This is a genomic window from Streptomyces sp. VNUA24 (assembly GCF_029167005.1).
GTDB lineage: Bacteria > Actinomycetota > Actinomycetes > Streptomycetales > Streptomycetaceae > Streptomyces > Streptomyces scabiei.
This window is the reverse complement of sequence record NZ_CP119143.1, coordinates 7,986,757-8,102,099: the sequence shown is the minus strand read 5'-3', so window position 1 is coordinate 8,102,099 and position 115,343 is coordinate 7,986,757. Positions and strand designations below refer to the sequence as shown.

Annotated in this window: 90 protein-coding genes and 2 pseudogenes (2 of these 92 only partly in view); 71 read left to right on the top strand and 21 right to left on the bottom strand. The window is 68.5% G+C overall.

The window, feature by feature from the left end; translation table 11 throughout:
• The 5 genes from PYR72_RS34700 to PYR72_RS34680 form a co-directional block, all read left to right on the top strand.
• Positions 1-268, top strand: partial view of a MazG-like family protein gene (locus tag PYR72_RS34700; RefSeq protein WP_275458965.1) — the 3' portion only. Its footprint begins 86 nt before the window's first position; 268 of the gene's 354 nt are visible here — the last part of the coding sequence; its start codon lies off the left edge, out of view; it ends in the stop codon at positions 266-268.
• Positions 261-794, top strand: coding sequence for a hypothetical protein (locus PYR72_RS34695; protein WP_275458964.1), 534 nt, complete (start codon positions 261-263; stop codon positions 792-794). Before PYR72_RS34700 ends, PYR72_RS34695 begins: the two co-directional genes overlap by 8 nt.
• 231 nt (positions 795-1,025) lie before the next feature.
• On the top strand, positions 1,026-3,242 hold the full coding sequence (locus PYR72_RS34690) for an MMPL family transporter (RefSeq protein WP_275458963.1): 2,217 nt from the start codon (positions 1,026-1,028) through the stop codon (positions 3,240-3,242).
• Positions 3,243-3,361: 119 nt separating this feature from the next.
• A complete protein-coding gene (locus PYR72_RS34685; RefSeq protein WP_275458962.1) occupies positions 3,362-4,666 on the top strand; it encodes a sensor histidine kinase in 1,305 nt (434 codons plus the stop codon).
• A gap of 108 nt (positions 4,667-4,774) precedes the next feature.
• Complete coding sequence (locus PYR72_RS34680) at positions 4,775-5,452, top strand: response regulator transcription factor (RefSeq protein WP_275458961.1); 678 nt, start codon at positions 4,775-4,777, stop codon at positions 5,450-5,452.
• 18 nt (positions 5,453-5,470) lie between these two features.
• On the opposite strand, the gene PYR72_RS34675 is transcribed toward PYR72_RS34680, so the two are convergent.
• Both PYR72_RS34675 and PYR72_RS34670 read right to left on the bottom strand, forming a co-directional pair.
• Entirely contained in the window at positions 5,471-6,919 is a 1,449-nt protein-coding gene (locus tag PYR72_RS34675; RefSeq protein ID WP_275458960.1) for a family 43 glycosylhydrolase, read from the bottom strand.
• 20 nt (positions 6,920-6,939) lie between these two features.
• Complete coding sequence (locus tag PYR72_RS34670) at positions 6,940-8,442, bottom strand: family 43 glycosylhydrolase (protein WP_275458959.1); 1,503 nt, start codon at positions 8,440-8,442, stop codon at positions 6,940-6,942.
• 233 nt (positions 8,443-8,675) lie between these two features.
• Between PYR72_RS34670 and PYR72_RS34665 the strand changes: the two genes are divergently transcribed.
• Positions 8,676-9,542 carry an LLM class F420-dependent oxidoreductase gene (locus tag PYR72_RS34665; RefSeq protein WP_275458958.1) on the top strand — a complete coding sequence of 289 codons (867 nt, stop codon included), beginning with the start codon at positions 8,676-8,678 and terminating at the stop codon, positions 9,540-9,542.
• A gap of 37 nt (positions 9,543-9,579) precedes the next feature.
• On the opposite strand, the gene PYR72_RS34660 is transcribed toward PYR72_RS34665, so the two are convergent.
• Positions 9,580-10,833, bottom strand: coding sequence for a hypothetical protein (locus tag PYR72_RS34660; RefSeq protein ID WP_275458957.1), 1,254 nt, complete (start codon positions 10,831-10,833; stop codon positions 9,580-9,582).
• Between the two features lie 159 nt (positions 10,834-10,992).
• Here PYR72_RS34660 and PYR72_RS34655 point away from each other — a divergent pair, with 159 nt between their 5' ends.
• A complete protein-coding gene (locus PYR72_RS34655; protein ID WP_275458956.1) occupies positions 10,993-11,649 on the top strand; it encodes a maleylpyruvate isomerase N-terminal domain-containing protein in 657 nt (218 codons plus the stop codon).
• 99 nt (positions 11,650-11,748) lie between these two features.
• On the opposite strand, the gene PYR72_RS34650 is transcribed toward PYR72_RS34655, so the two are convergent.
• Positions 11,749-13,518: a hypothetical protein gene (locus PYR72_RS34650; RefSeq protein WP_275458955.1), complete on the bottom strand. Its 1,770-nt coding sequence runs from the start codon at positions 13,516-13,518 to the stop codon at positions 11,749-11,751.
• Between the two features lie 426 nt (positions 13,519-13,944).
• Here PYR72_RS34650 and PYR72_RS34645 point away from each other — a divergent pair, with 426 nt between their 5' ends.
• The 5 genes from PYR72_RS34645 to PYR72_RS34625 all read left to right on the top strand — a co-directional run bounded on the left by PYR72_RS34645 (position 13,945) and on the right by PYR72_RS34625 (position 25,679).
• Positions 13,945-15,228: a serine/threonine protein kinase gene (locus tag PYR72_RS34645; RefSeq protein WP_275458954.1), complete on the top strand. Its 1,284-nt coding sequence runs from the start codon at positions 13,945-13,947 to the stop codon at positions 15,226-15,228.
• A 209-nt stretch (positions 15,229-15,437) separates the two neighbouring features.
• A complete protein-coding gene (locus PYR72_RS34640) occupies positions 15,438-18,368 on the top strand; it encodes a DEAD/DEAH box helicase (protein ID WP_275458953.1) in 2,931 nt (976 codons plus the stop codon).
• A 75-nt stretch (positions 18,369-18,443) separates the two neighbouring features.
• On the top strand, positions 18,444-23,693 hold the full coding sequence (locus PYR72_RS34635) for a class I SAM-dependent DNA methyltransferase (protein WP_275458952.1): 5,250 nt from the start codon (positions 18,444-18,446) through the stop codon (positions 23,691-23,693).
• 73 nt (positions 23,694-23,766) lie between these two features.
• Positions 23,767-25,005 (top strand): AAA family ATPase, encoded by a 1,239-nt coding sequence (locus tag PYR72_RS34630; protein WP_275458951.1) that lies wholly within the window; start codon positions 23,767-23,769, stop codon positions 25,003-25,005.
• Positions 25,002-25,679, top strand: coding sequence for a hypothetical protein (locus PYR72_RS34625; RefSeq protein ID WP_275458950.1), 678 nt, complete (start codon positions 25,002-25,004; stop codon positions 25,677-25,679). The genes PYR72_RS34630 and PYR72_RS34625 overlap by 4 nt, the downstream gene beginning before the upstream one ends.
• Positions 25,680-25,703: 24 nt before the next feature.
• Here PYR72_RS34625 and PYR72_RS34620 read toward each other — a convergent pair whose 3' ends face one another.
• The 3 genes from PYR72_RS34620 to PYR72_RS34610 form a co-directional block, all read right to left on the bottom strand.
• Positions 25,704-25,898, bottom strand: coding sequence for a DUF397 domain-containing protein (locus PYR72_RS34620; RefSeq protein ID WP_275458949.1), 195 nt, complete (start codon positions 25,896-25,898; stop codon positions 25,704-25,706).
• Positions 25,895-26,734: a helix-turn-helix transcriptional regulator gene (locus PYR72_RS34615; RefSeq protein WP_275460602.1), complete on the bottom strand. Its 840-nt coding sequence runs from the start codon at positions 26,732-26,734 to the stop codon at positions 25,895-25,897. Before PYR72_RS34615 ends, PYR72_RS34620 begins: the two co-directional genes overlap by 4 nt.
• Before the next feature lie 166 nt (positions 26,735-26,900).
• A complete protein-coding gene (locus PYR72_RS34610; protein WP_275458948.1) occupies positions 26,901-27,944 on the bottom strand; it encodes a hypothetical protein in 1,044 nt (347 codons plus the stop codon).
• A gap of 592 nt (positions 27,945-28,536) precedes the next feature.
• Between PYR72_RS34610 and PYR72_RS34605 the strand changes: the two genes are divergently transcribed.
• The 11 genes from PYR72_RS34605 to PYR72_RS34555 all read left to right on the top strand — a co-directional run bounded on the left by PYR72_RS34605 (position 28,537) and on the right by PYR72_RS34555 (position 41,941).
• Entirely contained in the window at positions 28,537-28,974 is a 438-nt protein-coding gene (locus tag PYR72_RS34605) for a DUF6507 family protein (RefSeq protein ID WP_275458947.1), read from the top strand.
• The gene (locus PYR72_RS34600; RefSeq protein WP_275458946.1) at positions 28,971-31,331 is read left to right on the top strand and encodes a hypothetical protein; all 2,361 of its coding nucleotides are present in this window, start codon (positions 28,971-28,973) and stop codon (positions 31,329-31,331) included. Before PYR72_RS34605 ends, PYR72_RS34600 begins: the two co-directional genes overlap by 4 nt.
• 9 nt (positions 31,332-31,340) lie before the next feature.
• Positions 31,341-31,985: a hypothetical protein gene (locus PYR72_RS34595; RefSeq protein WP_275458945.1), complete on the top strand. Its 645-nt coding sequence runs from the start codon at positions 31,341-31,343 to the stop codon at positions 31,983-31,985.
• 106 nt (positions 31,986-32,091) lie between these two features.
• Entirely contained in the window at positions 32,092-33,519 is a 1,428-nt protein-coding gene (locus PYR72_RS34590; RefSeq protein ID WP_275458944.1) for a DUF6177 family protein, read from the top strand.
• An 88-nt stretch (positions 33,520-33,607) separates the two neighbouring features.
• Entirely contained in the window at positions 33,608-35,158 is a 1,551-nt protein-coding gene (locus PYR72_RS34585; protein ID WP_275458943.1) for a serine/threonine-protein kinase, read from the top strand.
• Between the two features lie 143 nt (positions 35,159-35,301).
• The gene (locus PYR72_RS34580; RefSeq protein WP_275458942.1) at positions 35,302-36,153 is read left to right on the top strand and encodes a PASTA domain-containing protein; all 852 of its coding nucleotides are present in this window, start codon (positions 35,302-35,304) and stop codon (positions 36,151-36,153) included.
• A 160-nt stretch (positions 36,154-36,313) separates the two neighbouring features.
• Entirely contained in the window at positions 36,314-37,543 is a 1,230-nt protein-coding gene (locus PYR72_RS34575) for a DUF262 domain-containing protein (RefSeq protein WP_275458941.1), read from the top strand.
• Positions 37,536-38,681 carry a DUF3696 domain-containing protein gene (locus PYR72_RS34570; RefSeq protein WP_275458940.1) on the top strand — a complete coding sequence of 382 codons (1,146 nt, stop codon included), beginning with the start codon at positions 37,536-37,538 and terminating at the stop codon, positions 38,679-38,681. The genes PYR72_RS34575 and PYR72_RS34570 overlap by 8 nt, the downstream gene beginning before the upstream one ends.
• Positions 38,682-38,753: 72 nt before the next feature.
• The gene (locus tag PYR72_RS34565; protein WP_275458939.1) at positions 38,754-39,680 is read left to right on the top strand and encodes a hypothetical protein; all 927 of its coding nucleotides are present in this window, start codon (positions 38,754-38,756) and stop codon (positions 39,678-39,680) included.
• Between the two features lie 303 nt (positions 39,681-39,983).
• Positions 39,984-40,469: an ATP-binding protein gene (locus PYR72_RS34560; protein WP_275460601.1), complete on the top strand. Its 486-nt coding sequence runs from the start codon at positions 39,984-39,986 to the stop codon at positions 40,467-40,469.
• Between the two features lie 227 nt (positions 40,470-40,696).
• Positions 40,697-41,941, top strand: coding sequence for a hypothetical protein (locus PYR72_RS34555; RefSeq protein WP_275458938.1), 1,245 nt, complete (start codon positions 40,697-40,699; stop codon positions 41,939-41,941).
• Positions 41,942-41,993: 52 nt separating this feature from the next.
• On the opposite strand, the gene PYR72_RS34550 is transcribed toward PYR72_RS34555, so the two are convergent.
• Entirely contained in the window at positions 41,994-43,034 is a 1,041-nt protein-coding gene (locus tag PYR72_RS34550) for a beta family protein (protein WP_275458937.1), read from the bottom strand.
• Positions 43,035-43,319: 285 nt separating this feature from the next.
• On the opposite strand from PYR72_RS34550, the gene PYR72_RS34545 reads away from it, so the two are divergent.
• Positions 43,320-50,372 carry a DEAD/DEAH box helicase gene (locus tag PYR72_RS34545; RefSeq protein ID WP_275458936.1) on the top strand — a complete coding sequence of 2,351 codons (7,053 nt, stop codon included), beginning with the start codon at positions 43,320-43,322 and terminating at the stop codon, positions 50,370-50,372.
• Positions 50,369-52,633 (top strand): UvrD-helicase domain-containing protein, encoded by a 2,265-nt coding sequence (locus tag PYR72_RS34540; protein ID WP_275458935.1) that lies wholly within the window; start codon positions 50,369-50,371, stop codon positions 52,631-52,633. The genes PYR72_RS34545 and PYR72_RS34540 overlap by 4 nt, the downstream gene beginning before the upstream one ends.
• Positions 52,634-52,692: 59 nt before the next feature.
• Here the strand turns inward: PYR72_RS34540 and PYR72_RS34535 are convergent, their stop codons facing one another.
• Complete coding sequence (locus PYR72_RS34535) at positions 52,693-54,015, bottom strand: hypothetical protein (protein WP_275458934.1); 1,323 nt, start codon at positions 54,013-54,015, stop codon at positions 52,693-52,695.
• A gap of 325 nt (positions 54,016-54,340) precedes the next feature.
• On the opposite strand from PYR72_RS34535, the gene PYR72_RS34530 reads away from it, so the two are divergent.
• A complete protein-coding gene (locus tag PYR72_RS34530) occupies positions 54,341-54,487 on the top strand; it encodes a hypothetical protein (protein WP_275458933.1) in 147 nt (48 codons plus the stop codon).
• 292 nt (positions 54,488-54,779) lie between these two features.
• Here PYR72_RS34530 and PYR72_RS34525 read toward each other — a convergent pair whose 3' ends face one another.
• From PYR72_RS34525 to PYR72_RS34515, 3 genes are all read right to left on the bottom strand, one after another.
• Complete coding sequence (locus PYR72_RS34525; protein ID WP_275458932.1) at positions 54,780-56,042, bottom strand: site-specific integrase; 1,263 nt, start codon at positions 56,040-56,042, stop codon at positions 54,780-54,782.
• Between the two features lie 127 nt (positions 56,043-56,169).
• Complete coding sequence (locus PYR72_RS34520) at positions 56,170-56,448, bottom strand: helix-turn-helix domain-containing protein (RefSeq protein WP_275458931.1); 279 nt, start codon at positions 56,446-56,448, stop codon at positions 56,170-56,172.
• Positions 56,449-56,825: 377 nt separating this feature from the next.
• A protein-coding gene (locus tag PYR72_RS34515; protein WP_275460600.1) for an IS5 family transposase occupies positions 56,826-57,634 on the bottom strand; the annotation gives its coding sequence in 2 pieces (ribosomal slippage) (positions 56,826-57,295 and positions 57,295-57,634; 810 coding nt in all).
• A gap of 370 nt (positions 57,635-58,004) precedes the next feature.
• Here PYR72_RS34515 and PYR72_RS34510 point away from each other — a divergent pair.
• The 4 genes from PYR72_RS34510 (at position 58,005) to PYR72_RS34495 (ending at position 60,378) form a co-directional block, all read left to right on the top strand.
• Complete coding sequence (locus PYR72_RS34510; protein WP_275458930.1) at positions 58,005-58,586, top strand: hypothetical protein; 582 nt, start codon at positions 58,005-58,007, stop codon at positions 58,584-58,586.
• A complete protein-coding gene (locus PYR72_RS34505) occupies positions 58,583-58,789 on the top strand; it encodes a hypothetical protein (protein ID WP_275458929.1) in 207 nt (68 codons plus the stop codon). Before PYR72_RS34510 ends, PYR72_RS34505 begins: the two co-directional genes overlap by 4 nt.
• Entirely contained in the window at positions 58,786-59,208 is a 423-nt protein-coding gene (locus tag PYR72_RS34500) for a hypothetical protein (RefSeq protein ID WP_275458928.1), read from the top strand. The genes PYR72_RS34505 and PYR72_RS34500 overlap by 4 nt, the downstream gene beginning before the upstream one ends.
• Before the next feature lie 405 nt (positions 59,209-59,613).
• Entirely contained in the window at positions 59,614-60,378 is a 765-nt protein-coding gene (locus PYR72_RS34495; protein ID WP_275458927.1) for a hypothetical protein, read from the top strand.
• 97 nt (positions 60,379-60,475) lie between these two features.
• On the opposite strand, the gene PYR72_RS34490 is transcribed toward PYR72_RS34495, so the two are convergent.
• The 5 genes from PYR72_RS34490 to PYR72_RS34470 form a co-directional block, all read right to left on the bottom strand.
• Positions 60,476-63,376: a hypothetical protein gene (locus PYR72_RS34490; protein WP_275458926.1), complete on the bottom strand. Its 2,901-nt coding sequence runs from the start codon at positions 63,374-63,376 to the stop codon at positions 60,476-60,478.
• A gap of 331 nt (positions 63,377-63,707) precedes the next feature.
• A complete protein-coding gene (locus PYR72_RS34485; protein ID WP_275458925.1) occupies positions 63,708-66,371 on the bottom strand; it encodes an RNaseH domain-containing protein in 2,664 nt (887 codons plus the stop codon).
• Positions 66,372-66,394: 23 nt separating this feature from the next.
• Complete coding sequence (locus PYR72_RS34480) at positions 66,395-69,661, bottom strand: hypothetical protein (RefSeq protein WP_275458924.1); 3,267 nt, start codon at positions 69,659-69,661, stop codon at positions 66,395-66,397.
• Positions 69,652-70,989 carry a hypothetical protein gene (locus PYR72_RS34475; protein WP_275458923.1) on the bottom strand — a complete coding sequence of 446 codons (1,338 nt, stop codon included), beginning with the start codon at positions 70,987-70,989 and terminating at the stop codon, positions 69,652-69,654. Before PYR72_RS34475 ends, PYR72_RS34480 begins: the two co-directional genes overlap by 10 nt.
• Positions 70,990-71,009: 20 nt before the next feature.
• Complete coding sequence (locus tag PYR72_RS34470) at positions 71,010-71,570, bottom strand: hypothetical protein (RefSeq protein ID WP_275458922.1); 561 nt, start codon at positions 71,568-71,570, stop codon at positions 71,010-71,012.
• Between the two features lie 519 nt (positions 71,571-72,089).
• Between PYR72_RS34470 and PYR72_RS34465 the strand changes: the two genes are divergently transcribed.
• Positions 72,090-73,016: a DUF5655 domain-containing protein gene (locus tag PYR72_RS34465; RefSeq protein WP_275458921.1), complete on the top strand. Its 927-nt coding sequence runs from the start codon at positions 72,090-72,092 to the stop codon at positions 73,014-73,016.
• A gap of 96 nt (positions 73,017-73,112) precedes the next feature.
• Here PYR72_RS34465 and PYR72_RS34460 read toward each other — a convergent pair whose 3' ends face one another.
• Positions 73,113-73,859, bottom strand: a complete 747-nt coding sequence (locus PYR72_RS34460; RefSeq protein WP_275458920.1) for a site-specific DNA-methyltransferase — start codon at positions 73,857-73,859, stop codon at positions 73,113-73,115.
• Between the two features lie 578 nt (positions 73,860-74,437).
• Between PYR72_RS34460 and PYR72_RS34455 the strand changes: the two genes are divergently transcribed.
• The 13 genes from PYR72_RS34455 to PYR72_RS34395 all read left to right on the top strand — a co-directional run bounded on the left by PYR72_RS34455 (position 74,438) and on the right by PYR72_RS34395 (position 89,030).
• Positions 74,438-75,583: a C40 family peptidase gene (locus tag PYR72_RS34455; protein WP_275458919.1), complete on the top strand. Its 1,146-nt coding sequence runs from the start codon at positions 74,438-74,440 to the stop codon at positions 75,581-75,583.
• A 92-nt stretch (positions 75,584-75,675) separates the two neighbouring features.
• Complete coding sequence (locus tag PYR72_RS34450) at positions 75,676-75,984, top strand: DUF6112 family protein (protein ID WP_046913952.1); 309 nt, start codon at positions 75,676-75,678, stop codon at positions 75,982-75,984.
• A complete protein-coding gene (locus PYR72_RS34445) occupies positions 75,984-76,673 on the top strand; it encodes a hypothetical protein (protein ID WP_275458918.1) in 690 nt (229 codons plus the stop codon). The genes PYR72_RS34450 and PYR72_RS34445 overlap by 1 nt, the downstream gene beginning before the upstream one ends.
• Before the next feature lie 25 nt (positions 76,674-76,698).
• The gene (locus PYR72_RS34440; RefSeq protein WP_275458917.1) at positions 76,699-78,090 is read left to right on the top strand and encodes an ATP-binding protein; all 1,392 of its coding nucleotides are present in this window, start codon (positions 76,699-76,701) and stop codon (positions 78,088-78,090) included.
• Positions 78,091-78,233: 143 nt separating this feature from the next.
• Entirely contained in the window at positions 78,234-79,706 is a 1,473-nt protein-coding gene (locus tag PYR72_RS34435) for an SCO6880 family protein (protein ID WP_275458916.1), read from the top strand.
• Between the two features lie 34 nt (positions 79,707-79,740).
• Positions 79,741-80,193, top strand: coding sequence for a DUF6238 family protein (locus PYR72_RS34430; RefSeq protein WP_275458915.1), 453 nt, complete (start codon positions 79,741-79,743; stop codon positions 80,191-80,193).
• A gap of 27 nt (positions 80,194-80,220) precedes the next feature.
• Entirely contained in the window at positions 80,221-81,792 is a 1,572-nt protein-coding gene (locus tag PYR72_RS34425) for an ATP-binding protein (protein WP_275458914.1), read from the top strand.
• Positions 81,789-82,307 carry a hypothetical protein gene (locus PYR72_RS34420; RefSeq protein ID WP_275458913.1) on the top strand — a complete coding sequence of 173 codons (519 nt, stop codon included), beginning with the start codon at positions 81,789-81,791 and terminating at the stop codon, positions 82,305-82,307. Before PYR72_RS34425 ends, PYR72_RS34420 begins: the two co-directional genes overlap by 4 nt.
• Positions 82,308-82,335: 28 nt before the next feature.
• A complete protein-coding gene (locus tag PYR72_RS34415; protein ID WP_275458912.1) occupies positions 82,336-83,037 on the top strand; it encodes a hypothetical protein in 702 nt (233 codons plus the stop codon).
• A gap of 144 nt (positions 83,038-83,181) precedes the next feature.
• Positions 83,182-84,324, top strand: coding sequence for a hypothetical protein (locus PYR72_RS34410; protein ID WP_275458911.1), 1,143 nt, complete (start codon positions 83,182-83,184; stop codon positions 84,322-84,324).
• Positions 84,325-84,422: 98 nt separating this feature from the next.
• Complete coding sequence (locus PYR72_RS34405; RefSeq protein ID WP_275458910.1) at positions 84,423-85,196, top strand: hypothetical protein; 774 nt, start codon at positions 84,423-84,425, stop codon at positions 85,194-85,196.
• A gap of 215 nt (positions 85,197-85,411) precedes the next feature.
• The gene (locus PYR72_RS34400) at positions 85,412-86,608 is read left to right on the top strand and encodes a site-specific integrase (RefSeq protein WP_275458909.1); all 1,197 of its coding nucleotides are present in this window, start codon (positions 85,412-85,414) and stop codon (positions 86,606-86,608) included.
• Positions 86,601-89,030, top strand: coding sequence for a tyrosine-type recombinase/integrase (locus PYR72_RS34395; RefSeq protein WP_275458908.1), 2,430 nt, complete (start codon positions 86,601-86,603; stop codon positions 89,028-89,030). Before PYR72_RS34400 ends, PYR72_RS34395 begins: the two co-directional genes overlap by 8 nt.
• A gap of 179 nt (positions 89,031-89,209) precedes the next feature.
• On the opposite strand, the gene PYR72_RS34390 is transcribed toward PYR72_RS34395, so the two are convergent.
• On the bottom strand, positions 89,210-90,718 hold the full coding sequence (locus tag PYR72_RS34390; RefSeq protein WP_275458907.1) for a membrane-associated oxidoreductase: 1,509 nt from the start codon (positions 90,716-90,718) through the stop codon (positions 89,210-89,212).
• A 138-nt stretch (positions 90,719-90,856) separates the two neighbouring features.
• On the bottom strand, positions 90,857-91,447 hold the full coding sequence (locus tag PYR72_RS34385; RefSeq protein WP_275458906.1) for a hypothetical protein: 591 nt from the start codon (positions 91,445-91,447) through the stop codon (positions 90,857-90,859).
• A gap of 449 nt (positions 91,448-91,896) precedes the next feature.
• Here PYR72_RS34385 and PYR72_RS34380 point away from each other — a divergent pair, with 449 nt between their 5' ends.
• From PYR72_RS34380 to PYR72_RS34270, 23 genes and pseudogenes are all read left to right on the top strand, one after another.
• Entirely contained in the window at positions 91,897-92,316 is a 420-nt protein-coding gene (locus PYR72_RS34380; protein ID WP_275460599.1) for a hypothetical protein, read from the top strand.
• 540 nt (positions 92,317-92,856) lie between these two features.
• Positions 92,857-93,732, top strand: coding sequence for a hypothetical protein (locus PYR72_RS34375; RefSeq protein WP_275458905.1), 876 nt, complete (start codon positions 92,857-92,859; stop codon positions 93,730-93,732).
• Positions 93,729-94,955, top strand: a complete 1,227-nt coding sequence (locus PYR72_RS34370) for a hypothetical protein (protein WP_275458904.1) — start codon at positions 93,729-93,731, stop codon at positions 94,953-94,955. Before PYR72_RS34375 ends, PYR72_RS34370 begins: the two co-directional genes overlap by 4 nt.
• Positions 94,952-96,727, top strand: coding sequence for an Hsp70 family protein (locus tag PYR72_RS34365; protein WP_275458903.1), 1,776 nt, complete (start codon positions 94,952-94,954; stop codon positions 96,725-96,727). The genes PYR72_RS34370 and PYR72_RS34365 overlap by 4 nt, the downstream gene beginning before the upstream one ends.
• Before the next feature lies 1 nt (position 96,728).
• The gene (locus PYR72_RS34360) at positions 96,729-98,066 is read left to right on the top strand and encodes a hypothetical protein (RefSeq protein ID WP_275458902.1); all 1,338 of its coding nucleotides are present in this window, start codon (positions 96,729-96,731) and stop codon (positions 98,064-98,066) included.
• A gap of 394 nt (positions 98,067-98,460) precedes the next feature.
• Positions 98,461-98,601 (top strand): hypothetical protein, encoded by a 141-nt coding sequence (locus PYR72_RS34355; RefSeq protein WP_275458901.1) that lies wholly within the window; start codon positions 98,461-98,463, stop codon positions 98,599-98,601.
• 118 nt (positions 98,602-98,719) lie between these two features.
• Positions 98,720-99,997 carry a hypothetical protein gene (locus PYR72_RS34350; protein ID WP_275458900.1) on the top strand — a complete coding sequence of 426 codons (1,278 nt, stop codon included), beginning with the start codon at positions 98,720-98,722 and terminating at the stop codon, positions 99,995-99,997.
• A gap of 956 nt (positions 99,998-100,953) precedes the next feature.
• Positions 100,954-102,738: a type IV secretory system conjugative DNA transfer family protein gene (locus tag PYR72_RS34345; RefSeq protein WP_275458899.1), complete on the top strand. Its 1,785-nt coding sequence runs from the start codon at positions 100,954-100,956 to the stop codon at positions 102,736-102,738.
• Entirely contained in the window at positions 102,735-103,451 is a 717-nt protein-coding gene (locus PYR72_RS34340) for a hypothetical protein (protein WP_275458898.1), read from the top strand. Before PYR72_RS34345 ends, PYR72_RS34340 begins: the two co-directional genes overlap by 4 nt.
• Positions 103,452-104,008: 557 nt before the next feature.
• The gene (locus tag PYR72_RS34335) at positions 104,009-104,254 is read left to right on the top strand and encodes a hypothetical protein (RefSeq protein WP_275458897.1); all 246 of its coding nucleotides are present in this window, start codon (positions 104,009-104,011) and stop codon (positions 104,252-104,254) included.
• The gene (locus PYR72_RS34330; protein ID WP_275458896.1) at positions 104,251-105,420 is read left to right on the top strand and encodes a DnaB-like helicase N-terminal domain-containing protein; all 1,170 of its coding nucleotides are present in this window, start codon (positions 104,251-104,253) and stop codon (positions 105,418-105,420) included. Before PYR72_RS34335 ends, PYR72_RS34330 begins: the two co-directional genes overlap by 4 nt.
• 63 nt (positions 105,421-105,483) lie before the next feature.
• Complete coding sequence (locus PYR72_RS34325; RefSeq protein WP_275458895.1) at positions 105,484-106,068, top strand: hypothetical protein; 585 nt, start codon at positions 105,484-105,486, stop codon at positions 106,066-106,068.
• 1 nt (position 106,069) lies between these two features.
• A pseudogene (locus tag PYR72_RS34320) lies at positions 106,070-106,252 on the top strand (DNA methyltransferase); the annotation flags it as partial.
• Between the two features lie 40 nt (positions 106,253-106,292).
• A pseudogene (locus PYR72_RS34315) lies at positions 106,293-106,643 on the top strand (DNA cytosine methyltransferase); the annotation flags it as partial.
• A gap of 315 nt (positions 106,644-106,958) precedes the next feature.
• Complete coding sequence (locus PYR72_RS34310) at positions 106,959-107,267, top strand: hypothetical protein (RefSeq protein WP_275458894.1); 309 nt, start codon at positions 106,959-106,961, stop codon at positions 107,265-107,267.
• Between the two features lie 153 nt (positions 107,268-107,420).
• Entirely contained in the window at positions 107,421-108,017 is a 597-nt protein-coding gene (locus PYR72_RS34305) for a DUF4913 domain-containing protein (RefSeq protein WP_275458893.1), read from the top strand.
• Positions 108,014-108,781, top strand: coding sequence for a glycosyl hydrolase (locus tag PYR72_RS34300; RefSeq protein ID WP_275458892.1), 768 nt, complete (start codon positions 108,014-108,016; stop codon positions 108,779-108,781). The genes PYR72_RS34305 and PYR72_RS34300 overlap by 4 nt, the downstream gene beginning before the upstream one ends.
• Positions 108,778-109,266, top strand: a complete 489-nt coding sequence (locus tag PYR72_RS34295; protein ID WP_275458891.1) for a hypothetical protein — start codon at positions 108,778-108,780, stop codon at positions 109,264-109,266. The genes PYR72_RS34300 and PYR72_RS34295 overlap by 4 nt, the downstream gene beginning before the upstream one ends.
• A complete protein-coding gene (locus PYR72_RS34290; protein ID WP_275458890.1) occupies positions 109,263-109,931 on the top strand; it encodes a hypothetical protein in 669 nt (222 codons plus the stop codon). Before PYR72_RS34295 ends, PYR72_RS34290 begins: the two co-directional genes overlap by 4 nt.
• Positions 109,932-110,108: 177 nt before the next feature.
• On the top strand, positions 110,109-110,654 hold the full coding sequence (locus PYR72_RS34285) for a hypothetical protein (protein ID WP_275458889.1): 546 nt from the start codon (positions 110,109-110,111) through the stop codon (positions 110,652-110,654).
• A 48-nt stretch (positions 110,655-110,702) separates the two neighbouring features.
• Positions 110,703-111,539 (top strand): winged helix-turn-helix transcriptional regulator, encoded by an 837-nt coding sequence (locus PYR72_RS34280; protein ID WP_275458888.1) that lies wholly within the window; start codon positions 110,703-110,705, stop codon positions 111,537-111,539.
• Between the two features lie 120 nt (positions 111,540-111,659).
• Positions 111,660-112,604 carry a DUF317 domain-containing protein gene (locus PYR72_RS34275; RefSeq protein ID WP_275458887.1) on the top strand — a complete coding sequence of 315 codons (945 nt, stop codon included), beginning with the start codon at positions 111,660-111,662 and terminating at the stop codon, positions 112,602-112,604.
• A gap of 71 nt (positions 112,605-112,675) precedes the next feature.
• Positions 112,676-113,164 (top strand): hypothetical protein, encoded by a 489-nt coding sequence (locus PYR72_RS34270; protein ID WP_275458886.1) that lies wholly within the window; start codon positions 112,676-112,678, stop codon positions 113,162-113,164.
• A gap of 4 nt (positions 113,165-113,168) precedes the next feature.
• Here PYR72_RS34270 and PYR72_RS34265 read toward each other — a convergent pair whose 3' ends face one another.
• Entirely contained in the window at positions 113,169-113,435 is a 267-nt protein-coding gene (locus PYR72_RS34265; protein WP_275458885.1) for a hypothetical protein, read from the bottom strand.
• A gap of 220 nt (positions 113,436-113,655) precedes the next feature.
• On the opposite strand from PYR72_RS34265, the gene PYR72_RS34260 reads away from it, so the two are divergent.
• The 4 genes from PYR72_RS34260 to PYR72_RS34245 form a co-directional block, all read left to right on the top strand.
• Positions 113,656-114,012 carry a DUF317 domain-containing protein gene (locus PYR72_RS34260; protein WP_275458884.1) on the top strand — a complete coding sequence of 119 codons (357 nt, stop codon included), beginning with the start codon at positions 113,656-113,658 and terminating at the stop codon, positions 114,010-114,012.
• 353 nt (positions 114,013-114,365) lie between these two features.
• Positions 114,366-114,578, top strand: a complete 213-nt coding sequence (locus PYR72_RS34255; RefSeq protein WP_275458883.1) for a hypothetical protein — start codon at positions 114,366-114,368, stop codon at positions 114,576-114,578.
• 103 nt (positions 114,579-114,681) lie between these two features.
• Positions 114,682-114,999 (top strand): esterase, encoded by a 318-nt coding sequence (locus PYR72_RS34250; RefSeq protein WP_275458882.1) that lies wholly within the window; start codon positions 114,682-114,684, stop codon positions 114,997-114,999.
• Positions 115,000-115,199: 200 nt separating this feature from the next.
• Positions 115,200-115,343, top strand: the 5' portion of a protein-coding gene (locus PYR72_RS34245) for a hypothetical protein (protein ID WP_275458881.1). It continues 90 nt past the right edge of the window; 144 of the gene's 234 nt are visible here — the first part of the coding sequence; the start codon lies at positions 115,200-115,202; the stop codon falls past the right edge of the window.

The following is a 115,343-nucleotide window of genomic DNA, read 5'->3' as shown; positions in this document are numbered from 1 at the left end:
ACCGCACGGCGGCCGGGAGGGCCTGCTGCTGCGGATGCTGAAACTGCAGGAGGAGGTCGGCGAGGTCGCGCAGGCGGTCATCGGCGTGACCGGCCAGAACCCCCGCAAGGGCGTCACCCACACCTGGGACGACGTCGGTTCGGAGCTGTGCGACGTGGTCGTCACGGCCCTGGTCGCCCTGCGCACCCTCACCCCGGACGCCCGCGCCGTCTTCACCGCGCATCTGGACGGGGTCACCGCACGTTCGCTGGGGCCCGGCCATGGGTGACGGCGCGTTCTGGATCGCCGCGCTCACCGCCGGCACCGCCGTCCTCGCGAGCTGGGTGACGAGCCGGGGGACCGCGCGGGCGGCGCGGATACAGGCGGACACGACGGCGGACGCGCAGCGCGTGGAGCGGCTGCGGGCGGCGCGCCGGACGGCGTACGCGGAGTTCATGGAGCAGGCACAGCGGCTGAACGACGTGCACTGGAAGGTGTCCGACGTGGTGCGGGGCGCCGAGGACGGATTCGGGCCGGAGCATGTCGAGGAACTGCGGCGGCTGCGGGAGCGGCAGCGGGACGAGTACGCCGCGCTGCGGAACCTCACCTGGGTGGTCTCGCTGGAGGGGCCCGAGGACGTCGCCGCACTCGCCAACACCGTCAGGCGGGCGACGAGCCCCTTCCACAAGGCGATCGAGGCCATGATCGAGGGCGACACCGGTGCCATCGCGCGCTTCGACGGCTGCTACTCGCCGTTCTGGGACGCGCTGAGGGCCTTCATCAAGTCCTCCCGCGACACCCTGCACTCCATGTAGGCGCACCCCGCTCAGGAGGCATGTAGGCGCGCCCTGTTCACGCGGCCTCCGGCGCGCCCCGGTCATCCCCCGGGGTGACCCGGAGGCCGCGCCGTACTGCGTTCTGAGTACCGGGGATTGTCGGCAGCCGCACGACGACGTGAGGGGGCACCGGCCGGGAGTCTGGGCGGGTATCCGAGACCCCCTGTTCATCCCCTCATCCCCGACCTCTGACGTGGAGACCCGCGCCTCATGGCAACCTTCCTGCATCGGCTGGGCCGGCTGGCCTTCCGCAAACGCTGGTACGTCATCCTGATGTGGGTGGCCGTCCTGGGCGCCGTCGGTGTCGGCGCCCTCAAGGCCCCGGGAGCCTCCGACGAGGAGTTCTCCATGCCGGGCATCGAGTCCCAGAAGGCGTTCGACCTGCTGGAGCAGCGCTTCCCGGGCGTCACCGCGGACGGCGCCACCGCCCGGGTCGTCTTCGTCGCCCCGAACGGCGAGAAGATCACCGCCTCCGAGAACAAGAAGGCCGTCGAGGAGACGGTGGCCGATCTGGCGGACGGCTCGCAGGTGGCGAGCGCCGTCGACCCGTTCCGGGCGCGGGCGGTCAGCCAGGACGGCACGACGGCGTACGCGACCGTCACCTACAAGGTCACGGCGGCCGACCTCAGCGACGCGAGCCGGACCCATCTGGAGGACACGCTCCACGAGGCCCAGAGGTTCGGGCTGACCGTCGAGGCCGGTGGTACCGCGGTGGCGGACCAGGGCGGTCCGGGCGGGGCGGCCGAGATCATCGGTGTCGCCCTCGCCGCCGTCGTCCTGCTGGTGACCTTCGGCTCGCTGGCCGCCGCCGGGCTGCCGCTGCTGACCGCGCTCGTCGGCGTCGGCCTCAGCATGGCCACGATCATGGTCCTGTCGGAGGCCCTCGGCCTGTCCACCACGACCGGCACCCTCGCGATGATGCTGGGCCTCGCGGTCGGCATCGACTACGCCCTGTTCGTCGTCTCCCGCTACCGCGAGGAGCGTGCCGGGGGCCGTACGCCCGAGGAGGCGACCGCGCTGGCCACCGGCACGGCCGGCTCGGCGGTGGTGTTCGCCGGGCTCACCGTGGTCATCGCGCTGGCCGGACTGACCGTGGTCGGCATCCCCATGCTGACGAAGATGGGGCTGGCCGCCGCGGGCGCGGTCGTCGTCGCCGTCCTGATCGCGCTGACCCTGGTGCCGGCCGTCCTCGGCTGCTGGCCGAACGCCGTGCTCTCGCGCAAGGCCCGCAAGAGCGGCCGTATCGAGGAGGAGGCCGGGGACAACGGCGGCACCCGCTGGTCCCGGTTCGTGCTGCGCCGCCCGGTGCCCGTCCTGCTCCTCGGCGTCGTCGGGCTCGGCGCCCTCGCGATCCCGATGACCGATCTGCAGCTGGGCATGCCCGGTGACGAGGCCAAGTCGACGTCCACCACCGAGCGGCGGGCCTACGACGCGCTCGCCGAGGGCTTCGGGCCCGGCTTCAACGGGCCGCTGACGATCGTGGTGGACGCCCGGGGCGCCGACGACGCCAAGGGCGCCGCGGAGAAGGTCGCCGAGGAGATCGGGGACACCAAGGGGATCGTGTCGGTCTCGCCCCCGCAGTTCAACGAGGCCGGCGACACCGCCGTCTTCTCGGCGGTGCCGGCGACCGCGCCGACGGACGAGAGGACCAAGGACCTGGTGACCGTGATCCGCGACGAGCGGCCCGCGATCGAGTCCGGGACGGGAGCGACGTTCGAGGTGACCGGCACCACCGCGCTGAACATCGACATCTCCGGCAAGGTGCAGTCCGCGCTGGTCCCGTATCTGCTGGTCGTGGTGGGTCTGGCGGTCCTCCTGCTGATGGTCGTCTTCCGCTCCCTGCTCGTGCCGCTGAAGGCCGCCGCCGGCTTCCTGCTGTCGGTGCTCGCCTCGCTCGGTGTGGTGGTCCTGGTGTTCCAGCAGGGTCACGGCGCGGAGATCCTGGGGGTGGAGCAGACCGGCCCGATCATGAGCCTGATGCCGATCTTCCTGGTGGGCATCGTGTTCGGCCTCGCGATGGACTACGAGGTGTTCCTCGTCTCGCGGATGCGGGAGGCGTACGTCCATGGCGACCGGGCCGACGAGGCGATCACCAGCGGCTTCCGGCACAGCGCCCGGGTGGTGGTGGCCGCCGCGCTGATCATGATCGCGGTGTTCGCCGGGTTCATCGGCGAGAGCGACTCCATGATCAAGATGATCGGGTTCGGGCTGGCCTCGGCGGTCCTGTTCGACGCGTTCGTCGTCCGGATGGCGATCGTGCCGGCCGTGCTCACCCTGCTCGGCGACCGGGCCTGGTGGCTGCCGAAGTGGCTGGACCGGGCGCTGCCGCGGGTGGACGTGGAGGGTGAGGCGCTGACCCGTCACGCCGACGCGGCTCCGGCCCCGGCCGCCGCCGAGACGGCCGAGCTGGAAGTCACCCGCACCTGATTCCGGCTGCTCCCCCGCCCCCCACCCGGGCCGCCCGTGGCGAACGACACGGGCGGCCCCCGGGGCGTTCCCCCGCCGTGTCGACCACGATGGTCCCAGTCCACCGACCGGAGTCACCGATGAGCCTTCGTCCCCTCAGCCGGGAACGGCGTTACACGGACCGCCTGGAGGAGTTCTCCGACCGCCACCACGTCGTCGTCGACCTGGTCCTGGCCCTGGCGCTGATGGGCTGCGCCACCCTCGGCAGCGCGCTCACCCTGCCGGGCGCCAGGCCCCCGGACCAGGACAAGGTCGGTGTGGCGCTGATGGGCGTGTCGTGTCTGGCGCTGCTGAAGCACCGCGCCTATCCGCGCTTCACCCTCGTCGTGACCGCGGTCTGCACCTGCGTCGCCGTCGCGCTGGGCTATCTGCTCACCCCCCTGCTGCTGGCGCCGATCATGGCGTCGCTCTACTGGCTGGCCTCGCTCACCGACCGTCGGACCACCCGTGTCTACGGCTGCACCACCATCGCGGCGATGACGCTGGCCGCGGTGTTCTCCGACTCCATGGACCAGCTCTCTCTGGTGCTCAGGACCATCGGCCCCGCCTTCTGGCTGCTGCTGCCGCTCGCCGCGGGCCGGGGCGCACTGGCGCGGCGGGCCTATCTGAAGTCGGTGCAGGCCCGCGCCGAGCACGCCGAGCGCACCCGGGAGGAGGAGGCCCGTCTGCGGGTCACCGAGGAACGGATGCGCATCGCCCGCGACCTGCACGACGTGGTCGCCCACCACCTGGCCCTGGCCAACGCCCAGGCGGGCACCGCCGCGCACCTCACCCGTACGGATCCGGAGCAGGCCCACCGCATCCTCACCGACCTGACCGCCACCACCTCGGCGGCGCTGCGCGAGCTGAAGGGCACGGTCGGGGTGCTGCGGCGGCCCGACGACCCCGAGGCCCCGCTGGCGCCCACCCCCGGCCTCGGCCAGCTCCCGGAGCTGGCGGTCGCCTGCGAGTCCGCCGGTCTCACGGTCACCGTCGCCACGGAGGGTGTCCCCGGGCCGCTCGACCCCGGAGTGGACCTAACCGCCTACCGGATCGTGCAGGAGGCCCTCACCAACGTCAGCAAGCATGCCGCGGTGGACGCGGCGCACATCCGCCTCGTGTACGAGGAGGCCCATCTGACGATCACGGTCACCGACGACGGCACGCCAGGTCCCGGCGGTTCGCCCTCGCCCGGTCCCGGCGGCCCGCCCGGCCCCGGCCGGGGCTTCGGGCTGATCGGCATGCGCGAGCGCGCCCAGTCCGTCGGCGGCTGTCTGAGCGCCGGCCGCCGTCCCGGGGGCGGCTTCGAGGTCACCACCGACCTCCCGCTGCGCCCCCGCGTCCGTACCCGCCCCGTCACCCCCGCACCGGACGCGGCAGCCGCCACCCATGACCTGCGGAAGTAGAACGGCACCATGCCGATCGACGAGCGGAAGTAGACCAGCACCATGCCGATCGACCTGTGGAAGTAGAACAGCACCATGACGATCGACGAGCGGAAGTAGAACAGCACCATGACGATTCGCGTCCTGCTCGCCGACGACCAAGCCCTGCTGCGGGCCACGTTCCGGATCCTCGTCGACTCCTGCCCGGACATGGAGGTGGTGGCCGAGGCCGCCGACGGTCAGGAGGCGGTCGACCTCGTCCGCGTCCACCGCCCCGACGTGGTCCTCATGGACATCCGGATGCCCGGCACCGACGGGCTCACCGCCACGTCCGTGATCTGCGCCGACGAGGAGCTGGCCGACACCCGCGTACTGATCCTCACGACCTTCGAGATCGACGAGTACGTGGCCCAGGCGCTGCGCTCCGGCGCCAGCGGCTTCCTGGGCAAGGACGTCACCGCCGACCTGCTCCTCGACGGCATCCGCACGGTGGCCGCGGGCGACACGCTCCTGTCCCCCGCCGCCACCCGTACCCTCATCACCCGCTTCCTCGCCGCCCCGGCCCCCGGCAGCCGGCTCACCACCCCCGAGCGGCTGAGCACGCTCACCAGCCGTGAACGCGAGGTGATGTCCCTGGCCGCCGAGGGCAGCTCCAACGACGAGATCGCGGAGAAGCTGTACGTCAGCCCCCTGACGGTACGGACCCATGTCCACCGGGCGATGACGAAGCTGGGGGCCCGCGACCGGGCCCAACTGGTCGTCATGGCGTACCAGTCGGGCCTGGTGCGGGTCACCCCGCCGGAGTGAGGGTCCCCTCCGGCCGGTCTACTCCTTGTAGAACGTGGCGTCCTGCCGGTCGAGGGCCGTGCTGACCGGCTGGGTGTACATCAGGTTCTCGTAGTGCCGGATGTACCGGCCGGGGAAGTTGTACGACTCGTACGAGACCCCGGCCGCGGTGTCGGCGAGACCGGCCCGCTGGAAGAAGGAGGCGTCGGCGTCGAAGAGGGCCGTGCCGTCGTCCTTCTCCACCCACACCTCGTTGTTCTTGTGGCGCAGGTAGTAGCCGGGGAAGTTCGCCGACTCCAGCGAGACCGTGCCGCTGCCCGTCAGGCCGGTGACGATCCGGAACTGCGAGTCGGCGAGGTTGGTGACGTTGCCCTCCAGCTTGGCGCGGTACTCCCAGTGCCGGATGAACTTGTCCGGGAAGTTGAACGAGGAGAGCCGGACCGGGGTCGCGCCGTCGGCGACGGGGATGCCGAAGTTGGGTGTGCCGTCGGCGTTCCAGTACAGCTTCTGGTAACGGGTGCGGCGGTTGGGGTCGTTGAGCGGATCGCCGCTGATGTCCTTGTAGTTGCGGTCGTGGTAGACGAGGATGTCGGACTTTCCGTCCTCGGACGTGGTGAAGGTGTTGTGGCCGGGGCCGTACTGGCCGGTCCGGTCGTTGCTCCTGAGGACCGGCGCCGAACTCTTCGCCCAGGAGGCGGGGTTCATCAGGTCCGCGGTCGCGGAGGCGGTCAGCAGGCCGAGGCAGTAGTTGGCGTCGGTGGCGCTGGCCGAGTAGCTCATGAAGACCTTGCCGTTGCGCTGGATCACGGCCGGGCCCTCGTTGACGCGGTGACCGACGGTCTCCCAGGAGTACTCCGGCTTGGAGATCATCACCGGACTGCCGCTGATGGTCCAGGGGTTGGACATCTTCGCCAGGTACAGGTTGGTGCCGCTGCCGACCGCCGGGTCGTTCTGCGCCCAGCTGAGGTAGCGGGTGGAGCCGACGGTGAAGGTGGTGGCGTCCAGCGAGAACGTGTCCAGGGGCAGCGAGATACGGCCCTTCTCGGTCCAGGTACCGGTCAGCGGGTTGGCCGCGCCGGTCTCCAGGACGTACGGGCGGATCTTCCAGATGTCGTTGGAGGCACCGGCCGCGAAGTACACGTACCACTTGCCGTCGATGAAGTGGATCTCCGGGGCCCAGATGTGCGCGCCCATGTCACCGCTGGCGTGCTTGGTCCAGATGGTGGTCTCCGTGGCCGTGGAGAGGCCCTGGAGGGTGGTGGACCGCCGCATGACGATCCTGTCGTAGGCGGGGACGGTGGCCGTGAAGTAGTAGTAGCCGTCGGTGTGCTTGAAGATGTGCGGATCGGCCCGCTGCTCGGCCACCGGGTTGGTGAAGGTGACGGCGGGAGAGGCCGGCGCGGCCGCCTGGGCGGGGGTGGCCATGGTGGTGAGCACGGCGAGCGCCGCGGCACCGGCCACGGCGGCCTTGGTGAAGAGCTGTCTCATGGGTAGGGGTGTCTCCTGGTTCAGGCGGTCGTGGGGACGAGCCGCCACTGCTGGCAGGTGTTGTTCAGCCACGACCACTGGCGTACGTCGGTGCCGTTGGCGGTACCGCAGTCGGCGACGTCCATGACCTTGCCGGTGGAGGCGTTGACGATCCGGACGTGGTCACCGCCGAGGTAGACCAGACGGAACTTCTGGCAGGTGTTGTTCAGCCACGACCACTGCCGAACGTCGGTGCCGTCGGCGGCTGCGCACTCGGCGATGTCGGCGACCTTGCCGGTGGCGACGTTGACCAGACGGCTGGTGTCGTCGGCCCGGTCCTCGACCCGCCACTTCTGGTTGGCCCCGCCGTTGCAGGTCCACTGGGCGATATTGGTGCCGTCGGCCGCGTTCCCCCCGCTCACGTCCAGGCACTTGCCGCTGTTGCGGTTGACGATGGTGTACGCGGTCGGCGTCGTCGCCGTCTCGCCGGAGGGACCGGCGAGGGTGGCCCCGAGGGCGACCGGGGTGCCGAAGTTCGGGGTGCCGTCGGCGTTCCAGGTGAACTTCTGGGCGCGGGTCGTCCGGCCGTTGTCGCAGCCGTCGCCCGCGGCGTCGTTGGCGTGGTAGACGATCCAGTTCTCGGTGCCGTCCGGCGAGGTGAAGAACCCGTTGTGGCCGGGCGCGTAGACACCGTTGGCGTCACTGCGCTGGAAGACCGGCGTCTGCTTCTTCGTCCAGGAGGACGCCAGCAGCGGGTCGGAACCGGTGAGTTCGAGCTGGCCGAGCTTGTAGTCGGGGCCCCAGCAGGCGCTCGCGGAGTAGACGAGGAAGGTGCGGCCGCCCCGGTAGAGCGGCTCGGGACCCTCGTTCACCTCACCGCTCTGTGTCTCCCAGCTCAGCGTGGGGCTGGAGATGACGGTGAACGTGGAGGAGGCGAGGGTGTAGGGGTTGCTGAGCGGCGCGATGACGAGGCTCTGCTTGCTGCCGCCGGCCGAACCGCTGCCGAGCAGGTACAGCTTGCCGTCGTGCTTGAGCACACTGGCGTCGATGAGCCAGCCGCCCGGGTTGAGGTTGGACCCGGCGAGCTGGTTCTTGAAGGTGTACGGCCCCAGGGGGTCGGACCCCGCGCTCTCCAGTACGTACGTCCGCTGGTCGTCGCAGCAGGCGGAGCCCCGCGGCCCGGCGGAGTAGTACAGGTACCACTTGCCGTCGAGGAAGTGGATCTCCGGGGCCCACATGTTCCAGTTGCGGGTGCTCGTGCTGTCCGACCACACCTGCACGCTGGGCGCGGTGCTCAGCCCGGCCAGCGTGGGCGACTTCCGCATGGTCAGCTCACCGGTGAACGAGGTCGTCACCAGGTAGTAGTTGCCGTTGTAGTACTCCAGCCAAGGGTCGGCGCCCTTCTGCGACTTGACCGGATTGGTGAACGGCCTGCCGTCGGCCGCGGCGGCGGGCGGGGCCGGCTGGACGGCGAGGAGTGACGCGAAGAGGGCCAGCAGCGCGGCGCTCAGTGTCACCCAGTGACGGACTTGGATGCGGAACACGACAAGTCCCTTCGGGGGCGGCTCTGGAGGGGGGAGTTGTTCGATCCGTTCGCAATATCGAACATTGTGCGTAACTTCGGCCAGAAGGTAAGGGTGAGACGGGAGAGGCGTCAATGGATGCGACACGATGGGCCGGGATTTTGTGTCGCCGGGGGCCTGAGCCGTGCCCCTGGAGCCCGGCCCTGGAGCCCGGCCCTGGAATAGATCACGGAGGCCGACGGGTTGGCCCCTTCATGGTGAAACAGAACCTCGGCCGCTACGGCATCTGGAGCATCGGACTGCGCTCGGAGGACCCCGCCCGGCGCGGCGAACTCGGCGAGGCGGCAGCGGAGTTGGAGGAGCTGGGCTTCGGCGCGATCTGGCTCGGCGGCAGCACGACCGTCCACCACGCCGTCCCGCTCGTCGAGGCGACGTCACGCATCACCGTGGCCACCGGCATCCAGAGCATCTGGCAGCACGAGGCCGCCGAAACGGCCGTACGCTTCGCCGAGTTGGAAGCCGACCACCCCGGCCGCTTCCTCCTCGGCCTCGGCGTCAGCCACGCGAAGCTCGCCGAGCAGTACCGGCGCCCGTACGCGGCGATGGTCGCCTACCTCGACGCCCTGGACACGGCGGGGGTGCCCGCCGACCGCCGGGTCCTCGCCGCGCTCGGCCCGCGCATGCTCCGCCTCGCCCGCGACCGCGCGGCCGGCACCCACCCGTACCTGGTGACGCCGGAACACACGGCCGAGGCGCGTGAGACGCTGGGCGAAGGCCCGCTCCTGGCACCCGAGTTGAAGGTGATCCTGGAGCCCGACGCGGACCGCGCCCGGACGATCGCCCGCGCCCACCTGGCCTTCTACCTGACCCTCCCGAACTACACGAACACCTTCCTCCGCCTCGGCTTCACCGAGGCGGACCTGATGGACGGCGGCAGCGACCGGCTCGTCGACGCGGTGTACGCGTGGGGCGAGGACGACCGGATCCGGGCGCGGGTGGACGAGTTCCACGCGGCGGGGGCGGACCATGTGGCGCTGCAGGTGCTGGAGGAGGGGGCGGGGGATGCGCTGCCTCGGAAGGCTTGGGGGCGGTTGGCGGGGGTGGTCGGGGTGAGCGGTTGAGGGACCGAGGGACTGAGGGACTGAGCGTCTCGGGGGCTCAACGCAGGGTGCGGACGAACACGTCCCCGATGAGGTTGGTGTCCTCGGGGACGAGGCCGGGGTAGTAGGAGTCGAAGACGACGGTGGACTCGTCCGCGCTCAGCGCCGCCTTGCCCACGGTGAGGGGCCTGCCGTCCTGCCCCGGCGACAGCAGTTCCTCCTGCCCGGTGCACAGGTCGCGCAGGATCAGCCCGAGTGTGGCGCGGTTCGCGTCCGCCGTGTTGAGCAGCAGCTTCGAGCCGTCGCGGGACAGGTCCGAGACGAGGGTGAGATCGGCGGGGCTGTGGCCGTCGTACCGCTTGAGCGTGCCGGTGCGCAGGTCACGGACGAAGGCGTTCCAGCCGTTGTTGGTGTCGGGCTGCGGGACCAGGTTGGTGGCCATGGAGTTGAAGGCGACCTTGGACCCGTCGGCGCTCAGCACCGGAGCGACGGACGAGGTCGTGGCAGCCGCACCGTCATGGGTGACGTCGGCCTGCACGGTACGTCCACTCCTGCGGTCGTAGACGAGGATGTCGCCCTGGTCGTCGGAGGCGGGCCCGGAGTAGCCCTCCAGGTAGGCGACCTTGCGTCCGTCCGCGCTGATGGAGATCTGGTCGCACCGATGGAAGTTCTTGGACCCGCCCGATCCGTCCGACGTCCGGCTGACCCGCCGCACCGCGCCCGTCTTCCGGTCGAGCAGCATGACCCGGCAGGAGAAGGCCCCCGCCTCCGGATCGACGGCGGGCCGGGCGACGAAGGCGACGTACCGCCCGTCGGCACTGATCGGCGCGATGCCGTACGAGGCCCGGTAGCCGTCGCCCAGGGCGGGCGCAAGCCGCTCGACGCTGCCGTCGCTCAGGTCCATGACGTGCACGGAGGACATGGCGGTGGTGGCCGAGTACGACCCGAAGGTCAGATACCGCCCGGAGTCGGACAGTTGCGGGGTGGAGGTCGTCTCCCCCGGCACGACGACGCGCCGCAACGGCTCCCCGGGCCCGGTCCGGTAGTACACGCTGTTGCGCACGTCCGTGCCGGGCCCCAGGTTGGTGGCCGAGGACATGAAGGCGACGACGCGCCCGTCCGCGCTGACGACGGGGTCGGTGGAGTGGTTGTTGCCGCCGGTGGTGCCGTCGGGCGCGACGCTGATCCGCTCGGTGTGCGGGGCGAGCGCGGCGGGCGCCGCGCCCCCGCCATCGGCGTGCGCGGGCAGGACGGGAGTCACGACGCCCGCCAGCAGAACGGCGTTCACGAGCAGGCGTAAGGAAGGTCTCATCAACTCGGCTCCCCGTTTCGTCGAGGACAGCCCCAGCCGCCCCCTGCACCCCGCCGCCCCGGCCCTGCGCACAGGACTCACGAGGGTGGTGCAGGCGATGAAAGCGCGTGCCCGGCGAAGGGTCAATGGATCGAACCGCCTCTGCACTACCTTCCAGGGGTGGACCTTTTCTCACACTCCTGGTCAGCGCTGCGCGCGACGGTCGCGGACCTCACGGACGAGGACTTCTCACAGCCCTCGGGCTGCGCGGGCTGGCTGGTGAGAGACCTCGCCTGCCACCTGATCATCGACGCACAGGACGTCCTGATCACCTTGGCGACCCCGGCGGACGGGACACCGACAGCCGACGCGACGACGTACTGGCACGTCACGAACGAACCCCCGTCCGCCGAGGACCCACTGTCGGCCCTGACGGTCCGCCTGGCGGCGGCGTACGAGGACATGGCCCTCCTCAAGTTCCACCTGGACGACGTGGGCGCGGCGGCCGCCCGGGCAGCGGAACTCGCCGACCCGGCCGCCCGGGTGTCCACCCAGGGCCAGATCCTCACGGTCGAGAACTACCTCACGGCGTACGTCCTGGAGTGGACCCTCCACCACCTGGACCTGACGGCCCACCTCTCGGAAGCCGCAGGACCGCCGCAACAGAGCTTGGCCCACTCCCGCGCGGCGCTGGAGAGGATCATGGGGGCGGCGTTCCCGGGGCCGTTCACGGACAGGGACGCGCTGTTGGTGGGGACGGGGCGGAGGGGCGCAACGGATGGGGAGCGGGCCGTACTCGGCTCCATGACAACGAAGTTGCCGCTCGTTCTCGGCTGAGAGACCCCGGTTCACCTGGCTCGGATAAGCACCGCGAGGCAGAAATCCAGAAACCGCACCGAGGGCCGGTTGGTTCCCGGAGGTCAACTCACACGATGCCTAATCGGCATCGCAGGTCGTGGCCTCGGGTCTAGTCGGTTCGGTAGACCTCGTGCCTGCACTCTCGCTCTTCTTGCCCGCCTCGATGGGGGCGTAGCGTCGCCGTTGCAGCTCATCGCGTTCGACGTCCGGGATCGTCATCGACTCGGCAAGCACGGCGGCGAGCGCACCCACTTGCGTGGGGTCCATGTCGGCGTGGAAGAGCCACCGGATGTTCTCGTCGCGCGTGATGAGGTCGATCGCCAAGCGCGCGCTCTTGTCCTGTGTGGTCGTTGCTCGGACGTATCGCACTTGGTCAGCAGGGATGTCTTGCCGGATCTCGGCTTGCTCAAGGAACGCGTTCGTCTTGGCCGTGATGATGCGGCGATCCGTGACGGCGACCAGTGTCTTTGCCGCAGTCTTGTCCCTTGCTGCCGCCAATTTTTCCTTCGCTCCACCGACGATCGCAGAAATGGGACCGAGAGCATCCAGCTGATCGGGGAAGCCAAGGACACGTAGGGTCTCACCGTCCTCAAGGAGCCATCGCAGGATGCGAAGGTACGGCTCGCCATCCAGCGATTCAGGTGCGCAGACGACGCCCGGAGCCTCAAGCGGGGGAGCCGGCGGATGGAGAGCGTCGGCAAGAGGCTCGATCGCCTCCAGGAGACGAGCGGAGGTCTCTCGGGCTGCCTTCACGTCCTTCCGCTTCCCCGGCAGCGGCCATGTGTCGGGTCCGGGGAGTTCGGCGGTGATCCGCAGCTCTCGCGTCAGCGCGTCGACGAGGCTCGTCGATTCGGCGAGAGCGGAGTCGAACCCCGCGCGCGTGTCACGCGCGATGACCTCGGCGTACTGCGCCTCTGCTGCGTCTTCGCGTCCAGCGACTCTCGCCCTTGCGGCACGGAGTGCGTGATACCCGGTCCATGCCTTGAGGGAGGACAAGAGGGCGTAGGCATCGAAGGCGATCGCCTCGGCGTTCGTCTGCAGATATTCACGGTGGCTGCGTGCGTCGGCCCGACCGATCTGCCTGACGTGGTCGCGGACATTCCCCTGGTAGAGCTCAAGCTGCTTCTGCAGCAGCGCTCCACTACCCGCGACGTCCTCCCACAAGGACGTCGGGACCGATTCGATCTCTCGCGCCTGGTCGACCGCGCGATCGATGGCGGCGACGAGCCCCGTCAGTTCTGCCCACTGTTCCTTGCGGATGGCGGTGAGGACCTGACTGGTCACAGCCAGGTTGGTCCTGACGAGGCCCGAGACCTCACTCAACATCATCTGAAGGCCGACCATGGCCAGCGCCGGCCCGATCGAGGCCGCGGTCTGCGCCTTGCTCACCCCATTCACGGAGAAGAAGCGGGCCTGACGCCAGATGCGGCCAGGAACCATCACTGCTCCGAGGTTCCCGCCGTCCTTGACGGCGAGCGTCGCGCCGCTGTTCAGCAGGGGCTGTGTCGTGGCGTCGATCCTGTAGAGCCCCTGCACGCCGGCGAAGGCGCTTCCGAGATTGCCGACCACGGTCGCCGCGTTCCCGATCGAGGCGAGGATTGCCGAGATCTGCTTGCGGTCGGCAGCCGGCACGATGCCGAAGTCGATCAGATCGGGCTTCAGCTCCGGCGGGACCTCACCGGCGACGACAGCCACTCCTGGGAGCACCTCCACCAGGACCGTCGACACCGTCGTCGAGTCGACCTCCGAGTCGGACACCGGATCGTCCACAACAGGCGAGTCGGCGATATTGCTCCGGCCGTTCTCCTCAGGCTCGGCGATCTCCATCGAGTCCGACGGGTCCCCCATGCGATCTCCTCCCCCGCAGGCCCGCAACAGCAGACCTTGTCCGCGTTGACTGCCGAAGTCTACGGCTCAACGCCCCGCGTTTCGGCACGAATCCACCGGGCCGATCCGGACTGGCTGATGTCGAGCCACGGGTGGCCCCGGCGCGGTCCAGACCGCTCCGGGCCGCGGTTGTCGACCGCTCCGACGGAACACAGAACACGAGGAAAAGGCACGGGTCGAGGTGGCCGGGCTGGAGTGGCGACACCCTGAGGCCGATGTCTCCCAGGTTCACGCTCTCGTGTGCTGCGGGCAAGACGCCCAGAAGCATGATCGGTGCGGAGTTCCACAAACAGGTGGTCGGTACGCGGCGGGCTGTCAGCCGGATCGGCTAGCTTGTTGCCGAACCTCCTCGACAGCCCGCCCGGCCGCCCCGACCGAAGGACAGACGTGCAGACGACGCCGCTCAGCCCCGAGGATCCCACGCAGATCGGCGGCTTCGAGCTGTTGGGCCGGGTCGGCCAGGGCGGCATGGGGCAGGTCTACCTGGGCGAGTCTCCAGGTGGCGAGCCGGCCGCGGTGAAGATCATCAAGCCGTCGGTCGTCGATTCGACGGCCCGACTGCGCTTCGCGCAGGAGATCGAGATCCTGAAGACGGTCTGGGGCGCGCGGATCGCGCAGCTCCTCGACGCGGACGCGGAGGCGGAACAGCCCTGGCTGGCCACCGAGTACGTGGAGGGGCCGGACCTCGGCAAGCACGTGGTGACACACGGCCCGCTGCCCGCGCTCCTCGTCCTGTCACTCGGCGCCACTCTCGCCGAGGGCCTGGGCTATGTGCACAAGCAGGGACTGCTGCACCGGGACCTGAAGCCCGCGAACATCCTGTTGGGCCCGAACGGCCCCAAGATCATCGACTTCGGTCTCGCCGTCTTCGCCGAGTCGAGCGCCTCCCTCACCGCCGCCAACACGGTCGTGGGCACCCCGTCCTGCATGCCGCCCGAGCAGGCCAACGGTGTGAAGCCACTGACGAGCGCCGTCGACGTGTACGCACTCGGTACGGTTCTGCTGTTCGCCGCGACGGGCCACCTGCCGTATCACGCGAACAACATCCACGTGCTGTTCCACATGGTGACCGATCCGGCGACCGCACCCGATCTGACGGGCACACCACCCGAACTGGTCCCCCTCCTGACAGCCATGCTGTCCCACCACGCTCAGGACCGGCCCGCACTCACCGAGGTCGTCCAGCAGTGCCGTGGCCTGGTCGAGGCGCAAGGGCTGAAGCTCGCCCAGGCACGTCGGCGTCTCACCACCTACACGGCGGCACCTCCACAGGACTTCCCGACGCTGCTGTCGCCGCCCCTGCCGGAAAGCGCGCCCCTTCCTGCTCCCGTCCCCGCCGTAACCGATCCGGCAGGCACGCTGAGCCATGAAGAACCACCGACCGTACCCGTGGTTGCGGACGTGCCCACTGCCGATACCCAGCCCACCATGCTTCTCGCCCCGCCAGAGCAGGCACCGCGCACCGAGCCACCCGCGCAGCCGGCGCCGCCCCCGGCGCCCCCGACCGGCGAGGACCAAGAGGAGCAGCAGGGCCCTCAAGCCCCACAGGAGGTGCCCTCCCAGCCTCGCCCCACCGGACGCCCCCCAGCTCGTTCCCTGCGCCATTCCGCCCAGGCCCGCCGCACCGCCCAGCAGCTGCGCGAGGCCTACGCGGCGCGCGCCGCGTTCTGATCAACGTCCGCGCCCCGCTCCAGGCGCCTCCCCGACACGACCACACCGCGCACCATTGACCTGCGGGTCTGCCCCGGTGAGGGTGGTTCACGCGCTTTGCCGCCCATACGGCACAGTGGAGCGGTACAACAGCGTGAGCGGCATGTCCGGCCGAGAGCCGGGCGGCGACCGCGACAACAGCACAGCACGACGGACACGGGAGGCAGCGGGTGACCGCCCAGCAGAGCAGCACCGCACCGGTCGGCCCTCGCCCTGACGGGGAGGACCAGTTTCCGGCGGGCGCGCAGGTCTTCGTGCGCGACGAGGTGTGGCTCGTGCGGAACTCCGTGCGCACCGAGCACGACGGCGCGAAGGTCGATGTCGTGGGCGTGTCCGACTTCGTACGGGACCAGGAGGCCGTGTTCTTCACCGGGCTGGACACGATCGAGCTGATCGACCCCCGCCGTACGAAGCTGGTCCGGGACGAGTCGTCGAACTTCCGCCGCTCCCGTCTCTTCCTGGAGGCGGTCCTGCGCAAGACGGCGCTGCCGCAGTCCGAGCGCCGGCTGGCCCTCGCCGACTCGTTCCTCCTCGACTCCCTCCCCTACCAGCGCCGCCCCGCCGAGCTGGCCCTGTCGGGTCGCAACCTGCGCCCGCGGCTGCTGATCGCCGACGTGGTCGGTCTGGGCAAGACCCTGGAGATCGGTCTGACGCTGGCCGAGCTGATCCGGCGAGGGCGTGGCGAGCGAATCCTGGTAGTCACCCCGCAGCACGTCCTGGAGCAGTTCCAGCACGAGCTGTGGACCCGGTTCGCGATCCCTCTCGTACGGCTGGACTCGGTCGGCATCGAGCGGATCCAGCGGGAGATCCCGGCGGGCCGGAACCCGTTCACGTACTTCAAGCGGGTCATCGTCTCGATCGACACCCTGAAGAACACCGACCAGTACAAGCACCACCTGGAGCGCATCAACTGGGACGCGGTCGTCATCGACGAGTCGCACAACCTCATCAACCGCGGCTCCCTGCGCAACCAGCTCGCCCAGATCCTGGCCCCGCGCACCGACGCCCTGATCCTGGCCTCGGCAACTCCGCACAACGGTGACGCGAAGTCGTTCGCGGAGCTGATCGGCCTCCTCGACCCGGCGGCGATCCGCGATCCGGAGCACTACCGCGCCGAGGACATCGAGCACCTCTTCATCCGCCGTACGAAGATCAGCCCCGAGGTCCGCGAGCAGATGAAGGGCCAGTGGGCGGACCGGGGTCCCTCCCAGTCGGTGCGGTGTGCGGCCACGCCCGCCGAGGAGAAGATCTTCGAGGAGCTGGCGACGGTTTGGCTGCCCGGCGAGAACGGCACCTCAGTGAGCAGTGTGCCCCTCTTCCCGTACACGCTGCTGAAGTCCTTCCTGTCCTCGCACGCCGCCCTGAAGGCGACGGTCACCGCGCGCATCAAGACGCTGGAGAAGAAGGACGACCCTACGGCGACCCGCGCCGAACTCGCCGCGCTGCGCACGCTCCAGGAGCTGGTGGCGCCGCTGACGGAGGCGGACTCGGCGAAGTTCGCGGCGCTGGTGGAGCAGTTGAAGGCGATCGGCGTCGGCCCGAAGTCGGACGCGCGGGTGGTGGTCTTCTCCGAGCGGGTGCAGACCCTGGAGTGGCTGCGTACGGTGCTTCCGGCGGCGCTCGGCTTTCGGGGCCGGGCGGCCGAGGAGTCGACGCGGGTGATGCACGGCGGTCTGTCGGACGAGCAGCAGATGCAGTGCGTGGAAAACTTCGGCCTGGCGGACGCGCCCGTACGTGTCCTGCTGACCGGCGATGTGGCGTCCGAGGGCGTCAACCTGCACCGCCAGTGCCACCAGTTGATCCACTACGACGTGCCGTGGTCGCTGATCCGCATCGAGCAGCGCAACGGCCGTATCGACCGGTACGGGCAGGCGCACCAGCCGCAGTTCCGCGCGCTGATCCTCACCAGTGAGGTGGAGGGCGCGAAGGACGACACGGTGGTGGCGGAGCGACTGCTGGACCGGGAGGACCAGGCGCACCGGGCGCTGGGCACGGCCGAGGCGGTGACGGGCCTGTACCGGGCGGAGGCCGAGGAGAAGTCCCTCATCCAGGATCTGCTGCGCGGCCGTACGGTGGACGAGTCGCTGGACGCGCACCGGGCGGAGGCCGAGGCGGACGCGGCCATGGACGACTTCCTCGCGGACTTCTTCGGTTCGGTGGGCGACGGCGCCGAACCGGGCGGGGAAGACGGCGATCAGCAGGACGCCGAGGCAAGTGGTGCGGAGGGGTCGGCACCGGGCGGTGCCGGAGCGGGCAACGCGGCGGTGCCGCGCCTGTTCACGTCGACCGCCGAGTTCCTCGACGAAGCGCTGCGCGAGGTGTTCCCCGACGCGACCACCAGCCTGGACCTGCACCGGGACACCGAGTCCGGCCTGCTGTCCTTCCGCCCGCCCACCGACCTGGTGCACCGCCTCAAGGCACTCCCGCTGGACTACGTACGCGAACAGCGCCTGCGTGAACGGCTGTTGGTGACCTTCAACCGCCGCCTCGCCGAGCACAGCCTGAAGCGGGCCCGCGAGTCGTCCACGTCCAGCTGGCCGGAGATCTCCCTGCTCACGGATCTGCATCCGGTGGTGGAGTGGCTGACGGACAAGGTCCTGGTACGTCTGGGCCGCCAGGAGGCCCTGATCATCACGGCTGCCGTGCCCGAGCCCACGTACCTGGTCCAGGGTGTCTACTCCAACGCGCTCGGCCGTCCGACCGTCGTCAAGTGGATGGGCGTGACGCGGGGCGGCACCGTCGAGGACGACATGGTGGGCCTGCTGCGCCGCTCCGGGGTCGGACCGACCATGGCCAACCCGATGCGCCACAGCGAACCGGCGACCGCGCTGGAGGCCGGCATCCCCGACGCCCTGACCGCCGCCGAGCACTTCCTGGACCGGCACCGCGACGCCTGGGACGAGCCGCTGCGCAAGCCGATCGACGACTACAAGGCACGCCTGGGCGACTGGGAGCAGCCCACCCTCGCCGGGGAGCGGACGAAGAAGTCGCTCGCGTCGCTCGCGGACTCGCTGCTGACCACCGGCCGCCCTCTGCTGCGGGTCCTCGCCGTCCTGGTCCCCGACCCGGAAGCGCCCGCGCGTCCGCCGTCCACGGCCTGAGCCCACGCCCGGCCACGCCCCGGCTCGCCGCCCGCCAGACTTCGCTACCTGAGATTCCCTGAGAAGAGACCGGACATGACGTACGACTCCCTGGTCAACCGAGGCGACTACTTCTCGGCGCACTACCTCGCCGAAGTCCTGCCCAAGGACCTCAAGTCGGGCCTGCTGGCCACCTGGAAGCAGCGCGAGGACGAGGCGAGGGCGGAGGCCGAGCGGGCGGCCGCGGCGGGAGCCGACGGTACGTCCGAAGCGGTGCCGGGGGAGCCGGACGCCGACGCCCTGCCGGTCACCCCGCGCGCGGGCCTGCGCGAACTGCGCCGCCGCTACTTCCGGGCCCGCTCCTCCTTCGCCCTCCCCGAGGACGAGGACGGTACGGCCGCCGCCCAGGACACCGAGGACGACTCCGCGACGTACGACTCCCCCGCCTGGTGCGAGCGGGTCCGCGCCCTGAACGCGGAGGTGCTGCGCGCCCTCGGCTACGACGCCAAGCCGCGCACGATGACGGTCACGCGCGCCGACCAGCCGTACGAGGTGCGGGTGGCGCACGCCGAGAAGGGCCTGGTCGCGGTCGACTGCGGTTGGGCCGCCGAACCGGACGCCGCCCTCGACCCGGAGGGCCCCGGCCGCCTCCTGGAGCTGGTGCCGCTGGAGGGCCGGAACACCGTACCGACGGGCTCGAAGCTCGCCTCGTTCCTCTTCGCCTGCGAGGACGCACCCCGTTACGTACTGCTGCTGGTCGGCGGTGTCGTCGTCCTCGCGGACCGGATGGTGTGGGGCGAGGGCCGCTACCTCGCGGTCTCCCTGGACGCGGCCCTGCAACGCAACGACACCAAGGCGGGCGGCGAACTCGACACGATCGCGGCCCTGTTCGGCGCGGACTCGCTGCGCACGCCTGAGGAGGGCGGCGAGAACCCGCTCGCCGAACTCGTCGGCAAGTCCACCAAGCACGCGGTGGGCGTCTCCAGCGAACTGCGCGACGGTCTGCGGCTGAGCGTCGAGCTGATCGCGAGCGAGGTCCTGGCCCGGCTGCGCGAGCAGGGCATCCGCCCCGAGGACATCGGCGAACTGCCGGACCTCGGCAAGCAGTTGACCCGCGAGTCGCTCCGCTACCTCTACCGCGTCCTGTTCCTCCTCTACGCGGAGGCCCGCCCAGAGCTGGGCATCCTGCCCGCCGACTATCCCGAGTACCAGCAGGGCTACGGCCTCGGCCGTCTCGGCGAACTGGTCGCCGAACGCGACCTCGTCGACGAGAAGTCCCGGCAGGGCACGTACCTGTACGAGTCCCTGGACCTGCTGTTCCGCAAGGTGCAGGAGGGCTACCGTTCCCGCCGGACGCACGGCCCCTCGGCCGTGGAGACGGACGACGGCGTCGAGGTGGACGCCGGCAAGGCCAGCGAGGATGTGGGCCTGCGTTTCGAGCCGCTGCACTCCAAGCTGTTCGAGCCGGAGTCGATCCGGCTGATCGGGCTGGGCGCGATCCCGCACCCCCACGACGACGCCGACGAGGACGACACCGACGGCGGCGGCAGCGGTGCTCGTGTCCTGGACACCCAGCTGCGCAACGCCACCCTCTACAAGGTGCTGCGCCTGCTGATGATCACGCGCGGCAAGAAGGGCGAACGCGGCGGCTTCATCTCGTACGCCCAGCTCGGCATCAACCAGCTCGGGGCCGTGTACGAGGGCCTGATGTCGTACAGCGGCTTCATCGCCGCCGACAACGAGGATCTGTACGAGGTCGCGAAGGGCGGCGACCCGAAGGACGGTTCCTGGCTGATCCCGAAGTCGAAGATCGACGACTATCCGCGCGACGTGTTCGTGTACCGCCGAGACGAGGAGACCGGCGAGGACGTCCGCGTCACCTACACGCCCGGCTCGTTCGTCTACCGCCTCTCCGGCCGCGACCGTCAGACCTCCGCCTCGTACTACACGCCCGAGTCCCTCACCAAGGTCACGGTCCAACTGGCCCTCCAGCACCGCCTGGACCAGGACGGCACGACGACAGAGGCGCGCGAGCTGCTCGACTGGAAGATCTGCGAGCCGGCGCTCGGCTCGGGCGCGTTCCTCAACGAGGCCATCAACCAGGTCGCGGCGGAGTACCTGCGCCGCCGCCAGGAGGAACTGGGCACGCCGATCGACACGGAGAAGTACGCGGTCGAACTCCAGAAGGCGAAGGCGTACATCGCCCTGCACAACTCCTACGGCGTCGACCTCAACGAGACGGCCGTGGAGCTGGCGGAGGTCTCGCTGTGGCTCAACACCATGCACCCCGGCATGGAGGCCCCGTGGTTCGGCCTACACCTGCGGCGCGGCAACTCGCTGATCGGAGGCCGGCGTGAGGTGTACCCGCCGGAGAAACTGAAGAAGGCGGCCTGGCTGGGGACGACTCCGGAACGCTTCCCCCTGACGGAGGCGGCGAACGGCCTCCCGGTGACGGTGACCGAGCGCACGACCCGGAGCGGTTCGGTGCAGCGGGTCACGGAGAACGCCGTCCACCACTTCCTCCTCCCCGCGAAGGAGTGGGGCGCGGTCGCCGCCGAGAAGGAGGCGAAGGCGCTGGCCCCGGAGGCGGCGCGCACGCTGGGCAACTGGCGCAAGATGATCACGCGCACGCCAACAGCCAAGCAGGCGGAGCGACTTCAGGCAGCGGCCCGGCGGGTGGAGTTCCTGTGGGACCTGGTCGTACGGCGCCTGGAGATCTCCGAGCGGGACATCTCGCGCCGGATCGACGTGTGGGGAGCGGAGGACGGCTGGCTGCGGTCACCGGAGGTGGCGGTACAGCGGGACAAGGTCGTGGCCGACCTGACGGCACCGGACACCCCGTACTGGCGCCTGAAGACGCTGATGGACGCGTGGTGCGCGCTGTGGTTCTGGCCGGTGCAGGAGGCTGGCCTGCTGGACGGTACGGCGGAGGTGTACCAGCGGAGGGCTGAGGAGCTTCCTTCGCGTGCGGTGGCGGAGGGGCTGCGGGCGGCGGACGAGTCCGGGGTGCTGATGTCCTGGGAGACGACCGACCTGTTCGGCGAGGTGACGGGCGCCGGTGAGCTGACGGCGGCCTCGGTGGAGCGTCGGCGTGCCGGGCGCCGCAAGGAGGCCATCGGGGGTACGCGCAAGCGGTCGGTGGTTCCGCTGGCGGGGCTGGACGACTGGCTGGAGTTCGCGGAGGCGCTGATCGGCACGGAGGATGTGCCTGCTGATTCACTGGTGGCGGAGTTCGGGTCGCTGGCGGAGCTGGAGCCTTATGAGGATGCGCTGCCGGATCTGATGGGGATGGAGCATTTCCAGCAGTTGGAGCTGCGGTTCCCTTGGGCGGGGGTTGCGGGGGATGTGGCGCGGGCGCAGGGGTTCTTCCACTGGGAGTTGGACTTTGCGCAGGTGTTTGCGCGGGGCGGATATGACTTGCAGGTGGGGAATCCGCCGTGGGTTCGGCTGGACTGGCAGGAGGATTTGGTCCTAGCGGAGCTGGAGCCGTGGTTCGTGCTAGCAGAGAAGCCAAGCGTGGCGGAGTGGCGGCTACGCAAGGAAGAGGTCCTCGGCACCGGTCCTGGCGGCCGAACCTTCACGCTCAGCGAGTTGGCAGTGCACGCAGGTGCCGCTTGCATGATTGGCAGTCCAGCTGTATATCCGCTACTCGCGGGCACCCGAGGGGACCTCTATCGGGCCTTCATGGTACAGGTATGGCAGCACATGACACCGAACGGCAATGTGGGCCTAATTCACCCAGACAGTCATTTTAGCGGTGTCCACGATGGCGCGATCCGGGAGGCCTCATACCGTCACCTTCGAGTACATGCGAGCTTCATCAACGCCGCTAATTGGGCTTTCGAAGATCTGGCGCGGAAGCAGGCGTTCGCCTTGCACGTGTATGGGACAGAGCGCGACCCAGAGTTTTCCCACCTGAGTTCACTGTACGGCGCGCAAGTACTCTTGGATTCCATGTCCCATGACGGAACTAGTGAAGCACCTGGAATCAAACACAAAGGATCATGGGATGTACGGCCCCACAAAGAGCGAGTAGTACACGTGAACACGGACCTCCTGACGCGATGGCAAGCACTCACGGGGTCAGCGGGCTCGGTAACACAAACACCTCTACTCTACCCTGTCCTGCGTAGCGAGCAAGCAGCCATTGAGGCACTGGCCGCCCATAACACCCGCCTCGCCGATTTCCAGCCAATGATCAGCAATGGATACAATGAGGCAAACGCCAAGAAAGACGGCCTGATTCGATGGGGCAACCAAGTTGTACCCGAGTACAAAGACGTCATTCTCCAAGGTCCTCATTTCGCAATGGCCCTCCCTTTCTCCAAGCAACCCAAAATCCCTTGTCGAAGCAATAAGGACTGGGAATCGTTCACCCCCACTAGCTTGCCGGAGAACTTCACCCCCGTCACCAATTATGTACGGGCCACAGAAGAGTCGAGATTCCTCGCAGCGCAAAGCCTATGGCATGGAGTACAACCCACGTCCTTTTTTCGCCTAGCCTGGCGCCGCATGCTCAACTTCAGCATCGCTCGCAGTCTCCACGCCGCTCTCATCCCACCCGGACCAGCTCACGTTCACACTGTTCAATCCATGGTTTTGGCTAACAATCGTCTGACTACTCTCAATGCAGGGTTCTGGGCGTCGATTCCTCTGGACTATCTTCTGCGTATCACTGGCCGGTCAGACCTCCAGGTGGCTGAAGCTCACAAGATGCCCGCCCCTGCCCCCGACCACCCCCTCGCCCCCGCACTCCTCCTGCGCACTCTTCGTCTGAACGCCCTCACCTCCCACTACGCCGCCCTCTGGACGGAGTTGTTTGACCCCCGCTGGGCAGGCTACGAGGACTGGGCCAACCCTCACTGGCCCCACCTGAAGCCCCTAGCTTTCGATCTCAAGCCCACGTGGGAGTACGCCACTCCTCTCCGCACCGAGCACGAGCGCCGCGCCGCTCTCGTCGAACTCGACGCCCTCGTTTCCGTCTGGCTCGGCATCACCGCCGACCAGCTCGTCGCCATCTTCAAGTCGCGTTACCCGCAGTTGCACGACTACGAAGCTGCCACCTGGTTCGACGCCAACGGCCGCAAGATCGCAGCCGACTTCAACACCTACGGCCACGGCCAGTCCAAGCAGGACTACCTCGATCTCCTCGCCCACCTGGAGGACCCGGAGCGCACCCCGCCTCCGGACGGTTATCAGGCCCCCTTCTACAAGGCGGACCGCGAGGCCGAGATGCGAGCCGCGCACGCCCACTTCCAGGCCCGCCTGGACGCCGAGATTGCCGGAGGTCGCTGGACTTCGCCCGCACCGAGGGACGACAAGCGCGAGGTTCCGGTGGATGCCTGAACGTCAGCCGCGCGAACCGACGCCACACCCGCCGTACCCCATCCCGCCCCACGACTCCCGATAGGTTCCCTCCATGCCAGGACAGTTGCTCGAACTGCACGTGGAGAACTTCCGCAGTCTCCGGGACGTGACGATCCCGTTAGGCCCTCTGACGGTTCTCGTCGGTGCGAACGGTGTCGGTAAGTCGAATGTCCTCAAAGTCTTCGAGCTGCTCGCCGACATCATCCGAACTGACCTCGAACCCGCCCTCGAAACCCGGGGCGGGTTCGACGAAGTTGCCTTCTGGGGAGGGCCCAAGCCCCCGACAACCCTTCGTATTCGACTCAAGGCGACCTGGACCACCCACTCCAGTCCCAATGCACCCGACGAGTACGACCTCAAGGTCCGGCGCTACTCCGCCCCCAGCAACAAGGACACCGGCCGCTATCGACTCACCCGCAGCGAGAGCTTCCAGTTCAAGCGGACGCGGGGGCGAGGACGCCGTATCACCGTGTCGGGCGAGCGCGCCACCGTGGTCGACACCCGGCCGAGCAGCGGTCTTGAGGACAGCAGTGAGTTCGGCATCCAACGACTCAGCAGCGGTCTGTCCACCCTTCCCCGCCTGACCAGCACGGAAGGCGGCACGGAGGTCGCGCGGGTGGCGCACCAGCTTTCCTCGTTCCGGGTGTTCGATGTGAACGTGAACGCGGCGCGTCAGCCGTCCCGGGTCAACTACGACGTCCTGTCGTCCAACGCAGACAACCTGGCAGCCTTCCTGTACGTACTCCACATGGGCGACCACACCGGGGACGAAGATCTTTGGGACCGGCTGGTGGACGACGCCCGTTCCGTGCTTCCCCAGTTGCTGGACATCGAGTTCGTCAAGGTCGGAGGCGGGGCCGACCAGATCACGGTCTTCCTTCGCGAACGCGGTCTGCGGCGCCCCACTCCCCTTGCCGACGCCAGCTACGGAACCGTCCGCCTTCTCGGCCTCCTGGCTCTGCTCTACGACCCGGCTCCTCCCGCCCTCACCTGCATCGAGGAGATCGACCACGGTCTTCATCCGCAGGCTCTGCGGCTGATCGTGGAGCGGTTGCGTGAGGCCAGCGCGCTCACTCAGTTCATTGTCGCCACCCACTCCCCCGCCCTCACGGATCGCCTTCTACCCGAGGAGATCGTGATCTGTGAGCGCGACGACGACGGTGCCTCCCTCATCCCTGCCATCACCACGGGCGACGTACACGCGATCGTCGAGGAGAGCGGAGACCTACCGCTCGGCGAACTCTGGTTCTCCGGCGTCCTCGGAGGCGACCTCACCGGGGAGGAACTGTGACGGCCAGAAACAGAGGTCCGCAAGATCGCGGTGTCATCGTGCTCGCCGGCGAGGACTCCAACGACTGCCGGATCGTCGCGGAGATCATCAAGCAGCATCACCCAGACCTCAGCAACGCCCGACTCGTCGAGATCAGCGACAAGACCCGCCTCAAGACGGCCACCGGTCCCGAACTCGCCGCCCGTATCCGCACGATCATCGGCAAGGCGAAGGGCCGGGCGCTCCGGGCGAAGGGCCCGCTGGTCGGGCTGGTGATCCACGAAGACTTGGACGGCTACACGGACGCCGCATACACCCGTATCCGTGCGAACGTCGCCGGAGCTCTCTCCCGTGAAAGCCCCTGCAACTCGGCCTTGGCGCTTGCCGCTTGGGAGTCGGAAGCCTGGCTCTTACTCTTCCCGGACGCCTTCCCGGCCGTCCGACCCAACTGGAAGATTCCCGCCCAGCTCCAAGGCCGCGACACCGGAACCATCAAGAGCCCCAAGGAAGAACTCAAGCGCAGGCTGGGTTCCCCGGCCTTCCGGGAGAGTGACGGGCCCAAAGTAGCCGAGGAGGCCCGGTCGCTAGGCCTACTAGCCTCGGGCCCGAACGGTACCAACCGCTCCTACAAGGACTTCGTCCACGAACTCGACCAGTGGTCCGCAGCCTCCGTTCCGAGTCCCCGCCGCAGGTGAGCCGTTCAAAGCCGCCGGTGATGCTCAGGCGGTCTGGTCTGCGGCGTACCCGACGAACACCGCCCAGGCATCCGGGCCAACTGCCAGCCCACGGCGGGTAGTGTCCTTGGAGTCCCGCACATGGACAGCCTGAGGACAGGTGGCTACCTCGACACACTGACCACCCTCACCGCTGCTGTAGGTGCTCTTGGCCCAGGTCAGTTCCGTTGCGCCCTTCATAGCTCCCCCAGCAGTCCCTCGACGAAAGCCATCGACTCTCGTGGAGTGAGAGCCTGAGCCCGGATAATCCCATACTGCGCCTCAAGCTCCCGAACGGGCGTCCGCTCGGTGTAGAGGTGGCTACTTTTCTGAACCTCTGCGTAGGCGATCCGCTGCCCCGCCCTGGTCTCGATCAGAGTGAAAGGACCTGCAAGTCCCGCATGGTCCTCCCGCTGCAACGGCATGACCTGGATCTCGACGTTGCGGTTCTGCCCGGTGAGCATGATCTGCTCAAGTTGGCCGCGATGAACCTCAGTACCGCCGATGGGGCGGCGCAGTACAGCCTCCTCGATGACGAAGCTCATCAACGGTGCGGGCCATCGGGAGAAGATCTCTTGCCTGAGCATCCGGGCGGCCACCCTCTGCTCGATCGTCTCCTCGTCCAAGAGCGGTCGGCGCATCGCGAATACGGCGCGCGCGTACTCCTCTGTCTGTAGAAGCCCATTGATCAAGTGTGTGTCGTAGACATGCAGCTCAACCGCCTCCGCCTCCAACCGAGCCGCATCCCGAAAGAACGCCGGGTACTGTGCCCGCGCGACCTCCTCCTTCATCTCCTGCAAGACCCCGCCCGCGTCCAGCAGTTCGTCCGCCACGTCGATGAACCGAGGCGGCGGCACCCGCCTTCCCTGCTCGAACGCCGCGATCGTGGACGCCGAGTACCCGGCCCGCGACCCGAACTCGGCCCGCTCCAACCCCGCCCGCAGCCGGAACCGCTTCAACTGCCGACCGAATACCCGGAGAATGCCCGACCCCGACTCGGGCGACCCCGAAGCCTCCGTCTCGCCCTCCGAGCCCATGTCCGCAGCCACGGCTTCGTCCGGCTGCCGTACCAGTTCGCTCACCCGCCCGCTCACCTCCACCGCCCGTGCCCACCCACCGACAGCCACGCTAGAAAGCACACGGTCACCACACCACCGAACCCCGAAAGTTCACCCGCACAAGTGCGAAACCGTCGGTGCCGGATCAGGTGGCCGAGTGGGCAGATTCGGCCTCGCGGCGACCACGGTCCTCCCGGCAGTCCCGGCACAGGGCGCGCGGGTCGTCCGAGCGGAAGCCGCGGTCGCAACCGTCGCAGTTGATCATCTGCAGTGGTCGCGACGGGGGCGTCACCGTCTCCGTACGGACAGATCTCCCGGGCAGCGGTGGCGGGAGGAGGGCCGTCAGCCGGTATTCGAGAAGGCTCGCCGGGTGGTGGATGCGGACGGCCTCGGATGGAAGGCCCGCAGTGAGCGTGCGGGTGATCTGGTCCGGCGTCGCGGCACGGGCGAGCCAGGCCTCCACGGCGGGCACGAGGCGCTGAACGTCTCGTTCGGACAGCAACAGCCGGGTGTCAGCGAGCCGCAGACGCGCGAGCAGGGCGACCGCCGGTCCTTCGGGCAACGCGACGGGCCCGGAACCAGCAGGCCTCGTACGTACAGAAGCCGGCGGCGAGTCAGGCCGCCGCCGGTCCTCCGCCTGGCCCTGCACAGCCACCGGCTCCGGAGCACGACGAGCCCCGGGCTCATCCCCGGCGGCAGCGGACGGGGCAAGGGCGACAGCCTCCAACCCGCTGCCCCGCGCCGAGGGCACCGAGCGCATAGAGCGAATGGAGGCCACCGAGGCTCGTACGACCGCCCCCGGATGATCGAGGAAGAACGTACGCGTGGCGATACGCCCACCCCCGAGCGGCACCCGGCGGCGGACGAGGTACCCGGCAGCCTCCAGTTCCCGCAGCGCCCTGCCGATCGTCACCTCGCCCTCCTTGAAACGCAGGGTCAACGTCTTGACGGTGACCGAGGCGCCATCGGGGAGGGACTGGATGTGGACGCCGATACCGATCGCCGTGGCGGAGAGGCTGGGGTGCTGGGCGAGGTGGTTGCCGACGACGGTGTAGCGCTCGGTGTGGCGGTGCCGTACGTGGAGGACTCCGGCGCGGGGCGCGTCCGGCGGGAGTTCCGGAGGCGCGGGCGGCGAGTGCTCGGGCGACGGGTACGCGGGCAGGGCCGCGTTAGACTGCGGATCAGCCATCGGGAAGGTCAACTCTTCCTGGTTGGTCAGGCCCTCGCCGGGATTGCCGTCCTGTCGGGGGCCGTTCTCTGTTTGCGGTTGCGTGCGGCGACCGTACCCCACCCACCCGACCCGCTGACGCTCCCGTCACTCGAACGAGTGGCGCCCCAACTCGCGCACGAACGGGTTGGGTTCGGTGGGGTCGGTAATTTCCCCAATGGCTTTTAAGAACATCGCGCACCACCGAGTCACGGGGTCCCGCGTCCCGGTGCCGACCTGGGCGAACAGCCGGCCACACGGCCGTACGACTTCCGTCTCGACCACCCGGGGATCCACACGAAAGCGATCCACACGAAAGCGCCCCCTCCCCCCACCGGCCAGCAGTCCAGGCCCCTCCCCATCCCTCGTGGCTGCTGCCTCTCCCGATCGCAATCTCGTGGCTGCCGCACTCTGGTGTGCGACGCGGCGTGGCCGACGTAACACGCCTTTGGCTGGAACTGCGTTGCTGCTGCAATGGTCGGCTGATACAGATGAAGTCCTGTTGTCAGTGGCGTGTGTGACGCTGAGATGCGACCGGGTCAAGGCATCGGCCGGGGGATTCACGGGGGTTGGTATGACGGGGTGGGACATCTCGCCTGCCGGGGTGGGGGCGGTGATCTCCACGGTGCGGGAGGCCGCCGAGGGCATGAACAAGGGCATCACGCTGTACGGCGGTGCCGTGCAGCGCGCGATGGAGTCCGCGGGCACGCTGTCGTTCGACGGTGAGGGTGCGACGAAGACCGAGGGTCATGCCTCGGGTCTGGTGGCGGTCGCGCTGGGCGAGTTCGTCACCGGTACGGAGCGGGACGTGGTGTTCCTGCCGCTGCGCGCGAGCAATTCCGCGAACGGCGCGGTCGAGGCTACGAACGCGTACGGGGCGGGAGAGCTGGAGCAGGCGTGGAACGCCCAGCGTCAGGCGACCCTGGCGCCGGACGTGACGGCGTTCATGGAGGAGGCCCGCAAGCGGGCGTACGAGGCGCGCACGCCGACCGGCAGCGGTGAGCAGCCGTGATCAGCCCGGAGAAGATACCCAGCTTCACCGGCAATCTGGTCGACCTGCAGCAGCAGATCGCCGCCATGCGCCGGGCGGCCAAGGCGATCCGGGAGCACGGCGGTGACGTGCACACCCGTTTCCAGAACCTGTCGTCGTCGTACAAGGCCCCGGAGGCGGGGCAGCTGTTCGCGACGACGCAGGCGGTGGAGTCGAGGTCGTCGTCGTTCGCGGACGACCTGGAGACGGTGGCCACCGCGCTGACCGACTATGTGGTCGAAGTAGCCGAGACCGTTCGACAGTTGGAGTCGCTGCGCGGACAGGCGCGGGTGTTCGTGGCGTCGGTGCAGGGCGATGACGGACTGTTCCAGAACTGGCAGAAGGACCAGGACAAGGTCGACCAGCACCAGGCCATCTGGGACGCCGTGAACGCGGCGGTCGCGGCCTTCCAGCAGGCCGAGGTGACCTGCGCCGACAAGATCACAGCGCTGGTCGACGGCACCCAGTGGCACATCAACGACGGCAGCCCCAAGCAGGACAACGCCTACGGCTTCAGCGCCGACCAACTCGCCGCAGCGGACAAGCTGCCATGGGGCGCCCCGGCCCACCACGAAGTTCTCCCCTTCGGTATCGACTACCACCTGAAGGAGTTCGGCCTCAGTGTGAAGGACAACGTGGTCGGCACCGTGGAGGGCGTGGTCAACCTCTTCAGCCCCGGCGAGGAGGGCGACGCCACCCGCGAGGGCCTGGCCCGGGTGATCGTCGGCGCGGAATCGTATCTGCTGGACCCCCACGGCGACCGGGAGCCGACCTTCGGGCCGTGGCAGGAACAGTTCATGGACGAGAGCCGGCCGTACGCGAAGGAGTTCGCCAAGGGACTGGTCGGCTGGGACGACTGGGCGGACAACCCAGGCAAGGCCGCAGGCACCCTCGTCTTCAACGGCCTCACCCTGGGCGCCGGCCCGCTCGGTGCCACCGCCAAGGGCCTCTCTGCCGCGGGCAAGGGCGGGGCCGGCGCCCGTGTGGCCGGTACTCTCGCCACGGTCGGCGAGGTGCTGGACCCGATCGGTGCCGCCGCCAAGACGGTCTCCACGACCGCACGCGTCCTGCCCACCATCCGCGAACTGACCACCGGCATCAACACCGCCACCGACGCGGCAGCCGCCGCGGACGCCACCCACAGCGTCCTGCGTCTCGCCGACGGTTCCGAACTCCGCATCTCCGACGGCGAGTTCATCCCTGGCAGGAACGGCGTCCCGGACACCACCCCCGCCCGGCCCGAGCCCCCGGCGGCCCAGCGCCCACCGTCGGTCGAGCTTCCCCGCGACCGCGAGTTGGTCGGCGCGGGCCCCCGTACGAACGACGCCACCGCCCACGCGGGCGACCACCAGTCGCCACGGGCCAGTCCCGAGGCCACACCCGACAGCCGCGTCGGCGGAGACAGTCATCAGTCGTCAGCACGTGAGGCGTCGGAGAGTGGCACCGGAGGCACGCGGGGATCTGGCTCCGGCCACTCCACCGAAGGCACTCACGGCTCGCCGGAAGGCCCGCACCATGGCGGCCGGGGGTCCGGTTCGGGCACGGCGTCTCCTGATGGAAGCCCGGCTGATCCTCCGTCCGGCGATGACGGTGTGCGCGCCGACGGCGACCCGACAGTGCCTGGCGAGGAGCCGCAGTCACACGGCGGCGCTTCGGACGAGCCCCCCGGGATCGATCCCGCGAAATACGCGAAAAACGTCGATGACGTCGCCCAGACCCAGACGGGCCGTATGGAGCCGGAGCAAGAGGCCGGAGTAGTCGCGGAACTCGAGCGGGCCAGGATGGACGCACGCGATCAGGCGGGCGTGCTCCGTTCCCTGCGCAAGGACCCGTACGGAGCAGGTGTCGCCGAGATGATCTCGCGCGGGCATCTGCGGGAGATGGAGGGCTACGACAAGCTCCTCGACATGTGCAAGAAGGGGCCCTCCAAGGGCGACCCGAAAGGCATGGTTCCCGCCGCCTACATGGCCATGCGGCTTGCGGACGACTTGCAGGCCCAAGGCGTCGGCCGGGTGGGTGTGGAGCTCGACACGGCCACGTTCGACCTCGATGTCTACACACGGCACCCTGACGGTTCGATCGACTACGGCTACCAGCTCAAAGACGTCGACAGGATCGACGGCATCAAGAGCGCCGCCAAAAAGGCTGCCGGACAACTGGCCCACGAAGGGGTGAGTAACCGGGTGGCTATCCTGGACGTACATCAACCGATGGGAAGCCTCACCCCCAAGATGTTCAACGAGGCCGAGTTTCACGCCCGAAGGGTAGGTGGGACATTCCTCCTGCGCTTCACGGACGGATCCATCACCGTCCCACCGAACGGACCCACATTCCCGTAAGGAACAATCATGTCGACATTGATGCGTGCACCGCGGGAATGCGGTTCCTGGTTCTGGGATCTCGACGAGGTCGCCGCACCGGGGCTGGAATCTGCTCTGACGACGGCAGGGCGGATGAGCGAGGTACTCGTACGCCTTGAGCTACTCACCCCTGCCAAGCTTGAGTACGGCTGGTACGTCCTGGACCTCGGCTCCACCGGTATCACGAGCAGTCTGGAACTCACGACGCCGTTGGGAGACCCGAGCCTGGCGGGACGACTGGTCGGCAGCCGCCCCACAGCCTTTCCCACCGCGGAGATCGATGACCTGCACGTCATCGGCACAGGGACATGGATCGACGAGGCAGGGAAGGCCCGCCAAGAGCCGCGGCTGATTGACCTGTCGGTGTCTCCAGCGCCCACCGGCCTCTCAGCCGAACTGTCCGTGCATCATGACATCTGGGGCTGGTACGACTTTTCCGGCCGCCCGCATCCCGACGTTCACCGGCACAACGCTCCCCGGCTCGCGACCGCCCTGAAGGAACTCTCCAGCCTGCTCGGAGTTTCCCCTGAGCCCGGCGAGCCGACCTATTTCGGTAGCGCCACGCCCGAGGGGCTGGCGACGCCGGAAGCGTATGAGGATGGAATGGGTCCCGACTTGACCGGCAGACTTTGAATTCTCGGCATAGGGGTCGGCTGACTTGCCACGATACGGGGTTCCCTATCGAAGCGGAGCCGAAGTACCTGCCCAGGCATCAAATCTCCGCTGACATAGGAATGTCGTGACACAGGACGTCATAGCCCTCACTCCCAAGATGCCGGATACCCGCACCCTGCTCGCCGGGTTGTACGCCGGCGGGCCCGAACTGCGGGTGGACAGCCTGTCCGAGGGCGCCGCCGTCCGGTTGTGCACACCCGACGGGGGCCCTGCGGTGACCGTCGAGGTCCCGCTCTTCCTTCAAGTCCCGGGGGAGATCAGCCGGTTGTTCGGTCCCGATGTCACGGCTGACGCGCCGGTGTGGTGGACCGAGGTGCGGGCGACCACCGCCATCGAGGAGGCCGGGCGCCTGGCCGGATCGGTGGCAGGGCGTCTGACGGCAGTGCTCGGCGGCACCACCTGGCCCCCGGAGGCCGCGCACGTCGAGGTCGTCGCCCTTCCCGGCGCGGACAACGACGTCTCCGCTCCGGTTACCGACACCGGCGTCTCGGTCGCCGTCGATGTCCTGACCGATCGGGCAGCCGTGGTCTTCCAGGACCGTCCCGTCGTCGCGGCGACAACCTGGCTCACCGACCTCGCACAGACCACGGCCGGGTCGGGGCGTGAACTGCAGATCGTCACCACGGCCAGTGCCCGGCTCACCCTGCCCGTCCAGTCCCTCCTCATCAGTCTCCCCGTCCGCTGGGTCGTCCGCGATCCTTCGGGTGGCTTCTACGACGGGCTCACCGGCGCCGTGGTCCACTGGCGGGAAGGTCACTTCACACCGGTACGGAATGCCGCCGGCGGCCCCCGGACGGCGGAAGCCTTCAACTCCCCCACCGCAGACGCCCCGGAGGGCGAGCGGCAGATGCTGCTGTCCATCCGCACCGCTCACCCCGCGACGGGGGATCTCCTGCTGGGCGGTGCGCTTGAGTCGGCCTGGGAAGCCCTCACCGGCGCCCCGCCCGCCGGCTGGTCCACCGCCGAGCCCGTCAACCTGCCGTGGTCACGCCGCCCGTTGACGGAGCTGGCGCGCACCCGAGCCCAGAAGTCGGCCCCCACCTGGCTGATCGCCGTGGGCGCCCCCGACCGCCCGGCCATCGCCACCCTCCGTATCGTCCGCACCCCTGCAGGCGTCGAGGAGCACATCACGCTCGCCCTCGGACACACCGCCGACCAGCCCCCGCCGCTCGATGCTCTCCCCGCACTCGCCGAGACCCTGGCCACCCGTCACAACCTGGTCTCCATGCTCACCCACCTGCGCTCCGCCAGAGCCGACCTGACGACCCCGCCGCATCGCGAAGAGCCCCCGATCCCGGTCTCCTTCACCCTCGGCCCGGACGCCGTACGAGCCGTCGGCCACAAGCTCGCCGAAACCGCTCCGCAGTCGCGCCCCGCCCGCCTCGGCCCGGCGGCACGACCGGCCCTGCACTACGCCTTGGGCGACGGCAGCGACGCCGTGGCCTGGCAGCACCTCAAACAGCTCAACGACCATCTGCGGGGCGCGCGATAAGCGACCTCCGGCCCGAGCCACCACCCACAAGGATCAGAACTCGGAAGTAGCTCTGTGCCCGCCCTCACCGATGTGTTTATGTGCAGTCATGGAGGAAGCAGACACGGTTCCGGTCGTTGACACCAGGTATCGGCTGGAACGATCCCTGGGAGCGGGCGGGCAGGGGGAAGCGTGGCTGGCGTACGACGTGCGCCTGCACCGCCGGGTGGTACTGAAACAGTGCAAGGTTCCTGAGGGAGTATCAGCCAAGGAGCGCGAGGTACTCACGGCACGAGCCGAGCGTGAGGCCCGTGCGGCCGGAAAGCTCAGCCATCCGGGCATCGTCACCGTGCACGATCAGTTCTCCGACCGCAGTGGCCTGCCCTGGCTGGTGATGGAACATGTGGACGGGCAGTCACTCCGGGAAGTCCTGGACAAGGGACCTCTCCCGGGCACGGAAGCGGCACGCATCGGCGCCCAGGTCGCAGCGGCTCTGGCTGCCGCACACTCGGCCGGAGTAGTCCACCGCGACATCAAGCCGGCCAACATCCTCCTCTCGGGCGACCGAGTGGTGATCGCCGACTTCGGGATCGCCAGCATGCTGGGCGAGATCACTCTCACGCCCACAGGAACAGTCATGGGGACACCGCAGTACATGTCCCCGGAGCAGACCAGCGGCGGGCCGATTTCTCCGGCTTCGGACATGTGGTCGCTCGGAGCCACGCTGTACCGCGCGGTGGAGGGGCGACATCCGTTTTCCGGTGAATCCGCTCCACAACTGGTCCTGGCCGTCAGCCGTGGTGTTCCGCAGCCCATGCGCACCACCGGCGCCCTGCCGTCCCTGATCGGTCAGCTCATGCGCTTCGAACCGGATGAGCGCCCCGCGGCTGCCGTCGCGGCAGCCACGATGAGGGAGATCGTCGAATGCCTCCCCACGGCCGGCCCAGGGCTCGCCGACATCGACAGACTGCTCGAACAGGCGACCAAAGAGCGTGACGAAGGCGCCCTCGACCAGGCCGAGGACCACTACCGGTCGGCTCTCGACCTCGCCATACAGCACCGCGCCAGGCGAAAGGAAGGCTGGGCCTGGGACGGCCTCGGCTCCTGTCGCTGGCGCGGCGGTGACCACGAGCTGGCGCTGAAGTTCTTCACCCGGGCCGATCGTCTTGCCGACGAGACCGACGACACACACCTGAAGGCATGGAGCTTGTACAACCTCGGTGTGTACCGGCGCAGACGCGGTGAACTCGCAGCGGCCAAGGACTTCTTGGAGCGAGCCCTGGCGGTCGCGGACGCCCACCAGTGCCCCGCAGCCGCAGGCTGGTCCCACCACGAGTTGGCCGAGTTGGCACAGTCCGAGGACGACACCCTCCGGGAGGAGGAGCACTACGCGGCCGGTCTACGCGTCGGCCTGGCTTCCGGCGACGACGGTCTGACGGGCTGGAGCCTGATTCACGTCGCCAGGTGCGCGGAGCGCTCAAGCGATCTTCCACGGGCAGGCGAGCACTATGCGCGCGCCTTGGAGATCGGCACCCGGATCCACGACCGGTGGATGGTCCGGGAAGCCGAGGAGGGCCTCGCGCACATCGCCGACCAGCAGCGAGGCACCCGTCAGGCAGACTCTGCCCGGCGGAACGCCGACCTGGACGATGACCGGTGAGGAACCCGCCAGGTTCATGCCGGATGGCAGCAGCCTCCCGCCCACCGTCCTCTTCGAAATGCGACCTGCAGCCGATCAGAAATGGCTGACCAGCCCGCTTGACCGACCGTAAAGGGGGTCAACCCAATAGAAACGGACAGCAAGTGAGCAAGGTTAAGGACGGCTTCGAGGCCGGCTGCGGCTGCCTGGTCGTCATTGTTCTCGCCCTCGGGCTCCTGGCGAACGCCTGCGACAGCGACGACCGCAGCGAGCCGGAAGTGGCCGAGACCACGCCGACGGAGAGCGCGTACGCGTTCAAGAACCATGTCGGCGAGACCCTCGGTGAGGCCACCGACTCGGCGAGGGCGGGCGACATCGCTGACGTCAAGTGGCTCAAGGCGGTCAAGAAACTCGGCAGCCCCAAGCGCTCCTGGAAGGTGTGCTTCCAGTACCCAGCAGCCGACACGCCGATTGAGTCGACCTACGAGTTCACGGCTCAGTTCTCCGCCGTCCCGCCCCGCACTTCCTGCCCCAAGAACGACGACATGGCCATGATCACCGTGCCGAAGGTGAAGGGCATGACATACGGGCAGGCAGTGAAGCTGCTCAAGGACTCCGGGGTCGACACCAGTGTCGCCACCAGCGCCTACACGGACGAGCACGGCGACGCTGGCAAGTCGTGGAAGGTGTGCAGCCAGGAACCCTCCTCAAGCGAGGAACTCGATTCCGACACGGGCATCTTCATGGACGTTGTGCGGCCCGGAGACGCCTGCCCCAGCGGCGATGGCTTGCACTACCGGGACCCGGCCAATGACCCGGACAGCCCCAGCTACGACGGCGACGACAACGGTATCCCCGACAGCAACGAGAACGACGGCTGGGGGTCGACCGGCAGCAGCTCGGGCGGCTCCCTCAGCAGCGGAGGCGGCGGCGGGGACAGCTACAACCCCGGCGGCTGCCCGCCCGGAGGCTGCGACAACAGCCGGCACTGCCCGCCAGGCGGCTGCAAGAGCTGAGCCCCACCTCATGCCCCTTGGGGCCAACGACGACAGCAGCACTGGCCGACACCACCGTGGCTCCTTCCTGCAGAACGCAGGGCGCTGCCCGTAGTCGATCAGCTACTGTACGGACACGTTCGATTCATGGACGGCATGTACGTATGCGGAGGGGCACATCGTGGTCGGCAGCGCTCCCGTGCCGGAGCCGGAACAGTCGTCTCCGGACCCGGCGTCCACCGTGTCCTCGGCACTGCGGAACGACGAGCCGCTCGTCGAGCTGACCGACACGGGACTCAGCGCCGGCATCGAAGCGGAGGACCTCGGTCCGAGCCACCGGGCGCCGTTCGACCCGGAGCTGATCGATGTCTATCCGCGCGCGACGACCATCGACCTGATCCTTCAGCGCCTCAAGCGAGGGCTCATCGATCTGCAGCCCGACTTCCAGCGGCGCTCCGGCATCTGGAACGAGACGGCCCAGAGCAGACTGATCGAGTCCCTTCTCCTTCGCATCGCACTGCCGACCATCTACGTGGCGGAGGAGGCGGACGACTCCTGGACCGTCGTGGACGGGGTGCAGCGGCTCACCACCATCGTCCGGTTCGTCAAGCCAGAGGCCGCCGGGCTGGAACCGCTGGTGCTGAGGAACCTGGAGTACCTTGACTACAAGGGCAGGACGTTCGAGGACCTGCCGGGGCGCATGCAGACGCGCATCCTCGAAACCGAGCTGTCCTTGCTGCTCATCCGGAAGGGCACGCCCGAAGAGGCCCGGTTCAACATCTTCACGCGGATCAACACGGGGGGACTACCCCTCACGCAGCAAGAGCTGCGGCATGCCCTCATTCCCGGGTCGGCGCGCGATCTCCTGGCCAAACTGGCGGAAACTCCGTACTTCCTGGAGGCCACAGCAGGCAGCGTCTCCCCCAGCCGCATGGCTGAGCGCGAGCTGTGTCTGCGCTTTCTGGCGTTCTGGATGACTCCCCCCGAGCGCTACTTCACACAGGACTTCGACGGCTTCCTACGTGCAGCCATGCACAACATCAACTCGCTCACGCCCCCGGAGTTGGCCGACCTGGAGAGCCGCTTCAAGCTGGCTATGTTCAGCAGCGTCGTCGTCTTCCGGGATCAGGCGTTCCGTAAGCAGTTCAAGGATTCGACACGTCGCCACCCGATCAACAAGGCCCTCTTCGAAGTACAGGCCGTGACCCTGGCCCGATGCACACCGGAAGAAATCGTCGTCCTTAGCCGACGAGCAGACGCCGTCAGGGAGAAGTTCATCGGAAAACTCATGGACGACCCGCCCTTCTACGACGCCATCTCCTCCGGGACCGGCGACGCCGACAAGGTCCACTACCGCTTCCAGTCCATGAAAGACCTGTTCCGCGAGGTGTTGGAGTCCACGGATGCTTGAGTCGCTCACTCTCACCAACTTCAAGGCGTTCGCCCACCAGGAACTCCGTCTGGCTCCCTTCACCCTGCTCACCGGGCTCAACTCCTCCGGCAAGAGTTCCGTCCTACAGTCCTTGGCGCTACTGCGGCAGTCGTACGAGTCCGGTGACCTCGCCCCGGTCGGCGGCAGCGAGGCCGGGCTCCTGCTCAACGAGGAGCTGGTGCAGCTCGGGATCGGACAGGACGTACGGCACGAGTCGTACGACGAGACCGGTCCGCATATCACGCTCGCGGCGCGCGGGGATGGAGCTTCCCTCCAGTGGAGTGCCCGCTACGAGCGGGAGGCCGACCACCTGAAGCTGCTTCAGGAGGAGGACAGGGAGGGCATCGAGATGTTCGCGTTCGTCGAACCAGCCGCACTGCTGCCGACCCTGTTCGGGCCCGGCTTCCAGTACCTGAAGGCCGACCGCGTCTCGCCCCAGGTCAGCTACCCGCGCTCGCACCACGCCGTGTCCACACGCGGCTTCCTCGGAGCGCATGGCGAGCACACCGTGAACTACCTGCGCGCTCACCAGGACGATGCCGTCGAGGCGTCAGCGCTTCTCGTCCCGGACGCGGCGTCCGTCACGTTGCTCGGTCAGACGGAAGCCTGGATGCAGAAACTGTGCCCCGGGGTGAGCTTGGAGGCGGCCGGCATCGACGGTACCGACTCCGTCCGGCTCAGCTACCGCTTCGGATCGGGTGTCTCCCAGTCCAACCGGTACCGGCCCACCAACGTCGGGTTCGGACTCACGTACGTCCTGCCGATCGTCGTGGCCTGCCTGTCGGCCAAGCCGGGGACCCTGATCCTGCTGGAGAACCCGGAGGCGCACCTGCACCCGCAGGGCCAGACCTGGATGGCGTACCTGGCGAGCGCGGCGGCGGCGAGCGGCGCGCAGGTTGTGATGGAAACGCACAGCGACCACGTGCTCAACGGACTGCGGCTCCGCGTCAAGCAGGGGCTGTTGAGCCCCGCCGCGACCGCCGTGCACTACTTCCGTCGCAAGGACCAGACCTCTGAGGTCGTCAGCCCGGTGATCGCTCCGGACGGACGGCTCTCCGAATGGCCCGAGGGCTTCTTCGACGAGTGGGAGAACTCCCTCGACCAGCTGCTCGACTGAGCTGCAGCACAGAGTCATTGCAGCGCCCCGGGGGGTCGGGGTGATCGGTGCGGAACGAGAATGGGGTGGGGCGTGCCGCTGCACGTGTTTCTCAACGAACAGTCCTGTGCGTCCGATTGCGGAGCGGACGAGGTCTCACAGGGCATGCGCGCCTTCGTGGGCGTGCTGAGGCGGTTACAGCGTCTGCGCGGCATCAGCCTCGCGACGCAGAATCCGTTCGACGAGACGGAACTCGCACGAGGTTATTACTACGCGCAGTGGCGCAATGACACCCGCAACAAGGAAGAAGCTCTCTACTTCCAGCGGATGCGCGACCGATGTGTCACCTTCACAGCCGCTCTGCACGCAGCGGCGACGGAGGAGCGGGACGACATATGGCACCGCTTCAAGGGAGTCGACGTCCATGGACTTCGCGCGGCCTTGATGGCGGACGGACTCGCCCTCAGCCTCCCGCTGGCCCCGGAGTGGGACACCGCCTGGCTGGATCTGGACATCGAGGAACTGTCTGAGGGTCCCGAGCCCGGAGACGTCGTCGCCGACGAGTACACGGACCAAGTCCGGCACACCTCCCGGAATGCACACCTCGCCCAACACGAGGAGTGGATCCTCCGGGAAGGACTGGACCGCGTCTCCAGTGGAGCCGAACTCTGGTCGGGGCGAACGGACTTCTTCCCCCACCTCCAATTTCTCGACCGGGTGAAGGACGATCTGGAAAACCTCGACCCGCGGTGGTTCAAGGGAGCCCGCCAGTTGCTGCGACAGCTTGAGGCCACCGCGGCCCAGTGGGACCCGGCTTCCCCCACCGGGCCGCACTGGGAGGCCCCGAACATCAGAGGGGAGCACGAGAACGCCCGCAAGGACCGGATGTGGAAGGACAACGGCAAGGACGAGTGTTTCCAGTTGCACGGAAACCTCAACCGAGGCGCCGGCCGCATCTACTTCCGGCTCGTTCACGACGAGAAGGCCATCCGCATCGCCCACATCGGGCGCCACCTATGAAACAGACACTCCCGTCCCTCCTCCACAGGCAAAGGCACAGGTGACACGACTGATTCCACGGCCGGCCCCGCAGTGACGCAGTCCCGCGCCCCTATCTCCTGGACGGCTACGTGGACAAGATCCGCAACCTCAACAAGCTGCTGCGGGAGTGCGGGGAGTAGATCCAGGGACCTGCCGCACACCGCCGCCTACACGCCACACGCCGTCACCTACGGCGGCTCGCTGTGTGCGCGTCGGCACTGGGCACATCCGTGTGCGCCCGGCAGCGTAGGTGCCATGCACAGGAAGCACTCACCCACCTCCATGACGGCGGCCGTAACACGCGAGGCGGCAGAAGTGGACGCCACAACCGCCGAGTTCACGATGCGCTTCAGCTCCACTCCGCGCGGCGCCCGCCTCGCCCGCCGCCTGGTCGCGGACCGGCTCGACGCATGGGGCCACCCCTACACGTCCACAGTGAACGAGACGCTGACCCTCATCACGGCAGAGCTGACCGCCAACGCCGTACGCCACGGGCACGTACAGGGACGCGACTTCGAGGTGCGACTCGTCGCTACCGGCGAGACGCTGTGCGTGGAGGTCTCCGACACGCGTGAGGAGCGCGTGCCGCCGCTTTCCCCGCAGGAGGCTCCCGGTGACGCCGAGACCGGTCGTGGGCTGATGCTCGTAGCCGCTCTGGCCGACCGGTGGGGCATCGAGCCCCGGGCGATGGGCCCCGGGAAGACCGTGTGGGCCGAGACGGGCTGCCCCCTCACCAGCCGCTTGCCCGCCCGCGGGATGCCGCGATGACTCGCGTACTCTCCGTGCATGGTTTACGTCATAGCGCTCAGCGAGAAGGAACTTGACCGTATTGACATGGACTTACGGCTGAAGCAGTCCTTCACCAAGACTGTCGCCGCCGAGTCCTTGCCGAGTGGTTTCGAGCCACAGATCACTCTGCTCGTCAAACGGTCGTCCGCGGCCGGGCAGACCCCGCTGGTTTGGCTGGGGTCGTGCGACAGCCACGCGGAGAGAAGGTGGCCGCAGTCGACTCCCGGGTCAACGTGGAACTGCTACGAGAGTGCCCCGTCTCTGTCTCGTTGCAGGCCATTGAAAATAAATTGCCCCCTAGCGTCCGCAACGTGATCCTTACCGCTTCGGAACGGGAATTCACCATCCTCGACGACACTGCGTCCGAGGCTCTCCTTTCGGCCCTCACCCAGCACCATGAGAAGCTGCGCCAACTGCTCGACTTTCTGGGTGAGGCTGCCGAGCCAGAACGCCTCGATCCGCTGAGTCGGGCAGAGGACGCCTCTTGGCAGGAGCAACTCGAAGCTGCCCGGCTGGCAATGGCAACCGTGGGGATTCCACCTGCTCGGCTTGCCGCGTGGCGCCGTCCGGCCGATCGCCACGCGCCGGTTCTGGCTGGTTTGATCGCCGAACCCTATGAACCGTCGCTACTCGACTACGACATGCATCACTTCTTCGACGGAGACGACGTCTTCCAGTCCATGGGGCCTCCATATGTCGGCGGCTCTCTCGGCTCCGCCTTTCGATGCGACATCCAAGTCTTCGAACACCTCGGCCGCCGAATCGAAATCGCGAACGTCAACGCATCGCCGGTCGAAGCTCGCCTCGGCACCGACCTCATTTTCTACCACGAGCCGACGCAAAGCTTCGTGCTGGTGCAGTACAAACGCCTGCCGCACGAGGCCGGAAACCGGTGGATTCGCGTTGACAAGAAACTGCTGAGTCAGCTGAACCGACTGGAGCGTGTGGCCGCCCTCAGCCGCCCAGCGGGCCTTCCCCACGAATGGCGGCTCGGCCCTGATCCATGCTTTGTGAAGCTCTCTTACTGGCCCCTCACGGAAACCATCGATCCAGGCCCCTCGCCCGGCATGTATCTGCCCGTACCGTACGTGCGTCTACTGCTGGAAGACGACGTCACACGGGGCCCAAATGGCGGACGGCTGCTCGGGTACCCCCAGATCGACCGGTATCTGACGAACACCGAGTTCACCACGCTCATCAAGAATGGATTGGTGGGCACCGTCGGCACAACGATCGAGGAACTCGCGGCAATCGGTGCGCAACGGGCAGAGGAGGACAAGATGTCCGTAGTCCTCGCCGTCGAGAGAGCCACGGGCCCCCTGCGCGAGACGGTCAAGGAGCGGCACAAACGCAACCACGCTCAGGGGTACGACAAGGCGCTCGCCAACCGCTTGCGCAGGCAGCGTCGTTACGCGCCCATGCCCGGTCAGCAGGCGTTCCCCGAGGCATAGGGCTTGCCAGTCTCGGGCCGGTCCGACTCGGCTCGGCTCGGCTCGGGAACGCTCACAGGCCAAGGCTCCGCACCACGAACTTCATGTGTTGGATGTTGCCCACCTTGTTCCACGTCGAGTGGTTACCGGTGCTGACTGAGCCTTCGGTCCGGTCGCGCAGCCACCTCTCTCCTGTTCCCGCCTCCGCGCCCCGGAAGTCCGCGAGCCTGGTGAGACAGCGCGCGGCCTCCCGGTTGGCGTCGTCGTACTGTCTGCCGTGCGGCACCTTGGACAGGTGGTAGGAGCGGGCGGTGGTGTAGCGGAGGATGCCCCACGGCGGGCCTCCGCCGCGCACGGGCGGGGTCTGGGCGACATACGTGGCGGGGTGGATGCCATAGTCGCCGTAGCGGAGTCGGGGTAGGTACGGGCGTTCGCCGTGCTGGATCTCGTGCCAGGTTTCCCAGTCCGTGCGCGGGGCCTCGTACGGGACGCCTTCCCGGAAGTCGGCCGGCGGTTCGGGGAAGCCGCCCGCCATCACGGTCACGGTGCGCCACGAGGTGAGCGAGATCAGGGAGTCCAGGGCACGCAGCGCCTCCTTGGCGGCTTCGGGGCGGTCGGGCAGGACGGTGCAGAGGTCGAGGAAGAGGGCGGCCGGATGGCTCGGGGGCAGCCGGTCCAGCAACTCGCGGACGTCCGAGGTCGTGCCGTCGTTCCACTCGCCGGGGAGACGCACACGGATACCTAGTACGTCCTCGTGTCGGCGCGCCACGGTGAGGGCGAGTGCCTGCTGCACGCCGGGGCGCCCGGGGCCGGTGACGGGCCGCAGGTTGCGGTGATCCCACCAGTCGGGGCTGAGGGCCTCGGCCAGGACCGCGGCTTCTCCCTCGTCGGCGAATGGCGCATCCAGCCATGCGAACCCGTGGCGCTGGGCGGCGGTGACATCCTCGGCGTCCTTGGCGATCCGTTCGGCCAACGGTTTGGGCAGCGCTCCGGGACGGGGAGGCAGCGTCCACAGCGGGGCGACCCGGCGCTGTACGTCCGGCGTCAGTTCACGGTAGGCGGCCGTGGCATGCGGCCGAGTCGGCAGGACGGGAACGTACAGCGGTACGGACATGGCTCCCCCTCGGCGCTGCCCGTGCACGGCGTTTCTTTCAGCGTGAAACCATCGGCTGGGGCAGGAAAGGGCGCCAATCGGCCACCGGGGCGGTTCTGGGCACGAGCCGCTGTGGCAGTCACAAGGGGGACCCCCGGGCCGATCGCCCGGTCCCCAGGTGTACCCGTCCCCTCACACACTGTCCGACCTGCGCTATACGGTTGATCCGCACCACACGAACCGGCACCACACGAGGCGACCGCTGCCACGCAAGCGTCTCGGGATCCGCAGACGAAGGGGAGCGTCGTGAAACCCACTCTGGCCGCCGCGCAACTGCGGGGCAGTCTGACGCAGTACCTCACGACGACCTACGCGCTGGCCGACGACGACACCCGCCGCGCCCTGGAACGGTTCCTGGGGGACCCCGAGTCGGGGATCTTCCGAGGGCCGTACCTGCGGATCAGGACGCCGTTCCACAAGGCGGACGACGGGTGGGAGCGGCATCTGGAGTGGCGGCCCGGGTTCACGCCGTGGCGGCACCAGGCCAAGGCGTGGCAGCGGCTCAGCACGCTCGGCGGCAGGGAGGCCGAGCCGACGCTCGTGACGACCGGCACGGGTTCCGGAAAGACGGAGTCTTTCCTGGTGCCGGTGCTCGACCACTGCCGACGGCAGAAAGCTCTCGGGCGGCGCGGCGTGAAAGCCGTCCTGCTGTATCCGATGAACGCGCTCGCCACCGACCAGGCGGGCCGCATCAGCGATTACCTGACCGCGCCCGACCTCGCCCAGGTGACCGCGGGTCTGTACATCGGCGACCGGCCGGACACCGACTTCCGTCGGGTCATGACCCGCCGCGAGGAGATGCGTGTCTCCCCGCCGGACGTGCTGATCACCAACTACAAGATGCTGGACCTGTTGCTGCAGCGGGGTGAGGACCGGGCGCTGTGGGAGGGCGCGGACGTCGCGTACGTGGTGCTGGACGAGTTCCACACCTACGACGGTGCCCAGGGCACCGACGTGGCCATGTTGCTGCGACGGCTGGCGACGGCGGTCGGCGCCACGCGGCCGGACCGCCCGCTGGGGCGGATCTGCCCCGTGGCGACCTCGGCGACGCTCGGGGCGGGGAGGGCGGGCACGCCGGCGGGGGGCATCCTGGACGTGGCCGCGCAGGTGTTCGGCATGCCGTTCACGGCGGACTCGGTGATCGGCGAGGAGCGGATGAGCGCCGAGGAGTTCACCGGCGAGGTCGACTACGCGCTTCCCGAGCCGCCTACTCCCCAGGAGGTCATCGCGGCGTCGGGCGGCATCGGGGTGGAGGCGACACCGGATCTGTTGGACCTGGACGGGCTCGCCGCTCGTATGCTCGGGCGGCAGGGCCTCGACGCCTTCCGCGTCGGCCGTCTGCTGAAGCGGCACGACTTCACCCAGGGCATCCTCGCGCTGCTCGACGGCGAGCCGCTGGACGAGTGGGGCCTGAGGGACCGGCTCGCGCGCTTCGGATACGCCTGGGGGCGCACCGCCCGGGAGAATCCTCAGCTGGTGCTGCAAGCCCTGGCCCGTTTCGTGGCCCTGCTGTCCGCCGCCCGGGACCCGGACTCCGACGAGCGGCGCCCGCGTCCGCTGCTGCATGTGGAGGCCCATCTCTGGGTGCGGCCGGTGACGCGTGTGCTGCGCGGGGTGGGCCGGACACCGGAGTTCCGCTGGTACGAGGACGACCGCGCGCAGGCCAGGCGCGCCGCCCTGGTGGCAGGTCCGCCGTCGGACGAGGAGGACGGTCTCTCCGCCGGCAGTGGATCCGCGGCCGGGGCGAACCGGCCGCAGCCCCTTGCGGGCACGGACACGGCGGTGCGCCCCGCCCAGGTCCAACTGCCCGCCGTGTACTGCCGCGCGTGTGGGCGCTCCGGCTGGGCCGCGCTGTCCCCGGAGGCCGATCCGCAGCAGCTCGTCATGGCGCAGGACCGGATCTGGCGGGCCGGCGTCGGCCGCGACAAGCGCCGCATCCGCTACTTCGTCTCCGCTACCGAGCCGGAGCGGCGCCAGGCACTCGACGCGCTGGCCGGACGACTGCCCGCGGGCAGCGGCGTCGACCCGCTCTCCGTGGTGGTTCTCGACGGCGCGCAGGGCACCTACCGGCTGCCGACGGCAGGAGACGACGGGGACCTGGTGGACGCCTGGTTCGCGCTCGCGCTGCTCGACAAGAAGACCGCCGACAAGGCGGCGAGGGACGACCGCTGTCCGGCCTGCAACACCGACAACAGCATCCGGTTCCTCGGTACGGCGCAGGCGGCGCTGGCCTCGGCCACGGTCACCCAGCTCTTCACGGGCGGGGACATCGCGCTGGTACCGGAGGAACGCAAGACACTGCTGTTCAACGACTCCACGCAGGACGCCGCGCACCGCGCCGGATACGTCGCCAACGCCTCGTACAAGTTCTCGCTGAGGTCGCTGCTCGCGCACAACCTCGACGACTCCGGGACCGCGACCGCGCTGAACGACCTGATCGGCAACGTACTCGACTCGGTGGACGACCCCGAGGCGCTGGCCGCCGTCGTACCGCCGGATCTGCACGACGAGCCGGGTGTCGACCGGGTGCTGTCGGGGCGCGGCACCGGAGACGCCCGCACCTGGCGGCTGATCGGTGAGCGGCTCGCGTTCGCCACGGTCATGGAGTTCGGGCTGCGGTCACGGCTGGGCCGCACCCTGGAGCTCACGCGGACCGCCGCCGCCGAGGTCGTGGTGGAGAACCCTGAGCGGGTCACCGCTCTCGCCCGCGATCTGCACCTCGCGCTGCCGGGCCAGATGGTGATGACGGGCGGTCTTCCCACGCCTGAGCGGTATCTCGCCTACGTGCGAGGCCTTCTGGAGCGACTGCGGCTGCGCGGCGCGGTCCGGCACCGGTGGCTGGAGCAGTGGATGCGGGAGGCCGGCACCGACCGGTTCCTGATCAGCGGGCGGCGGCCCGACGGCATGCCCGCGTTCCCGGACGGGGTCGCTCCACCGCGGTTCCTGCTGGACGGGCAGAAGGACCGGTCCGAGTTCGACGTGGTCACCGGCCGTCTCGGCTGGTTCCAGGACTGGACCCGCCGCTGCCTGGGACTGGACGCCGCCGGGGCCACCGAGTACCTCCGTCGGCTGCTGCCCGCCCTCGCCGACGAGCATGTACTCAGCGTGCGGACGGCGAAGGACCGCACCACACGCGTCTACGGCCTTCAGCCCGGCCACATCCAGGTGCGGCTGCTGGACGACTCGATCGTCAACAAGGCGTTCGTGGCGTGCGAGGACTGCGGCTGGCAGCAGGTCGTGCCGCCGGAGCGGCGGACCCGCTGGTACGGCCACCCGTGCCCGCGCTACCGCTGCAAGGGATACCTGACGCCACCGCAACCGGGGGTGCGCCGCTCGACACCGTCCGAACCGCTCGGCGGCAGCGGGGGCGTCACCAGCTCTGGCTTCAGTGTTCTCCAGGAACGCGACTACACGAACGACTACTACCGGCGCCTGTACCTGACCGGCGGCACCTTCCGTGTGGTGACCGCTGAGCACACCGGCATGCTGACCCGTGCCCAACGGGAGCAGGTCGAGCGGGCCTTCCGCGCCGGAACGCACTACACCGACCCGAACGTGCTGTCCTGCACACCCACGCTGGAACTCGGCATCGACATCGGCGACCTGTCGGCCGTACTCATCGGCTCGCTGCCGAAGGGGCCCGCCAACTATGTGCAGCAGTCGGGCCGCGCGGGACGCAAGACCGGCAACGCGTTGGTCGTCGCCTTCGGCGGACGCCGGGCCCGAGACCTGTACTACCTGGACCAGCCGCGAGAGATGATCGCCGGCGACATCGTGCCGCCGGGCTGCTATCTGTCGGCGGTGGAGATCCTGCGCCGCCAGTACACCGCGTGGCTGCTGGACCTCGCCGCGCGGGGCGGCCTCAGGACCGCGGACGGCGAGCAGTTGCAGCCGGTGCCCCGGCTGGCCTCCGCTCTCTTCGGCACGACGGGTTGGTGCCAGGACCTCGCGGATGCCGCGCAGACGCATGGGGCGACGCTCGTCGAACAGTTCCTGGCCCTGTTTCCCGAGGCCGGGTCCCCCGTACGGGGCCAAGACGACTCCGCCGCACGGGACGGTGAAGACGCCGGAGTGTCCGCCCATGCCGCCGACGCACTCCGGGCGTACGCGACCGGGGGGATCGTGCGCGCGCTCCAGGAGGCGGAGGAGGACTGGACCGGACGGCGGGAGGAGCTGCGGCGCCGGATCGCCGCGATCGACGAGGCCGTCGACTCACTGGCCCGCACGGACGAGGTCCAGGACCGGGAGCGGCGGGAACTGCTCGCCGAGCGCCGCAGCACCGGCGATCTGCTGCGGGACCTGAGCCGGACCAGCGCGCACGGCACGCTGGTCGAGCTGGGTCTCCTGCCGAACTACAGCCTGGCCGACACCACGACCCAACTGGAGGCCACGCTGTACTGGTCCGAGGTCCCCTCGGACACCGACGAGACAGCCGATGCCCCCGGCGGGACCGACTCGCCGAGGGATCACCGGTCCCCCGCCGGTACGCCTCGCGTCCACCGCAGCGAGACCCGCGACTACGAGCGCTCCCGCAAGATCGCCCTCACCGAGCTCGCCCCGGGCAACAGCTTCTACGTCAACGGATACAAGCACGTGGTGCGCGCCCTCGACATCGGCAGCCCGGAACGCCGCGCCTGGTCGGTGTGGCGGCTCTGTCCGTCCTGCGGATACGTGCGCACACGCGACGCCCAGACCGACACGTCCCCCTGTCCGCGCTGCGACGGGCGCGAGATCGCGGACGCGGGCTGTGTGCAGTACGTGCTTCAGTCGCGCCGGGTCGTGGCCCGGGACAAGCGGGACGACGCACGCGTGCGCGACGACCGTGACGAGCGCGCCCGCAGACAGTACGCGGTCCTCACCACCGTGGACATCGACCCCGCGCACCTGGCGACCGGTTCCTGGCGGCACGACACGGCGACCTTCGGCGTGGACTTCTCCCGCCGAGCCGTCATCAGAACACTGAACCTGGGACTCGACAGGCAGGACGGCAGCTCCACGGTTCCACTGGCGGGCGAGGACGTCCGGATCAACCCCTTCTACGTCTGCACGAGTTGCGGCGGCGCTACGGCGGACGGCAGACCGGTCGTCGACCAGTCGCAGCACGCGCTGACCGAATCGGGGGCCGCCGCCACGAGGGGGAGCGCCCACCATCTGCTCTGGTGCCCCCGGCGGCGCACTCAGGGCTCCGACCACGGCGCGAGGCAGGGAGCGGGTCAGGACGTACCGCTGCTGCTGGCCCACGAGTTGACCACGGAAGCCGTACGAATTCTGCTGCCCGCCTCCGTGACACGCGCCCGGGAGCGGCTCGCCTCCTTCACCGCGGCACTCTTCGCCGGCATCGCGGCGCGCTACGGCGGCGACCCCGACCACATCGAGATCGCCACGGCCTCGATGCCGGACAGTCCGGAACAGCTCGGCTCCGACTTCCCGCGGCGTTTCCTCGTCGTCTACGACCGGCTGCCCGGCGGCACCGGCTATCTGCACCGACTGGCATCCGCGGCCGGGTTCCGTGAGGTGCTGCTGAAGGCGCGCGAGGTCATCGAGAGCTGCCCGTGCCAGCAGAAGGAGTTGGACGGCTGCCACCAGTGCCTTCTGCGCAGGGTGCCCCCGTCGGACTACGACCGGGTCTCCCGCCGCGAGGTGCAGTCCATGCTGGACGAACTCCTGGGTGCCGACGGTGAGCGCTGGCGGACTTCGCCTGTCTCGACAACCCGTCAGATCCCACTGGAACAGCAGGCGGAGAGCGACCTGGAGGTCATGTTCGTCGACACACTGGAGGAGTGGGCCAAACAGCCCGAGTCCCGGGCGGCGGCGGACACGTACACCACCCCGGCGGGCACCAGGGCGCTGGACCTGCGACTGACGACGGGCGACGGAGACACCGTGAGCTGGCGGGTCTCCCAGCAGCGCGTCCTCGACGGGACCCGCCCCGACGTGCTCTTCGAACGGCTCGACGCTCCCGGTCCACGGCTCGCCGTCTATCTGGACGGATACCGGTATCACGCGAGCCCCGAGCACAACCGTCTCGCGGACGACGCGACAAAACGAGCTCGGCTGCGGGCCGACGGGCTGCGGGTGTTCCAACTGACGTACTACGACGTCAAGGAGTGGCGGCGCCGCGTCCGCGACACCGGCTATGCCGGAGTCGCCCCCGTCGATCCGGTGTGGATGCCGTACGACCGGGCGGCGCAGGACCGGGCGCGCTCCTACTATGCCCAGACCCGGGGCGGGCTGCCCGGCGAGCTGTCGGAAACCGTCTGGGTAAACCCGGCCGAACTGCTGCTCGCCTACCTCCGGGCCCCGGACGCGCAACGATGGCACCACCGCGCCGAAGCGACCGTGGCGGGCCTCCTCGGTACCCCCAGCCTACGGGACGCACCGGTCACAGCGGATGCGGTCGGCCGAGCCGTCGAGGCGGCGTTGCGTGACGAGGCCGTGAAGGAACCGAAGGGGCCCCTGCGCGTCCTCACGGCCACGGACCGGTCCGGATGCCGGCTCGTTCTGGTCGCCGACGTGCGGCACCGTCCCCCGACGTGGACGGGGCTGACACTCCTGGACGACAGCGACCACGCCGTCGCGGAAGAGCAGACCCACAAGCGGCGTTGGCAGGCCTGGCTGTACTGGAGCAACGTGCTGCAGTTCCTGGAGCACGGCGGGGGCGACAGTGCACAGCTCACCACCTCACTGCTCGACGGCTTCACCGCCGACGTGCTGACCGTGACCGGCGGCCAGGGGTGGCTGTCCTCGACTCGGGTAACGCCGGCCGTCGACGGCGGGCCTCAGCGGGCTGAGGACAGCCTGCCACCGATCACCGTGACCGCCGGGCTGCCCGCTGTACCGGCGCGAACGACGGAGGAGCCACCGTCCCAGACACGACCCGAGCGGGACGGAGCCTGGGACGCGGTACTGGAGTACGTGGACCCCGACGAAGCAGGCCTGGCCGAACTGGCTCACGCGCTCGCCGACCTCGGCGCTCCCGCGCCCGAGGACGGCTACGAACTCGACGCACACGGCTGGCAGGCCGAACTGGCCTGGCCCGACGCCCGCATCGGCGTGGTGCTGGCGCATCAGGGAACACCCGAGGAGCCGGATCACGAGGCGCAGGACCGTGACCGGGCCTTCGCCGCCGCCCGTTGGGACGTGCGTCCGGCGAGCGGGTGGACTGCGGAGGAGATCGCCGCACGCCTCGGCGTTACCGCCGCGCGGACGCCCGAGGGCAGTCCTGCAGAGGCCGGGCGACCTGACACCGGCACGAACAAGTACGACGAGAACGAGAACGAAGACGGGGAGCTGGCATGACGAGGACCGGGGGCGTGACGCTGCGCCTGCTCGACAAGGCGGACAAGGAGATCCTCCGGCTCCCGCGCACGGTCAAGGGCGCGCTGTTCGATTTCCAGCACAAGTTCAAGGAGAACCCTCGGACGCCAGGGCTCAAGCTCAAGCAGCTCAAGGGCGACAGCCGGATCTGGTCCGCCCGGATCAACGACGAGTACCGCGCCCTCCTGCTCAGACTGGCCGAGGACGACTGGCTCATCGTCTCGGTCAAGCACCGCAAGGAGGTCTACGACCGGCTGGCGTACGGAATCAACACCGTCACAGGCGGGATCGAGTACGTCGACCTCCAGGTGGTGGAGGACAGCGTGCTGCGGCGCATCCCGCCGCAGGAGTCGCCGCCCGCCGCAGCGGCCGTTCCCGCTGCTGCCCTGACCGAAGCCCAACCGCTCGGTGCCGAGCCGCTGTTCGCCGCCTGGACCGACGGGCAGCTGATCGAACTGGGCGTGGCCGAGCCCCTGGTTCCGGTCATCCGCTCCCTCACCACCGATGAGCAGCTCCTCGGTCTGATCGAGTACGCACCGCAGCTCACGGGCGAAGTCCTGCTCGCGCTCTACGACGGAAAGCCGTTCGAAGTAGTACGGGACGAGGTCACCGCCCCCGTCGCCGCTCCGGAGCCCGTCGACACCGAGGACTTCCAGACGGCAGCCGAACGGCCGGCCACGGTCGTCACCACCTCCGACGACGCGTTGCGCGAGGCGCTGGAGGCAGGGGACTTCGGCCGCTGGAAGGTGTTCCTCCACCCCGCCCAGTCCAAACTGGTCGAGCGCCGCTACTCCGGTCCCGCACGGGTCGGCGGCGGGCCGGGGACCGGAAAAACCATCGTCGCGCTGCACCGCGTCCGCCACCTCGTGTCCCAGCTGCCGCCTGGTCACAACAAGCCGGTGCTGCTGACCACCTACAACAAGAACCTCGCTGCCGACCTGCGCTCCCGCCTCCTGGAACTGGGCGGTGAGCAGCTGCTGTCGCGGGTGGAGGTGAGCCACGTCGACCAGCTCGCGCTGCGCGTCGTGAGGGAAGCGGAGCCCGGCAGCCGTAAGCAGAACATCGACGACAGCCAAGCGGTGCGGGAATGGCGAGCGATGCTCGACGAACTCGGCGAGAGCGGCTGGGACGCGGAGTTCCTGCACGACGAGTGGACGCAGGTGATCCTCGGACAGGCCGTCGGCACCCGCACCGATTACTTCCGGGCCCGCCGGGCCGGACGCGGCAAGAACATCGGCCGAGCCGAAAGGGCCGGCATCTGGCAGCTCGCCGAACGCTTCACGCAACGTCTGGACCGGTTGGGCCGCCAGACGTGGGACCAGGTCGCCGAACGGGCCGCGCGACTGGAGATAGGGCGCGAGCAGCGTATCCGCGCCATCGAACGGCAGCGGGAGGAAGCGGGTGGTCTGGACAACATCCACCTCCAGGACGGCTCGGGCGGCTGGCTGCGTTACCGGTACCGGCACATCGTGGTCGACGAGGCTCAGGACCTGCGCCCCGCACACTGGAAGATGCTGCGCGCCATGACCGCCCGTGACTCGGATGACCTCTTCCTCGTCGGCGACACCCACCAGCGCATCTACAAGAACCAGGTGACCCTCGGCAGCCTCGGTATCAACATCCGAGGCCGATCCGCGAAGCTCAGCCTCAGCTACCGCACCACCCGGCAGATCCTGCGCTCCGCGCTGGAGGTTCTGGGCGAGGAGACCTACGACGACCTCGACGGGAACTCCGAGACTCTCGCCGGATACCGCTCCGTGCTCAGTGGCAGCGCGCCCGGCATGCACCCGTGCGCGGACTGGCAGACGGAACGCGAGGCGATCGCCGCACACATCCTGGCCTGGGACGCCCACCCTGAGGAGCGCATCGCACACGAGCAGATCGCCATCTGTGTCCCTACCAATCTGATGGCGAGCGAGCTGGGACACACTCTCGGGGAACACGGCATCCGGGCCATGGAGATCGGAGCCGACGGCGCGAGGGGGGAGGCCGGAGTCCATGTCGGAACCATGTTCCGGTTCAAGGGGCTGGAGTACCAGCGCATGATCATCGCGGGTGTCAGCGATGGCCTGGTCCCCCGCGAGCAGGTCAACCAATTGCGCCAGGTGGATCCCGCCCGTTATCGGAGAGAACTCCAAAGAGCGCGATCCCTCCTGTTCGTGGCGGTAACCCGGGCACGCGACAGCCTCGACATCTTCTGGCACGGCACCCCGAGCCCGTTCTTGCGTCGCTTTCCTTCCTGAGTCACGCCCAAAGCGCGCTGCATGCCATCAGGAGTCGTCGCACAACGAGAGCGGCATATTCACCCACGACCAATAGAGTTCGCGGAAACCAGCGGATCGCTCAACTGCAGGCTCACCGGGCACTCCTTCGCGTCGGTACGGCGAGCTGCCAGTGTGAACTTCGTGAAGGTCATGGATGAGGTGCCGTTCGCCCCCTGCTTGGGTCTCTGCTGACTCACGAAGCCTTCGGTGAGGTTTGCGTTGTTGGCTGAGATCTTCCACTCCACGGTCCCTGCGCAGCCGTCAGCCTGGTAGTGGAGTGTGCCCTGGACGCGTTCAGCATGGATGATGACCGTTCCGCCTCCCCTCGCTCGACGGCCAGTACCAGCAAGGAAGGTGGTGGTGATGTCCCACTCGTCCGACGTCTTCGTCTTCTTGGTACCGCGAGGAAGCTCCCAGCGGTAAAAGCCTTCGTCTATGCTCCCCTCCGGCCTGTCGCCTGAGTAGAAGGCAGGGCGAGACATGCTGTCAGGGTTGAAATAAAGGTCACAGGCAACGCCCGAGACCACCAACAGGAGCAAGGCACTCACCGCCGCAACGCCTCGCGACCAACCCCCCTCGCTGTCGTCGTCCGAAGTCACCTGCACCGGACGAGCCATCCCGTCACCGCTGGTGAGGGAGTTGTCCGCAGCCTTGACGAACTCACCACGGACAAGTGGGCCTTCATTCACGCCGCCGTCCACGAACGCGGCAAGCTTTCTCCGCAGTTCACCGAGGCGGGCTTCCTGCTCGTCAAGTGCCTCATCCGCGTTCTCAAGCGCGTGGTCGTACTCGAACAAAGGGCGTACGGGAGCGACCCCCTGCAAGACTGCCGCGTCGGCACCGGCCGATCCCGCGGGTGACACGTTGGGGACACTTCCCTGTTGCCTGGGCATGCTCAGTTCGCGTCGGCAGACTTCGGCCAGGGTCTCGGCAGCCGTCCGGATCTCCTCGGCTTCGGCGCGCTTCTGACGGGCTCGGTGAATTCGCGTTTCCGCTTCCGCTTTGCGGTCCTCGGACTCCGCCACTTGTGCTGTCAACGCGACGCGGTGAGCGGGCGACTCAGCAATAGATAGTCTCTGCTGCAGAGTGGCAATGCGTTTTTGCAGGTCCGCGACCATGCTCATCAGCATAAAGACGAGGCGTGTTGTCTCAAGCACGGTCTCCTGAGCCCGCAGTTGTGCTCTGCGCGCCTCGTCGAGCCGTAGCGCGATCTCCGCAGTAGCAGTCCGTTCAGGAGATGGCAGCACTGGGATCTTCCCTTGCGCTGCTTGCTGAGCAGCTTTCAGTAAGCGTAGCCCCTCTTCTCGTTTCATCTCCCGAAGGCGATGTTCACTGACCAGACGGTTCACCAAGTCGTTCACAAGCGACTCGGTTGGGAGTTTGCGACCTGCGCGGTAATCACCCCACTGCGTCTTACTGAAGGGGAAGTCCTCCTCAAGTTGACGAAGCGTTCTGCTCCTGGTCAGCTTGCGCAGCCAAACAGCGAACTCCCGTGCCTGAGACGTGTTTCCTCGCACCGGCCCGGCGGGCCTTCCGGCTTGCGGCACTCCGGTTGTCCTCTCTGTCCGCGGACAGCCCAGGGTTGTCCGCGGTTCTCCTGCTGGAACGTCGTGCGAACGCACGGACAATCACACCAGACGCGTATCCGTTCTCCAACTACTCACGACACGGCACAAGGAGAACCTGATGCGTCCCACAACCTGGGCTGCCGCAGTAGCCACCATCCTGATCATGACACTCCAAGCCGGCTGGAGTCCGACAGAAGTTCGCGACCTCGGCGTGGCGCTGCTCGTAGCGATCACTTTGCTCTACTCAGCGCGTGCGGACGACTGATCAAAGTCAGTTGCCAGAAACTGAAGCGCTCAGAGTTGGTGGCGTGAACGCACGTCTCTTCATCTGCCCAAAGCGCTTCACTGTCATTGGTGTGGCTCAGGAGGCTCGCCTGGGCCACACCAGCGATCCGCTCCTAGCACTTTTAAGGAACTCGCAGCGCTGTCCGAGACAGCGGCGGATAGCGGCAGACGAGTCGGGCTGTACGCCGGGTAGAGTCCCACTCAGGGAGCGATCAAGCTCTGACCTGCATCTTTACGGCCATCCGGCGGCTGGCTTCGCCCTCTGGGACTTCTCAGGGACTTTCGGCCGAGTCCGTGAACCACGCCTCGATGGCGGACAGTCCACGCGCGCCGGCCTGCGGCATGAAGTGCGTGTACGTCCGGAGCGTGAACGCTGGGTCGGAGTGCCCCATCCACTTCGCGAGCGAGACGATCGACTCACCGGCTTCGAGCATCACCGAGGCGTACGTATGGCGCAAGACGTGGAAGCCGTGCTCGCGGCTCGGCTCCCACACGCGCGACGGCTTCTCGCCCGGCTGCCGCTCGGGCAGCGGCGGGATGACTCCCACTTCGGCGAGCGCGGGCTTCCACGCCTTGGTGTTCCAGGTGGTGCGGTTGATCGCGCCGCGCCGGCCGGTGTACACGAGCAACGGGACGGTGACCTTCCGCCGGTCCTCGCGCGCGAGGTCAGGCTCCTCGGGGTCCAGCCACGGCAGGGTGACGTCGATTGGGTCGAAGCGTTCTTGGTGAATGAGGAGTCGCTTCGCGAGCGTCTTCGGCAGCGGCACATCGCGTTCCTTACCGCCTTTGGGCGGACCGAAGTACAGCCGTGACTTGTACATGAGGATCTGCCGCTCCACGTGGACGAAGTCGCCACGGATATCACCTGGGCTGAAGCCGAACGTCTCACCCTGTCGGAGTCCGCATCCGACGCCGAGGTCGAGCGCGATCTGGTAGCGGTCGGCCAGCGCCTCCCGCACCGCGTCGACACGGTCCTGCTCCCAGGCGCGAGCCTTGCGCTCCGGCTTCTTCGGCGGCTTGATCGAGCTGTTGCCCTTGCACGGGTTGCGGTAGAGCCGCTTGTCCTCAACCGCGGCCTGCATGATCGCCTTGAGGTACACCCACGCGACATAGGCGGTACTCGACGCCACCGCCCTCTGTACGTCGGCCGACCACTTGCGCAGCTCCGCGACGCCGATGTCCCTGAGCGCCAGATCTCCAAGCTGCGGCAGCACCTGCCCCCAGATCCGGTGCCTCATGCTTTCCAGCGTCTGGGCGGGGTGCACCTGGGAGGGCCACCAGTGCTTCTCGACGTACTCACGAAGACTGATCGCACCGTCCCGCGCGTCGACGAAATCCCCTCGACGTGTGTCGGTCTGTGCCTCGGCCAGCCACGCTTTGGCGTCCGCGACCGTATCGAAGGACCGGTCGCGGACCCCCGGTATCCCTTTGACGCGGTAACGCGTGCACTTGCCCCAGAGCGCAGTGCGTTCGCGCTTGCCCGTCTCCTTGTTCGGCCGCTTCTTGAGCCATCGGTCCTCGATGTAGCCCGCCATGCGCGTCTTCTCCTTGGCCTGGTCATGGTTCTGTCGGCACGACCTGCGTCGCGATCAGACACACAGACGATCTCCGTGCGCATGAAATTCCGAGTGCTGCTGAACTCGTCGGAACCGTTCTCCCAGGTCAAACAGCCCGACGTCGTTCGCGCTGCTGCGGCGCCTTGCTCAGCGGATTGAGAGCCGGGTTCGACCTCGAGTCCGCCTGCTGCTGTTCGTTGAGCCACGCATCAAGCAGGTCCCGGCGGTACATGACCCTCCCGCCTGGCCCCATCCGGAAGCTGGGCGGCCCTTGCCGGCGGTGACGCCAGACGTAGAGGGTGTTCACTGAGATGCCCATGTACTTCGCAGCGTCCTGAACATTCAAGAAGGCAGCCTCAACGGCAGGTTTGGACTGGCTACGCATCGTGTGTCTCCGATGTAAAGGCTGACGAGGCAGCGGACCTTTCCTGCTCCCGCCCGCCGCGTGGCGAAGCCGCGCGGATAGCTTGCGGCGAGCAGGATCAGATTCCGGAGAATCAGCGATTTGGTGTGGCTGACTTGTCGTGATAACGCAACGTAAACGGCCATCGTCTGCTGCGTTCGAAGCTGCGAACCGCGCCACCAGAGGTATGTGCCCGGCTCGCCACGCGTCGCACCTCTCATCGTGGCCGCGCTGATCCTGTCGTTCCCCGTGACGGGGTCTCCCAGGACGCGTCTGCCAGGAAGACCAGCCGCACCTTCAAGGCCAACGGTCTCGGCCCCATGCCGATGAAGCCGTGCGTGCCGTTCTTACTGATCATTTCAGAATGATGTTCGAAGGCGTCGTAAGCAGATGACGCTGCAGGCGAGTTGGAGTAGTCCGAGGTGGAGGTCGGCTCGTATCTCGTAGTGGGTCCGTAGGCGTTTGAACTGGTGGAGCCAGGCGAAAGTTCGCTCGACGACCCATCTGGTCTTGCCCAGGCCGGATCCGTGGGCGGTGCCCTTGCGGGCGATCTTCGGTGTGATGCCACGCGCGCGGAGGAGTAGGCGGTACTTGTCGTAGTCGTAGCCGCGATCGGCGAAGAGCCGCCGTGGCCGGTGGCGCGGCCTGCCTACTAGGCCGCGGATGCGGGGGATCGCGTCCAGCAGCGGCATGAGCTGGGTGACGTCGTGACGGTTTCCGCCGGTCAACGCCACGGCAAGGGGCGTTCCGTGGCGGTCGGTGATCACATGGTGCTTGCTGCCGAGGCGGCCACGGTCGACCGGCGAAGGTCCGGTGTGAGCCCCCCTTTCAAGGCCCGTACATGCGAGCCATCGATCGCGGCATCGTCCATGTCCAACAGGCCGGCTCCGCGGAGTTCCGCGAGAAGGATCTCGTGCAGACGGGGCCACACGCCGGCCTCGGTCCAGTCACGCAGGCGCCGCCAGCACGTCACCCCGCTGCAGCCGATCGTCTCTGTTGGCACGTCCGCCCAGGTCACGCCCGTGCGCAGGACGTAGACGATCCCGCGCAGAGCCGCACGGTCATCCGCAGGCAGCCTGCCTGGATACCGCCGACGCCGCGGCGGGCGAGGCGGGAGCAGCGGGGCGACACGCTCCCACAGATCGTCAGGCACGAGATCATCCGACACCTGCAGAACTCTGCCGCCCACCAGCCCAACTGCCAAGCCCCTGAGCCGAACTCATTCTGAAATGATCAGTTAGAGGGCGGGCGTATCGATGCGCTGGCCGATGTCGCAACCTCGGTCCCGGTCGCTCCTGCAGCCCTGTGCGCCTAGGGCTGGCGGAGGTATCCCGGAGCCACCTACCAGCCGAAAGAGCGCATTCTAGGCACGAGTTGCCGCGAAATAACCCAATTCCGGGCCTGCACCCCTCAAACGAGACAGTGCTCTCGACCTCGTTGCGAGAGGGCGCGTATCACCAAAGAAGGGGGCCCGGCCGGTGGGTTCAACACCCGAGGGTGAGGCCATAGCCCCACCCCTGCAATGAAGGAGACAAAGCATGGAAAACCTATCAACGGCCGCTAAGAACGCCGACTTCGAGGACGAGACCACCCAGCCTTTCGGGAGCACCTGCCGGACCGGCCGGCTCCAATCCATCCCCGCAGCCCCGACCGAACATGAGCCCGCCGCCATGGGAGCGCCCACTGTCCGGCGGACATTCACCTTCACCAACGCCGTCACCGGTGAAAACGTGACCGCGACCTGCATGCCCGGCTGCACGGTCGACCACGATGCGGACAACAACAGGCCCGAGCACCCGCACGACATCTACTGCAACATCCCCGGCACAGTCGGCGAGCTGCCCCTCTACGGCCCGCTGTGCGACACGGGCAGCCCGGAAGACTTCCGCTTCCTCGGCTGGCAGATCGAGTCCCGCCCCTTCTCTGCACGGCCAGCGGAGCGGCTGCCCTTCGTAGCCATTGAGGCCATCGACGACCACTACATCGAGTACCTCGACCCGGACACGCTGGAGATGGTCATCAGCCGCCTGCAGAAACAGGTCGACTCCCTGCGCGAAGCCCACGCCCAGCTCGTCAACGTCCGCACCGCGTACCTCAACCCACCGGCGGTGGCGGCATGAAGACCACGGCCATCACCGAACGCGCCATCGACGAGGTAGAGACGTTCCGCACCAAGATGCGGGAAGCCGGCTCGTGCTCCCCGGCCGTGGAGAAGTTCGCCGACGAGTTGATCGTCCTCATCATCGTCTGCGGGTCCCCGAAGGTCGCCGTCGAAACGGCGATGCGCAACCTCCTCAGCGAGCCGGAGGAGGTGACGGTATGACGACGTTGACCACGCGGGCCGGCTTCGATGCCTTTCGCGACCGCACGTGCGAGCACTTCGGACAGCTGCCCGACGGGCTCGGCAACCAGCACCTCCACGTGGAGCAGACCCCGCTTGGCCCGGACGAGTACTTCACTCACCGGCTCGATAGCGACGGCCACCACATGGCCTACGACCCGCGGCAAACCAACGGGCTCATGGTGCGTCAGTTCCTCGGCACCTACGCCACCTTCACCGAGGACCCGATCCGCGAGGGCGTCCGCGACGCCTACTACGAGGCGGAAGCGGCGGGCGCGCGGGAAATCTGGGAGATCGTCCTCAGCGAGATCGACCGCACCCAGGACTCCCAGGGTGTGATGGACTGGGTGCTGGCGCTGCTGCAACAGGCCCGCGCGAAGACCAAGGCAACGGCCGCGTGAGGACGACCGTGAAAACCGCGGTGGTCGGGGGTGCAGTTCGTGCACAGCCCCGGCCGCCCGGCCCTCACCTGACGGCAAGCCTTATGGATCCTGAAGACTGGACGCCCGCGAACGGTCACCCACGCGAGTGAAGAGGCGCGACATTCTCCTGACAGTGCGGCTGGCTCTGTAGCGTGCCTGGCCGCAGCTCACAGTCCGCTCGCGCGATGAACAGCAGCGCCGGGCAAGGAAGAGGGAGAGGCCATGGGTGCCCCTTCAACCAATAGTCGCCACCTTCTCCTGGAAGACCGACCGCCGCCGAGCACCCCCACGGCGCAGCGGCTACCAGGCAAGGCCAGAGCACGCCAGGAGGTGCTGCGGGAGTGCGAGGCGGAGGCCACCAAAATGCGCGGGTACATCCCGCGAGTGCTCTGGGACTTCCTGATTCCGGATTTGACCCGCGTGTTCCGATGGCGCGTTCAGCTCGACTGTGGCTGCATCCCCGAGGTCCTCACTCGCGAAGACGGCACCCCACCGCACGAGGCGCAGTGGAAAGATCACCGCTCACCGCTGCCGCCTGGGCAGATGATCTGCCATCACGACGACTCCCCTCCGCCGCCCTATCGCGGGATCACCGAGTGGAGAGAGCGGAGGGAGGTGACGTTTCCCGCCGACCCGGTCGATCCGCCGGACGACACGGATCCCAAGATTTGGTCGGTACTCCGCCATGACGAGCCGCACACCTCCGCGTTCTGGGAGGTGACGCTGGCTTGCGGTCACGTGGAGGAGGCCATCGCCCCGAGTCTCGATTGGGTGCCTGCTTCTGGGCCTCGTCGTGCGGCTCCGGAACGAGTCCAGCAGATGTCCGCCGAGTTCGAGGACGCCTGGCGCGCAAACCCGGAGCTGCAGACCGAGCGGGATCGGGAGCACACCCGACGGATGCTCGCGGACGGCTGGCCGACCCCGGAGCCTGAGCAACTCTGTTACTCCTGCCCCCAAGTGCGATTGATCTTGGCCTACGAGCGGGTCGGATGGCTTGTCCCCCGGCAGCGACAGCCCAAGAAGGCGGCGAGCACCGCACCCACGCCCTCACGGTCCACCTTGGAGCGAAGGCTGCGAAAAGCCGAAGCCGAGGCCGAACGCCTTCGGACCGAGTTGGATCGGATCGACAAGGGCCGCCCCTCGCCCTGAATGAATTCCGCGGGGGCGTTTTCTGCGCGCGGGTAGACATTCAAGGAACGTGCCACCGTCTGCAGGCAAGACAGCCCAGCATCACCAAGCTGGCGTGTCAACTCAGTCCGAACACATGCGGCATGCCGCGGTACTGAGATTCAGAAAAGGCCAACTTTTCCAGGATGCCAAGAAAAGTCATTCCGATATCCCAGGCGGCAATCCCCTGAGAGCGGATCACCGCGATACACGCTTGCTGAAGATCCGGAAGCCCCTCACCTGGGAGCACCATCGGCATATCTATCATGTATGGATTAGCACAAGTGGTGACGACGCCCGCAATAATCACATGATGCACGGGGCATCCTTGCAGCGCGTCGAGGACAATCCGGCCCGCTGGTGTTTTGCGGGCACAATCCGTTAAGTGGGGCCGCAGAAGATCCGCGAGATTGGAATCCCCTTCGACGGGCATGGCACCATGTCGAGGCAGCCCAGGAATCGGATCTGCCCAGTCCTGGACCGAGAAGATGATCGCAGCCGCACGTTCATCGTCAGCGAGCCGAGAGAGTGCGGCTGTGAGGAGCTGCCTAGCAGCTCTTCCGAGGGCGCGCTCTCCACCGTCCCACCCTGTGAGAATCTGCAGGGCAGTCAGCAACCGGGCGTCCCTGGCGCTGAGCGCATCTTTGATTGCGTATTCGATCATAGCTCGGGCCTGGTCATGGTGCTCTGCCGCCCTAGCGAGGATTTCGGCAAAACCATTGATGAAGAGATCGCCCCTCGGCCCTTGACCGATGAGCGCGGTGGCATGTTGGACAAGTAGATTATGGAAGCGAGGATGTTGTCGAGTCACATCGTCGTCAAGGAGGTCTAGCGCCAATTGCGCACCGGGCAAGAGGGTCATTGTGACAGTGTCACGCGAGTCGAGCTGACGCAGGGCGTTCAGTAAATCACCACGCAGATGGGGACGGTGAGTAAACAGGCCGGCGACGGCAAGCATCCACGTATTGCGCCATGAGGAGTCGGTGGCAAGGGATTCCATTCGTGGAACAATGTCGTTTTCGGGACCAGATATAAGGGCACGAGCAGCCATTAACTCCTGCAGGCTTCTGATCTCAAAACCGATGTAGCCAGCATCAGGGGCGACAAGCAGAACGAGCCGGTCGGTCGCGGCGCTGAGAAGTCGCTCGGCCAGGCTCTCTGCCCGCAGAGGGTCTTCAGTCTCCTCAAGCAGCCGCTGGCGGATACGCTGACGCAGATCGTCTTCCTCCAGTAAAGCGTCCATTTTCCTGGCTTGTCCCGCTCGAGACTGCAATAGCAGTGCGACGTGTTCATGAACCCAGTCGATGTGGCGCCGGTTTTCGGCGAGGAGCTGGCCAACACCGCCGGGCTTAGCGACTTCTCGAGCATAGACAGTGTCGTAATAAGCATCGAACAGTTCATAGCGGTTCTGCGGCATACGGGCACGCTCTTCCAACAACAGGGACATGATCGTTACCTGCAGCGGCGTACTCATCAGATGGGTGGCGCCCGGGTCGCGGGATGAAGTTGCGATGCGCTGCAAGACAGTGTCGCGCATGTCTGGGTCGTCCAAGTGCCGTGCATGCGCCAGTCGATCGGCGTAGAGGGAGGCGTCTTTGGTGGACATCGGAAGCAGCTTGAGGGTTTCGTAGTCGCCATCGTGAAACTCGCCCTGATAGCCCTGCGGGCGAGTGGTGGCCACGACCAGGAGATCAGCGTCGCTCTCGTGAGCCTCGATGAGGAAGTCGGAGATGCGGGACATCATCTCCTCGCGCGTATGCATAGAAGCGACTTCATCGAGGCCATCTAGAATCACAATCCATGGCCACGTGCGCAGCCAACGCTTGAGGTGTGCACCCGTGATCGTCTCCGTGGCCCGATGGTTGATCTTGCGGGCCAGATAGCGCAGCAGGCTGACATCTTCGCCGCCAAGAATGGCGTTGGCGTAGTCATTGAGAACAATTCGGATCGGCCACCGCAGCGACTTCGGAGAGGGTAATCCAATCGCCGTGAGATCCTGGCGCAATGTACGTAGGACCTCACGAACCTGACTAGGAAGGAGGGACTCACCCTCGTTTAAAAGGGCTATACGGTAAGCCTGGCAAACCAGTTGCCCTAGAGTACTCTTTCCCTGACCGGGGCCGCCAAAGAGAACGATGTGTCGAGGGTCAGGCTTCTCTTGTTGGGATGGACGCAGAACTCTATTTCCACGGTCAATTATGTATGCGGCAGCATGGGTGGAACTCGAACTTTTAGGGCGAGATGGTTCGCTGTTACCGACGGACGGGTGGTCTGGGTGACCGAGTGCCGCTCTCAGGTCGACGGCGACCGGACCTAAGCCGAGTCTTTGATTCCCCGCCGAGGCGCCAGCCTGGCCAAGGCGGATCCACTGATCGGTGAGGAGTTCCCTACCCGCGTGCGCACGGATGAGCTCTGTCGTCTCGGCATCCGCGTCGGTAACCGTGGCGAGCAGGCGGGACAGGACATCACCCGGAGTGACAAAGCCAGCGTAAGCGCGACGGACAGTGTCGTGTATATCGAGATAGCGGCAGATCTCATCAAAGTGCCATACGGCCCACCCTTTGAGCTCCAGTTGGGTGGCGTAGGAGGCTATCAGACGCTCAATGCGGGCGATCCCCCCGGAGTCAGGCACTGGAGATAGGACCACGTTGGTGGTGAACAGGACGTACTCGGGCCGCCGCCCTCGCTTCGATTGCGAGTCCAACCAGGCGGTGAATTCTGCCTTGATCTGACGCTCAAGCCACTCGGTTCCTGAGCTGACGCCATCGGTACGCTGCTTAAACTTTGCCTGGATCACCCCATATCCGTCCCATTCCTGCCCTGAATGCGGGTAGGGCACCGGGCCGGCGAATGACGCTTCGCGACCACCGTCCTTGCCGTCTCCAAATACCGACACGCCCGGACCGAGCACGCGCTTTGCCAAGGCCTGTGAGAGGTGCTCGAACTCCCGGCTGCCAAGTCGACTCAAGTCGTAGTCCACCCCATCATCCTTCCCTCCCAGATGGCAGAGCGTCCCAGGGACGCGAAAGCCGAGCACGCGAAATCATCGGCCATGGCAAGAGGCAGGCGGCAGGCCCAAGTGGCGCGGCTTCCCGGTCTCGTGCGCGGCGCGCAAGACGCGCTGGCGCAGTCGTCACACCTGCGGCACTCCCTGCGCGCGTTCCGCCTCACCGAGCACGGCCCACCCCCGCTCGCCCTCCGCCCGCAATCCAGGCCATGAACGCGGCCCGCCACCCGGGTCACATGGAGCGACATCAGGTGCCATTCCTCTGCGTGGTGGGGGCCGCGGCTACGTGTAAGGGGTGACGGGGCTACTCGGCCCCGCTGTTCGTCTCGCCGTCGAGGTCCTCGGGCGTGACGGTGCGTCGGTATTGTGGGTGGTCCTTGTCCATCTGGAGAGCCGCGTGGAGGGGGATCGGGTAGCGGGTGCGGTGCTTCCAGGCGAGGGCCTGGTGGCAGAGCCTGGCGGCCACCATCATCAGTTCTCGGCGGTGGTCGGTGTTCACAGCGATCGGGAAGATCTCTGTGGCGGTCATGGCGTAGTAGTTCGCCTTGATCTCGTTCTTGCCCTTGTTCCACGGCAGTGCGCCATAGCGGGTCTTCTTCGAGCCCTGTCTGCCGGCGCCGTTTCCGTCGAACTGGTGGGTAGTGTTGACGAGCAGCCAGGTGCACTGCTCGCCGAGATCCGGATCCGGGTCGATTCGGAAGACCTGTGTGGTGCGTTCCTTGGTCTTGACCTCGCTGTCATTCTCGTCGGTGATGGTGACCTGTACCGGGCGCGGGACCTCCTCATCGGTGGTGTTGAGGCGAATCACGGCGACCGGCCGGTACTTGGGGGCGATCGTGGAGCCCGGGAGCCAGGTGGTGTTGGGCTCGGGTGGCTGCCCCTGGGCCTTGTTGTTCAGGCCCTTCCACAGCCGTCGGCAGGCGAAGCCGTCCACCGTGACCGTGTACGGGGTGCCGCCCAGGTAGTCGGAAAGGTCTTCGAGCGCCTGGTCAATGACTTTGGCGGTGCTGGAATAGCCAGCGAAGTTGTCCATGAATTCCGTCATCTTGCCTGCCGGGTAGTCGGCGGCATGGAAGGCGGCTTCGGCCAGGTGATATGGCCTCCAGGTGCGGTCGGTGTACGACCATCCGTGGAGCGTCCACGCACCGTCTTCCTCGGCGGGGGGCTTGAGGACGCTCGCGGAGACGGAGATCCGGGCGTCCCTCTCGCCCGGGCGGCGTGACTGCCTGCGGACGTGAACGCCGCAGTGCGCTACCCCGTCCGCGGGGAGCTTGCCGATGGGCTTGGTCAGAACGCGGGAGATTCGCCGGTCGATGAACCCGAGATTGCGGTAGAGGTCCATGAGGCAGGACAGGCTCTGGTGGTCCATGCCGGTGGACTTGTCAATGCCGGTCTGGACAGCCCTGTCGATGTACTGGACGACCAGGTCCATTTTGGCCAGGACGCGGTGAGTCTGGTGCTTGGCGTCTTCGCTGTCCTTCGGCCTCTGTGGGGAGCCCTTCTTCCCGTCGCCGTACTCGGTTTCCGCCCACACACCGACGATCTCCCCCGACGCCGTCTTCAAGGAGAGCAGGTCGGCCGTGTGCGCAGACCGGCCGGCCGCGGGGCCATGCTGGAGGAATTCGGGAACGTGATGGAAGACGACGCTGACCTGGGTGCCGTGTAGCGTGACGTTCTTGCCTTCGGCGGGGTTGAGGCCGACGGGGTCGAGTCCGTAGGCGCGGGCTAGTGCGTTGATCATCCGCTGACGGATTTCGTCGGTCGCCCACAGGCACACGATGCGCAGGTGCTTGAGACCCATGGCGTCCAGGGAGCGGGTGACGTCCAGTGGCTCCATGAGGACTTCGTCCTTCTTGGCCTGCTTGAAGTTGCCGCCCTCGAAGAAGCCGTACAACGGTTGGCAGTTGTCGCCGAGGGTGCTCTGGATGTGGTCGTACAGCCCCCGGTAGTAATCCATGCCGACACCCGAGCCGACGGGGAAGTAGAAGTTCTTGGACATGATGGGCCGCACTGTGCCCAGTGGCTGCGGAGCGGGCCTCTCCTCACCGTTCTCCTGGGCTTGCTGGCGGGCCAGCCTGTCGGCCTGGATCTGCCGGTCGACCTCGTGGAGAACGGAGCGGCCCATGCCGAGCCGGGAGAGTGCTTGGAGGGCGAGCCTGTTGACGTTGCGCATGCGTCCCCGGCCGTCGAGTTCGACCTCGACCAGTGGCCGGTCTGCGCGGTCTTGCTTGGCGAGGACGGTGCGGGCGAAGTCCATAGAGCTGCTGATACGGGTCGCCGAAGCGGAGACGAGGATCAGGGGGTCCTTGACGTTGGGCTCGGTCTTCATCCGCAGCCGGATCCGCGGCAGGGCGAACCGGGTTCCGGTCTCGTCCGGCCAGGGGTCGTCCCATGCCACGAGGCCGCCCGCCGTGTCGGGGCGGAGCCGGACGGACTGACCGTCGATCTTCCAGGGTTCGGCCGCGATCCGGCGGGCGAGGTCCCAGGCGACAGTCTCATAAACCCAGTTGGGGGCATCCGGCTGCTTACTCTGCGAGGACCCCAAGTATTTGGCCAGCTCACGCGGTTCCTGTGGGGTGGAGGCGAACTTTTCCGCGATGCTGACGGGCTGGTTCAGGTCGATGTCGTCGATGTCTTCGCCCGTCGCCAGCCCGTACAGCAGGGTGAAGACGTCGCGAACCGTGTCGTCGTCGATGGGGTCCCGGCTAGCCAGGACGGCTCGTTTGGCGTCGAACCAGACGTACCCGCCGGTGAGGGCGCGAAGGGCCGTCGTCGCAATGGAGTGTGGGGCCTGGACCTCGTCCCGCCCTGCCCGTCGGCGGTAGGCGTTGTCGAAGGTGTTCCACAGCTTGACGCCAGCCGGGCCGCAGTCACGGACGTGGACGGAGGCGTCCGAGAGGAGGCTGCGCGTGACCCGGACGGCGAGGAGATCGAGACGCTGGGTCACCTTGGGCGGGCGGGAGGACATAGGGACGGGTTCTCCTTCGAAGGTCATGCAGCAAGGTCGATTCCGGCGTAGGCAAGGAAGGCGGCGAGGGCTTCGCGGTAAATGTCCCTCATGCGGCGGCGTTCGTCCTCGTCCCAGTTCTCGTGCATCCGCTTGAGGATGCTGGCGAGGTCGGCCTGCCACGAGTCGCGGTGGAAGGCGTAGTCCACGAGGTGCAGGGTCATGTCCGTTCCACCGCGCCGTGCTCGTCCGGCGAGCTGGATCATGTCCACGACCATGCCCGCGACGATCTCCTCCTGCAGGACCTTGTGAGTCGACCCGAAGCCGGGCGCGGAGCGCATGATCAGGCTGAGGCGTCTCCACGCCTCGGTGCGCGCGGCTGCGAGAGCGGTGACGGGGTCGTCGCTGGGCACCTTCGGCAGGCTGTTGAGGCCGGCGGCGTTGACCGAGGCGTACATCTCCGGAGGATCGCTCAAGAGCGCCAGGGGGCGGGTGCACAAATAGACGGGGGTGATCGCTGACTTGGTGCCGATGACGATGTTCAGGCCGCGGGCGATGCGTGCCATGGGCACGACGAGGATCTTTCCCTTGGTGGGGAAGGTCTCGAACTCCTCAGGTGTCAGCTCGACGATGCCGGCGGGTAGCGGTGGCAGGTCGCTGCGGCGTTCCTTGTCCGGTGGGACGGCGACGCACAGGCCGCCGGTGTAGTTGCCGGAGTTGTAGATACCCAGGGCGATGTAGCGGCAGTGCAGGTAGGAGTTGACTACCACGGCGGCGTGGGCGCGGTCCTTGTCTTCCTTCTCCAAGCGTTCGAGCTCGGGGTGGATGCGGGTGTCGTACAGGTTCTCACCGAGCGCTTTGAGGGCGGCGGCCTTGAGGTTTTGGGGGAGCCCGGAGATCTGGATCGGGTTGTTGAGGGAGTCGGTGATGGTGTGCCTCTTCGCGCGGATGCTGTCCGGCGCGGCGTCGGTCATCCACCACTTCACGGTGCTGTGAATGTGCTCGCGGACGGCCTGCGGGAAGTACGCGGTCGCTGACAGGCCCATCACGGGCCGCTCCACGCCGGCAAGAGCGAGGGAGACGATACTGCCGAGCTGGGCGGTGTAGGTGTGCGGGTCTCCGGTGATGCTCTGGGAGGTGAGCTCGCCGGTCTTGGCCGGGTCGTCCAGGCCGGTGACGCGGTAGCCGAACAGTGCGCGGCCGAGCATGCCGAACGGGAGAATGTTGGCTCCAATGCCTCGTTCGAGGCGTTCGGCGAGGGCGCGGGCCGATGCCAGACCGCTGGAGCGAAGTTGGGCCGTCTTACCTGTGAGGTCGTTGAGGGTGTCGTCCAGCTCGGACAGCCAGGTGCGGACGATGAGCAGTTCGACGGCCTCAGCGCGGTCGTGCTCGTTCTTGACGATGTCGCTGAGGATGTCGTCCAGGCGGTGCTGGGCGTGAGTGAGCAGATCGGTACCGCGGTGGCCAAGAAGGTCACCGAGGACGTCGCGGACTTCCAGGTAGTGGTCTTCCAGTTCCACGGTGCTGAAAGGATCGTCGATCGGGTCCTGGCCGGGCTTGGGCGGTCTGAGCGCGTTGAGCTTGTCGAACAGTTCTTGCGGGATCTCGTGTTCGTTGGTGATGCCTGATTCGGGAAACAGCAGGTGGATCAGGCGGCGGTCCCGGCCTCCGGAGATGTGCCATCCGGTGCTGTTCATTCCCGCACGGTCACCGACGGGGCCACCGTCGCCTTCGTAGTGCCGCAGGTGGAGTTGGCCTTCGCAGACGGCGGCCAACAGGAACTCGGTGAGGTAGCGGGCGTAGGTGACAGGTGGAACGAGTTCCTTGACCGTGGCGGGTGGCTGCTTGCCCAGCTCGTCGTGGAGCTGCTGGAGCGGGATCTTCTTGTCGAGGCGGGAGTCCAGGACCAGCTCGCTGGAGCACTTCCCGATGGCCGTGGACTGGAACTGGTCGATCTCGTCGATGAGGGTGGCCTGGCAGCGGCGCAGCAGGAACTCGGCCACGCTCAGGCCGTCGGTGGGCCGACCGTCGAGGTCGATACCGATGGGCATCCGGCCCATCATGAAGTTGTGGTGGTTGGTGACCACGACAGAGGCGGTGCACGCGTTGTGGTGCTGCTGGTACTTCCCGCACACCGGCACGAACGGGCAGCGTCGGGTTCCCTTGTCTGGGGGCAGCGGGTAGAGGCTCATACAGGATTCCGAGCCGGCCGGGTAGGGGTGCGTGGACTCGGTGAAGCGGTTCAGCGAGCAGCCGTAGGAGAGCTGGCTGATCTTCCATCGGATCTTGGCCGGCTGCTCGGCGATCGAGCCCTCGATGCGGGAGGCGACCTTCATGGCCCGCTCGTGCAGTCCGTACGGTGACATCAGGGGTGTGCACGTCTCGGGGCGGCCAAGGTATGCGAGGTCCTCGCTGATGTCCCACGCTGCCGCGAGCGTCGTCTCCACAGTGGGCAGGACGATCGCGAGAGTCAGCCTGTTGATGGCGAACCACGACGCCATGACTCGGACGAGGACGCTCTTCCCGGTACCGGTGGGGGCGTTGAAGACCTCGGTCGCGCCGGCGCAGAGGCGGATCATCTCCTTCGGAGAGATGGTGTCCGTGGTGTTGAGCTGGCCGAAGAGCGCCTTGAGGACCTGGTGCAGGTGTCGGCCTTCGGGCTTGAGTCGCTGATCCAACTGCCGGGCGAGGTCGAGTAGGCCGCTGGTAGGGATCTCGACGTTCGGGGTGTGGGCGGCGGTGTTCACCTGCGGCGGGCTCTGGCACGGGTCGGTTTCGGAGCTGCCCGCGAACGTGGGGAGTACAGCTCGGCCCTGGATCTCCCCGATGCCCCCGGCGTAGAGCTTGCGGGTCATCCACACCCCGGCCCCGGCGGGCGTTGCAGGCTTGGGACGGGGGTGATCCTTGTGGACCCGTTTCAGGGTGCGGTCCACATAGCCCAGGAGATCGTCTCCGACCCGGGGCGAGGCTGCTTCCGCCACGGGCAGTTCGCCGACTGGAACGAACTGGGGGGCCTGCCCGGCAGGAGGTGTTGCCAGTCTCTTACGGGCTGCATGCGTGAAGGCCGGCGCGCTGGCGAACTCACCGGGGGCGTTGACGAGAACGTCCGCGAGTCGTTGCTTCTCGTCGTGCGGCAGGCTCGCCCAGGCCGACCACTTGTCGTACTGGCCGGACAGGAGGAATGCGGCGTGCCTGAACCTGGCGGTGGGCTGCCCGTGCTCGTCAGGCGGACCGGGGAAGTAGTGGGCGGCGAGCGCCAGCGCGCAGAAGACCGCCGCGTCGTCCTTGCGGAGCTTGCTTGTCAGGCCCATCGGACTCCCGCCCTTCTGCAGATCTTCTCGCCCATGTCACCTGCGGTGGCCACGTTCAGGCCGAACTCCGCGCACACCCCGCGCAGCAGGGGAAGAGAGGCTTCGCGGTGGTCGGGGACGACAATCCACTCCGCTCCACCGGCATCGCCGCCGTCAGCCTGGATCTTCTTCGCCAGCAGCTTCTCCGAGGTGAAGTCCTTGATGTCGAGCAGGAAGGACTCCGTCTCGTCGTCGCGGTGCCACACATCCACGTGCAGGTCATAGGCATCCTGGTAGGGCCACACGGTGATCGTGCCGGGACAATCGGCCCCGACGCCCAGGGCGACGGGGTTCATGTAGGGCTCGGGGGCGGCGACGAAACCGCGTGAGCGCAGCGCGTCGTACAGGGCGATCTCGACGAGGCCAGGAACGGTGGTGTAACGCCACGGTCCACGCGTCAGCGCGAGATACCCGGCGGCTGGCAGCGGCTGCGGCACGGGCCCTCGCAGGTCTGGGGCGAGGACGGACGCCGCTCCGGTAGGGGCCGGGGGCGGGGCGCCGGGGATCAGCGACGGCGGGTTCCCGGCGCCGGGGATCTTGAAAGAGTAGGAGGCCCCCATCAGCTCCGCGTGCGGCCGGTAGAAGCAGCGGACCCTGCCAGTGACCGTTTTGCGGGAACGGTGTTGGGTGACCTTCATCGGCCAGCGGCACACGGGGCAGGCGAACCACCACTGCTCGTAGAGCGCGGCAAAGCTAATGGGCCGGTAGAACTGGCCGACAACGCTGGGGAGGTTCAGCCGCCGCACCTCCGTCTCGGTCCCGGCCGGCATACGAGAAAGGTCGGAACGGCCCTTGACGTACGCCTCTTGGGTGCCTCGCTTCCGTAACCCCTCATAGACAGTGACCTGATCCATCTCCTGTTCGAGTTCCGCGAGGGAGGTGGACCGGCCATCCCTGGTCGCCTTGCGGACGGCTCGCGCGACCTCCCTCTGTTCATGGTCCAAGTCGAACAGGTCCTCTTCGAACAGGCCGTCACCATTGATGAGGTGGACGCCAGTCATCTCCTCCGGCGGCACCCCATCGGGGAGGAGGAGGGCGAGTTCGCCGCTCAGCATCTGCAGGAAGGTGTCAAAGGGAAGCGGCTGGCCGGGTCCACGGACGGCGAGGACCTCCCCGTGGCCCTCCATCAGAGTGCGCAGGCGGCCTTCGGGAGACTGCTCGGTGTTCGTGAAGGCCTCGGCGGACATGGCCGCCGCCCGCATCACCATCTGCCGGACTACGTCATGGCTGATCGGCTCGGTCACGGAAGTGAACATCACGCTTGGCAACATAAACCAGGGGTCTGACAATCGAGCGGCGATCGGGGCCGTTACAGCGAATCCGGGACGTTGACCTGGACATTTGGATACGCAGTCTGATAGGCGGCGCGGTACGCGTTGATGTGCCGCCTTCCAGCCTCGGTGATCCGCCACCGGTACTCCCGGACGAACGTCCCTCGCCCCTTCTCGGTACGAACGGCGAAACAATCGATGTAACCCCGACTCGGTTTACCGTTGGGGCGGTAGTCGGTACCGAGGTAGTACTTGGCCTTGCCTCCCATCACGTCCTCCGGCAGCCCGTCTTGACCGGCGGCGGCGACCCTGGCCAAGTTGCCCCACAGCCACTCCGACAACATGTACTTGGGACGGCGCGGCGCAGGGGCAATGCCTAGTCCGACACGGGCACATGCCCGGCCCGCACGGGTCAGTTCCACCAGGACACGGGTAACGAGACCGACCTCCGGAACGTCGATCCGATCTTCTGTGATCTCCAGAAGCCCTCTGCGAGCGAGAGCGTGCAGGGTGGCTCCAGCTCCGGCGTCGAGGCAGCCGTCGCCGCGAAGGCGTCTCTGAATCGTGGTGTACTCCGCGAACGGAAGCTCGGCTTTCATCGAGAACGGCAACTTGCGCCACGCGGAGGCCGGCCCTGGGTCCTGATAAGTGGACCGAGCCGCCCTGGCTCGGCGCTCCGCTTCCTGGTCCTCACGAAAGCAGGCGAGCAAGTAGCTACGCTGACGGCTATTCAGACCATCCCACATCGCGTCGGCCTTCTTCCGCAGGGTGCATCACATCCAGAGTTATCGTCTGGCGACCACCCGGGTGGCTGGCAGCACCCAGGCGACGTTCCTACGCCCCAGAGCCACGCCGAAATCAGCCGCCCCGCGCCGCCTTTCGGGCCGCGCGGGGGCGGCTTAGCAGCATGCCAGTCAGGCTACGGCAGCCCAGTGACAGCCCTCGGGCAGCGGATCCCGCGAGACGCTGCTCAAGCGGGTGAATCAGGAACAGATCGGCTCCGCCGTCCTGTCGGGGACATTGACAGGGTCAGCCAGCGGTTCCGTGCCCCCAGGAATAGATCGAAGCTCTGACGGATTGTCCCGTAGTTGGCTCGGACGCAACAGGGGGAACCGCTGGTGAGCGAACTGAAGCTGTTCCGGCGCGACGCCGACGGCCGGGACGTCGAGCTACGCGGTTCGACGATGGCGCTGGAGGTCGAGCTGCAGCGCCGGATCGAGGCCAGCATGGAGGCCATGCTCGGCATCCGTTTCCTCGCGTCCGAGTACCCGACCGGGCCGTGGCACCGAGGCCGTATCGACTCGCTCGGCCTGGACGAGAACGGCACGCCTGCGCTGATCGAGTACAAGAAGGGCGCCGACAGCGGTGTCCTCTCACAAGCCGTCTCCTACCTGTCGTGGCTGGACTCCGCACGTCACGAGTTCGAGGCGCTGGTCAAGGAGAAGCTGGGTTCCGAGGCCGCCGAGTCGATCGACTGGCGGAACCCGCGGATGGTCTGCATCGCGGCCAGTTTCTCGCACCACGACCGGGTCGCGGTAAAGCGCCTGCGCGAGCGGGTCGACCTGGTGCGCTACCGCGTCTTCGACGGCGGGCTGCTGAGCTTGCTGCTGGTCGAGTCCGCCTCTGGGTCTCCCAGCCCCGCTCCGGCTCGGCAGCAGAATCGGCAGAGGGAGGTGGCGGCCGGTGTCGGCATCGGCTCGGTTCAGGCGCCCCCGGGCGCGGCTCCCGCCTGCCTGCAGGACCTGTATGCCGAGTTGGACGAGGCCCTCACCGCCTGGGGCGAGGTCGAGGTGGCTCAGCTTCGGCACTACATCGCCTACCGCCGGATGGTGAACGTCGCCTCCGTCGTCTTCCGTCCGAAGCACGAGGCAATCCTGGTGTACCTCAGGGTCGGCCCAGACACGGTCGAGTTGGAGGAGGGCTTCTCGCGCGACATGCGCGGTATCGGCCACCTCGGAACCGGCGACTTGGAGGTGCGTATCGCCTCGGCAGCCGACCTGGAGAAGGCGGGGCCGCTGATCCGGCGGGCGTTCGAGACGGCCTGACGCAAGAGGAAGGGCGGCTGGTGCGTCGGTTTCTCGATGCACCAGCCGCCCTCGTCCGTCTGCGGTCCGTCGGCCCCGGGCCGGTCGCTCTCATGCTCATGCCTCCGGTCCTGCCAGGACGAAGTCGTCCTGGGTCAGCTCCGCTCGGAGCCTCGCCTCGGCGACGTCGGCGTAGTGCGAGGACAGCTCGACCCCCACGAACTGCCGGCCCTCGCGCAAGGCGGCTATGCCTGTGGAGCCGCTGCCGGTGAAGGGATCGAGGACGGTGCCGCCTTCGGGGCAGATCTGCACGAGCTGCTGCATGATCTCGACCGGCTTCTGGGTGATGTGGACACGGTCCTTGCGGGGCTGGGAGGCGATGAAGTGGCCGGGCAGGTAGAGGTCCCGGTCCTTTTCGAGGCTGCCCTTGACGCCCCAGACGATGAACTCGGCAGACTGCTTGAACCCGCCCTTTCGGGGCCGGCTGGCGGGCTTGATCCAGGGGATCGTGCCGCTCCAGGTCCAGCCCGCCATCTGCAGGGCGTCGGACGTCGTCGGCTCTTGGCGCCAGTCGGAGAAGACCATGGCGACGGAGTGCTCCGTCGCGGCCCGGTACGCCTCGGTGAGCAGCGCGGTCAGCCAGCTTCGATAGCTCCGCTGGTCGCGGTTCTCGCCGGGGAAGTTCTGCAGGTGGTGCGCCGATCCGGCCGTGACGTACTTGGCGCGGGCGGTGCGGCCGGTGCGGTCCGAGCTGGTGCGTCCGCCGGAGTTGTACGGGGGGTCGGTGATGACGGCGTTGACGCTCTCGTCCGGGAGGGTCTTCAGCACGGTGAGGGCGTCGCCTCGGTGCAGCGTGTAGCTCATGTGCGGGGCCTCTTTCAGGGCACGGCGGGACTGGGCCAGCTCCGGGGGGCGGTCAACAGCACGCGGTCGGAGCGGGGTTGCGCCGGAGGTTAGCCGCGATTTCCGGCCGCACCTAACGAGCCGGTGCCGTGGTTCGGGCCCGGTTCGGCGGTCGTTTGGTGCGGCCGGAATCCCGGTCTACTGTCTCGCCACGTCACCGAGGTGGAGTCCGGCTCCACTCATGCTGACCTGTGCTGATTCGTGTTCCCGCGTCCAAAAACGTGGGCGGGAAGGCACGTTGACTCCCTGTTCCCGAAGCTGTGAGGAGACCCAGTGCACTACCTGAGATTACGAGCGCGGCTGGCTGCCGCGCATGACCTGAACCCGGTGTCCGGGAGCTACCAACTCCCCTGACCCGGGCCCGCCCTGAGAGGCGGATTCACATCGGCGCGGTGTCGACGGCTTTGCACGAGAAGTCGGCACCGCGCCTCCTACGAACCGCAAGGAGCCGCTGCGATGCAGCACGCCCCGATACGCCCACGCCCTGACCCAGCTCCGTTGCCCGGTCGGATTCTCCGCCCCGGCGAACGGTGGCGGCGATGAAGAAGACCACCGGAGCGGTCGTCGGTCTCTTCGCCTCCGGTCCGCTGCTGCTGGCCGTTCCGGTCCTCGCCGTCGGGGCCGGGACTGCTACGGCCTCCTGCTCGACCGGCGGTCCACAGGCTGTGGATACCTCGGCCGTCGCCGCCCAGGTGAAGGCGATCCTGGACGGCGGCGGCAAGGGCACGGTCTCCGTGCCGGGTCTGGAAGACCCGGCGGAGCAGATCCCCAACGCCAAGACCATCCAGGCCACCGGCGTCGCGATGAACATCCCGGCCCGGGGCCAGATCGTGGCCTTGGCGACCGCCCTGCAGGAGAGTGGCCTGCGGAACCTCACCTACGGCGACCGCGACTCGCTGGGCCTGTTCCAGCAGCGGCCGTCGCAGGGGTGGGGCACCGCGAACGAGATCCTCGACCCGGTGCACGCCTCGACGAAGTTCTACGAGGCGCTGGAAAAGGTCTCGGGCTGGCAGTCCCTGTCCGTCACCCAGGCTGCCCAGGCGGTGCAGAGGTCTGGCTTCCCCGAGGCTTACGCGAAGTGGGAGCCCTTGGCCACCGCCTTGCAGCAGGCGATCGAGCCGTTGCTGTCGAAGGCTGGCGGCACGTCGCCGAGCCCTTCGCCGTCCGGCTCGGACAGCACGGCCAGTGCCTCGTCGAGTACCGCGGGCGGCTGTACGGCCGGCGGGGACGGCACCGACTTCGGAACCATCCCGCCCGGCGCCGTGCCGGCCGGATACAAGATCCCGGCAGACGCTCCGCCCAAGGTCCAGACGGCGATCCGCTGGGCGCTCGGCCAGCTCGGCACCCCGTACCAGTGGGGCGGGAGCTGCACCGACTCCCACGGGAGTGACCCCACGGGTCGCTGCGACTGCTCCTCGCTGATGCAGCAGTCGTACAGGGCCGCCGGGGTCACCCTCACGCGGACGACGTACACGCAGGTCAGGGAGGGCAAGCCGGTATCGGTCGACGCTCTCCGGCCCGGTGACCTCGTCTTCACCGAAGGGACTGCCAAAGTCCCGGAACACGTCGGGATGGTCGTCGGCCAGGGCTTGATCGTGCACGCCCCGCGCACCGGCGACGTGGTCCACCTCGCGACCGTCGCGTCCTGGAAGCCGCAGATTCTCGCGGCCCGTCGAGTCGTCTGACCGGCGCTTCTCCCTCTCCCCTTCCCCCTCCTGCACTGGCGCTTCGCCCCTCGGGCTTTGGCGTGCACTAAATCGAACTGGAGTTCACAAATATGTACCTCGTCGACAAGGTCGTCCAGCTCGCCTACGACCCCGGGATCAAGCCGAACGAGGGCGGGCTGCCGGGTCTGTCGGTCCTCAAGCAGGTAATGGGCTCGATCAACCTCTTCGGGATCATCGCCGTGGTCGGCGCGCTCGCCGTCAGTGCGGGTGTGTGGGCCTGGGGCCACCACTCCGGCGGCCACCAGGCGGAGGCCAACGGCAAGAAGGGCGTGCTGGTCAGCGCCGGCGCGGCCCTCCTGCTGGGTGCCGCGAACGGTGTGGTGGCGTTCTTCAGCACGCTGGGAAGCCAGGTCCGCTGATGTCTCCCCGCTCCACGAACCCCGGCGGCGCTTCTCGCGTGCGTCGCCGGGCGCTGCTCGGCACCGCTGTCCTGTTGGTGCTCGTCGCCCTCGCCGGCCTGGCCTCCTACGTCACTCGCGACAGCAGGACCTCATCCAAGGTTCCTACGACGCAGGTGAGTTCGGCTTCCCCATCTTCCCCGACCGGTTCTGCTTCCGCTTCGTCACGACCGCACGGGCGCCGCGGTGACCTCCCGGTTCCCCCGTCCACGCACGATCCGATCAAGTTCGGCAAGGCGGCAGCCGCGGCGCTGTGGTCGTACGACACCCGCGCCTACTCCCAGCACGAGCTGCTGACCGCCCTGCGCGGGTGGCTGACCAGCGAGAAGAAGTACGCCGACACCGCTTCGGTCGACGCGCTCGTTCCCTCGCGCGTGCTGTGGAAGGAGATGGCCGCCAACGGCCAGTTCGCCACCGCCAAGGTGAACGAGGCGCACTTCCCCGACTCGTTCACCCAGGCCCTACAGGTGGACCCCGGGGCGATCACCACCGCGTACGTCTACGCCGTGACGGTCTCCGGCAAGCAGTCGATCGCCTGGAAGGGCTCGTCGCGCGGCGGCGCCGAGAGCCGCGTTACCACCCTCGCGGTCCAGTGCCGCCCCTCCCAGCCCTGTGCCCTGGCCGGTGTCCTGCCGGCCATCGCGCCCTGACCCCCAAACGTAAGGAGGTACCGCCATGGCAGTCTGCGACCTTCCGCTGATGGACAAGGTCTGCGGCGCCGTCGACTTCGCCACCAACCCCGCCGGGACCGTCACCGACGGCATCGGGGCGTGGATCGCGAAGTCAGCGGGTGAGCTTGCCGCCAGCGCGGCCGATCTCGCCGCCAGGGCCGTCAACGAGACCACCGCCATCGATCTCAACGCCGGTTGGTTCCGGGACAACTACGAGCTGCTGTTGCCCATCGGTCTCGCCCTGACCGTCGGCACGTTCTGCATCCAGTTGATGCTCGCGGCCTGGCGACGGGACGAACGCGCCCTCGCCCAAGCCGCGATCGGCACGATGGCCGGCGTCCTCTTCTCCTTCTGCGCCGTCGCCTTCACCTCCGTCGCCATCACGGTGGTCGACGCCCTGTCCGACGGCCTGTTCCAGGCGGCCAACAGCTCGGTGGACGACGCGATCCGCCGCGTCATCAAGGTCAACCAGTTGGGGCCGATGTACGCCCTCGGCTGGACCATCCCATCCCTGGTCGCCTTCGGCTGCGCGATCGGCGCGTTCATGTACTGGGGCGTGATGGTCGCCCGCAAGGTCGGCGTCCTGATCATGGTCGCCCTCGCCGTCTTCGCCGGAGCCGGTGGTGGCTGGGAGGTCGCCAAGCGATGGCGGAGGGGGTGGATCGAGGCCACCGCCACCCTGGTCGTGTCGAAACTGCTGATGACCGTGGTCTTCCTGATCGGCGTCTCGGCCATGGGCAAGTCCGACGCCACGGACGGCATGGCCGCCCTCTCCGACGCGATGGCCGGCATCGTCGTGATGGTCCTGGTCCTGCTCTGCCCGTACGCCACCTACAAGTTCGTCCACTGGGCGAGTGACGGCGGCGGACACGACGACCTGCACCGTACCGGCGTCGCCGGCATGGCGGTCGCCGCAGGCGCGGCGAAGACCACGGGCAGCCTCGCGATGCAGGCAAGCACCGGCACTCCCGCTCCGCAGGGGCCGAGCAAGGTCCCCGGCGCGGGCAGCGACGGTGTCGCCTCCGGCATCAATCCCACCGGCGGAAACCTGAGCAAGGAGGGAATCGACGCTGGTCCCCCGAAGCCGCAGACCCGCTTCCGGTACGGCGAGGACCCGAACGCCTCCGGCGACAAGGGCCGCGCCCTGATCCAGCGCCCCGGCATCTCCGCGCTGATCACACGGCCTACCGACAGCGAAGCAGGGGGCTCCGAGGGCGCTCCCTCCGCCCCTCAGCCCGCTGGCGCGTCGATTCCGGGCGGCAGCCTGACCCGCGTAGGTGCCGCTCCGCCGGCTGGTCCCGCCGCACCACCGCCGCCCTCCACTGGTCCGTCGGCGACCGGCTCCCCGACGCCGACGAGCTGGGTCTACCCCGACCAGCCGCCGTCGGGGTCCTGATCCACCACCACCCGGGGCGGGCTGCTTCCCTCCAGCCCGCCCTCCTTCCCCTCGAACAACCCGAAAGAGTCCGGTCATGACCTCCAGAAGAGCGCGCCGCGCCTTCCGCCCCTTTCCACCCGCTTTCACCGTCTGGAACCTCCATGTCTGACAACCCTCAGGCCGAAGCCACCACGGCCACCGTGAAGTTCCCGCACCGCAGCAGGCGCGGCATCCTGCTCGGCCTGACCGCCCCGCAACTGATCGTCGTGAGCCTCACCGGCCTGCTCCTGCTCGCCGTGATCCTGGCCCGTGGCGTGGTCGGTGCTCTCGAACTCATCCCGCTGTGGGCCGGCATCGCCCTGCTCGTCTTCGTTCGCTACCGAGGCCGGGCCCTGGCCGACTGGGCGCCGATCGTCACCCGGTACGTGCTCCGCCGGATGCGGGGCCAGTTGATCTGGCTGTGTTGGCCCTCCCGCCGCCCGGTCCGCGAAGGACTCCTCCACCTGCCCGGTACCGCCGCCAGCCTGCGCGTGGTCACCGCGCCCGACCGCCGGTACGGCGCGGTCCACGACCCCCACGCCGGCACGCTGACCGCCGTCGTCAAGGTGTCCTCCCGCGCCTACGCGCTGCTCGACCCGGGCACCCAGAACGCCAACGTCAGCGGCTGGGGCCGTGCCCTCGCCGCGCTGGCCCGCACCGGCCAGGTCGCCCGGATCCAGGTGATCGAGCGCACCGTGCCGGACTCCGGTGACGCCCTTCGCCGGTACTGGGAGGAGCACGGCCGGCCCGATGCCCCGGTGGCCGGCCGGGTCTACAGCGAGCTGATCCAGAGCGCCGGCCCGGCCGCTGCTCCGCACGAGGCGTACGTCGCGGTCTCGCTGGACGCCAAGGCCGCCAGGCGGCTGATCAACCAGGCCGGTGGTGGTCTGACCGGGTCCTTCAGCGTCCTGGCGCAGTTGACCTCGACCTTCGACCAGGCCGCGCGCACCGCCGGGCTCAACCCCACCGGCTGGCTCACCGCCCGCGAGATCGCGGCAGTCGTACGAACGGCGTACGACCCCAAGGCCCTTTCCGCACTGGATCGTTGGTCTTCTTCCGGGCGCCCCGAGGCCGACGCGGCTGCGGCCGGCCCGGTCGTGGTCGTCGAGAAGTCGGACCACATCGCGACCGACTCCGCCGTCCACTGCACGTACTGGGTGGAGAACTGGCCCCGCACCGAGACGTCGGCGGGCTTCCTGCACCAGCTGCTGTTCACCGCCGGGGTGCGGCGGACCCTGTCGCTGTCGTACGAGCCGAAGGGGCTGGACGCCGCCCTGCGTGATGTCCAGCGCAAGAAGGCCAGTGTGATCGCGGACGCCGCCGAGCGGGCGCGGCGTGGTCAGGTCGACTCCGAAGCGGACTCCATCGAGTACCAGGACATCAAGTCCCGGGAGCGCCAGCTCATCGCCGGCCACACGGACGTCGCCCTGACGGGCCTGCTGACCGTCTCTGCCGACTCCGAGGAGGAACTTCGTTCCGCCTGCGCGGTCGTGGAGACCGCGGCGGTCGGCGCGCAGCTCGACCTCCGGCCTCTCACCTGGCAGCAGGCCGAGGCGTTCACCGCCGCCGCCGTGCCGCTCGCCCTCGCCGTCTGATGCCGGCCCTCCTCCCTTCCGAAAGAGCACCGCCATGTCCCGCACCGCAAGCCCGACCGCGCAGGACTTCGTGCCCTTCGCCACCGCCGCGCTCGACTTCCACCGCGCGCTCAACGTGCCAGGCGGTCCTCTCGTCACCACCCGCGCCGAACTGGACGCCCTGCACGCCCACCTTGTCTCGCTGCACGGCCTGCTCGACGCCCACGCCGCCCGCACAGGCCAGCTCGTGCCGATCGAGGGCGACCAGCTCAGCGCCGCCCGCACCCGGGTCTGGCAGGCCGCCGACCACGTCCACGCCGCCTACCACGCGGCCCCCCAACCCGACTCCGGCGAGGTCCCCGACCGCGAGGCATGCCAGGCCCGCCTGCCGGAAGGCGCACCGGAGCTGACCATCTGCCAGCGCCACCAGCGCACCGCGCACCTGGTCCGACGCCGTACCACCCCGGCCGACCTCCACGCCCCGTTCACCGGCCACGTCCGCCACTGACCCTGCCTTCCGTCTGGAGAATCGTTCATGCCCCGTACCCGCGCCAGCGCCTCCCCCTTGTTCGTCCCCCGCAAGGCGTCGCGGGCCGAGCAGCGCGCCGCCCGCGCCGGTTTCGCCGAGGCCCGGCGCCAGGCCCGCCTCGCCGGAGCCCCGCCCAAGCGCCACGACGAGGAGACCTTCGACCCGGAGCTGCGGCCGACCTATCCGCCGTCCGGACGCCCCGGCCCGGCCTCGGCACGCGGCGGCAAGCTCCGCCTGCCCGCCCACCGGATGACCACCGCCACCGTGTCCGGGGCCTATCCCTTCCTCGCCGAGGGCGGACTGGGCGCCGAGGGCATCTTCATCGGCCGCGACGTCCACGCGGAGGCCGCGTTCTGCTACGACCCGTTCTCGCTGTACAGCAGCGGCCGGGTCGAGGGCTTCACCAACCCCAACGCGGTCCTGGCCGGGATCATCGGCATGGGCAAGTCCGCGCTGGCCAAGTCCATCGCCACCCGGGCGATCGCCCACGGTTACCGGGTCTACGTGCCCTGCGACCCCAAGGGCGAGTGGACGGCCGTCGCGCAGGCTCTCGGCGGCTACAGCATCGCGCTGGGACCGGGGCTCCCTGGCAGGCTGAACCCCCTGGATGCCCCAGCGCGGCCCGCCTCGGTGAGCGAGGACGACTGGTCGACCGAGGTCCGCAAGCGCCGTCTCCTTCTCCTGGCCGGCCTCGCGCGCACCGTACTGAAGCGCGATCTCCAGCCGATGGAACACACGGCCCTCGATCTCGCGCTGGACCTGGTCGTCACCGAAGCCGAGTCGGGCGGCACCGTGCCCCTGCTCGGCGAGATCGCGCACACCCTCGGCGCGCACGAGCGCCTCGACCGGGCTCTCGGCGACCAGGTCGGGCGCATGGGGCCCGCCGCGCAGGACCTCGCGCACGCCCTGCGCCGTCTGGTCCACGGCGACTTGAGCGGCATGTTCGACGCGCCCTCAACCGTGGCCTTCGACCCGACCACCCCGATGCTGTCCATCGACCTCTCCCGCCTCGGCGGCTCGGGCGACGACACCGCGCTGGTCCTCGCGATGACCTGCGCGAGCGCCTGGATGGAGTCCGCGCTCGCCGACCCGGACGGCGGCCGACGCTGGGTGATCTACGACGAGGCATGGCGCGTAATGCGGCACGTCGGCCTGCTAGAGCGCATGCAGAGCCAGTGGAAGCTCAGCCGAGGGCTCGGCATCGCCAACCTGATGGTCATCCACCGCCTCAGCGATCTGCTGAGCGCGGGCGACGCCGGCTCACGCGGCCGGGTGCTGGCCGAGGGCCTCCTCGCCGACTGCAGCACCCGCATCATCTACCGCCAGGAACCCGACCAGCTCGCCGCCGCCGCGTCACTGCTCGGCCTGACCGGTATCGAAACCCAGGCCGTGTCCGCCCTGACCAAGGGCCGAGGCCTGTGGAAAGTCGCACGTCGGAGCTTCATTACGCAGCACATCCTGCATCCGGCCGAGCGCGAACTGTTCGACACGGACGCCCGGATGCATGCAGACCCTCGCGAGTTCACCGCAACTGATGGGTCCTCAATTCCTGGACCGAGCGGGGAGGTGCGGAAGTGAGCCCCCGTGAGGTCTCGGGTTCCCGGTCCGGGCTCGCCCCCGGACTCCGCTTCGGTGCGGTCGAGGACGCCGCCCCGCTCCAGCACGACCCGACGGCCGGCCCGGCCATGAGTCCGGACAGCGGCTCACCGGCAACTGACGGGAACGACCGCCTCGCCGCAGCCCGGACCGAGGAGTTCACCGACCTGTTCCGCGAGGCCGTCACGGAGGACTTCGGCGCGGTGGCCCGCCTGCACCAGATGCTCGAAACCGCCTCCGAGTGGTGTCGCGTCCACGGTGCCCGAAGCAGCGCGTCCGAGTTGGACGCCATCGCCTCCCGGTTGACCGACCTCGGCGAGGAGCTGCATCTCGTCGCGGAGAACGTCGACCACGAGATCCGCTCCCGGGCGCACCAGGCAGCAGCAGCCCGTCTCTCGCCAGCGGCGTCAGCCCGGGGAACCTCCCCCGGCCAGCGGAACGACGCTCCAGCTCCGGTCCCACCATCCGTCACGCGCTCGCTGCCGCGTTCGCGGTGAGGCACCAGTACAGAAATGAGTAACGACCATGCCCACCTCTCCCGACTCCTCCGCCACCCCTGACTGCCAGCCGCAAGACGCCGACGAACGGGCGGCATGGCGGGCGCGTGTCCAGGCGCTGGCCTCCGCCGCCGACGGCATCAGGCAGGCTTCGGACCAGTGGGACGCGGTCTCCGACTCGTACTGCGACGAGGACGGCTGGCCCGTCGACGGGACCGGCTACGCCGACGGCAAGGTGGCCCGGGACGCCGCCGCCTGGGAACACGTCGAGACCTTCCTGGCCCACGGCCCCGAAGTCCTCGCCGGTGTCCGGGCCGCCGCGCAACCGGCCGACTACCTTGACGGCCCGATAAGCGCCGACCTGCTGCGCCTGCGGGGATTCGACTCCGTACTGGAGCGAGCGGGCGAGATCCGCCGCGAGTGGGATCAGGTCATCGCGCTCATGGAGGGGTCGATGCCCGGGTCGCGGGAGCTCTATGAGGAACGAGCCCGCGAGATCCGCAACTCCGAAGGCTGGCACTACGCCGACGAACTCAGCTACAGCGGAGCGGCGTTGGCCAGGGCTGCCGATCACCTGACCGACCGGATCGGCGATGACCAGTCCGCGCACACCGGGCGTGTCCAGGCGGCCCTGGCCCGATCCGCTACCGGCCAGCACGGTGCCTCCGCCGCTTCGCCGCCCGCCTCGGCGACGTCCGACCCCCCTGTCGCGGCGCGGCGCTCGCGCTGAAGCCTCTAGCACCGACGTCCGGCGGAGGCCAAACCGTCCGATCGCCGGATCCTCGACGAACGCCACCACCCTCACAGTCCCCGCCCGGTTGCGGCGTCCCGCCGCCGTCGACCGTTGGGGACGGCCGGCCACGGAGAAGCCCACATGCGCCCTGATCAGACCCTGGTCACCCTCCAGCGGGAGGGCACACGCATCACGGCGCGCACCAGCGAACCCTTCATCCAGGAAGCCGCTGGCACGTCGGAGCATGACCACCCGTACAGCCACCTGACCACGCCGCTTCGGCAGCGCGGACTGTCCTGCACCGTCGAGTACGGCCTCAGCGACCACATCGTCCACGCCGAACTTCCCGACGGCAGCGCCCTGATCATCTCTCCGCCCCAGGAACCGCCCACCGACCACCCACCCGGGTATCCGGAGAGCTGGTTGGTGACGCGCGGGCACCCCGACGACTCCACGCTCCACGAAGTGATCTACGACTCGGAGCCCGACGGTCCCCACGCCCGGCACGGCGGCAGCATCCCCCGCCTGCTCGCCGCCATCGACACTCGCCTGGACCAGCTCGGACTGCCGCCCCGGCCGGAACCACGGCGACCTGCCCACGCGAGCGACACCGACGCGGTGCTCCACCGTGCGGGCTTCGTCCCCGTCGTGCTGTTCCGCGAGCGCTTCCACCGGCTGCCCTCCGCCATGACCGACCTGGCCGAGCAGCGACAGATGGTGACCCGGGCCTTCGACATGCTTCAGGCCGAGGGCTTCGATGTCTCGTGCGATCCCGGCCTCCTCGACCCCAGTCTGCCGCCCCCTGGCCATCAGGGGCTCAGCCTCGGCGACCGGCTCGGCCACCTGGCCCAGTCCATCCGGTCGGCGTCGCACACGAGCGAAGTTGTCGCCGCACTGAGCGAGCTGACCGCTCCCGGTGACGGCGTTCTGCAACGCGTCGTGGAGTCCCTCAACACGACGGCCGACTGGTGGGAAGGCCTGGGCGAACCCGCCGATCCCCACTACGCGAACCGGCTGCGCTACATCGCCCAAAAGCTCGACTCCTACGCATTGGATATTCGGTCCATGCGCGGCGAACTGGCCGACCGGCACACCGACCACCCCGGCAGGCTCCAGGCCCGGGTGGGCCAAGTCGCCCCGGAGGAACCGGCGGCGTCCCGGGTCGCCGCCGCTCTCGCGGTCTCGCCGACCGCACAACGCACGACCCCAGCCGCGCCGCCGTCAGCTTCAGCCGCACCTCCCTCCCTGCCTTCCGCCCGACCCTCGTCCGCGCCCGGTCGCTGATCGCCGCCCAGCTTGGAGCCCGCCATGTCCCGCACCAGCAGAACCGTCCCCGCCCTCGACCGCCCCGCTCCCCCCTGCGCCCATCGGATGGACCCGCCATGCCCACCCCCGAGCACGACCCGCTTCCCGACATCGCGGTCGGCCGCCACCCCGACTTCGGCATCGTCGCCGCCAACCCCAAGCAACTGGCGGCAAGCACCTGGATGTTGGAGGGATTCGACTTCCACCCCGTCCCCGACCACCCCAACCTGTACGCGCTGGCCAACCAGCAGCGTGACGGTCAGGGCCGCACCACCCGGGCCGTCGCGCTACTACGCAAGGCCGGCTACCGGGTCGACGTGGACGCCGCGTTCGACCCCTCGCTGACCTCCGGACCAGCGCCCGCCCCCGACCGGCCCCCGCGCGTCGAGCCGGACGTCGCGTTCGCCGACCATCCGCAGCTCGGTGTGGTCGCCGCCACCGCCAACGGTTCGTCCGCTCTCGGCAGCTCGCTCATCCTGGAAGAGCACGGCTGGCAGCACAACCCGGACCTGGACATCTACACGCTGCCCATCACCACGCACCGCAGCGAGGCGCTCGACAAGGTCGCCACCGCCACGCTGGCGATGCACCGGGCCGACCTCCAAGTGGCCGTGCAGCCCCTCCTCGCCCAGGACATTGCCGCGCGCCACTCACCCGCGCCTACGACGGCAGCGCGCCACCAGCGCGATCAGGGCTTCACCACTCAGAAGCTCCCTATGAGCGCCGCCGCGCTCGCCGCCAGTCCCGCCCGCGCCGGCCTGCCGGGTAAGGCGCCGGTGGCCGCGCCCGCCACCTCCGGCCCGGGGACCCGCCCGGTGGACCCGCGCATCGCGTTCTCCCGTAACCGCTGATCCAACTCCCGTAAGGAGCAGTTCCCATGGCCGTGAAAACTCTTTGGCAGATCACCCATTCCTGTGGGCACCAGGCTGAGCGAGACCTGTCCGACCGGGCGGCCGACCGTCGCGCGGGGTTCGCCGAGTGGCTCGCCAAGCAGGAGTGCTCTGTTAACTGCACCATCCTCGCCTCGTTGGTCACGGCGTAACAGGCCGCGGTCAAGGAGCAAGTGATGGGTGTACACGATGAGTTGATGGAGGGCCGAGGGGCCATCCCGCGCCTCGGCCGAGTGGTGGAGGTGAACCGGGCACATCCGCCGTACGCGATGCTCGATGCGGCGGGGGCCGAGGTCGAGCCGGTCACCGCGTTTCTGCGGGACCTGGCGCTTGGGGATTCCAGCCCGCTGACCTGCCGCAGCTACGGCTACGGGATGTTGCGGTGGTTCCGTCTGCTGTGGTTGCTGGGCACCGGGTGGGAGCGGGCGACGGAGTCGGAGGTCGCGGTGCTGACGGGTTGGCTGCGTTCGGCCGCCAACCCGCAGCGTCAGCGGCAGCGGGCCGATGCTCCGGTGGCCGGGACGGTCAATCTCCGCACGGGCAAGGCATCCCTGTGCGCCGGGTACGCGCCGCGCACCATCAATCACGCTCTGACGGTGATCAGCGGGTTCTACGAGTTCCACGCCCATCAGGGCCGCGGCCCGGTCGTCAACCCAGTGCCGCACTCGGCTCAGCGGCGCCGCGCGCTGGGGCACCGCAGTCCGCTGGAACCTACGCCGGTGGTGGGCCGGGCCCGGCTGCGGCAGCGAGTGTCCGACCGGTCGCCGCGGTCGATTCCCGACCGGCTGTGGGACGAACTGTTCACCGCGATGAACTGCGACCGGGACCGGGCCCTGCTGGAGATCTTCGTCTCCAGCGGCGCACGCGCCAAGGAACTCCTCGGCATCACCGTCAGCGACATCGACTGGTCCGGTCAGCGTATCTATGTGATCACCAAGGGCACCCGGGCCAGGGAAGCGGTCCCGGTCTCCCCGCAGGGCCTGTTCCGCCTGGCCCTCTACCTCGACGAGGCCGGCACGCCCGCCGATGGCGGACCCCTCTGGAGGGCCCGCCGAGGCCCCGACCGTCCGCTGACCTACTGGGCCATGCGCCGTGTCATGCAGCGGGCGAACACCCTGCTGGGAACGAACTGGTCCCTGCACGATCTACGGCACACCGCCGCCTACCGCATGGCCAATGGAGGGAAACTCACGCTCCCCGAGGTCCAGACGATCATGCGGCACGCCGACATCCAGACCACCAACCGCTATCTGGCCGTCCACATCGAGGAACTCTTCGACAAACTCACCGAGCACTACGCCACGCCCCGACCGGCCCGGCACTACCCCGCGGGCTACGCCGCAGCGGACATCGAGGCGGTGTTCGGTGCCTGACCTCGCCCGTCCCACCACCGGAGTCAGCCGCCGCCACACCCACACCGGCGACGAGCCGGCCCTCGCCTCCAGCCAGATCGAGGCCCGACCGGCCTTGGCGACCACCCTGCCACGCCCCTTCGGGGAACTATCCGCCGCCACGCCGCTGCTCATCGGCCAGCTCGCCCACGACGCCTCGCCGGCAGCCTCCGCGCGGACCGCCGAACAGCACCGGGCCTCCACCCGGCGCGTCCTGGCCTACCTGGGCGGGTTCGAAGGCAGCACCTGGCAACAGCGATGGGATGCCAGCCCGCTGGGCCGCGGCGAGATCACCGCCGCAGACCTGGGCACCAACCGGACCGGGCAGAAGTACAGCGTCGGCGTCAGGGCTCTGTTCTGCCTCCGCGTCGTCCAGCCGACGCTGCTGGTGATGAAGAAGCACAACTTCAACGGATTCCCCGACCAGTTCATCGCTGCCCAGAACGACCCCCTGCTGAAGAAGTACGCCGCCCAGGTCGCTCACCATGACTTCTCCTGGCCCCACAAACGCGAAGCGCTCTTCGACGTGTGCTGCCTGCTCGCGGTCCAGGGCATCGGCTTCGCCGACCTCAGCCCGGCATCCCTGCTCCACCACGCCCATGCCTCACGCACGGCGAAGGCTGTTCTGCGGCCCGGCAAGAAGGACGCCAACGTGTTCGCCGGGCATGCTGCCTGGAACGTCCTGCACGCCATGGGCCACTTCGCATCCAGCACACCCGCCACCCTGCGTCAGGCCCTGCACCGCGGCCAGCTCACTCTCGAGGAACTCGTCGACCGCCACACCATCCGCAATCAGAGCGTCCGTCGGCTCCTGCTCGACTACTTCCGCCGCCGCAAGTCCGACACCGACTACGCCTCCCTGGTCCACCTCGTCCGCCACATCGCCCACCACTTCTGGGCTCGCATCGAGGAGATCAACCCCGGTCAAGCCGATCTGCACATTTCGGCCGACCTCTACAGCGCCTGGCGCCGGCAGATCGGCGTCCGCCACGACGGCAAGCCCCGTATCGGTGTCGACAGCATCGTCATCGCCGTCCGCAGCTTCTACTACGACCTGCACACCTGGGCCGCCGACGCACCCGAACGCTGGGCCCCCTGGGTCGCCCCATGCCCTGTCCCGCCCAGCGAACTACACGGACTGGCCAAGCGCCGCCGCCGGATCAACGAGCGGTCCGCCGACCGAACCCGTCTGCGCCAACCACTCCTACCGCTCCTCGTCCGACACGTCGAGGAACGCTACGACCACACCCGCATCCTCCTGGAACACGCCTCAGCAACCCCCACCGACACGCCCTTCACCCACGGAGGCCGCACCTACCGCCGCGTCCTGACCGAGGAAGACCGCACACTCGCCCGCAGCGGCCACCGCACACCCGTCCGCGTCCGGGACGACACCGGGCAGCTGGTCCAGATCGAAGCAGAAGAAGAGACGGCCTTCTGGGACTGGGCCACGGTCGAAACCCTGCGTCACTCCGGTGCCCGCATCGAGGAGATGTGCGAGGTCAGCCACCTCAGCATCCGCCACTACCAGCGCAACAACGGCGAGATGGTCGCCCTCCTGGTCATCAGCCCCTCCAAGACCGACCGCGAGCGCGTCATCCCGATGTCCGCCGAACTGTTCCACGTCATCGCGTCCGTCATCCGACGGCACACCCGCGACGGCAGCCCGGTCCCGATCCTGCGGCGCTTCGACCCGCACGACAAGGTCTGGAGCCCGCCGATGCCGTTCCTGTTCCAGCGCAAGATCGGCTCCACCCGCAGCGTGATCAGTCCCGTGACCGTCCTCAACATGCTCGCACGACGCTGCACGGACCTCGCTGAACACCATCCCGCGTTCCGCTCAGTCAAGTTCACGCCGCACGACTTCCGCCGCATCTTCACCACCGAGCTCGTCAACAGCGGACTGCCCATCCACATCGGCGCCATGCTGCTCGGCCACCTCAACATCCAGACCACCCGCGGGTACGTCGCCGTGTTCGACGAAGACGTCATCCGCCACTACCTCGCCCACCTCAACGAACGCCGCCAGCTCCGCCCCGACCACGAATACCGCGACGTCACCAGCGACGAGTGGGACGAGTTCGAAGAGCACTTCGACAAGCGCAAGGTCGAACTCGGCGCATGCGGGCGCCCCTACGGCACCCCATGCCAGCATGAACACGCGTGCATCCGGTGTCCCATGCTCCAGGTCAGCCCGAAGATGATCAGCCGACTCGACGACCTGGAAGCCGACCTCATCACCCGCAGAGCCCGCGCCCAAGCCGAGGGCTGGGCCGGTGAGCTCGAAGGGCTCGACCTCACCCTCCAGCTCCTCCGCGCCAAGCGCGATGACACCCAACGCCGAACCCAACGCCCCACCGTCGACCTTGGCATCCCCACCCCACGTGCCGCCGGAGCCCCATGACTGGCCAGGGCGTTCGCTGCCGCGGTACACCGACCCGAACCGGCCCACGTTTGAAGGGCGTTCGGGGACACTGATGGGTGGTGGCGAGGCAACCGGGTCGGCCTCCACGGTCGCCGGACATTGCATCCACCACCATCCGCAGCAGTCGGCAACCGATTATCTGTTCGCTGAGCTGTCGGTCACTGGCGATTCAAGGAGCGAGTGATGCCTGCTGCGGCCGTGGTCGCCAGAACCCAACCAGTGGCGATGAGTAGATAGGAGAGCCACTGGTGCCAGCCTCGCGGGGCGAATGCGCTCTCCTGTCCGAAATTGATGACGGGCAGCAGGAGGTCGATGGTGTAGACAACGGGGTTGAAGTCAGGGGCCTCGTCGGGCTTCATGGCGCGTGGGTGATCCAGTGTGAAGGCGACGGCGCCGATGAGCAGGAGAAGCAATAGCCAGCCGGCGGCTCGCAGTGGGCGGAAGCCGTAGCCGACGGTTACGTCCTGGAGGTGGCCCCAGAAGTGGGCGTACCAGGGCAGTGTGCGGCGGTGTCGTCGGAGTTTGGCCAGTTGGACGGTGCGGGCCGCGGCATCGTCGCCTGCGGCACGGTACGCGGTGGTCAACTGCTCGTAACTGTAGGGGAGATATCCTCCTGCCTCGCGTTCCAGGAGCGGCAGGCGCTGTTCGGCGGGGAGATGCGGTGCGAGGGTACGGTAGCTGAGGCCGTCGACGCCGACCTGAGCGGGCCAGATATCCGGCAGGACGTGCAGGAGGTCGATCTGGGCGCGGCGCAGATCCACCGAGCCCACGATCGGGGCGGCTCCGTGTAGCCACAGCTCGCCCACCACGCAACTGGAGGCGCGCAGGGCTTCGCCGCCCGGGTTGGACAGTTGAGCGTGCGAGAGGTTGAGATGGCGCGGGATGTGGACGCCGTCGAGGACGACCTGGCCGTCGGTGCGAAGCCGCAGGCCGTGCAGGTGAGTGCCGACCGAGAGGGTCTCGGCCTGCAGGGCGGTGTCGCCGGGAGCGTGCAGGTGGGCATCTTCCAGATTCACCTGACCAACAACGGTGGCCGCATCCAGCCGGACCTGGCCGTGGGCGACCACTCCGACGGCCCACACGTCGGTGCCGATCTCCGCATGGTTGAGCTGGAGGATCGGTTCCTCTGTCGCCTCGTGGTCCGGCGTGCTTGGCCTAGCCGCACGGCCGGGTGTGGCCGGGTGGCCGAGGTGGGCCTTGTTGAGGAAGAACGCGCCGGTGATCTTCGCCCCTTGGAGGCGCACGGGACCTGCGATACGGCAGCCGGTAATCCGCAGCACTCCGTCGACGCGAAGGGTCGCTGCACTGAGCCCGGGCAGTACCGAGTCGCTCAGCACGAGGGCGCGGATCTGCGCCCCGTACAGGTGCGGGGCGTGTTCGAAGTGACAGGACCGGAGGCGTATGGGGTGGTCGATCGTCCCGTATGTGAGGTCGAGGCGCCCTGTGACGCGCGCACCCGTCAGCTTCAGGCCGGCTATCTCACCGTCGCGTGCCGGTCCGTCGATCAGCAACGTCCGCAGCACCCGGGCGCGTACGGTCCGCTCCGGCCCCCAGGCCGCGCCGAGCGAGGGGTCGTCGACGGCACCGATGCGGAAGTCGACTCCCTCCCCGAGTGAGAACGCCTGCCAGACGCGGCGTTCCGCTGGTGTCAGATCACTGATCTCCATCGGCGGGATGCTGACGCGCGAATGATCGCGCTGTCAACCAGGTATTGCTGAGCGAACTTTCGACCCATGCGGCGCTGTCGACGCGGAGCCCCACGCTCGCAGGGTCATGGGATCCGCGCGGTGATGCACGATGACCGCTCAGGCATCAGGGTTCTTGCCGGTCGCCGAGGTCTTGATGCGGTCGACCTGCATCGTGGCGAGCATCTGCAAGTCATCGGGCTTGCTGACATGGATGCCCGCCACGTAGGAAACGATGGTGCCCACGCGCAGGATCGCGCTGGAGGAGTCGTCATCGGCGAAGGCTTCCGTCTGGTCGGCGCCTGCCTGAATGCTGAGGGTCTTCAGGCTGTCCCCCTCGTCCTCATGCACGGACGCGACCAGAGTCTTCATTCCCACCTTGGCGTTGTCGACCGTATCGTAGGCGGCCAGGGTGAACCTCACGTTCGTATCCGATGAACTCGTTGGGTAGTACACCGACGAACCGAGGGATGTCAACCCCGCACAGCTCAGTTCCTGATACCCGCACTGCTTCTGCGCCTCGGCGCCCTCATAGAGCACCGGCTGCTTGCCCCGCCACCCCTGCGGAGCGCCGATCTTGCTGGGCAGTGCCTGGCTGAGCTGGGACGGGTTGAACGCTACGGTTGTGGCGTCGCTCCCTGACGAACCGTCATTGTCGGCGCTGCTTTCCTCCGAGCAAGCGGCCAGCCCCACCATCAGCAGGGTGGCCATGGCGGCACTGCGTATCCCCCGAAACATTCCTGTCACTCCTCGCTCTTCGTGATCAAGCCTTATATAACACCAGGAGTAGCAGCTCCAACCTCTTTTTATGTGAGGGAATTTGGCGGAGCGCGACGTGAAGCAGGCCGTGCCCGTGTCGACGTTCGGCCCAACAAAGTCGGGGCCTCCCCGCTATGGGCTGGACCGCACCACGCGGTCAATGCAGCGTTCTCGAGCCCGGCCTGTTCGAGCAGAGTTCCAACCTGTCGATGCTCGCGCCGCCGCGCGTGGTCGAGCTGGGCGTCGAGGCGTTCCGCGCTGTACGCACGATGCGCGACCTGCTCGTGGACGGTGCCCACGTCACAGACGACACCTTCCAGACTGCGCAACACACTTACGACGAAGCCGTGCAGGCTGCCGCAGCCGCCATGCATCAAGAACCAGTGCCCCAGCAGCTACCCATGACCACACCTATACGCACCCATCCGAGTGAAGTGCAGATAAGCACCAACTGCTGGCGGGCCTCGAAGGAGGGCGACGAGCAGGACAAGGCCGCCTGGCTGCAGGCCAAGCGCGCCGAAGAGCAGGCCGCGTCCGAAGCCTGGTCGGAACAGTACCGAATGCCGCCGCTCGAAGGCCGCGAGCGCGCCGTCGCCTGGGGCGTGCGCTGCCGCCACCAGGTCCTGGCCGCCGCGTACACCGCTCTGGTCCTCGAAGGCGAGACCAGTGAGGCGGAGTGGGAGGAGATCGAGGAGACGGCTCGCACGATCACCCGCGCCGGCTGGTGGATTGATCAACGATCCTCCGAGCCCGGCGACCTGACCGAGCTGCTCGAAGCGGCCACCGGTGCCGACCGGCCCACCGAAAACCCCCACTTCTGACCGCCCGGTGCCCCGCCCCCTACGGGTCAGCGAGACGAACGGAAGAACTACGCCCTTCTCTCCTGCCGACAGACGGAGTTCATGCCCACCCCCGTCCAATCCAAACGATCACGTTCGGGAAGCGGATGACGTCTCAGACATGCATCGGCAGCTTGGCCCACACGAAGGTGACATGACAGCCCATCACGGGTCGATCTCACTCAACCGGCGACCTCGCAAAGTACCCGCAGTCCGACTAGCCTTCCGAAGGCGTAGGGGACGCGGATCAGGAAGCGACGGGTGGGGCTCGTGGGGTTCTGGCACACCGGCTACATGGAGTTCCATGAGCCGACCGGAATTGAATCGGTCGGACTACCAGCCCCGCCAAAGCCCCCTGAGTTTCCCTGCACTGAGTGTGGGCTCATCTTCTCGTCCGAGCGCGCCCTCCGAGCACACCGCTTCGACGGTCATGCGACTAAGCGGCCGGCCCTCCTCTTCAGGGGACGAGAGTGCGGGCGCACGCGCTTGATGGTCACGAGCCCCAGTGTCTCCGCCGATTGGGTGACCTCGGATGTCGAATCCATCGCCGTCAACGGCCGTGAAACCTCACCGTCTGAGGCCGCCGGCTTCCTTGCGTCGGTGAAGGTTGGCGTCCAGACGGTGGCTGTTTCCAATGGCCCGCTGGAGCGGACGTTTGAGTTCGATTTCTGCCTTGCAGAAGAAGACGACCTCTGCCTCGTCGACCAGGCTTTGGAGAAGCTCATCTCCAGTCGCGAGTTGAGTCGCAACGCAATCGACACCTTCATCATGCGTGCCGGCCGCGGGGCGACGGCCCGCCGTTACCGCGAAGGTCTGGCGACATACCTGTACGGCGTGCTTGCGCGTGAGGAGGTCGAGGACCCCGGCCGGGTAGATGCGTCGGGTGCGCCGCTCTACGAGCAGCGGTACAACAGCGCCGTCTCTTTTCTGTCGGCCTTCGACCGGCCCGCAGCGGAGGCGATCTGCGGTTTGGTCGCGTTCCACTACAACCAGTTCGCACTTGCGGTGCGCAAGACCAACAGCCACCGCGTCTCCGATGTCGCGGCGCGGTTCCGATTCATCCTCACAGGCGGCTCATTCGTCACGACAAGCCTGGCCGACCGGTCGCACGGAAGCTTCGATCAGGCCTTGAGTGACTCCGTAACCGAGGACCTCTTGGACGTCGGTGCAACGGCGTTGGACGGGACCCAGTCACCCGTGATTATCCGGCTGCTGCCCTCGCTGGGCGAGCTCCGGCCCCAGGACCAATTCAAGGTCCGTCTCATCGCGGCTGAGGCGCTGCTCGCTGTGGGAGACATCGATGGTGCATCACGACACGGCGAGGCGCTCAGGCACTCTAATGAGACCCGCGCCTGGTACGCAGGATTTCGGGCCCGATTGCAAAAGGTAGGACGTTGAGCAACGAGACCATTCCAGAGCCCGGCGCGAAGTCGGGGTCGAGCGTCCCCGCATCGGTCACCGCTACCGGCGATGGCACCGCCTCGGCCGCGCCTGCTGACAATGCGCCGGCGGCATCCGTTGCGGAGGAGGGGCCGCATCGGGCCAAGTCCAAGACGAAACCTAAGCCGATCATTACCTCGATCGAGGAGTTGCTGACGTTCGCATACGAGTCGAACGCTCGACTGCTTGAGTTCCCGAAGGAGGCCATCAAGAAGCTGGCGATTACCGATGAGGGCATCGCGTCACAGACGGCGCTGGTCAGGTCTCTCGCGCCCGCGGACCGAACGTTGTCGACCCCGTTCAAGCTGCTTCAGTATGCGGCGCACCAGGGGGTCCCGCTCAAGCGCGCCGAGGATGGTGACCTCACGCAGGCGTTGAACCGGCTCGTCTACCTCGCGGTAGCCGCACTGGGCCACAGCCCGGTGTTCCGGGTCTGGGGGGACCAGTTGGTCGATCCCCGCAAGGATCCGCAGCTCACGACCGAACACCTGCGTGACCGGGCTCGGCAGATCAGCGCCGACGAGCTTGGACTGCCTCCTAAGCAGTTCAAGGCCGCAGACCGTGAGCGCCTCGTCAAGAATGCGATCGCGTGCTATGGACTCCTTCGCGCGCTCCAACGTGAGTGGACCGTGGATCAGTTCATCGATGCGTCGTACGACTCCGTCTGGAAGCACGAGGCCCCAAAGGCAGCAGGGCTGGAGCGAGCCGTCAGCGAGATCGCGGCAAGCAGCGATCTCGACGTACTCGGGATCGTCGGCGAGAACTACCTGGCCCGGATCGCCCGTTTGGAACAGCAGGTCACAAAACTCGAGCATGAGGCTGGTGCTGCGCGGAATCGCGAGACCCGGCTCCGCCATGAGCTTTCGACCGTCGAAGAGCGTGAGCAATCTGCGCTGACTCGCGCCGACGCGTTCTCTGCCGACGTGGTGCGACTACAGAAGGAGCTCGCGGCTGAGCGCGATAACAGAGTGGTCGACAAGAGCCATATGGCGGACGACTACGAAACGCTGCGAACGCGCATCATCCGGCGCCTCGGGGGTGAGATCGATCTACTCACCGATGGTCTGCACGCACTCCGGAACGGTGCGCCCAACGTCGCGGAGGAGTTCCTCGACCGTTCCCTGCTTGCCCTCACACGTGAGGTCGAGCAGCTGAAGGACGCGTCTGGAGGCTTCGCATGATCGTCGGGTTCGACTTCGGAACGACCAACAGCCTGGTTTCGGTGGTAGTGGGTGACCGCGTGATCGACGTGATGGACGTCGAGACCGGCCGGCCACATCCCTCGATCGTCCGGTACGAAGGCGAGCAGGTACTCGTCGGCCGCGATGCCAAGGACGCGTTGGGTGCCGCGGGCATCGGGGTGCACGGCAACACGGTGAAATCGCCAAAGTTCCTCCTCGGCGAGGAGGTAATCGCCGTCGGAGGCGTCGACCGGAGCCCGGTGGACATCGTTGCGGACGTCGTGCGGCACGTCCGATCGGAGTCCCTGCGCAGTCCGCAGCGGAAGGTGCTCGGCGGCCTCGACAACGCTGTGGTCACGATCCCCGTGACCATGAATGGGCACCGACGCGCGGCGCTGCGAGAGGCGTTCGCCGGGGCCGGGATGGGTGTAGCGCAGTTCGTCCACGAGCCGCTCGCCGCCCTGTATGGGTTCATCCGGGGAGCAAACGACCCAGAAGAGATGGCGCGGCGGCTTGCACGACGAAACGTCCTGGTTGTCGACTGGGGCGGCGGAACGCTGGACCTGACTCTCTGCCGAGTCGACGAAGACCAGGTTCGACAACTTCGTAACGGTGGCTCGACCCAGGTCGGCGGCGACGAGTTCGACAAGGTAATTCGCGACGAGGTCGTGAAGCGCGCTCGGGCTCGCGGAAGTGCCACTGACGACGACCTCGCGATCCCTGAGGCTGAACTCCGGCTCCTCCAAGACGCAGAGCGCAACAAGATCGAGCTCTCGGCTGACCGCGTTGAGGTGACGTTCTACCGGCCAAGTTACTTCCAATCAGGTGCCACGTTGCAGTACCAGCTCACGCGTCAGGAGCTGGAGGAGATCACGCGGCCACTAGTGACGGCAGGTATCGATGAGATCGAGTCGCTGCTCGGCAGCCTGTCGATGGCGCCCGGCCAGGTCTCGCTGGTCGTAGTGGTCGGTGGCATGGCGGCCATGCCCGCGATTCGGAGCCGACTGCACGAGTTGTTTGGCCCGGACCGAGTTGAGGTGCCGACGAACAGTGCCACGTTGATCTCACAAGGGGCTGCGTGGATTGCGCATGACAGGCAGCGGCTCCGGCTGGCAAAGCCCATCGAACTCGAGCTCGCTCGTGGGTCGTTGATGCCGCTTCTCGCTGCGGGCACTGAAATGCCTCTCGGTGGAGAGATCAAGCACGAAACCCTTCACCTGTACTGCGCGGATCCGACGGACGGGAAGGCGAAATTTCCGATCGCTACTCCGACCGCGTTGTCATCACATCCGCAGGCGAGCGAGCGGCGAACGTCGCTGGGAATGATCACACTCGGCGTCGACGAGACCGCGCCGCCACTGCACGAGCGCCTCGAACTGAAGGTCGTTCTCGACGACGACTTGGTGTTGTCGGTCGAGGCGTCATCAAGCCAGAAGCACGATCGAGTCACAGCGTCTTACTACGACCTGGAGTTCGGTCTTGGCCTCCCTGCTTCGGCTATGCCCGGAGGTGCAGGCGCGGACCCAAAAGCACCTGAGGAGTCCATGATCGTGCCACAGGCGGGACTGGTCGTCCGTGCGAATGTGGCGAGGAACAAGGACCAAGCGACCGTTCCCGGCGAAGTGCTGTATCGGCACAATTCAAGGGCCTTCACCCGGCACGTGCGGGACGGAGCGACAGAAGCCCAGGTGCTGGAACACCTGTACTACAAGCCGTGCGCCGTCTGCAGGCGCCAGTGGGGGCACCCGGAATGTCGATGCGGAACGGCGTGACATGGCGAGCGCCAAGGCACTCGTGCGAGTGCTTGACCACGGAACGGAAGTCGAGTCTGGAGTCCGCCGTCCGATTCGTCTGACTCCCGATGGATATGCGGGCGTCGCGTATGCGGGCTCCGTCTACCCACTCCGGCAGGGCGATCTCATCGACCTGGGCGGATCGAGCTGGGAACTCGCGGACTGCGATCGTTTCCTGTTCACCGGAGCAGAGGTTCCGTACGCTCCCATCGCCGGTGAACCGCTGGAGAAGGCCAGCGGTTTCGACGTCGAGTGGCACCTCGAAACCAACCAGTACGGGCACTACGTCGTCTTCAACGCGTCGGAGCGCGTTGCCAGCAGCTTGGTGTCAGCGCTTGAGGACGCAGATCTCAACGTCCAGCGCTGGGACGTCAGCCATCGTCCAGCAGATGACGGCAACTTCTACGACTGGTTCGCGCGCCTTCGGTTCAAGGGCAGCCAGGCCGAAGCACTGGCGCTCGTCGGGGCTGTCATCGCACCGCCGTCGTCTCTCGCGCCGGCGGTTCCAGTCACGGATCCGACTACCACTCGACTTGCTGATGCCGAGGCTCGGATCGAGGAGCTGCTCAACCAGCTGTACGTCGCGACACGCAAGGGCGAGGCGGCTGAACGTGAGCTCGCGCAGCTCCGTCACGATCTTGCGAACGCCGAAGCGAGCGAGCATCGATACCGAGAATCCGTTGCCCTCGCAGAACGCCATCATGCAGATCTGCAAGAGCAACTCGCCGTGCTCCGACAAAGCCTGGGAGGCACGGCTGACACAGCAGAACTGGTAACGAGCCTCGCTGATGCCGAGGAACTTCGAGAACTTGCTCTTGCCGAGAACTCCTTGCTGCTGGAGCGTGTGCGAGCGGCCGAGTCGGAGGCGGCAGAAAGCGGAGCACGCGCTGACAACTTGGCGGTTCAGGTAGACGCACTCCTTGGGAGAGTGGCGGAACTTGAGGCCTTGGAGACGGAGCGACTTCGCGCCGCGACCGCGCAACGGCCTCGGCGCGGCGGTGTCATTGAGTTCCTGCCTCAGGCGTTCAGCCGCCTCCAGTTCGTTCTCGATGCAGTCGATGTGATCGCCAACCTCGACTCGCCAGCATCCACGATGAGAGCACTCACTGAGATCGACTCTGGGCGCCTTGTAGGGAAGGACCTTGAGGGAATGCGTGGCTGGTTTGAGGTGACGAAATTGGCAACGGGCATCGCGGGAAGCGAGCGACTTGGCCGCATCTACTACAAGCCGGACGGCCAAAGAGTGCTTGTCAGTGTGCACATCAAACAGGACGACCAACAGCAGAGACACCACATCGAGAGGCTGCGAGCCTTCTGACCCCCGGTTACCGGCGCCTGAGGCAGCCTCGATATCGGAGCGTCCGACGCGCAGTTCCTTACCGTCGGGCCTAGCGGTCCAGCGCCGGATGGCGTCCCGCCGAGTGGTGGTAGCCGATCAAGCTAACGGAATCCCCAGGTAGCGGCCCGAATCGCCCTCGCCGAGGCCCTGTTGAGGCTCGCCGGGCCGGGTCCAGCGGTGATCGCACGACGGCTGGCAGCGGCACGTACCGGACGGCTCCAAAGCAGAAGCGACGAACCGTGATCGGCTACACCACGACCGTCCCACGCTCCTAGCGTCGCTGCTCGACGAGCCCCTGGCTTTGCCGAAACTGCGGACCGGCCACACCGCGTGCCAGCGGCTCACCTGCCACTGCACGACCCCAACACCACCGATGTGGATCGACGACGACTGGCTCGAGCTTACGCGCGAGGCCCTCGTCGCCACCGTCATCCGCCACGACGGCCGCTGGGCCCGCCTGTACAACGGCGCCCGCTCCGTCTGCACGGCCTTCGCCCACAACGAGCCGGGGTGACCGCGGCCATCTACCACCCATCTCCGGCCCGGCCAAATCGCGGATTCCGCGGATCCTCTCTCCCCGACGGCCCGACCACCCGGGCTCCCTTTCACCACTCCCGTTCGAGGTAGACGCCGTGATCGCCCACCTGCAGCGTGCCAGCCATACCGCCGGCCTCCTTGAGTACCTGTACGGGCCAGGCGAGCGCGGTAACCACACCAACCCCCGCCTGATCGCGGGGGACGGCCACGGTGCCCCGATCGAGATGCTCGCCCAGACCGACGCGCCAGCGTACCTGGCCCACGCCCTCGACGCACCGGTCGAGCGCCTCGGGGCCCGAGCTCCCGAGCGGCCGGTGTGGGTCTGCTCGGTCCGCTCCGATCCCCGGCACCCCGACCTGACCGACTCGCAGTGGGCCTGGGTGGCCCGCCAGGTGGTGGCGGCCACCGGCATCGCCGGGGAGGGCGATCCGGACGCCTGCCGGTGGATCGCCGTGCGCAACCAGGCACGGCAATTGCACGTCGTGGCCACCCTCGCCCGCGAGGACGGCAGCCTCCACAACGCCTACCGCGACGCCTTCCGTCTCCAGACCGAGTGCCACCGCATCGCCACCGAACTCGGCCACGTTGCCCCGGCCCCGCGCCCAACACCCCGCACCCAGGAGACTCACGTGCCTGCCCCCTACATCACCATCAGCGCAGAGCCCAGCGGCAGCGTCTCAGCGAAAGGCGCCAGCGACGCCCTGTCCGCCACGCTCCTCAAGCACGCCGGTTTCCAGCAGATCGAGGACTGGTACGGCCGCCGCCACCGCTTGGCGACCACCACCCCGCAGGCTGAGCGCGTCGCCATCGCCTCCCACGCAGCCGAGATGCTCCGCGCCGCCCGGTACCGCGTCGATCTGGACCCCGACCTCGACACGAGCCGGTTGACCAGCCCGGCGAACCCTCTCGGGCTCTACACCGCCGGAGCCGAAGTCCTGCGGCTGACCGACCAGATCAGGGCCGCCGAGAACGGTGCCGGCCTTGCCCAGGCGGTCGGTCACCTCCTTCATCCCGAGCACGGCGTCCTGGAACGCCTTCGGGAAGCTCTGGAGACGGCAGGCGAACAGATCACCGACCTCGACGACGAGTCGTACGCGCTCGCCGACCGGTTCGGCTTCGCAGCGGAGTTCGTCAGCGCGGCGCAATCAGAACTCGTCGGAGCGGGACGCGAACTGCACCGTGTCAACGACTCACGGCAGGACCACGCCGGGGCGCAGACGCAGTCCCCAGCCCCGCCCGACGCACGAAACGCGGCTCTCGCCACGTCGCCCGCGGCGGACAGGGCCAAGGCGTCTTCGGCGCTCGGAACTCCGTCCCCGGAGGTCGGTACCGCCGTAGGTGCGCCGCAGGTCGTCAGCCCGCGGACCCGTTGATTCCGATCCTCTCCGCTCGTACCTCTCCAGCGGTCTGACGCGCACCTACCTCATGCGGACAGCCATCGACGCTCTGGCCAGCGCGTCCGCCGTCAAACCGGCCAAGGTCCGAGGGGTCTGTCCAACCCACCCGGCACCGACCCAACACCGCGTCCTAGGAGGAACAGTGCCCGAGTTCTACCCGAGCATCGGCGAGGCCGTAGGCGCTGCGATGCAGCACAACATCCGCCTTGCCTACGGCGGCAAGGCGCCCGGCTCCGACACGCCCCCGCAGGTCCGACACATGTCCCACCCGCCGGCCGACCCGTACCCCGTCCCGGGGATGATCGCCCGGCTCACGGAGACGGCGACTCCCCATGAGGTCGCCGGAATCATCGAGGAGGTCAACGGAGCGCTCGGGGCACTCCCCCAGCTGACCGAACTCGTGGCCGCAGCGGCCGACTGGACCCGAGCCCGTCTGACCTTCGAGAGCCCGCACCACAACCCGACCTTCGAGACGTGGACACGGCTGGCCGCGGCCACCCGCATGCTGCGGGACGTCCAGGAGGAGCTGGAGGTCGCCGGGGACATGATCGCCGCGTGCCCTGTGCAACTCAGCGACCCCAAGTACCGCGACGAGGTGCCCGCCCTGCGGACCAGGGAGCCGCTCAGCGATGTCCTCGGCAACGACGCGGTCGCGGACAACGAGCCGCCCGCCACCCAGAACCCGGAAGCGGACCGACGCCGAGCGCCCGCGCTTCCTCCCCACACGCCGGCGCTCAGCGGACCGCGCCCTCCGTCGGCGCGGCATCCGAACCACCCACCAGCGCCCTACCGCCCCGGTCGCCACGCACCCGATGACCTCGGCTTGACCCCCAACTGCCGTCCCCTGCCCCGACAGGAGCTGCCCCGATGCCCAGCAGAAGAGCGCCGCGCGCCCCGCCTCGCCCTGTCCGCTCTCCCTCCTTGGACCCGACATGCCCGCACCGCGTACCAGCGCGCCCTCGGCCACCACCGGCTCCGACGCACTCCTCTACCTCCTGTTCGGCGTCCTCGGCGCCGCCATCACCTTCGGCTCCCTCGCCTGGCTGACCGGCAACCTCACCAACTCCCTCGTCGGCACCGGCCCCTGGGCGCCCTTCAAGGCCACCGATGCGCTACTGCACCCCGACGTGCTGTGGCCGCACCTGAGCCCCACCGCTCTGCTGGTCGGCGCGCGGCTCGTCCCCGGGCTGCTCTCCGTCTGCCTCACCGTCACCGGCCTGGTCGTGTGGCTGCGACTGCGCGGCGGTGCGAGGAACGGCCTCGCCCGCAGGCGGGATCTCGCCCCTCTGATGAACAAGGAGATCGCCGCCAAAGCGAAGAGCCTGCGGCCGAGCCTGTCCGGCATCAAACCGAAGGAGGTCGCTCCCGCAGACCGCGGGATCCTCGTCGGCACGCACTCCCCGGGCCGGGCCGAGATCCGCGCCTCCTGGGAGGACGTGATCGTCGCGATCATGGCCCCGCGCTCCGGCAAGACGTCCGGGCTGGCGATCCCCGCGATCCTCGCCGCCCCCGGCCCGGTACTGCTGACCTCGAACAAGGCGGCGAACGACGCCTTCACCGCGACGGTGGACGCCCGCGCCGAGGTCGGCACGATCTGGACGCTCGACCCGCAGCAGATCGCCCACCACCCGCGCGAGATGTGGTGGGACATCCTGGCCGACGCCCTAGACCTGGCCGGGGCGAAACGTCTTGCCGGGCACTTCGTCGCCGCCAGCGTCGACGAGTCCAGCGGTGCCGACTTCTGGTCCACCGCCGCGAGCAACACGCTGGGCGCGCTGTTCCTGGCCGCCGCGAGCCATCGGCGCCCGATCACCGATGTCCTGGCCTGGCTTGCCTCCCCCGCCGACCGCACTCCGGTGGACCTGCTCACCGATGCCGGCCACGAGGCGGTCGCGGCCCAGCTCCAGGGCACCGTCAGCGGGGCCACGGAAACGCGGGACGGCATCTACGAGACCGCGCGGCAGTACGCGAGCTGCCTGCTCGACCCGGACGTCGCCGCCTGGGTCACACCCGACAAGCGCCTTCCCGAGTTCAAGCCCTCCGCGTTCGCCACCTCCCGCGACACGTTGTACCTGCTCAGCAAGGACGGTGGCGGCTCGGCGTCGGCGATCATCGCGGCGGCGGCCGACGCGGTGATGCGCGCGGCCGTGGTCGTCGCCGAGCGCTCCGGCGGGCGGCTCGACCCGCCCGCCCTGTGCGTCCTCGACGAGGCCGCCAACGTGTGCAAGATCTCCGATCTCCCCGACCTGTACAGCCACCTGGGCTCACGGGGCGTGATCCCGATGACGATCCTGCAGTCCTACCGGCAGGGCCAGCGGTGCTGGGGCGAGGCCGGCATGGACGCACTGTGGAGCGCCGCCACGGTCAAGATCGTCGGCTCCGGCATCGACGACATCGACTTCGCCGACAAGCTGAGCCGCGCGATCGGGGAGCACGAGGTACGGACCGTCTCCGTCTCCCACTCCGACAGCGGCAAGTCGACCTCTGTGTCCATGCGCACCGAGCGGATCCTCGCCCCCGACGCGATCCGTGCGCTGCCCAAGGGCAAGGCACTCCTCCTGGCCACCGGCCTGCGCATCGCGCTGCTCGACCTCAAGCCCTGGTACAAGGAGCCGTCGGCGAAGACCATCGCGCCTGCCTCCGCCGCCGCCACGGCCACCATCACCGACCGCGCACTCGCGAAGGCGAACCACTCCGGCCTCGGGCATGCGGCATGAGCGGGGTCTGGGACGTCCCCACCGCCGAACGCGTCGCCGCCCTCCGGCGCGAAGCAGCCCACCACCCCGAGTCCGGAGCGCGGGAACGGTCGGATCTGGAACTCCTCAACCGGGCCTACGAGTCCGTCGTCCGCGACCGGATCGACACCCGCGACGCCTACATGCGCCTGCTCACCGATCTACGCCACCACGACGACCAGGTCTGCTCCGGGGCCGTGGCCGGCTTCCGCCCCCAGATCGACCGCATCACCCGCCACGTCGTCAACGAACACCTCAAGCCGTACTGGCAGTTGGTCCACCGCGTCGAACACCTGCCGGAACGACTCTCCGCCAGGGACGTCGAATCGCTGCGCTCCCAGGCGGCGTCGGTGCGGCACTGGCTACGCCAGGACGGGCCCGCCGAGGACCGGCTCGACCCCGGCGACGCCCGGGAACACCTCAGCACCCTGCGCACCGTCGTCGCCACGCTCAAGGAACGCCGGGACGTCTCCACGGACGACGCGCTGCGGCTCATGGACGCGGCTCTCAACGACGGACCGCTGCTCGACCTGTTCGAGGTCGGCACACCCGAACCACTGCCCGAGCCCGCCCCACCCGCCTTCGCCGGACCCGGCTGGACAGTCCACGCCCACATGTGGACCTACCAGCCGGCACCCGACGACGGCTTCGTCAGCGCCGTCCGGCTCGGCGACGAATGGCGCATCGACCTGTAGTCCCCCGCCGGCCCCCTCCTCGCAAGCGGCACCGCACCCGAGAACGACGTCGCCGCCCTCGCCGAAGCCCTCGTCGCCCGGGCCCCGGCCTGGACCGCGGACCGCTCCGACTACGCCTGGCGCCGCTTCACCGACACCGCCAACGCCCTCCGGCACACCGACGACACCTCCCCACGAGTCCAGGCCGCAACCACACGCACCACGACACCCCACCGCCCCGCACCGCACACCCCACCGCCTACCGCGTCGTCCCTCCCGGCGTCCGCGCAGACGGCTCTCGACCGCGGCCGTCGCCGCTGACGAAGGGCGCGCCGCTGCTCGGCCAGGCGTATCCGCACCGTGGTCGCCGGCTTCTGGACCGGGCAGCGATCGACCGGGGCACTGCCCACGAGTGGTCCGGACGTCAGGGCGCCATCTTCGACGCGCTCACGGACGCCGAACCGGAGAACGACCATCCGGACGGCTTCCCACCTGGTCCTGCCGCTCCGGCACCCCCGTCTAGGCCAACGTCGACCTCACGGCCTGCCCCTCCCCTCTACCTGCTCAGGAGTCCCCTCGTGTCCTCGCGCACTCCGTCCCCTCCTCCGACGCGTTCCGAACGCCTCGCCCAGTCACCGGTCGTCCGACGCGGTGGCCGGTGGTGGCTCGTCACTGCCTCAGGATCGATCCTCGCCACCGATCCGACGTTCACCGGCGAGCTGGACCGCTTCGCCGACGCGATGACCGCCGCCGACCAGGCCGTCGCCGGCCTCCGCTCGCAGCAGGACGATCCGCCGGCTCCCCGCCCCGGGCGGCGGCGATGAACCCGCTGCTGCGTGCCGAGCAGGCGGTGCTCGGCGCGGTGCTGCTCGACCCCGGCCAGCTCGCGCACCTGGACTGGCTGGCGCCGGATCACTTCTACCGGCCCATCCACCAGGCGCTGTTCGCCGCCTTGCGCAAGCTCCGGACCGAGAACCATCCCGCTGTGGCGACCGGAGAACGCGTGCCGCTGTCCTGGGTGACGGACGCCGTCGCCGAGGCCAGCAACCATGTCCGAGGGCTGACCGCCGTGTATCCCCACATCCTGATCTCGGCCTGCCCGCGCCCCGAGCACGCCCCGGTGTACGGCCGGATGGTGCTGGAGGGCGCGATCCACCGCAGCGTGACCGCGCACGCGATCCGCCTCCACCAGGCAGCCCGCGCCGACGCCCTCCAAGGTGCGGTGGAAGGAGCGCTGCACCATGCGGACGTCCTGGCCGGGGTGCTCGAAGACCTCGCGCGCCGCTGGGGGTCCGAACCGCGCCCGGTCGCCCCGACGACACCGCCGCCCACAGCACCCGTCGCGCCGCCGCCGGTACGAGCGGACCATGTCGCCGAGGACGAGCAGTTCCTGCTGGCGGTCCTGGTCGAGCAGCCGAAGGCGATGGACGAAGTCGTCGGCTGGCTGCGACCCGGCGACTTCGCCGACCCCGCCCACGGCCAGCTCTACCGCTGCGTAGGAGCGCTGCACCACCGCAGCGAACCCATCGACCGGATAACCGTGCTGTGGGAAGCCCAGCGGCGCGGTCTGCTCGCCGACGGCACGCTGACCACCGAACAGCTCACCACCATCTGCGACGGCGTCGGCGCCGGCAGCGCCGAGTGGCTCGGCGAGCAGATCATGCGCTCCTCCGTCGCCCGTACGGCCGCCGCCTCCGCCCGCGCCATCCGCGCCCTGGCCGAGAACGAGGCCCTGGCCCCCGGACGGCTCATCAGCCACGCCCTGCACGCGCTCGGGCCGCTCGACGAAGTGCGCGCCCGCTGGCAGACCGCGTACGGCCACCCCGCTCCGGCGCCGCCCCCCGCTCCGCCGACCGAGGGGCCCCCGACGGCGCAGGTCCACGCCGCCCTCGCCCGCAGCACGGCGCGACCGGCCGCACGGCCCTCGGAATGCCCAGGCTCTGCCTCCACATCATCAGCCGCACGACCGCCCTCGCGCACCCACGGCTGAGCCGTCCTCCCCCACCCACCAACCCATCCCATCCCATCCGACCCTCCCCACCTGGAACGCCCCGTGGACAACACCCCACTCTCCGACGCCCTGGCCCTGCGCGCCACGGCCTCCGCCTTCGACGCCCAGCGCGGCAAGCTGCCGATGCCGGGAGACCCCCACCGCTCACCCGACATCGTCGCCGTCGCACGCCAGATCTCCGAGCTCGGAAAGCTGGTCACCGATCTGGGCGACGAGGTCCTCTTCCGCGCCGCCGCCCAGGACCAGGCGCCCCACACCGCTCGCGTGATCACCGCCTTCGCCGCCGCCGTAGAGCCCGTGGGCGAAGCGGCTTCCGCCCTGGGAGCGGTGGCCCACCAGCTCGCCTTCCTGAACCAGACCGAGAGCCTGCGCGACCAGCCCGACGCCAGGGATGCCCGGGAGGCAGCAGTACGGGTGATGGAGGAAGCACTCGCCACCGCCGACGCGGCCCTGCACGACGGGGCCAACTCCCTGCACGCCGCATCGGCAACGGTCTCTCCCCCGACCGCACGGCTCCAGGCCGCCCGCAGCCGTTCAGCGACCACCGCTCATTCTCCGGGGCCCCCGCCGCCCAACGTCACCACGGCCCCGGCTGCCCCCTCGGACCGAATCGCTCGGGGCCGGTGACATGGAACCCACCACCGCGCGAACGCCGTTGATCGGCTCGCTCTGCTCGGGTTACGGCGGTCTGGACCTCGGGGTCCAGACCGCGCTCGGCGGCACCGTGGCCTGGCACGCCGAGATCAACCCCGACGCCACGCGCATCCTGGCCCGGCACTGGCCAGGCGTGCCCAATCTGCGGGACATCACCGCCGTCGACTGGACCGATGTGCCTCGGGTGTGCGTCCTGACTGCCGGCTTCCCCTGTCAAAGACGTCTCCGTCGCCGGCCGCCGCGCCGGACTCAACCCCCACACCCGCTCGGGGCTGTGGCTGCACGTCGCCCGTGCGGTCGAAGCCCTCCGCCCCTGTCTGGTGGTGATCGAGAATGTCCGCGGACTCCTCACCTCGCCCGCCGGTTCCCCTGGCGACGTGGAATTCTGCCCGTGGTGTCTGGGAGACGACCCAACCCAGCCTCCTGTGCGGGCACTTGGTGCCGTACTCGGATCCCTGGCCGATCTCCGGTACGACGCGAGGTGGCTCGTGCTTCGTGCCTCCGACGTCGGAGCCCCCCATCGTCGCGAGCGCACCTTCCTCACCGCCTGGCCCGCCGAGCACGCTACTCAAGACCCCGACGAGCAACATCGGCAAGAACGGCGGCTCCCAGCACCCGTCGAAGAGGAAGAGCGGCGGCCACGGCCCGAACCTGGCCGACGAGGTGGAGTGGCTGCTGCCCACCCCGAAGGCGTCGGACGGGATCAAAGGCTCGCCGAACCAGCGGCACGGCAACGGGGACATGACGCTGCCGAGCGCGGCAGCGTCGCTGCTGCCCACCCCGAGGGCGAGCGACACCGGCACCCCCGGCCGCCGTCCGGGCAAGGGCTGGCGCCCGCCCCTGTCGGCGGTGGTCCTGCCGCTGTGGGCGGAGGCGGCCCCGGAAGCGGAGGGACCGACGGGCGATGGGGAGCGTACGCCTCCGCCATCGCCCGATGGGAGAACCTCACCCGCCCCGCGCCGCCGCCCACCGACACCGCCGGACGCCTGCGCGCCGACTTCGTGGAGTGGATGCAGGGCCTGGCCCCCGGCTGGGTGACCGCCACTCCGGGACTCGGCCGACCGGCTCAGCTCACCGCACTCGGCAACGGCGTGGTCCCCCAACAGGCCACCCGAGCCGTGCAGTTGCTGGCACCGCCCTTCCCAGGATGCCCCCGCTGCACCGCGCCGTAGCGCCCCACTACCCAGTTTCCCCGGCCACACCAAATCGCGGAATCTCCGCATCCTCCTACCCATGCCGACCTGCAAAAGGAACACCGCCGTGACCTCCAGAAGAGCGCGCCGCACCTCGCCCCCGCCCTGCTCGCTCACTCCCTTGGATCCGCCATGTCCGACCCCAGCAAGGCCACCCCCGAGCCCGAGCCGTTCCGCGTCCCCGACGGCGACCTCGACGATCTCGCCAGCACCCTCGCCAAGACCATGGCGGAGGTACGCCAACACGGCGTCATCCTGGACCGCCTCGGCTCCGAGCCCGTCTCCACCCCTCAGCCCACCGCGGGCACCTCCACCGCAGGCGCTGTCGGCGCCGACAAGGCCGGCGTCCCGGCCTCGGTGTTCATCCTCGCCCTGGGCGGCAAGGCGTACGCCGTCGAGCTGGGCGCGCTCAGCGACTGGGTGAACCACCTGTTCCTGCCCGTCTACGGACGGGAAATCAGCACCACCCGGCCGTGGTGCGACCAGTGGCACGAGCACCCCGAGGCCGTTGCCCGGCTGCACGCGCTCTGGCTCGCGTGGCAGCAGCTCACCGACGCCGAGGCCGGCCTTTCCGGTCCCTCGACGTGGCACCGCGACCATCTCGACCAGGCCCTGGTTCACCTCCGTGCACCCGACGGCCCCTTCGCCGCATGCACGACGAGCCCGACCCGGCCCAACCACCGCGTGCTGGCCACCCCGGCGCCCGAGCTGACGGGAGCCACCCGGTGATAGCCGAACCCGACTTCCACCTCGCCGACTTCGAGCCTGCCGACGCCGCCTCCGAACTCGCCGAGAGCAGCGTCTGGGCCGGAGACCTGACCGTGCTGGCCGAGCACCACACCACCCCGGAGGGGACTCACAGCTACCTCGTCGCCCACGACAGGTCGATGACCTGGGGCGTCCCCGGTGATCCGGCGCTCGTCGCCATCAAGATCACGCGGGACCTGCGCGAGCGCACGTTCACCTTCGAGACCACGAACCACGCCAGCCTGGCCTTCGCCCAGAACTGGCTGATCGAGCACGGCTGCCCGCCCGAGCGGATCGCCCAGGCCAAGGGGGACTCCCTGAAGCCCGCCGACGATCTCACCCTCTGGGTCGAGCGGCAGATCCGGGAGTCAGGCTCTCGTTACAAGGTCCTCGACAGCTGGACCTTGGACTACGCCCCGTCCGAGACCTGGACGTTGACCCGTGACTCCAGCGCCGCTCAGGCACCGATTCGTGTCTTCCTCGAAGAGGGGAACCCCGACGCCCACACGTACACGTTGCGCGAGGGCGCCTTCGCCGACGAGGCCGCCGCCCGCCACTGGCTGGAAGACCGCGGCACTCCGCTGCCGCAGCCGCCGGACTACCGCGGTGAGGCCGCCGCCCGGCTGACCCGCGCCGCCCTCACCCGGTCAGCGGGTGCCTCCGCGATCCCGAAAGCCGGCCTCGACACGGACAACGCGCCGTCGGCAGGAACGGGGCAGCGCCCGACCCCCCGGAGGCCGATGTGAGCCGCGCCCGTTTCGCCTTCGCCGCCCACCCGGACGCCATCGCGGACCTGCGCCAACTCCCCGACGAAGTCCGCAACCTGGCGCTGCTGGAACTGCAGAACCTGGTCCACGGCAGCGACGACTGCCTGCCGCTGACCGGCCGCCTCGCGGGCTTCCACAAGGTCTACGTCGACCCGGCCGTCTCCTACCGGATGGTCATCCAGTTCCGCCCGGCCCCGCCCACCTCGACCCACAAACGCGAGATCTACCTCGTAGCGGCCGGTGCCCGGGAGGACTACGCGGTCTACCGCACGGCCCAGCTCCGCACCAACCGAACCGGCCTCAACCGGCCCGCCGACACCGACGCGGCGGCCGAGGCCCGAGTCCAGGCGGCCCGGTCCCGATCCCCCCACGCGATCGACCCGACCGCGTCCCTCCCGGCCACCGTACCGGCGGCAGCCAGCCCCGCTGCCCCGGCCGCCTCCCGAAAGGCCTCCATGCGATGACCGCCGACCGTGCGTCCCTCGACCGCACCGAACTGGCCGGGCTGCTCACCGACGCCGCGCGCAGCGTCTCGGAGGTCCTCACGACCGAGTACCCCACCTCCGCCGGCCGCTCCTACCTGCATCCCGTCCTCGGCTCGCTGTCCGCCGGTCCCCGGGTGGTCCGCGAACTGAACGACCGGCTCGAAGAGTTCGTCGTCGAGGAGCCGCTGCCTTCCACCCCCGCCGGTCTGTTCACCCTGGCCTCCTACGCTTCCGCGCTCGGCTGGCTCACCGAGTCTCTCGCCGAGCTGACCACCTCCGTCGACCAGATCTGCACGCGCGTCGGCATCCCCGCCGAGCCGCCGGACCCGTCCCTCGCCGCGCCCTCGCCAACGGAGCAGGACGACGAGTTCGACTTCGCGTTCAGCGCGATGGAGTTGGCCGCCATCCGCACAGCCGCCGAGGCTGCCGACCTCAGCCCCGGCGACTACGTCGAGGTGCTCTCCCGGTCCCTGCTCGCCGCCTCCCGGATCACCGACGCCTGCATGGAGATCTCCAGCGGCCTGCTCGAAGACGCCGCGTACGTCCTCGGCGAAACAACCGATCACGTCCGAATCGGCGAGGGCCCCGACAGCCTGCCCACCCTGGTGCGCTCCCTGCTCGCCCGGATGGACGCTGCCGAATGAACCCCCACGACAGGGCGAAACGGCCCGGCGCGCACCTGGTCGCCGAGAAGTTCTGCGTCGAAGACCCCTGGGCTCTGAGCGACGACCATCCACCCCGCGGCCCGCGTTCCCTCACTGGCCCGACCGCCAAACCCTCCCTCTCCCACTCCCGCTGAAACTCCCAGGAGGAAGACCCCCATGTCCACCGTGAACCACACCCGCCACCTGGTCGAGCACCGGTACGGCCGCCCGCTGGAGGACCTCCAGCGCCACCATGCGCATGGCGGTTCGGGAGATCCCGTTCTGCCCATCGTGCTGCGGCGGCTCGACGGCCTGGCCACGACGAACGCCCATGCCCGTGCCGCCCGCCGCAATCTCGACGCTGCCTGGCAGCGCTGCCGCTCCGGCGAACTCGCCCTCGACGACCTCGTGCTGCGGTACGCGGCCGAAGTCGTGGACCTCGAACGCCGGGAGCAGTCGGAAGCCGAGGCAGTCTGGGACCTGCTGGACGTCCGCCTCCTCCTGGACCAGCCTGCCGCCCGCTGGCCTTCGACCGCCCGGCGAACCGGCCCCGCGCCGGGTGATGAGGACCTCATAGCCGTTGCCCGCCAGGTCGCCGCCCGTCTGCCCCGGCTCAACCGCGAAGCCCTGCGCCAAGGCCTGCGCGCCCGCGGCATCCACGTCAGCAACCGCCGCCTCGGCACGGTACTCCAGCGTCTCCGCGCCGAGCGCGACCTCCACTGATCCGCACCCCGCCGCCCGATTCCCCTTCGCCCTAACGGAGTTACCGCCATGTCCGCCCCCACACAACCCGCAACCTCCCAGATCGGCTCCGTCGACGCCCAGCTCGTCGAGGACGCACTGTCCCTCATAGCGCCGAAGTGGACCACCTGGTCGGTACAGACCCTGGCCCAGCAGGGCGGCCCCATGCGTGTGCGTGATGTCGCCGCCCGCCTCCCCTTCGTCAGCGAGCAGCTCGTCGGCAAGCGGCTGGCCCAGATGCACAATGACGGGCTGGTGACCCGAGCCGGTGATCGCCACAGTGCCCCGTACCAGCTCAGTGGGTTCGGCAACTCCCTGTCCTCGGTACACCGGGCGCTGTCCGACTGGTCCCACGCGCACCTGCCGCTCGGCAAGGTGGCCGGTGCCGAGCGCGTCGAGGACGCCGTGCGCCGGCTGCACCTTCGCCACTCGACCGCCGTGATCCAGGTGCTCGACGCGGGCGGGCCCATGCGGTTCGTCCACATCGCCGAACAGGCAGGGCTGGACAACAGCTTCACCCGGCAGCGCCTGATCCGGCTTCAGCTCGACGGCCTGGTCACCCGCACCGGACCGCGCCACGGCGATCCGTACGTCCTGACCGCCGCCGGGCGGGCGCTGGGCCCTGTCTACGCAGCCATCGAGCACTGGAGCAACCCCGTCGCCACACCACGTCCCGCCCCTGTCCGAGTCTCGGCGGCCACACGCACCCACACGGGCATCCCGCCGGGGCCGGACGGCATCCGTACCTCAGCGGCCCTGCGGCGGAGCACCGCCGCGCCCAGCTCCCTGTTCAGCCACGCCCCGCAGCCACAACCGCGGGTGCCGGTGGCCGTGGCCGCCCAGTCAGCCTCCTCCCGGGGCCGGTGATCCGGGTGGCGCTGAGAATCAGCCGCTTCACGCCGTTGCCACGGCGCCCCCGTGCAGTCCAGCCGTTCGTTCCTCCGCGCACGCGGGCGCGTTCCCCTCCCACCCCTCGGAGTCCCGACCGTGAACACCCAGCCCTACGACCAGCATCCCTATCAAGAGGTACTGGTCAGCCCCATGTACCTGGCCGGCTCCAACGGGACCGGGGACGCCGGCTTCGCCCCTGTCAGTCACTGGCCGCACCACCATCTCGACGAGGGCCCCTGCCAGCTCCTCGTCACCTCGCCCGACCAGCGAATACGGATCGGCTGGTTCGGCGACGACTTCGAACTGTGGAAGATCACCGCCGCCGAGGACGCCCTCTCCGCACCCCGCTGGACGGCAACCTTCAACCACGTCACCCCGGCCGAGATCGTCGCCGGGCTCACCAGCGCTCTGGCCCGCGACCACGCCGAAGCCGAGACCACCGAAGGCAACGCGCGCTTCCTGACGAGCCCGTCGTTGTACTGGGCTGCTGCCGTCCGGCCGCTGACCGATGCCGGCTGGACCCGCGACGGGGCGGCCGAGCGCGGCACTGTCGAGATCATCGCCCCCGACGGACAAGCAGGCGTCCTGATCGACAACCGCCTCTCTGACAGGGACGACGAAACCGTCAGGCTGTGGGCCGGTCCTCCGGGCTGGGGCACGCGCGCGGAAGCGGTCTTCACAGCCCGCACCCCGACCCACCTGGTCGCGGCGACCGCAGCCGCCATGTCGGACTCAGCCCCGGCGATTCGTGAGCGGCACCAGATCAACCGCAAGGTGGAGCACCTGGTCACGCTGGCCCCAGTCGGCCAAGCCGCCGACCCTCAGATCTCTCGTGCTCCGACCCCACTCGAGGTGCGCCGCACCGCTGTCGCCCAGGCCGTCCACCGCGCCGCACGCGCCCCGCAGACAGCAGCCGACCTCCGCGTGGTGGCCGCTCGCAGTCGCACCGCGACTTCGGCACAGAACCTGTCGGGCAACCCCGCACACGCAGCCGCGGCCAGGCCGCCGGCCAGCCCGTCGGCCCCACGGCACAGCCGCTGACTCCCGCCCCCGGCCCCTCCGAGACGTCGCCTCTGACCGAAGCAGCACCTCCGAATACCGGGAGTACCTCCATGCCCGACGCCACCGCACTCGACCAGGCCGACGCGATGATCGAGAAAGCCTGGGGCCGCCCCATCGAGGCGCTGGAAACCCTCGCGGTTCGCCGCCCCGTCGAGGACCCTCTCCTCCGCTCGGCGATGCATATCCGTTCGAGCCTCGTCGTCTCGAACAACGCGGTCGCCGTCCACCAGGACCGCCTGCACGCCCTCACCCGGACCGGTCATGTGCCGGCCTTCCACGACCTGGAGCGGATCACCAGCTCGGCGGTGGACCTGCGCGTCGCGCAGGCCGAGAGCCGCATCGCGCTGCAGGCGATCAGCCACGTGATCGAGGCCCGCGAAGCCGCCGTGGTCGCGGACCGGGCACCGTCGCCCAGGCTGGCCCAGGCCGCTGTCGCCCGCTCCGCGCACGCGCCGCGCGCCTTGGGCCAACCACCGGACCAGCCCGCCCCGTCGGCCGCTGTCCGCCCCACGGTGGCCACGACCGGGCCCGGACGGTAACCGGTCAGCGGAAGTCTTCGTCGCGACGGGCCGCGCCGAACCGGGAGCCCATCGCGCGGGCCAGCTCCACCAACGTCAGCTCGACGCGCCGCCCGTCCGCGATCCGACGCTCCACCACGACTTCCCCGCCACGCTGTCTCCCGGCCTGGATGCCCACGGCCCACTGCCCGTCGGCCACCATCGCTATGTCGCCCACTGTCCACGGCCGCCCGGCGCCACGGATCTTGCGCTCCAGCCCGGCACCGTCCCAGTGTCTGCTCGACTCCGCCACGGCCTGCCCCTTCTGCTCCGTACGGCCCCGCGCCGCAACCCGGTTACGACAACCGGTCGCGCCGATCCATTCCCCGGCCCGCAGGCCTCCTCCCCCCCTCGGCGGCCAGTTCGCCCACGGCAGACCTCACCTTCCCGGAAACGACTACGTACTTCGGCACACCGCATGTCAACGTACGGACGTCGGGAAAACCCGCAGGTCAACGAAGGGACGCCCACTCTTGAACGCCTCCAGCACCCTCCTGCCAGCCGTCGTCCGCCCCGCCGTGGAGGAACGCGCCTGGCTCTCCAGCGACCACTGCGCGAGCCCGGTCCTCGAACTGCTCGGCGGGCTCGGCTGGGCGATCGTCGACACCCCGGAGGCCAACGTGCACTGCACCAGCCCGGACGGCCGCGTCTACGTCGGCTGGCTCCCCGAGGACACCACCGCCTGGAAGCGCGGCATCGTCTGGCAGGTCCGGGTCCACCCATCCGACGCCGAGCCCTGGATCCAGGAGTTCGGCCCCGGCACCCCTTCCGAGGCCGTGGCCGGTTTCCTCGCCGCGCTCATCGCCGCACTTCCCCGGACCTCTCAGTAACGACCGCCAGACCGCACCGCGCTGTCGTCCGGCCCGACCTCGCGAAGGAGTCATCGTGGCCCGCATGCTCGGCGCGACCCGCCCCAACTACCGCCGGACCTGCCGATACGCACGGAAAGGCTGCACTTGCTACCTCTACCCCTCCACCATCGGATCGAAGGCGAAGGTCCTGCGCCGCCGCGCACAACGGCACGCAGAGAAGCGACGACTCCGCACCTTCTGACCTCGTCAGAAAGCTCCCCAACAGCGCAGACCCGTCGCACATGTACACGGCGACCTGCTCCGCCCCGACGCCTGGTGACCATCCACCAGCCGCACCGCTTCACCCTCCATATCGCTCTCGGAGATCTCCCATGCCCCACTGCCTGACCGTCGGCCACCTGCTCCGCCAATTTCAGAACCTCGACCCCGACCTGCCGGTCCGCCTGGCCGTCAACCCCGACTGGCCCTTCGCCCACTACGTCGGCACCGACGTCGTCGTGGGCGACGGCATGGCGTTCATCGCCGAAAACGGCCAAGAGGGCTACCTCCCGGCATCGGTCCGCAACACCCTCGCCTGGGCCTGACCCTCCGTACGGACCTGTCCAGGAGGCCCCGATCTCACCGCGACCCCAACCTTCCACCGCACACCCGCTGCACGCCCTCGCCGTGCGGCCCATGCCGCCGGGAGTGCGCGGCGCACTGGTCCAGCGTGTCTCCGCCCTCCCGGAGGGACCGCTCGACGTCTCCTGGCTCCCGGCGGGCACTCCTGAACTCCCGCTCGGCCGTATCCGCCTGCACTGGGAGCCCGCCTCCCGCGCGGGCTGGGACGTCACCGCCCACCTCGGCCTGGCCACCACCGAGGTCCTCCTCGCCTCCTGGCCCGCCGCCCCCGACGACTGGCCGCGCCTGGTGCGCCCCACCATCCACGAGGTGACCGGCCTGTGCGCCGCCCTCACGGTCGCCACCGTCGCCCTGGACCTCTCCAACCGCCTCGCCGAAGTCTGACCGCAACCGCGGAAGGCCGCCCCGCGCCGAGAGACGGCCGTTGGGGCGGCCGACGACCGACAGCCTGGGAAGTACCGAAGGTCGCCGCCCACCCGGGCATCAGCGTCCGCCCGCAGCCGCAGGAGTCGGTGCGGTCCGCCGGAGTCCGACGGCACCGCCTCCTGCTGAACGGCAGTCGGTCCCGCCCATAGGCTGCGGCCATGACGTCCGACTCACCGATGCCGTCCCCGCCGTTCCCCTCGCCCGACAGCGCCGTCCTCCGGCTGATTGTCGGCAACGCCATCGCGTCGGTCCGCAGCGGCGAGGCGTCGGTGGAAGAGGCGATCCTCCACGCAGCCGTCCAC

Bases quoted from the DNA above. Each gene is read 5' to 3' on its own strand.
- PYR72_RS34695 (WP_275458964.1), top strand. From the start codon at position 261: ATGGGTGACGGCGCGTTCTGGATCGCCGCGCTCACCGCCGGCACCGCC.
- PYR72_RS34690 (WP_275458963.1), top strand. From the start codon at position 1,026: ATGGCAACCTTCCTGCATCGGCTGGGCCGGCTGGCCTTCCGCAAACGC.
- PYR72_RS34685 (WP_275458962.1), top strand. From the start codon at position 3,362: ATGAGCCTTCGTCCCCTCAGCCGGGAACGGCGTTACACGGACCGCCTG.
- PYR72_RS34680 (WP_275458961.1), top strand. From the start codon at position 4,775: ATGACGATTCGCGTCCTGCTCGCCGACGACCAAGCCCTGCTGCGGGCC.
- PYR72_RS34675 (WP_275458960.1), bottom strand. From the start codon at position 6,919: ATGAGACAGCTCTTCACCAAGGCCGCCGTGGCCGGTGCCGCGGCGCTC.
- PYR72_RS34665 (WP_275458958.1), top strand. From the start codon at position 8,676: ATGGTGAAACAGAACCTCGGCCGCTACGGCATCTGGAGCATCGGACTG.
- PYR72_RS34660 (WP_275458957.1), bottom strand. From the start codon at position 10,833: ATGAGACCTTCCTTACGCCTGCTCGTGAACGCCGTTCTGCTGGCGGGC.
- PYR72_RS34650 (WP_275458955.1), bottom strand. From the start codon at position 13,518: ATGGGGGACCCGTCGGACTCGATGGAGATCGCCGAGCCTGAGGAGAAC.
- PYR72_RS34635 (WP_275458952.1), top strand. From the start codon at position 18,444: ATGACGTACGACTCCCTGGTCAACCGAGGCGACTACTTCTCGGCGCAC.
- PYR72_RS34630 (WP_275458951.1), top strand. From the start codon at position 23,767: ATGCCAGGACAGTTGCTCGAACTGCACGTGGAGAACTTCCGCAGTCTC.
- PYR72_RS34620 (WP_275458949.1), bottom strand. From the start codon at position 25,898: ATGAAGGGCGCAACGGAACTGACCTGGGCCAAGAGCACCTACAGCAGC.
- PYR72_RS34615 (WP_275460602.1), bottom strand. From the start codon at position 26,734: ATGGGCTCGGAGGGCGAGACGGAGGCTTCGGGGTCGCCCGAGTCGGGG.
- PYR72_RS34610 (WP_275458948.1), bottom strand. From the start codon at position 27,944: ATGGCTGATCCGCAGTCTAACGCGGCCCTGCCCGCGTACCCGTCGCCC.
- PYR72_RS34605 (WP_275458947.1), top strand. From the start codon at position 28,537: ATGACGGGGTGGGACATCTCGCCTGCCGGGGTGGGGGCGGTGATCTCC.
- PYR72_RS34595 (WP_275458945.1), top strand. From the start codon at position 31,341: ATGTCGACATTGATGCGTGCACCGCGGGAATGCGGTTCCTGGTTCTGG.
- PYR72_RS34585 (WP_275458943.1), top strand. From the start codon at position 33,608: ATGGAGGAAGCAGACACGGTTCCGGTCGTTGACACCAGGTATCGGCTG.
- PYR72_RS34570 (WP_275458940.1), top strand. From the start codon at position 37,536: ATGCTTGAGTCGCTCACTCTCACCAACTTCAAGGCGTTCGCCCACCAG.
- PYR72_RS34560 (WP_275460601.1), top strand. From the start codon at position 39,984: ATGACGGCGGCCGTAACACGCGAGGCGGCAGAAGTGGACGCCACAACC.
- PYR72_RS34550 (WP_275458937.1), bottom strand. From the start codon at position 43,034: ATGTCCGTACCGCTGTACGTTCCCGTCCTGCCGACTCGGCCGCATGCC.
- PYR72_RS34540 (WP_275458935.1), top strand. From the start codon at position 50,369: ATGACGAGGACCGGGGGCGTGACGCTGCGCCTGCTCGACAAGGCGGAC.
- PYR72_RS34530 (WP_275458933.1), top strand. From the start codon at position 54,341: ATGCGTCCCACAACCTGGGCTGCCGCAGTAGCCACCATCCTGATCATG.
- PYR72_RS34525 (WP_275458932.1), bottom strand. From the start codon at position 56,042: ATGGCGGGCTACATCGAGGACCGATGGCTCAAGAAGCGGCCGAACAAG.
- PYR72_RS34520 (WP_275458931.1), bottom strand. From the start codon at position 56,448: ATGCGTAGCCAGTCCAAACCTGCCGTTGAGGCTGCCTTCTTGAATGTT.
- PYR72_RS34510 (WP_275458930.1), top strand. From the start codon at position 58,005: ATGGAAAACCTATCAACGGCCGCTAAGAACGCCGACTTCGAGGACGAG.
- PYR72_RS34505 (WP_275458929.1), top strand. From the start codon at position 58,583: ATGAAGACCACGGCCATCACCGAACGCGCCATCGACGAGGTAGAGACG.
- PYR72_RS34500 (WP_275458928.1), top strand. From the start codon at position 58,786: ATGACGACGTTGACCACGCGGGCCGGCTTCGATGCCTTTCGCGACCGC.
- PYR72_RS34485 (WP_275458925.1), bottom strand. From the start codon at position 66,371: ATGTCCTCCCGCCCGCCCAAGGTGACCCAGCGTCTCGATCTCCTCGCC.
- PYR72_RS34480 (WP_275458924.1), bottom strand. From the start codon at position 69,661: ATGGGCCTGACAAGCAAGCTCCGCAAGGACGACGCGGCGGTCTTCTGC.
- PYR72_RS34470 (WP_275458922.1), bottom strand. From the start codon at position 71,570: ATGAAAGCCGAGCTTCCGTTCGCGGAGTACACCACGATTCAGAGACGC.
- PYR72_RS34460 (WP_275458920.1), bottom strand. From the start codon at position 73,859: ATGAGCTACACGCTGCACCGAGGCGACGCCCTCACCGTGCTGAAGACC.
- PYR72_RS34455 (WP_275458919.1), top strand. From the start codon at position 74,438: ATGAAGAAGACCACCGGAGCGGTCGTCGGTCTCTTCGCCTCCGGTCCG.
- PYR72_RS34450 (WP_046913952.1), top strand. From the start codon at position 75,676: ATGTACCTCGTCGACAAGGTCGTCCAGCTCGCCTACGACCCCGGGATC.
- PYR72_RS34445 (WP_275458918.1), top strand. From the start codon at position 75,984: ATGTCTCCCCGCTCCACGAACCCCGGCGGCGCTTCTCGCGTGCGTCGC.
- PYR72_RS34440 (WP_275458917.1), top strand. From the start codon at position 76,699: ATGGCAGTCTGCGACCTTCCGCTGATGGACAAGGTCTGCGGCGCCGTC.
- PYR72_RS34435 (WP_275458916.1), top strand. From the start codon at position 78,234: ATGTCTGACAACCCTCAGGCCGAAGCCACCACGGCCACCGTGAAGTTC.
- PYR72_RS34430 (WP_275458915.1), top strand. From the start codon at position 79,741: ATGTCCCGCACCGCAAGCCCGACCGCGCAGGACTTCGTGCCCTTCGCC.
- PYR72_RS34425 (WP_275458914.1), top strand. From the start codon at position 80,221: ATGCCCCGTACCCGCGCCAGCGCCTCCCCCTTGTTCGTCCCCCGCAAG.
- PYR72_RS34415 (WP_275458912.1), top strand. From the start codon at position 82,336: ATGCCCACCTCTCCCGACTCCTCCGCCACCCCTGACTGCCAGCCGCAA.
- PYR72_RS34410 (WP_275458911.1), top strand. From the start codon at position 83,182: ATGCGCCCTGATCAGACCCTGGTCACCCTCCAGCGGGAGGGCACACGC.
- PYR72_RS34405 (WP_275458910.1), top strand. From the start codon at position 84,423: ATGCCCACCCCCGAGCACGACCCGCTTCCCGACATCGCGGTCGGCCGC.
- PYR72_RS34400 (WP_275458909.1), top strand. From the start codon at position 85,412: ATGGGTGTACACGATGAGTTGATGGAGGGCCGAGGGGCCATCCCGCGC.
- PYR72_RS34390 (WP_275458907.1), bottom strand. From the start codon at position 90,718: ATGGAGATCAGTGATCTGACACCAGCGGAACGCCGCGTCTGGCAGGCG.
- PYR72_RS34385 (WP_275458906.1), bottom strand. From the start codon at position 91,447: ATGGCCACCCTGCTGATGGTGGGGCTGGCCGCTTGCTCGGAGGAAAGC.
- PYR72_RS34380 (WP_275460599.1), top strand. From the start codon at position 91,897: ATGACCACACCTATACGCACCCATCCGAGTGAAGTGCAGATAAGCACC.
- PYR72_RS34365 (WP_275458903.1), top strand. From the start codon at position 94,952: ATGATCGTCGGGTTCGACTTCGGAACGACCAACAGCCTGGTTTCGGTG.
- PYR72_RS34360 (WP_275458902.1), top strand. From the start codon at position 96,729: ATGGCGAGCGCCAAGGCACTCGTGCGAGTGCTTGACCACGGAACGGAA.
- PYR72_RS34355 (WP_275458901.1), top strand. From the start codon at position 98,461: ATGTGGATCGACGACGACTGGCTCGAGCTTACGCGCGAGGCCCTCGTC.
- PYR72_RS34345 (WP_275458899.1), top strand. From the start codon at position 100,954: ATGCCCGCACCGCGTACCAGCGCGCCCTCGGCCACCACCGGCTCCGAC.
- PYR72_RS34340 (WP_275458898.1), top strand. From the start codon at position 102,735: ATGAGCGGGGTCTGGGACGTCCCCACCGCCGAACGCGTCGCCGCCCTC.
- PYR72_RS34330 (WP_275458896.1), top strand. From the start codon at position 104,251: ATGAACCCGCTGCTGCGTGCCGAGCAGGCGGTGCTCGGCGCGGTGCTG.
- PYR72_RS34305 (WP_275458893.1), top strand. From the start codon at position 107,421: ATGTCCGACCCCAGCAAGGCCACCCCCGAGCCCGAGCCGTTCCGCGTC.
- PYR72_RS34290 (WP_275458890.1), top strand. From the start codon at position 109,263: ATGACCGCCGACCGTGCGTCCCTCGACCGCACCGAACTGGCCGGGCTG.
- PYR72_RS34285 (WP_275458889.1), top strand. From the start codon at position 110,109: ATGTCCACCGTGAACCACACCCGCCACCTGGTCGAGCACCGGTACGGC.
- PYR72_RS34280 (WP_275458888.1), top strand. From the start codon at position 110,703: ATGTCCGCCCCCACACAACCCGCAACCTCCCAGATCGGCTCCGTCGAC.
- PYR72_RS34270 (WP_275458886.1), top strand. From the start codon at position 112,676: ATGCCCGACGCCACCGCACTCGACCAGGCCGACGCGATGATCGAGAAA.
- PYR72_RS34255 (WP_275458883.1), top strand. From the start codon at position 114,366: ATGCCCCACTGCCTGACCGTCGGCCACCTGCTCCGCCAATTTCAGAAC.